Raw genomic sequence first — 80,799 nt, forward strand, 5'->3', positions numbered from 1 at the left:
TGTCGTTTGCTATTCCTATCTGCGCGCGGGCCGCGCCGACGGCGGCCGGGGCCAGGCCGGTGTCGAAGATGAAGGTGCGGGCGGTGTCGATGAGGTGCGCGCGCACGCGCTCGGCCGCCAGCACCACACCGCCCTGTGCCGCAAAGGCTTTGGACAGGGTCGCGGTGATGATCAGATCCGGTTCCCCGGCCAGGCCGCACTCGTGCACCAGCCCGCGCCCGCCGTCGCCGCGCACGCCGAGACCGTGCGCCTCGTCCACGATCAGGATCGCGCCGTTGGCCCGGGTCACCCGGTGCAGCTCGGCCAGCGGGGCCAGATCGCCGTCGGCGCTGAAGACCGAATCGGTGAGCACCAGGGCGCGTTCCTCGGTGCGGTCCGCGAGCAGGCGGTCGATGGTGACCACGTCGCGGTGCGGGGCGATCTCCACCCGCGAGCGGGACAGCCGGCAGGCGTCCACGAGCGAGGCGTGACTGCCCGCGTCCGAGACCACCAGCGCGCCGCGCCCGGCCAGCGCGGTCACCGCGCCGAGGTTGGCGGCGTAGCCGGAGGCGAAGACCAAACCGGTCTCGGCGCCGGTGAATTCGGCCAGTTCGGCCTCGAGCAGTTCGTGTTCGGCGGTCGTGCCGGTCACCAGCCGCGATCCGGTCGAACCGGTGCCCCAGCGCCGCACCGACTCGATGGCGCCGGCCACCACCTCCGGGTGGTGCACCAGCCCGAGATAGTCGTTCGAGGCTAGATCGATGCTCGGCGATTCGGGGGCACGCGCGCGCAGCTCCCGGCGCAGTCCGGCGTCCACCCGCTCGGCCGCGCGCTCGTCCAACCATCTCAAGGGATCGGCACTCACAGCTCCGCAGCATACTTGAACACCGTTCAGGACGCATGCTCGGGTGCACGACGGCGCTATGCTGGAGGCCCTAAGGAGGCTGCGCGATGCCACGATGGGCAATAGTGGTCGAGCAGACGACCGGATTCGGCGAGTCCAAGAATTGGTCCCCGAAGATCCTCGGCGAAGTGGTGGGCACCCGCGAACAAGCACTCGCCAAGGTCCCCGATCTCGTCTCGAAATTCATCCCCGATCATCCGAAGTTGATCAGCCGGCGCACGATCCTGCGCGACGGCGACACCTACATGCTGATCGCCCGGGGCTGGTCCGACGAATTCCACTGCGTCTTCCGCGTGTGGGAAGTGCTGTCGGACAGTGAGAATCCCGAACGGAACCGCGAGAAACGCGCCAGCCGCTGAGCGCACGCTCGCACCTCTCGGCCGCGTAAGGGCCGCGGCCGAGCCCACCCCCCGCGATGCCGCCGTGCCCGGAAACAGTCGGGCCACCCGCAAATACACTGCGGGACAGCACATCCGGACGCCGGACGCGGTGATCGGCGACCACGACAGTGCCGACCGGTCGCATTCGATCCCTACCCCGGCCTCCACAGCGACCGAATCGACCGGCCCGCAACGCATCCGGGCCGCGGCCGGGTCAGGCGGACGCGGCGGCGAGGATGCCCGCGGTGATCCGGGCCACGTCGTCGGGGGTGCTGATGAACGGGGGCATCGTGTAGATCAGGTTGCGGAAGGGGCGGAGCCAGACGCCCGCGTCGACGGCAGCCGCCGTCGCCTTGCGCATGTCCACCGGGTGGTGCAGTTCCACGACGCCGATCGCGCCCTTGATGCGAACGTCGGCGACCGCGGGGAGGGCTGCCGCCTCGGAAAGGCCGGTGCGCAAAGCGGATTCGATCATCGCGACCTCGCCCTGCCAGTCGCGCGCGAGCAGCAGTTCCAGGGACGCCACGGCCACCGCGCAGGCCAGCGGATTGCCCATGAAGGTCGGCCCGTGCATGAGCCCGCCGTGCGAGCGGCTGATGGTCTCTGCGATCCCGGTGGTGCACAGGGCGGCGGCCAGGGTCAGGTAGCCGCCGGTCAGGGCCTTGCCCACGCACATGACGTCGGGGGTGACCCCGGCGTGGTCGGCGGCGAAAAGCTTTCCGGTGCGGCCGAATCCGGTGGCGATCTCGTCGAAGACCAGCAGCACGCCGGCGGCGTCACAGATCCGGCGCAGGTCCGCCAGGTAGCGCGGGTCGTGGAAGCGCATGCCGCCCGCGCCCTGCACCACCGGTTCCACGATCACGGCCGCGAGTTCGCTCGCGTGCGTGGTGATCAGGCGTTCGAGCTCGGCGGCGTAGGCCGGGTCGTAGTCCGCGGGCGGCGCGGGGGCGAAGATCTGCTCGGCCATGACGTCGGTCCAGAGCGAGTGCATGCCGCCCTCGGGATCGCACACGCTCATGGGGGTGAAGGTGTCGCCGTGATAGCCGCCGCGCCAGGTGAGCAGGCGGCGCTTGCCCGGACGGCCCAGTGCGCGTTGATATTGCAGGCACATCTTCACCGCGACCTCCACCGACACCGACCCGGAGTCGCAGAGGAAGACCTTGTCCAGGCCGCCGGGGGTGAGCTCGATCAGCAGACGCGAGAGCCGCACGGCCGGTTCGTGGGTGAGCCCGCCGAACATCACGTGACTCATCCGCTGGGACTGCGCGAGCAGCGCGGCGTCCAGCACCGGGTGCCGGTACCCGTGGATGGCCGCCCACCACGAACTCATGCCGTCCACCAGTTCGCGGCCGTCCGCGAGGGTGAGCCGGGTGCCGGCGGCCGAGGCGACCACGAGCGGTTCGGTCGTTGCCGGAAATCCGCCGTAGGGATGCCACACGTGTGCCGCGTCCAGCGCGGTGAGCTCGGCGGCGGACAGCGCGCCCGCGGCGGCGGCAGCGGCGCGGACCTGGGTCTCGGGAATCGCGGCCACGGCACTCCTTCGCAAGGCGGCACGCCCGCGCCGGTCCCCGGCGGCAGGCTTGAACGGCGTTCAAGTTACCACGAGGTGGTGCGAAGTCCGGCGAATCCGGCCGCTGACCGGGCACTGTCCCGTACCGTTTGACCAAGTCAATGAACGGGGGTCGCCATGGCGTCGGATACCGGAAGCTCCTACACCGGGGCCTGTCACCCCGCCGCCGATCCCGATGTCGCCGCCGAGCACATCGCCGCGGTCCGCGCCTTCAACCGCAGCTACACCCGCGTCGTCGGGGCGCTGCGGCACGGCGTGCTCGGCACCGACTTCTCCCTCACCGAGGCCCGGATACTGTTCGAGCTGGCCACCTTCGGGGCCGCCGAGGTGGTGGATCTGCGCCGCGTCCTGGACCTGGACGCGGGGTACCTGAGCCGCATCCTCACCCGCTTCCAGGCCAAGGACCTGATCGCGCGCAAACGCTCGGACGTCGACGCCCGCCGCCAGGTCGTGGAGCTCACCGACACCGGCCGCGCGGTCTTCACCGAATTGGACAAGCGCTCCCAGCAGGACATCGGCGAACTACTGCACCCGCACTCCCCCGCCGTCCGCGACCGGCTGGTCGAGGCCATGGCCGTCATCGAGGCCATTCTGGACGGCGAAAACCCGGGCGGCACGCCACCATCCGGTCGCGCGGACACGGTCGCCGCCGGATCCTCCACCCCCGGCGACCGGAACGCCGCGCCGGTCACCGCTCGGTCCGGCGCACCGGTCACCCCGTCCGACGCGGCGGCCACGTCCGGCCCGCCGTCCGCGACCGCCCGGCCCGAATCCGCCGTCACCCTGCGCGATCCCGGTCCCGGCGACCACGGCTGGGTCATCCAGCGCAACGGCGCGGTGTACGCCCGCGAATTCGGCTGGAGTCGGGAGTACGAGGCCCTGGTCGCCCGCATCGTCGCCGATTTCCTCAATTGCCATGAGCCGCACCGCGAACGCGCCTGGATCGCCGAACACCGCGGCGCCCCGGTCGGTGCGGTCTACTGCATGCAGGAGAGCCCCGACACCGCCCGCCTGCGCGTGCTGCTGGTGGAGCCCACCGCCCGCGGCCTGGGCATCGGCAGCACCCTGGTGAACGCCTGCATCGACTTCGCCACCGCGGCCGGCTACCGCGAACTCGCCCTCTGGACGACCAACGCCCAGACCGCCGCCCGCCGCATCTACGACCGCGCGGGATTCCACCTGGTCCAGGAAGACCCGCAGTTCCTGTTCGGCCACAACCTCCTCGGCCAGCGGTTGTGCCGCCCGCTCACGGGTCCGCCCGCCTCCCGCTGACCGCCTCCCGCCGACCGCTTCTCACCGACCGCCGCGCCGGTGGCCGAGACCGGGCCACCGCGTACGCGGTCCGGCCCACCGCGTCCCGGCCGTACCCGCCCGCGCACGATCCGCGGGTCGCCCGGGCCCGCCCGCGGGGGAATCCGCACGGCTCCCGTTCGGGAGTGTGCCGTGGTCGCGGCCCACCCGCGCCGGCCCGAACCCCCTGCGCCGGCACCGTCCACGCGACCGGGCGATCATCTGCCCCGCCCCCGGAGGGCAGCCGACCGAGCGCCCGCTACGGACCGATAGGGTCTGGGCATGGCTCCCGCGACCACCGATTCGGCACCGCTAGGTGTCTGGCCGGGGACCGCCTATCCCCTCGGCGCCACCTATGACGGCGCGGGCACCAACTTCTCGCTGTTCTCGGAGGTCGCGACCCGGGTGGAGCTGTGCCTGATCGGCGCGGACGGGGAAACGCGGGTGCCGCTGGACGAGGTGGACGGCTACGTCTGGCACGCCTATCTGCCCGGGATCGGGCCGGGTCAGCGCTACGGGTTCCGCGTGCACGGCCCCTACGATCCCGCCCGCGGGCTGCGCTGCGACCCGAGCAAACTGCTGCTGGATCCCTACGGCAAGGCGTTCGAGGGTGACTTCGGGGCCGACGTCGCCCCCTACAACTACGGCCAGAACACGCTGGGCCACACCATGACCGGCGTGGTCATCAACCCGTTCTTCGACTGGCAGCACGATCGCGCCCCGCAGCGCGGGTATCACGAGACGGTCATCTACGAGGCCCACGTCAAGGGCATGACCTACACCCATCCCGCGGTACCCCCGGCCCTGCGCGGCACCTTCGCGGGCATGGCGCATCCGGCGATCATCGGCCATCTCGTCCGCCTGGGCGTGACCGCGGTCGAGCTGATGCCGGTGCACCAGTTCCTGCACGACCGCCTGCTGCTCGATCGCGGACTGCGAAACTACTGGGGCTACAACAGTTTCGGCTACTTCGCCCCGCACGCGGAATACGCCGCCGGCACCGCGCCGGGCGCGGCGGTCACCGAATTCAAGGCGATGGTGCGGGCCCTGCACGCAGCGGGCATCGAGGTGATCCTCGACGTGGTCTACAACCACACCGCCGAGGGCAACGAATTCGGCCCCACCCTGGGCTTCCGCGGCATCGACAACGCCGCCTACTACCGCCTGGTGGAAAACGATCCGCAGCACTACATGGACTACACCGGCACCGGGAACAGCCTCAACGTCCGGCACCCGCACACCCTGCAGCTGATCATGGACTCCCTGCGCTACTGGGTGCTCGAGATGCACGTGGACGGCTTCCGCTTCGATCTGGCCGCCGCCCTGGCCCGGGAACTGCACGACGTCGACCGCCTGGCCACCTTCTTCGACCTCGTGCACCAGGACCCGGTGGTGAGTCAGGTCAAGCTGATAGCCGAGCCCTGGGACGTGGGCGAGGGCGGCTACCAGGTCGGCAATTTCCCGGCGGCCTGGACCGAGTGGAACGGCAAATACCGTGACACCGTGCGGGATTACTGGCGCGGGCAACCGGCGACACTGGGCGAGTTCGCTTCTCGGCTCACCGGCTCCTCGGATCTGTACGAGGCCACCGGCCGCCGCCCCAGCGCGAGCATCAACTTCGTCACCGCGCACGACGGCTTCACCCTCGCGGATCTGGTGTCCTACAACGAGAAACACAATCACGCCAACGGCGAGGGCAACCACGACGGCGAGACCTACAACCGCTCCTGGAACTGCGGGGTGGAGGGACCCACCGACGATCCGGATATTCTGGCACTGCGCGCACGGCAATCCCGTAATCTGCTCGCCACCCTGCTGCTCTCCCAGGGCACCCCGATGCTGCTGTACGGCGACGAACTCGGCCGCACCCAGCACGGCAACAACAATGCCTACTGTCAGGATTCACCGCTGTCGTGGATGGACTGGTCGCTCATGGACTCCAACGCCGATCTACTCGAATTCACCCGGCGCGCGGTCGCGGTGCGCGCCGGGCATCCGGTGTTCCGCAGACGGCGGTTCTTCGACGGCAGACCCGCGCCCGAACACGATCATCCCGATGACATCGCCTGGTTCACCCCGTCCGGGGCGGAGATGACCGACGTCGACTGGGAGACCGGTTTCGGCCGCTCGCTGGCGGTCTTCCTCAACGGCGACGGCATCCGCGAGCCCGGCCCGCGCGGTGAGCGCATCACCGACGATTCGTTCCTGCTCTGCTTCAACGCCCACGACGCCGCCCTGGAGTTCACCCTGCCCGACGCCGATCACGCCCGCACCTGGTCGGTGGAGCTGGACTGCTCCACCCCCACCGGGCGGCCCGCCGCCGACCTCCCGCTCACCGCCGCCGGGGCGCTGCAAGTGCCCGCACGCTGTCTGCTCGTGCTGCGCCGTACGGCATGATCGAACACGACATGACCAGCACGCCCGAACACCGCACCGGCCCCATCGCCCGGCCCTCGCCCGTCCGCAGCACCTACCGGCTGCAACTGCGACCCGACACGCTGAGCTTCGCCGATGCCCGCGCCATCGCCGAATACCTGCAGCAGCTGGGCATTTCGCACCTGTACCTGTCACCGGTGATGACCGCCGCGCGCGGTTCCACCCACGGCTACGACATCACCGAACCGACCACGGTCGCCGCGGCGCTGGGCGGTCCGACCGGGTTCAAGGCCCTCTCGGACGAGGTGCGCGGGCGCGGCATGGGCCTGATCGTGGACGTGGTGCCCAATCACGTGAGCGTCACCGATCCGCGGCAGAACGCCTGGTGGTGGGACGTGCTGCAGCACGGGCGCGACTCCAAGTACGCGCACTGGTTCGACATCGACTGGAGCCCGGCCAACGGCGCGGGCGGGCGAATCGCGCTGCCGGTGCTGGCCAACGAGAACGATCCGGCGGCGCTCTCGGTCGATCGCGGCGGGCTCGAACCCATGCTCGCGCTGCACGACATGCGCTTTCCCATCGCGCCCGGCACCGACGGCGAGAACGCGCTGCGCATCCACGACAAGCAGCACTATCGCCTGGTCAACTGGAAATCCGGGCTGTGCGGATACCGGCGCTACTTCACCGTCGGCGGGCTGGCCGCCATCCGGCAGGAGAACCCCGAGGTCTTCGACGCCACCCATCGTGAGCTGGCGGCCTGGTGCGAACACGACCTGATCGACGGCGTGCGCGTGGACCATCCCGATGGGCTGGCCCGGCCCGCCGAGTATCTGGCCAAACTCCGCAAGCTCGTCGGACCCCATCGCCTGCTGCTGGTGGAGAAGGTCCTCGCCCCGGGCGAAACCCTGGACGGCGCGCTGGCGGTGGACGGCACCACCGGGTACGACACCCTCGCCGACATCGGCGGCGTGCTCATCGATCCGGACGGGGAGAAGATCCTCACCGACCTGTCCCGCACCTTCACCGGGCACGGCAGCGACAAGGCCTGGTTCACCGAGAACGAGCATCGCATCAAGCGCGCGGTCGCCGAGACCATGCTGGTGCCCGAGGTGCGGCGGCTGGTCGCCGCGGTCAAACGCGACGCGCGCGCGGACGCCTTCGACACCATGGCACTGATCAACGCCACCATCGAGGTGCTCTCGCACATGCCGGTGTACCGCACCGACTACACGCCGCTGGCCGGGCGGGTCAGCGCGGTCATCACCGAGGTGATCCGGCGCAACGCCGAATTGACCGCGCCGCTGCAGGTGCTGGCCACCGCGCTCGCGGTCAACGCCGAAGCCGCCACCCGGTTCCACCAGGTCGGCGGCGCGATCACCGCGAAGGCCGTGGAGGACACCATGTTCTACCGGGCCGCGCGCCTGGTGTCCCTGCAGGAGATGGGCGCGGACCCCACCCGGTTCGGCGACTCCCCCATCGAATTCCACCTGTCCATGGCCGAGCGCGCGGCCCGCTGGCCCGCGACCATGACGACGCTGTCCACCCACGACACCAAACGCGGCGAGGACGCCCGCGCGCGGATCGGAATGCTCTCGCAGGTGCCCGACATCTGGGCGCGCGCGGTGGGCGCGTGGAACGAGATCGCACCCGGGCCCGACGGCGCGACCACACTGTTCCTGCTGCAGAACATGTTCGGGGCCTGGCCGTCCGACGGCAGACCGGCCGCCGCGGTCCCCGGATTCCGGGAGCGGCTGCATCAGTTCGCGGAGAAGGCCGTTCGCGAGGCCGGGACCCGATCGTCCTGGGAAGAACCCGATGTCGAGTTCGAGAACGCCGTGCACCGCTGGATCGATCAGATCATCGACGGACCGGTCGGGCCGGAGCTGGGCGAGCTGGTGACCGATCTGGCGCTGCACGCCTGGACGAATTCGCTCTCGCAGAAACTGCTGCAGCTGTGCGCCCCGGGCATTCCCGACATCTACCAGGGTTGCGAGCTGTGGGAGGACTCGCTCGTCGATCCCGACAACCGCCGACCGGTGGACTTCACCCACCGCTCGCTGCTACTGCAATCGCTCACCGGCACACCGGATCTGGATCCGTCGGGCGCGGTGAAGATGTGGATCGTGGCGTACGCGCTGTGGCTGCGGCGGGAACGGCCGGACTGCTTCGTCGGCGGCACCTATACCCCGCTGTTCGCCTCGGGGGATCACGCCGGCAATCTGCTCGCCTACGCGCGCGGGCGGCGCGGTGAGACCCCCGAGGTCATCGTGGCGGTCACGAGGCACAGCATTCGCCTGGACGAGGCGGGCGGCTGGGCCGACACGGTCCTGGATCTGCCACAGGGGCATTGGACCGACCGGCTCACCGGGCACACCTTCTCCGGGCGTTCGCGGCTGGAGAAGCTCTTCGCCCGGCTGCCGGTCGCGCTGCTGGTGCGCTGAGCCCGCGCGCCGGGTTCCGGCGCACCGCGTTCAGCTCCGCGCACAGAGTTCCAGCGCACGCGGTTCCGGTCGACCGGTTCCGGGTGCAGGACCGACAGCGACTAAGCGACGGATTCGTCGTCGCCCGAGCAATCTCGTTGCGGTACAAGGGCATTCGGTTCCTGTACCGATACGGACGCACCCACCGAGTGCCCCGACGCGACGGTTCCTGCCACCGCGCGCACCGCCGGAGACGCCCATTCCACCGCGTACGCATCCGGCGCGGGCACCCCCGGTACCGCATCCGGCGCGTGTACCCGCGCGGTCGCGCCGACGAAGATCGGGTGCACCGCGGTCCCGGTGGCCGGGGCGGTGAACGGCCCGAAGTCGGTGGGCTCGATGAGGTCGGCGGGCACCTCCCCCGCCAGCCCGGCGCGCCAGCGCCGCAGATTCAGCGGCCGGTACTCGGCCGTGGTGTGCGCCGCCGACGCCAGGTAGCTGTCCTGATCGGTGGCCGCCAGCACCCGGCGCCAGGAGTCCCAGAAGAAGCGCGGACTGCGCGGATTGCGCAGCAGTCGAAGGAAATTCAGGACCCGGAAGCCGATCGAGAGCGAGTCGTGCAGCCGTTCGTGCTCGGGCTTGCCCGCGCAGTTGGCCAGCAGCGTGGCCAGCCGGGATTGGTCGAAGGCCAGGCCCTCGGCCGCGGCCTCGGCGATCATCCAGCGCAGGGTGATGTCCGAGAGCGCGCATTCGGGATAGCCGCCGCCGATGTCGGAGTGCACGCCCTCGAACCAGACCTGCTTGACCCGATCGGTGCGCCGGTACTTCTCGGCCAGTTCGACCGGCACCTCCCACAGGCACGGCTCGAAGGAGCGGCGGCGCTCGTCCAGGGCGAGCGCCTGGCGCGCGCAGTGCACGCTGCTGGAGAGCCGCACATCGTGGAATCGATGCCGCCAGGCGGTGATTCCCGGAATACCCATCGCGCCGACGGTGTCGAAAACGCCGAGGAAGTTGATTTTCACCGGATCCGGATAGCAGTGCGCGCGGCGGAATTCGGCCCATTCCGGCGGGTCCGCGTCCATCGGATTCGCTTTGCGCTGCTGATAGATCCGCAGCGCCTCCGGATATTTCCCAGCGATCATGGCGGCATAGGTGAGAATACCGAGGCGATGAATCATGCCGGCCAGACTGCGTGCGGTATAGGCGCCGCGACTGAAACCGAAGATGAAGATCTCATCGCCCGGTTCCCAATTCAGGGCGAGTTGCCAGTAGGCGGCGGACAGATTGGCTTCCAGCCCCAGGCCGAATGCCCCGCCCAGCAGCCGATCGGAGGCGAAGCCCCGGGCCCCGGGCCCGGAAATGTAGTAAACCCGTTGCCCCACAGGCTCACCGGCGCCGTCGGTGCCGGTCAGGCATACCGTCTGCGCGATCTTCACGATGTTCGATACCGTGCTGCTGGACTCGGCCTTCCAGGTGCCGTCGCAACACACCACAAGCCTTTTCATGAACCGATCCTCCACCCCTGGATAGTCGTCCCACACGCGTAGTCGACTACTCGACTCATCGGGGAGAATCCCCGCGGGCGTTAGCCCGTCCCCCGGGAAAACCGCGCAATCCCCCTGACAGCATGCGGCAAAAGCACCGTCGGCGCACGAGAATATCCCACCGTGCGCGGCTCGGCGGCGGGAACGGCAAACGCGCCGTCGATGCGGAGAGTCGGCGAAAATGTCCGTCCCGCCCCGGAATCCGGGGCGGGACGGCGCGACTCAGGTGAGGTAGCGGTACGCGGGTGAACCGGGTTCGAGGCGATCGCCGCGAATCGGGGATTCGTCCATCCGCTTCTGCAGCGGCTCGAGCCCGTCCGGCGTGCCCAGTTCGATGCCGACCAGGGCGGCGCCGGTTTCCCGGTTGTTGCGCTTGACGTACTCGAACAGGGTGATGTCGTCGTCCGGGCCCAGCACCTCGTCGAGGAAGCGGCGCAGCGCGCCGGGCTCCTGCGGGAAGTCCACCAGGAAGTAGTGCTTCAGGCCGCGGTGCACGAGGGAGCGTTCGATGACCTCGCCGTAGCGCGAGACATCGTTGTTGCCGCCCGAGAGCAGGCACACCACGGTGGAGTCCGGGGCCAGATCGATCTCACGCAGCGCCGCGGCGGCCAGCGCGCCCGCCGGCTCGGCGACGATGCCCTCGTTCTGGTACAGCTCGAGCATGGTGGTGCAGATCGCGCCCTCGTCGATCGTCATCATGCGGAAAGCGCCTGCGCCGCCGACGGATTCGGTCGTGGTGAGCAACGGCAGCGAGGCGTGCGAGCGAGCCTGCCCGCCCAGCCGGGCCACCGCGGTGTAGGGCACCGCGCCGATCCGGCGCACGGCCGCGCCGTCCACGAACGGATCGATCTCGGGCAGGGTGACCGGACCGCCCGCGACCATGGCCGCGGTCATCGAGGCCGCACCCGCGGGCTCGACCCCCAGAATCGCGGTCCGCGGCGAGCGTTCCCGCAGATAGGTGCTGACACCGGCCAGGCAACCGCCGCCGCCCACCGGCACGATCACCAGGTCGGGGGCGCGGTCGAGCTGTTCCAGGATCTCCGCTGCGATGGTGCCCTGCCCGGCCGCGGTGCGCGGATCGTCGAAGGGCGGGACCATGGTCGCGCCGGTGCGCGCGACGTCCTCGACGGCCGCGGCCGCGGCGGCGTCGTAGGTGTCGCCGACCGCGATGAGCTGGACGTAATCGCCGCCGTGCACGCGGATGCGATCGCGCTTCTGCTTGGGGGTGGTCGTGGGGACGTAGATGCGGCCGGTGATGCCCATCGCGTTGCACGCGAAAGCCACGCCCTGGGCGTGGTTTCCGGCGCTGGCGGCGACCACGCCGGCGGCGCGTTCGGTGGCGGTGAGCTGAACGATGAGGTTGTACGCGCCACGCAGCTTGTACGAGCGCACGGCGGTGAGGTCTTCCCGCTTGAGGTAGACCTCGGCGCCCGTGCTCGCCGACAGCCGCGCGATTCGCTGCAGCGGTGTCGGCTCGATAATGTCGGAAATTCGCTTCGCGGCGGCATCGATCTCGTCCGCGCTCAACTCGGGCACGGAACTGGGCACTTTCTCTGCTACTGCGAGCGGATCCGACACCCGACACATGGTACTGAGCCGGGCCGGGCGGCATCGCGGCGACCGGCGAACGCACGATCCCGAACGCGTGATCGTGAACTCGCCGCCCGGGCCCACGATGCTGCCCGCGCGCGTGCACACGATGGTGCCCGCGCGCCACGATGGTGACGCGCGGGCCGGTCGACTACCGAATCCGGCGAGGTCAGTCGCGGGGAGTGAGCACGAAAACCGGAATCACGCGGTCGGTCTTCTTGGTGTAGTTGTCATAGTCCGGCCACACCTCCGCCGCGCGCTTCCACCATTGCTCGCGCTCGGCGCCGGTCACCTCGCGGGCGGTGTAGTCCTTGACCACCGCGCCGTCCCGCAGGTCGACGTGCGGGTCGGCCTTGATGTTCCAGTACCAGACGGGATGTTTGGGAGCGCCGCCCAGGGAGGCCACGACCGCGTATTCGCCGTCGTGTTCCACCCGCATCAGCGGCGTCTTGCGGAGTTTGCCGGATTTCGCGCCGCGGGTGGTGAGCAGGACGACGGGCTTGCCCTGCATGGTCGCACCCTTGGCGCCGTTCGATTCCTCGTACCGTTCGGCCTGTTCGCGCGCCCAGGCGGTCGGACTCGGTTCGTACTCTCCTGTGAGTGGCATGAAAGATGCCAACGAACTCGTTCGCTGTGTTGTTCCCGACAGAAAAGTTCGCTGGACCGAACTTTTCTTCTTCGATACCCTGAAGAGATGGCAGTGGTTCACCCGATTCGAGACACCCGCACCCGTGCGCACGGCGCGACCGTGGGCATCGCGGGCTCGGCGTGGCCGGTCTTCAAGCTAGAGGCCCTGGGCCTCGGCCTGGGCGTGGCCCTGCTGCTACTGCTCATCACCGGCGCCGCGCAGACCGCCGTGCTGGCGGGCGCGACCGTTGCGGCACTGCGCTGGATCGCCGGCGCCGTCCGGCCCGCGAATCACAAGCCCCATCGAGGGTGATCCGCCCCTCCGACACCCGGCGTTAACTGAAAAGCAACCGTCCGGTTCGTGTCCCGAGCAGGTGTAATACGGTTTTTCTATTACCGTGAGCCGCATGCGGATGAAACCGTTCGGAATGGTCGCGCTGACAGCCGGAGCGGCCATCTGCCTCGCCCCGCCCGCGCAGGCCGACCTCGTCGCCATGGCGCCACACGAGCGGACCTATCAGTCGCTGTTCGGCAGCTTCACCGTGGGAAACCGCGACGAGGTCATCAACCGCATCGCGCCCCTGAACCAGGTGGGCACGACCCGGGAGTCACTGGTCAACTCCGCCGCGTACGGGCGCATCGACGGTATGGCGGGCGGCGTACTCAAGACCGGCTACCACGTCGGCTGCGCGGTGAGCATCGGTATCGGCACGCTGGGCGTCACCTCCGCCGAGCCGCTCGGACTCAACCCCGACAACCCGACCTTCTCGGTCGATCCCGGCCCCCTGGCGACGATCAACCTGACCCCCGGCGAGGTGCGGGAGGTCCCGGTCGCGGAGAAGGACCTCGCACCCGGCATCACCGGCACCATCATGATCCGCGACTTCCACCTCGTCGTGAACACGTGCACCGGCCCGGTGAGCATCCGCCAATACACCTACCTCTACGCCAAATCCGCCGAAGTGGACGACAGCGGCGCGGTCTTCGGCGACCCGACCTGGTTGTAGGACAGCCGCTTTCGGCGCAGCGCCACGCGAGCACGGCCGCCGGGCCAGCCGCGCCCGCGCCCGGATCGGCAGGCTAGCCCGCGAGGCAGCCCGGGCCGAGCAGGGCCTTGAGGTCGCCCATCAGCGCCGAGGACGGCGAGACGCGCAGGTTGTCCGAGACCTTGAGGACCGTGGTGCGTTCGCGGGAGCCGATGTGCCGGATGTGGACGTCGGCGGTGCCGGGGTGGCTGCTCAGGACCCGCTTCAGCGCGCTGATCTTGTCGGGGGTGCACAGGCGGGTCGGGATCGTGACCGACATGGGCTTGTCCACGCCGACGTGGGACAGGTCGGGCACCACGAGATCGTTGGCGATCAGCGATATGCGGTCGTCGCGCGCGGAGACGCGGGCTTTGACCAGGACGATCGCGTCCTCGGTGACATCCATGCCGTAGACCGAGTAGGACTGCGGGAAGAACAGCACCTCGATGCCGCCGGAGAGGTCCTCGAGCTGAGCCGAGGCCCAGGCCAGGCCGTTCTTGTTGACGCGGCGGGTGACGCTGGCGAAGATGCCGCCGATGGTGACCTGGTGGCCGTCCTTGATATCGCCGCCCAGGATGGTCGGGATGTTCGTATCGGACTGTGCGGCAAGCACATGCTCTACGCCGTTGAGCGGATGGCCGGACACGTACAGGCCCAGCATCTCGCGTTCGAGGGCGAGCTTGTGCTTGGTCTCCCACTCCTCGTCGGGGACCTTCACGTTGAACACGCTCGCCATGGAATCGTCGTCGTCCAGACCGCCGAAGAGGTCGAACTGTCCGATGGCCTCGGCCTTCTTGGTGGACATGACCGCGTCGACCGCGTCGGAGTGGATCAGCAGCAGGCCCTTGCGCGGATGCCCGAGCGAATCGAAAGCGCCCGCCTTGATGAGGGATTCGATGACCTTCTTGGAGCAGGCGGTGGCATCGACCTTGTTCAGGTAGTCGGAGAAGTCGGTGAACTTCGACTTCTCCTTGCGCGCGGCGATGATCGAGGAGACCACGTTCGCGCCGACGTTGCGGACCGCGCCCATGCCGAAGCGGATGTCGTGCCCGACCGAGGCGAACTCGATCTCGGACTCGTTGACGTCCGGCGGCAGCACCTGGATGCCGAGGCGGCGGCAGTCCGAGAGGTAGATCGCGGCCTTGTCCTTGTCGTCACCGACCGAGGTGAGCAGACCGGCCATGTACTCGGCCGGGTAGTTGGCCTTGAGGTAGGCGGTCCAGAACGACACCAGGCCGTAGCCGGCGGCGTGCGACTTGTTGAACGCGTAGCCGGCGAACGGAAGGATGGTGTCCCACAGCGCCTTGATGGCGGGCTTGGAGAAGCCGTTGGCCAGCATGCCCTCCTCGAAGCCGACGAATTCGGCTTCCAGGATCTCGGCCTTCTTCTTGCCCATGGCGCGGCGCAGAATGTCGGCTCGGCCGAGGGAGTACCCGGCGACCTTCTGCGCGATCTGCATGATCTGCTCCTGATACACGATCAGGCCGTACGTGTCGCCGAGGATCACCTTGAGGGGCTCTTCGAGCTCCGGGTGAATGGGCTTGACCTCTTGCCGCCCGTTCTTGCGGTCGGCGTAGTCGTTGTGCGCGTTCATGCCCATGGGGCCGGGGCGGTAGAGCGCGAGCACGGCGACGATGTCGTCGAAGCCGGTGGGGATCATGCGGCGCAGCAGGTCTCGCATCGCGCCGCCGTCGAGCTGGAAGACGCCGAGGGTGTCGCCGCGCGCGAGCAGCTCGTACGTCGCGGGGTCTTCCAGGGGCAGGGTGTCCAGGTCGAGTTCGATGCCGCGGTTGTTCTTGATGTTGGTCAGCGCGTCGCCGATGACGGTGAGGTTGCGCAGGCCCAGGAAGTCCATCTTCAGCAGGCCGATGGCCTCGCAGGACGGGTAGTCCCAGCCGGTGATGATCGCGCCGTCCTGCGCGCGCTTCCACATGGGGATGGCGTCGATGAGCGGCTCGGACGACATGATGACCGCGCAGGCGTGCACGCCCGCGTTGCGGATCAGGCCCTCGAGACCGCGCGCGGTCTCGTAGATCTTGTTGACGTCCGGATTGGTGTTGATGAGCTCGCGGACCTCGGCGGCCTCTTTGTACCGCTCGTGCTCGGGATCCATGATGCCCGCGACCGGGATGTCCTTGGCCATGATCGGCGGCGGCAGCGCCTTGGAGATCTGGTCGGCGATGGCGAAACCCGGCTGACCGAACAGCACGCGCGCCGAATCCTTCAGTGCGGCTTTGGTTTTGATGGTACCGAAGGTGATGACCTGTGCGACGCGGTCGCTGCCCCACTTCTCGGTGGCGTAGCGGACCATCTCACCGCGGCGGCGATCGTCGAAGTCGATATCGATATCGGGCATCGACACGCGCTCGGGGTTGAGGAAGCGCTCGAAGAGCAGCCCGTGCGGGATCGGGTCGATATTGGTGATACCCATGGCGTAGGCGACCAGCGAACCGGCGGCCGAACCACGGCCGGGGCCGACGTTGATGCCGACCGAGCGGGCGTAGGTGATGAGGTCGGCGGTGATGAGGAAGTAGGCGGGGAAGCCCATCTCGATGATCACGTCGAGTTCGAAGTCGGCGCGCGAGAGGTATTCCTGCTTCGGGCCGTTCGGGAAGCGGCGGTCCAGGCCCTTCATGACCTCGTGGCGCAGCCAGCTGGCCTGGGTCTCGCCCTCGGGGACCGGGAAGATGGGCATGCGGTCGCGGTGCGCCCAGACGTCGTCGTAGGACTGCACGCGTTCACCGATGGCGACCGTGTTGTCGCAGGCGCCGGGAACCTCCTCGTCCCAGATCGCGCGCATCTCCTCGGCGGACTTGAGGTAGTAGCCCGAGCCGTCGAACTTGAAGCGGGTGGGGTCGGCCAGGGTCTTGCCGGTCTGGATGCACAGCAGCGCTTCATGATTGGTCGCGTCGGACTCGTGCACGTAGTGGCAGTCGTTGGTGGCCAGCGGCGGGATGCCGAGCTGCTTGCCGACCATGATCAGGCCCTCGCGCACGCGGCGCTCGATGGACAGGCCGTGGTCCATGACCTCGAGGAAGAAGTTCTCCGGGCCGAAGATCTCCTGCCACTTCGCGGCGGCCTCGAGGGCTTCGCGCTCCTGGCCCAGGCGCAGGCGGGTCTGCACCTCGCCGGACGGGCAGCCGGTGGTGGCGATGATGCCGGCGGCGTGTTCGGCGATGATGTCGGCGTCCATGCGCGCCCACTTGCCGAGCTGGCCTTCCAGGGACGCGAGGCTGGAGAGCTTGAACAGGTTCTTCAGGCCCTGCGCGTTCTCCGCGACCATGGTCATGTGGGTGTACGCGCCCGAGCCGGAGACGTCGTCGCTCTTCTGCGACGGATCGCCCCACTGCACGCGCTTGGTGTTGAAGCGGGATTCGGGCGCGATGTACGCCTCGATGCCGATGATCGGCTTGATGCCCTGCTTCTTGGCGGAGTTGTAGAACTCCGAAGCGCCGTACATGTTGCCGTGGTCGCTCATGCCCACGGCCGTCATGCCCAGCCGTTTGGCCTCTTTGAACAGAGGCGTGATCTTCGCCGCGCCGTCGAGCATCGAGTACTCGGTGTGGTTGTGGAGATGAACGAATGATCCCGAGGCTGACACGCAGACATACTAAGCGCCCCCACCGACTGCTTTCGAAGCCACGCGGAGCCGACTTGGGCCTACGGCGTTTCGCGCTCGCGTGTCGTGCTCGAGGTCACTGCGCGGGCGGCGCGGGCATCGTCGATTCGGCGCCCGCTTGCGCGCGGGACAGCGCGACGGCGGCGACGCACATGATCGCGACGGCCGCGATCACGAAGACAGTGCCCAGGGGTCCGCTGCGCAAACGTTCCTCGAGGACCGTGAATCCGAGGAACGCGGCGACGATGGGTTCGGCGACGGTGAAGGCGGGCAGGCAGGCGGCGAGCGATCCCGCCTGGTAGCCGAGCTGTTGCAGATAGACGCCCGCGAGACCGGTGGCAACCAGGAGGTAGAGCTGCCAGCTGGTTACGGCCGAGCCGAGACTGTGTTCGAACAGGTCGGTCACGTGGGCGGTGAGGGCCGCCGACACCCCGACCAGGGTGCCGCCGGCCGTGCCGTACAGCAGCGATTGCCATGCGGCTGCCTGCACCACGCGCGCCGCGATCACCGCCGCGACCACCAGGCCGAGGATCACCCCGAGCGGTCCCGCCCACTGCCGGGTCGGTGCGTCGGAGACGCCTTCCGCCGGGTCGCCCACGATCAGGAAGACGGCCAGCGCGGCGGTCAGGGCGAGGGCGTTGGCCCACATGAGCGGCGTGACCCGCACCGCCCCGAAGCGCTGCGCCAGCGGCAGCGCGAAGACGAGGGAGGTGACCAGGATCGGCTGGACCACCAGCACCGAACCCAGGGCCAGGGCCGCGACCTGGAACGCGAATCCCCCACCGTCCCCGATGATCCCGGCCCACCAGCGCGGATTGCGGACCAGCGTGCGCAGCAGCCCTTCGCCCTCCGGCACCGCCGCCGCGGCCCGCTGCTGCGCCACCGCGGACACCGCGAACAGCAGCGCCGCGATGAACGCACAGATCACCGCACCCACGGGTAGTTGCACTCCCCCAGTCTGCGACCCGGAAGCCCGCGCTGCTCGCTCCGCCTGAATCCTCCGCGCGGCGTGGCCGCGGAAGGTCTTCGCTCGCCGGCGGGCAACTCGAGCTCTTGCACGGTGCGAGCGATCCGAGCCGGCCGACAGCAGGCCGCCGGTCGTCCGGCGGGAGGTCACGTTCTATCGAGCGCCCGACCACCGCCGGGGTCGTCAGGCGGGCGGTTACACGGCGTCGAGCGAACCCGACCACTGCCGGGTCCGCCGGCCGTGCCGTGGGCGGTCACGTCGCGCCGAGCACCCGACGGCGGCGGACACCAGCCCGGGTCAGGACAGCGCGAAGAAGACGTACTGGTTGTCGGCGTCCTCGTGTTCCTCGCGGAGGGCGTCCCATTCCTCGTGGTGGTACTCGAGGGCGGCGGTGAGGGCGGCCAGGGTGTCGGCGTGGGGCGGGTGAACGTGGTCGAGCGCGGCCCGGTAGGCGTCGATGACCTCGGCGGCGTCGAACAGCGGGAGGTGGCCGAGGGCGGGACCGGAGGCCGAATCCGGCAGCGGGAAGGGGAATTCGGCGAAGAGGAACCGGGTCGGGCGCAGCTCGGCGGGGACGCCGACGCGGTCGAGCTCCGCGTCCAGCTCCGCGAAGTGCGTGCGGGCGTCGGTGTACTCGCCGACCGTGTCGGGTTCGGAGCCGAGACCGGCGACGACGATCTGAAGGGCGGTCACGTAGGCCGCGGCCGCCGACTCCCCGGTGTCGTCGGGACGGCCCGCCGCCAGCTGGTCGAGGGCGGCGGGAATCGTCAGGGCCAGGCGGTTCCGTGTTCCTCGAGGCCGCGCTGGCGACCGGCGGCCGTCTCGCGCATCGTGCCGAGCAGGCGCGCCGCCCCCTCGCCGCGCGGCTCGGAGCCGAGGTAGGACAGGACTTCGTGGAGGTCGGCGCTGCGCAGCTCGAGACGGTGACTCATGCGCACATAATGGCAATCCGGATCGCGAACGGATACCCCTGCCGGTGAGCAGCTTTCGAGGATCGGCGGGATCGGCTTTGCGGACGAGCACGGCCTACGCCGCCGAGCGGGTACCCGCGCACGGCCTCCAGCCCGGAGACTCGGCGGTCGGCCCGCCCACGCGAGGGTGGCCACCGCGCGTGGCGGGCCGTCGGCCCGCAGGCACGGTTTCAGAGGGCGGCGGCGAGCGTCTCGACCCCCGGGCCGTCCAGTTCGGTGAGTGCGTCGCGTCGTCCGGACAGGGCCAGCAGCAGGGCGAGGACGGTGCCGCGCACCTCGGGCCCCGCGCCGAGCCGCAGGTCGGAGTCGGTGGCGACGACGCTCACCAGCGCCACCAATTCCTTGGCGCCGCCGAAGGATCGGGAGGTCCGGGCCTGCAGCAGCAACGCACGCTCCACCGCCTCCCCCGCATACTTGTGCGAGATCCCCAGCGGCCGCCGGATGTCTTCCCCGTGCACCACCTCTTCCACCAGCCGCGTGTCCAGCGACGCGGGCGGCGTCGAAGTGCGCGAGACGACGGACCGCAGCCGTTCCAGCGTCTCCGCGGGCGTCGCCCCGCGCTGACGCTCGATACCGCGGGCATTCTGGGCGTCGAAGTCGAACCGGGCCCGCACCAACCCCAGGACGAACCCGAGCCGGGTCGTGCTCGCGGTGTCGACCAGGTGCGCCACGACGTCGTGCACACTCCACCCCGGGCACAGCGACGGCGTCTCCCACTGCTCGTCGCTCACCGTCGCGAGGTCCGCGACCAGCGCCGCCCGTTCGGCGTGCACCAGCGCCCACACGTCCCGTGCCACAGCTTCTCCTTCGTTCGTCACACCGGTTCACCACCACAGACGCCTCCGGCGACCAAAATTAATCGCCGGATCCCGTGGAGCCGGGCGGCCGGGCGCGGGCGGCTCGTCGCGAAATCCCGGGGCTGTCCGGACTCCAGGTCCGTAGATTCGAAGTGAGGCAGACGGATTGCGCCGGACACCGTCGTCCGATGCCTCGAGCCGGGAGGGGTCGCTCATGTCGGGTGCGCGTAGCAGAACCGTCTATCACTCGTCGAAGATGCGCACAATCGCGCTCGCCCTCGGCTGCGTCATCTTCGTCGCGCTGGGCGCGGCGCTCGTGACCGTCGAAGAACCACTGACGGCCACCCTCGGCATGGTCACGGTGCTGTTGTTCGGCGGATCTCTGATCGGCGCTGTACGGCAACTGTTCCGCCGAGCTCCGGAACTCGTCCTCACCGACCGAGGACTGACCCATCACCGCCTCGGCACGGTCACCTGGCCCGAAATCGAACGACTTCACGTGGGCCGGGTGCAGGGGCAACGCTTCTTGAACATCACCCTGCGCGACCCCGACGCCTATCTGTCCCGGTCCTCGCTGCGCACACGCATCCTCAGCCGCGGAAACCGCGGTCTCGGCCACGGCTCGGTCTCCATCTCGGCCGTCACCCTCCCGGTCTCGGTCTACGAGCTCGCGGGCGCCATCCACCACCATTGCCCGCGACTGGGCGTGGACGGGATGCGCTGACGGGCTTCGAGATTCACCGCGCCCGCGGGGCCATCGTGCCCCGGGATTCCGCTGCCGCGACGCGAGACCTTTTGCGGCACTGAGAGCGGCGGAACGGGTGGCGTGGGTTCGATGGGGCGGGGTATCACGGGTGTGGGGCGTCATCGCCCCGCGGGACTGTGATGGGAGCTTGATCATGTCGGAGACCAACAAGCAGAACCTCGTGTACTTCGAGAGCACTTCCATGCGGGGGTTGTACGAGAGCATGCGGGAGTGGCAGGAGGGTGCGGGAAAGCGGCTGCTGTCCATCAGCGTTCAGCGGGACGGGGACAACTTCTGCGCCATCGCGCTGACCAACCCGACCGAGGTCGTGATCACCAGCGCGGACGGGCACAACCACGCCAGCGTCAACAGGTTCGGGCTGCTGGCGGTGGACTCGCAGTAGGCGGGGTCAGGCCGCGCGGTCGGCCGGGCGGGCGGGAGCGCGGCGGGCCGCACGGGCGCCGCGCATCGTCAGGGGCAGCACCCAGCCCGCGGCCAGCTGATCGGTGGCCAGGGCGGGCAGGGCCAGGCGGTTGTGGACGAAGCCGATCGACACGCCCGAACTCGGATCGGCCCAGCCGAAGGAACCGCCGAGCCCGATGTGCCCGAAGCCGGTGCGCGCGCCGGGCACCGGCAGCGAGTGATACCCCATGTGCCAGAGCATCGGGATGTAGAACAGTGCGTGGTCGAGCCGGTAGGACTCGATGCGCCGCACGGCCCGCATCGTGCGCGGGGTCAGGAATCGGTGACCGTTCGACATGCCGCCGCACGCCAGCGCGCCGTAGAGCGTGGCCAGACCCGAGGCCGTGCAGATGCCGTTGCCCGCGGGCAGTTCGGTGTGGTTGATGGGCGGATCATCGCCTTCGACGAAGGCTTCCAGACCGGGCAGGAACAACGCCCGCGCGGCCGCGCCCGCCGCGCCCGGGAACCCGTAGGCCCGCCCGAGCACCAGCGACGCGTAGGTGCTGCCCACCGGCGCGAGTCGATTCCCGTGCAGCACAGCGGTGGTCGTGGCGCTCTCCGGCCCCGGCCGGCCGAGGTGGATGCCGTCGGTGCCCAGCGGCTCGGCGATCTCGGTCCGGAACAGCTCGGCCATACCGCGCCCGGTGACCGCCCGCGCCAGACCCGCGAGCAGCCATCCGAAGGTCAGCGCGTGATAGGTCGGAATCCCCAGCAGGTGATCGGGTTTCGCCGCCGCCAGCTGCCGCTCCATCAGCCGGTGATCCAGGACGTCGTCGAGCCCGCGCGCGATATCCGGCAGCCCCGACAATCCTGCCCGATGAGACAGCAACTGCCGCACCGTGATTCGCTCCTTGCCCTGCGCACCGAACTCGGGCCAGTAGGCGGCGACCGGCGTGTCGTAGTCCAGCAGCCCGCGGTCGGCGAGCCGGTGGATGACGGTGGCCGCGATGCCCTTGGTGGCGGAGAAGACCACCGATCCGGTGCCGGCGCTCCAGTCCTGCCCGGGCGCGGCCTCACCGACCCACACGTCGACCAGCGGCGCCCCGTGCCGATGCACCGCCAGCCCCGCGCCCGCCCCCGGCCGCCCGCCCATCCGCCGGGCGAAAGCCCGGACCAGCGGCGCGAATTCGGGAGCCGCGTACCCGCCCACCGGGGTGGACGATTCGGCCGGAACCGGGGAGGAAGCCACAGTGCTCACCGCTCCACGGTAGAACCGCGCCCCACCCCGGGCAATGACGCGTGGCGGAGCGTTACTGCCCCTGCCCCAGAGGTTATTTCCCATGTCCGAGCGGTTATCCACCCGTGACCCCCGGCACGGCGTGCGACGCCGAACCCCGCGTGCGCGGCGGTCGTCGCCCCCGCCCTGCGGCTCGGGACCGGTCCGCCCGGTGCTTACGGTCGGTCCGCCGGTCGACCAAGTTGCCGTCGTACCTGGAACGCCGATCATCGAAACCGTGGCCGATCGCCGGACAGGTCCTCGGGGAGAACTCGCCGCACCGATCGATCAGCGCCAACGCGACCACCGTGGATCCGAGGGGCCCGCGGCTGCCCGGCTCACGACGCGGATCCCGATCACGCACCGAAGCTGGCGCACACGCCGATTCATCGGGAGAGTGGTGAGGTGGGAATCTACGAGGAGCGGGTGCTGCCGCACATCATCGACAAGACGTGCGGGTCGGCGATGCTGGATCCGGTGCGTGAGAAGGCCTGCGCCGGACTGCGCGGGCGCGTGGTCGAGATCGGCTTCGGCTCGGGCCGCAACGTCCCGTTCTATCCGGCGGCGGTGACCTCGGTGAGCGCGGTCGAACCGGCCGATCGGGGCTGGGCCATGGCGGCCGGGCGGGTGGCGCGCTCCACCGTCCCGGTCGAGCGCTCCGGCCTGGACGGACAGTCACTTCCGTTCGCGGACAACAGTTTCGATTCGGCCCTGACCACCTGGACCCTGTGCACGATTCCCGATGTGCAGGCCGCGCTGGCCGAGCTGCGGCGGGTGCTCGCCCCCGGCGGCACCCTGCATTTCGCCGAGCACGGACTCGCACCGGATCCCGGCGTGCAGAAGTGGCAGCAGCGCCTGAACCCCGTGCAGAACACCCTGTTCGGCGGCTGCAATCTGAATCGCGATGTGCGAATCATGCTGGAGGACGCGGGTTTCGAGATTCGCGAGCTGGATCGCTTCTACGAGAAGTTCGCGCCGAAGTTCCTGGGCGCGCAGTCGCTGGGCACCGCGGTCTCGGCCTGAGCGCGGGCCTCGTACCCGCCGCGTGCGGCGGGTACGAGGTCGTGAACCGCGCGCGACGAACTACCGTGCGGGCCAGCCACCGTAGGGAACGGTGATCAGCTCCAGGTAGTGGCCGCTGGGATCGAGGAAGTAGATGCCCCGGCCCCCGTCATTGTGATTGATCTCGTTCTCGCCCTTACGCTGCGGATCCGCCCAGTAGGTGAGCCCGCGGCGCTGGATATTCGAGTACGCCGCGTCGAATTCGGCTTCCGAGACCAGGAACGCGTAGTGCGTGGGATTCAGCCCGCCCGGCAGATCGGGCGGCACGGTGGCGAAATCGAAGGTGACGCCGTTCGCGACTTCGAGCGCGATGAACGGACCCCATTCCGCTCCCACCGTCAGGCCGAGGATGTCGGCCCAGAATTCGGCCGTTTCCCGATTGTTCTTGCTCGCGACAATGGTGTGGTTGAACTGGATGGTTATGGGAAAACTCCTGTGCTCGTGGCGATCCCGACCCTGGACCGGTACAAGTCGGCCGACAGGAGCACCGCCACGCCTTCGAAGCTATCCGGAAACGGAGCGGCCCGCCAACCCCCGGGTGACGACGGTCACCATGGGCCGGCGGGCCGGGTCGAGTGGCGGGCTACTTCCCGCCGGAGCCCGAGTCGGCGGACAGGCTGCCCAGCTGGCACAGCAGGCTGGCGGGGTACTGCATGGTGCAGACCTGAGCGACCTGGTCGGCGGGGGCGGGCGACGGGGTCAGGGGCACGGCGGCGGCGGTGGCCGCGGCGGCGATCGGGGCGAACAGAAGGGCGCTGGCGAGGATTCCGGCACGATAGCGAGTGCGCATGGGGAGTTTCCTTTCCGGACGGCGGGGCCTGCCGTCTCGCCGGGAACATACTGAACTGCCCCCATTTCAGACAAGCCCCGGAAAATGACGGCGGCGCCGACCGGGGCGGATGCGTCCGCGTGGATCGGGACCGGGCGACGCCGCCGCGGAGGGCCGCGGGTCAGACCGCGGCGATCGCGGGCCGCCGCGCCCGCCGCAGGGCGTCCACGGTGAAGATCCCCAGTGCGATCCAGATCAGCGCGAACCCCGCCCAGCGCGAGGCGGGCATGGGTTCGTGCCCCACGAGGACACCCCAGCTCAACTGCAGCGCGGGCGTCAGGTACTGCAGGATTCCCATGGTGGACAAGGGAACCCGGGGCGCGGCCAGCGCGAACAGCAGCAGCGGGACCAGGGTCACCGGGCCGGTGACCATGAGCAGCGCGGTATGCGACCCCGAGGACCCGAAGGTGGCGTTCCCGGTGAGCGCCAGCACCACCACCGCGATCACCGCGAACGGCGCCGCGGCCAGTCCCTCGGCGGCGAGCCCGGGCAGCGCCTCGAGCCGGATCACCTTCTTGACCAGTCCGTACACCGCGAACGAGCAGGCCAGCACGAGCGCGATCCAGGGCGGGCTGCCGTAATCGATGGTCAGCACCACGACCGCGATCGCGCCCAGGGCCAGCGCGAGCCACTGCGGCCGGCGCAGCCGCTCCCGGAAGATCAGCACGCCGAACGCCACCGTCACCAGCGGATTGATGAAATATCCGAGGGCGCACTGCACCACCTGCTCGGAGATGACGCCGTAGACGTACACGCCCCAGTTGATGGACAGCGCCAGCGACGCCGCCGCGGCCAGCCGCCAGGTGCGCGCGTCGATCCGCCGCAGTTCCCGCAAACGCCCGGCCGCGAACAGCAGGAGCAGGGCGACGACGAGGGTCCACAGAATGCGCTCGGCCAGTACCTCGACCGGGCTCGCGAAGGCCAGCAGTCCGAAGAACGCGGGGAACAGTCCCCAGATGAAATACGCGCCAACCCCGAAGGTGATGCCGAGGTCGCGCCCGGCCGGGGCCGGCACGGTATGGGTGCCGATCGCGCCGCCGTCCGCGGCCGCTTCCGGGGTCGAGCGCGGATCATCCACTCCCACTACGTTAGCGTGCGCAACTATCACCGGATATCGAATATCGGACGTCCAATTCGGCCGCGGCGACGCGCGCGCCCGCCACCTGGCCGAACCGGTTTCCGGCCGTTCGACGGCCTAGGCTGTCGATCATGTCGATCACTGCGCAGGCCGCGACGCCCGCCAGCCCACCGGCGACCGGATTGACCTCGGCCGAGGTCGACCAGCGCCGCCGCGACGGGCTCACCAACGACGTTCCCGAGCGCGCCAGCCGCTCGGTCCGCGAGATCGTCCGAGCCAACATCTTCACGCGGATCAACGCCATTCTCGGCGTGCTGTTCATTCTCGTGCTGGCCACCGGCTCGATCATCGACGGCATGTTCGGCCTGCTCATCGTGGCCAACAGCGCCATCGGCATCTTCCAGGAGGTGCGCGCCAAGAAGACCCTGGACCAGCTCGCGATCGTCGGGCAGGCCCAGCCGATGGTCCGGCGCGAGGGGAAGGCGCAGGCCGTGGCGCCGCAGGAGGTGGTGCTCGACGACATCATCGAACTCGGCCCCGGCGATCAGATCGTGGTCGACGGCGAGGTCATCGAGGCCGAACTGCTCGAGGTGGACGAGTCGCTGCTCACCGGCGAGGCCGACCCGATCGACAAAAGCGTTGGGGCGCCGGTCATGTCGGGCAGTTTCGTGGTCTCCGGCAGCGGCGCCTACCGGGCGACCAAGGTGGGCAAGGACGCCTACGCGGCCAAGCTCGCCGACGAGGCCAGCAAGTTCACGCTGGTCAATTCCGAACTGCGCAACGGCATCAACACCATCCTGAAGGTCATCACCTACCTGCTGATTCCGGCGGGCCTGCTGTCCATCTACAACCAGCTGGTCTCCAGCGGGGAGTCGTGGCGGCCCGCGGTCAACGGCATGGTGGCGGCACTGGTGCCCATGGTGCCCGAGGGCCTGGTGCTGATGACCTCCATCGCCTTCGCGGTGGGCGTGGTGCGCCTGGGCCGGCGGCAGTGCCTGGTGCAGGAGCTACCCGCCATCGAGGGCCTGGCCCGGGTGGACGTGGTGTGCGCGGACAAGACCGGCACCCTCACCGAGAACGGCATGCGGCTGGGCGAGATCCGGCCGGTGGACGGCGACAGCGTCGGCGCTGCGCTCGCGCTGAACGGCGAATCCGGTTCCGGCGCCGGCGGATCGCAGGATCTGCGGCAGGTGCTGGCGGCGCTGGCGGCCAACGACCCGCGGCCCAACGCCAGCGTGCTGGCCATCGCCGAGGCGCTGCCGGACAACCCGGGCTGGCGGACCAGCGGTGTCGCGCCGTTCTCCTCGGCCAAGAAATGGAGCGGCTTCTCCTTCGGCGAGCACGGCAACTGGCTCCTCGGTGCGCCCGACGTGCTGCTGGACTCGAACAGCGACATCGCCTCCACCGCACAGGAAATCGGCGCGCAAGGCCTGCGCGTGCTACTGCTGGCGAGCAGCGACCGTCCCGTGGACGCCGCGGACGCCCCCGGCACCGTGACCCCCGCCGCGCTGGTGGTGCTGGAGCAGCGGATCCGCCCCGACGCCCAGGACACCCTGGAGTACTTCGCCTCCCAGCACGTGGCCACCAAGGTCATCTCCGGCGACAACGCGGTCTCGGTCGGCGCGGTCGCCTCCTCGCTGGGCCTGACCGGCGGCGCGCACGCCGTGGACGCCCGCCAATTGCCCAGCGATCAAGGCGAACTCGCCGATGTGCTGGAGAACGAGACGGTGTTCGGCCGGGTGCGCCCGGATCAGAAGCGGGCCATGGTCGGCGCGTTGCAGTCGCGCGGGCACACCGTGGCCATGACCGGTGACGGCGTGAACGACGTGCTCGCCCTCAAGGACGCCGACATCGGCGTCGCCATGGGCTCGGGCAGCCCGGCTACCCGCTCGGTGGCGCAGATCGTGCTGCTGGACAACAAGTTCGCGACCCTGCCCTACGTGGTCGGCGAGGGCCGCCGGGTGATCGGCAACATCGAGCGGGTCTCCAACCTGTTCCTCACCAAGACCGTCTACTCGGTGGTGCTGGCCTTCCTCGTCGGCATCGCCGGGGTGGGCTCGCAGATCTTCCACTACGAGGCCATCGGCTACCCCTTCCTGCCGCGCCACGTGACGATCGCGGCCTGGTTCACCATCGGCATCCCGGCCTTCATCCTCTCGCTCGCGCCGAACAACGAACGCGCGCGCACCGGATTCGTCAAGCGCGTCATGCGATTGGCGATTCCGTCCGGCCTGGTCATCGGGATCATGACCTTCATCTCGTACCTCATGTCGTACCAGGGCCCGGACGCGACCGAGACGCAGAAGGTCCAGGCGGGCACCACCGCGCTGATCACGCTGCTGATCATCGCGGTCTGGGTGCTGGCCATCGTGGCCCGCCCGTGGGTGTGGTGGAAGGTGCTGCTGGTCGCGGGATCCGTTGTGGGCTACCTGGTTCTGTTCGCGCTGCCGTTCACCCGCGAGTTCTTCAAGCTCGATCCCACCAACGCCGCCTTCACCACGTGGGCGTGCATCCTGGGCGCGATCGGCATCGTGCTGGTGGAGGTGGCGTGGTACATCAGCGCCCGGCTGCAGGGCGAGACCCCGCACCTGCTGCCGACCTCCCCGGGCGAAAAGCCATGATGCCCCGCTGATTCCGGAGCGGGACCGAACACCGAGCGGCGGTGCACCCTACAGGTGCATCGCCGCTTTCGCGTAAACGCGTACTGGTCGCATGTTTCGGCTCGCCGTGAACTGCCTTGTCCGGGGCTGTCATTGACGCGCGGGGTACTTTGGGGCTCATGGAGGTCCTGCTGCACCAGATCGACGCGTTCGCCGACGCACCGTTCTCGGGCAACCCGGCGGCGGTCATGCCACTGCTCTCCTGGCTCACCGACGAGCTGCTACAACAGCTCGCCGAGGAGAACAACCTCGCCGAGACCGCCTTCTACACCTCCGCCCTGCCGCCGGACGCCGGTGCGCCGCCGGACAACTCACCCGCCTTTCATCTGCGCTGGTTCACCCCGCAGGTCGAGGTCGACCTGTGCGGGCACGCCACCCTGGCCGCGGCCGCGCAGATTCTGGACGACATGCATCCGGGCGCGGACCGCGTGCACTTCTACACTCGCAGCGGCTGGCTGCGGGTGGATCGCGATCGCGACGATCTGGTGCTGGATCTGCCGTCGGTGCCCTCGGTGGAAATCGATGTGCAGGATGACATTCCGCGCCTGCTGGCGCGGGCGCTGGGCGTGCGGCCGCTGCGCGCCTTCGAGGGCACCGACGTGGTGCTCGTGCTCACCGCCGAACACGAGGTCCGCGACGCACGCCCGGATTTCGCGGCCTTCCCGAAGCTCGGCCGGGCGGCCATCCTGACCGCTTTGGGCGAGGAGGTCGATTTCGTCTCGCGGGTGTTCGCGCCCGGGGTCGGCGTCCCGGAGGATCCGGTGACCGGATCCGCGCACGCCCAGCTCGCACCGCTGTGGTCGGCCGACCTCGGCCGGACCACCCTCACCGCCCGGCAGTTGTCCAAACGCGGTGGGGCGCTGCGCTGTTCGCTGTCCGGCGACCGGGTGCGACTGGCCGGTCGCTGCCGGCGCTATCTCGACGGCGTGGTGCGCCTGGCGGACTGATTCCGCACACGCGCCTGGCTCGGCAGCCCGGACGGAGTCAGCCGGTCGCGGATCCGGTGCGGCGTTCGAGGATCAGGTCTGTCAGATTGCGCAGATCCTCGGCACGGTGGCCGGGGTAGCCGTGCAGCAGCCCGAGCCAGCGCTCCGGAATCGCCGACGCGCCCCAGCGGGCGCCGAGCAGCCCGCCCGCGATGGCCGCGGTGGTGTCGGTGTCACCGCCCGCCCGCACCGCCGATTCCAGTGCGGCGGGCAGCGAATCGGTATGGGTGATGGCCCACCAGGCGGTCTGCAGCGCGTGCACCACCCAGCCGTTCTTCGGGAAGTCCGCGGGTGTGCCGTGTTCGGCGGTGTCGAGCAGCGGTTCCCAGAAGGCGGCGTCCACCGCCCACAGTGATTGCCGCACACCGGCGTAGTCCCCGTGCAGCACCGCGTGCCGGATCGCCAGGGACCACAGCGTGCACGCCTGCATCGCCTGCGGGTCGTAGTGGGTGAGCGAGCTGATCAGCGCGGCGGCTCTGCCGCAGTTGGTTTCGTCGTCGAGGTAGCCCAGCGCCACCGGAGCGGTGCGCATGAGCGAACCGTTCCCGGCCTTGAGCCCGCCGAGTTCGTGGGCGCGAATCTGCATGTCGCGCCCGGATGTGCTGCGCCACTGCAACACCTGGGAGGTCTGGGCGCCGATGTCGGCAGGCTTCGAATCCCACCACGCGACGAATTCGGCCGCCGTGGCGTCCAATCCGCTGGGCTCGTGCAGGTTTCCGGCCCGCACCAGGCCGCGCGCCACCGCGATGGCCATCGAGGTGTCGTCGGTCCACTCGCCGGGAGCCCAATCGAACGCGCCCCCGCCGATCATGTCGATGACGCGGTCCGGACCCGGATGGGTGAATTCGTACCCCGCCCCGAGCGCGTCACCGGCCGCGGTGCCCAGCAGCACCCCCGCTGCTCGATCGGCCTGCGCGGTCGTCAAATCCATCGGACCCCATCCCTTTTCGTGATCGGTGCGTGGGCACCACACTCTCACGGACGGTGCGATCGCACGGCGGCAAGGGCGGGAAGACGCGGATGCGCGCCCCGCGGTGACCTCCGGCCGTACCGGAGGTCTCCGCGTGGGGACGGCCGCCTCGCACGGGACCCGGGCGCACTCACCGGACGTCGCGATACGAGCGGACCTCGGGCCGAGCCCGTGCGACTAGACCTCCAGATCCTCTTCGATGCCCTTGAGCCGGTGCCGGGCCAGCGCCAGGTTGGCCCGCACCTTGTCCAGGGCCAGATACAGGAACAGGCCCTTGGACTTCCGGCCCGTCATCGGGCGGATGATGTGGTACTGGCTGCCCAGGGTGATGAGGATGTCCTCGATCTCCTCGTTCAGGGCCAGCTGTTCGATGGTGCGCATCTTGGCGCGCACCACCTCGGTGTTGCCCGCCGCCGCGACCTGCAGGTCCAGCGCCTTCGAGCTGCCGAGCAGGCCCAGGGCCATGCCGCTGTTGTAGTCGACCACGGCGGCGCCGACGGCGCCGTCGATCACCATCATGTCCTTCAGCGCGATATCCATGTTGGACATGGCGTTCCTTTCAATCGGTGTTCTTCTTCTGGTGCTTTCCGAGGTCGTTCGCCGCCGACAGATGGTCGGCGATGGTGCGGGCAACGGGGCGCGACTCCAGGTGGAGCCGGCCCACGTTCACCTCGGGGCCCGCCAAAACCGTGAGCGCGGCGGTCCAGCCCGCCGCGTAGATCACCACGTACCCGCCCTCACCGCGCACCACCACTTCGCGGAAGTTGCCGCCGTGCGCGGTGGTGGCCAGCCGATGCGAGAGCGCCAACTGCGAGGCGCTGAGCGCGGCCATACCCGTCGGCTCGATGTGGGTCGGCAGGTCGTGGGCGATGAGTAGGCCGTCGGTGGAGGCCACCAGCGCTCCGGTCAGCTGCGGGACGCGTGTGCGTAGAGCCTGCAGCTGCGCCGGTAACACCGTGTTCGGTTCGGGTCCGGACATCGCCACCTTGGTCAACCTTCCCATCAAATCGCCGAACGATCTCCTGCGCGCTGTCACGCAAGCTCTTCCAGGGCCGCGCGCACGCGCACGAGGACGTCACGATCGACCGGCTGCCAGCGCTCGGCGGCGGTGACCGCCGCGGACTGGCGGGCCCGGCGGCGGGGCAGGCCCGCCGGCGCGGCCGCGGCGGGGGTGACCACCACCGAGTCGGTCATGACGAGCGGGGCGGGCGTCGACCCGGCCCGCGCGGGCTCCACGATCAGGCCCACCGCGGTGAGGTCGCGCACCGCCTGCAGACAGCCGAAGGTGGTGCGGCCCAATTCATGTGCGATCCCGGTGATGCTGCGCCGGGAATCGGCGGCCGCGAGCACCTCGGCCTGGCCGCCGGTCAGCACCACCCGCTGGGTGCGCACCCGCCGCACCGGGACCACCGGCACGCGATCGACCATGGTGGCGGGCCAGAGCCCGGCCTCGGGATCGCCGCGGCGCGCGCATTCGTCCACGATGGCGCGCGGGGTGAGATGACAGACGGGGGCCAGCCAGTGCGCGGGCGCGGGTTTGAACTCCGGGGCCGAGGCGTTGGCGAGCAGAAAGTAGGCGGCGTCGAAGACCGACAGCACCGCAAGGGTTTCCAGCTGCGGGGTGCGCAGCAGCGAACCGCCGTTGCCGCCCTCGGCGGCGCGCCAGTCCTCCGCGGTGGCCACGCCCGCCTCGATGACCAGCCGGTCGAGCCCGGTGGTGCGGCGGCAGTCTGCCCGCGTGATCGCGCCGTCGGTGAGATGGAAGGCGCCGTCGCCGGTGCGCAGGACACCGGTGCTGCCCTGCTGCTCGAGCCGCCGCAATTCGACGGCGAGTTCACCGCTCATGATCGCCTTCGACCAATTCGGACAGAATCCCGCGGATCCGGAATCGCGCCATGCCGAGGTTGCCGGTCGCGTCGTCGAAGAGCACGTGCACGAATAGCCGGCCCTCGTAGTCGCCGTTCACCAGATTCAGCAGGTGATATCCGCCGCTGCCGCAGACAATGATCTCGGTGATGTCGTCGCCGTAGGCGCTGTTGATCAGCGCCGGGCACTGCAGCACCGCCCGGACCACCTCGGTGGTACTGGCCGCGTCCTCGTGCTGGTCGAGCAGGTCGTGACTACCGGCGGCGGCGACGGACAGACCACTCGCCGCGTCGACGAGCGTCACACTCCGCGCACCGGGGATATCCATGATGCGTTTGAGACAGCTATCAATACCGAACACTGAGCCACCACTCGCGCTGAAGACTTTACGATTTCAGGACGCTACACATGTGCCGGTAGCGACACACGGCATTTGCCCGAGATTTACGGCGTCTCTTCTCATTTCCCCCGGTGGCAGGAAAAGAATACCTCCCGGTTTCGAATACTGTCCGGTTTCACTGGGTTTCAGCAAACCAAATTTCGCCGCCAGCAAACTTTTCCGGACGTCGACATACGCCCGTGATAGGTCGACAATGCGCCACTCCGAATACCCGATTCGATTGCACACCATCGGCGCGAATCATGCATTCCGGGTGTGTCGCATACGGCGGCGCGGCCGGGGCCGCGGGGATCGCACGGGCGCATCGATCATGACCGGCGGGCCTGCCGCCCAAGACTTTCGGCGGCGGGCCACGAGCGACACCGGCCCGGTGCGCGCGTGCCGCGCCGGACGGCCGGCGGCGACCGGTCCGAACCGTCAGTCGGTGGGAACCGGTCCGTCGTCCGGGCCGGGGACGGCCAGCAGGTCCGATTCCGGGAGCAGGGGAACCAGGGCGAACACGCCCGCGGGAGCGTCCGCGGGCAGCGCCTCGACGGCCCGGACGCTTGGCAGCAGGGCCAGGGCCCGCAGTTCGGGCAGCGTCCCGTACACCACGATTCCCACGACGCAGGCGCAGTTCGCGCGCAACCGGGCGGCGGTGACCGCGTTGACGCGCACGGCGCGAGCGTCCAGCGGCGCGAGGTATTCCACTTGGTACGCAGCGGCTTTCACCGAGGCACGGGCGGCCTCGTCACCGGCGGGCACCGGCACGGTGACGATCGGCGTGCGCACCCGATCCAGCGGCACGTGGTAGGTGATCTCCGAAATGCGCAGTCCGCCCGCGTATTCCGGACTTCGATCGGCGGTGATGCCCGTGGTGAAGGACAGCAGCGCCCAGTGCCCGGCGGTACCGTCCGCACCCGCGAGCGACGCCCGGGCGCGGGCCAGATACTCCGCGACCGGCTCCCCGTTCTCCGGGCCGAGCCGATCGGTGGCGATGACCGCGGGCCGCGGCGGAACAGCCACCCCGAGGCCGTAGACGAAGGCGGCGAAAGCCGCTGTGGCGGTGGCGATCGCGAGCCGCCTCCGATCGCCGGTCCGCACTAGTGCGCGCGGAGCACGTCCAGCGCGTGCTCGAGGTCGGCGGGGTACTCGCTGGTGATCTCGATCCAGCGGCCGTCGGCCGGATGGTTGAACCCGAGCTGACGCGCGTGCAGCCACTGCCGCTCCAGTCCGAGCCGCTCGGCCAGGCGCGGGTCCGCGCCGTAGGTGAGATCGCCGCAGCAGGGATGGCGCACCGCGGAGAAGTGCACCCGAATCTGGTGTGTGCGACCGGTTTCCAGGTGAATGTCGAGCAGGCTCGCCGCCTGGAACGCTTCCACGGTGTCGTAGTGCGTGACGCTCGGGCGGCCGTCCGCGGTGACCGCGAACTTCCAGTCGTTGCCGCGCGCGCGGCCGATGGGCGCGTCGATGGTGCCGCTGCTGGGATCCGGATGACCCTGCACCAGCGCGTGATAGCGCTTGTCCACGGTGCGCTGTTTGAAGGCGCGCTTGAGCACGGTGTAGGCGTGCTCGGACTGTGCCACCACCATGACCCCGGAGGTGCCCACGTCCAGCCGGTGCACGATGCCCTGGCGCTCGTGCGCGCCGGAAGTGGAGATGCGGTAGCCCATGGCGGCCAGCCCGCCCACCACCGTGGGCCCGCTCCAGCCGACGCCGGTGTGCGCGGCCACGCCCACCGGCTTGTCCACGGCCACGATGTCGTCGTCGGCGTAGAGAATCCGCATCCCGTCCACCGGGGTGGCCTCGACCACGAGTTCGCGCTTGGGCTCGGGGAATTCGACCTCGAGCCAGGAGCCCGCGTTGAGCCGGTCGGACTTGCCCGCCGCCACCCCGTCCAGCTGTACCGAGCCGTCCTCGGCCATGGCGGCCACGGCCGTGCGCGACAGGCCGAGCAACCGGGACAGGCCGGCGTCGACACGCATGCCGTCCAGGCCGTCGGGCACCGGCATACTGCGGGTTTCTCTCATGCGGTCTCGTCCTCCTTCTCGTCCTCGGCGCGCTGCATACGGGTCCCGTCGGGTTCGAAGCCGAACAGCGTCAGGGTGACCAGCAGGATCGCGCCGCAGACGATGGCCGAATCGGCCACGTTGAATACCGGCCACCAGCCCACGGCCATGAAATCCACCACGTGCCCCTGCAGCGGGCCGGGTGCGCGGAACAGCCGGTCGACCAGGTTGCCCAGCGCGCCGCCCAGCACCATGCCCAGGCCGATGGCCCACGGCAGCGAGCGCAGCGTACTGCCGATGCGGATCACGCCTATCACGACGGCGGTGGCGATCAGGGTCAGCAGCCAGGTCATGCCCGTGCCGCCCATGGAGAAGGCCGCGCCGGGGTTGCGGACCAGGGACAGGCGAACGGTCTTGCCGATCAGGTACACCGGTTCGCCGGGCGTGAGCTGGGCAACCATGATGATCTTGGTGAGCAGGTCCAGGCCGAGCAGCACGGCCGCCAGGGCGAGCACGGTGCGCAGGCGCTTGGGCCGGGCGGGGACGTCATCGGCGGACTCGGCCGCGGTGGCTGTGGCGGACTCGGCCGTGTCGGCGGCGGACTCGGTCACCGGGTCCGCGCCGGTGTCGGCGGCGTCGCCGGTCGTCTCGGCCGTGACGTCCGGGCCGGTGGCCTCGGTCTTCTCCGCGCCCGCCGCCCGTGCGGCGGAACCGGACTCCTTCGCGAGCGACGCGGGCTCGGCCGCGGTCTCCGCGGCGGCCGGAGCGCGGTCCGCGGCGGCGCCGGCGGGCGTGCTGTCGCCGGGCGACTCGTCTGGTTCGTCTGCGCCGGATTCGCGCGGCCGGTCGGTACTCACGGTTGACATCATTCCCTATGGCAATTGCCTGCCCCGCGCTCGGCGTGCGAACGGGCCGTTCGGTACGCGCTGCGAGGGGTGCGAAGGCGCCGGCGCCCGGGCGCGCTCGCATCCCAGCTGATTTTCAGGAAGTGGCCGTAACCTGTTCGACGTGACGGTGTTGTCTTCATCCCCCAGCTCGGCGCCTGCCACCGCACGCTGTTCCGGCCCCGCGGGCCGAACGCGCCCGGGTCATCGGAATCCTCGACCGAGTGTGCTGCTCATGGTCCTCGCCGTCACCTTCTCCGCGCTGAGCGCCGGGTGCAGCGCGGGCTCGGAGACCACGACCGAGAACGAGGGCGTCGAACCCGTCGTCGGCATCGGCAAGGAAGTGACCATGCCCATCGCCGCGGTGACCACCACCGTGGTCGAGCCGGGCGCCGAACCGCGGGCCCGGTTGCGGCCCGGGGTCGAGGCGGGCACCACCCAGCAGGTCACCCTGCGCACCGATCACCACATCGAGCAGCAGATCAATTCCCAGGCGGTGCGGGACTTCTCGCCGCCCGGGGTGACCATCCCCTTCACCGCCGAGGCCGGCAGCGACGGCGTCGAACTGACCCTGGGCAGCGTCACCTCCCCCGATCCCGCCCTGGCCAAGGCGCTGCTCGCCGCCGACGGCTCGCGCGCGGGCTTCGACATCAGCGACGCGGGCGCGATCACCGCGCTGCGCATGGCGCCCAAGCCCGCGACCTCCGACGCCGCGCGCGCCGCCCTGGAGCAGGCGTTCTATCAGGCCGTGTACCAGTCGATCGCGTTCCCGGACGAGCCGGTCGGCGAGGGCGCGGTGTGGACCGTGCGCCAGCAGGTCTCGGGCAGCGTGCCCCTGGAGCAGGTCACCACCGCGACGCTCACCCACCGCGACGGCAATCTGCTGACCATCTCCCTCGACGTCACCCAGACCCCCAAATCCACGGTGTGGCACCTGCCCAACGAGGCCGGGCAGCTGGAGATCATGGACTACCTCATGCACGGCAACGGCGTGATCACCGTCGATCTCGGTCTGCCGCTGCCGGTGTCGGGATCGGTCGAAGTGGGCGGCAACCAGACCTACCGCGACCCGCAGAGCAATGTGACGCTGCGCCAGGTGCTTCGGACGCAGGTGCAGTGGGGCGCGTGAGGGGCACCGGCACGACCGCATCCGTGATCCCGGGCGCGCGCACCACATTCGTGGCGCTGACCGGCGTGCTGGCGCTGACCCTGGCGGCCTGCGGCAAGGACGACACCGCCCCGGCCCTGCCGCCGCTGGGGCCCGCGGTGGCGCCGCCCACGGTACGGGCCGAGGGCCCGGTTCCCGATTCACCCGCACTGCGCGCCGCGATCCTGGACGCGCAGGCGCTACCCGACGGGTATGCGGCCCTGCCGGATCCGGCCGCGGGCAGCACCGCCGGCTCGGGTTCGAGCACCGACCCGGCGCAGTGCGCGAAGGTGCTGGCCCCCGTCGCACAACAGGCCCCCGACGCGGCCGCGCGAGCGACCGCCACCTTCGGCGGCCTGGATTTCGCGAGCATCGACATCGACGCCGCCGCCTACGCCGGAGACGGTGCGGCCCGGGCCTTCACGGCGGTCCAGACCCTGCTGCGCGACTGCGGCAGCTACTCCGGCACCGATGCCGCCGACCCGTCCGCCACCATCGAGTTCCGCGTCGGCAGCCTCGAGCAGCCGGCGGCCGGCGATGCCGCCACCGCCTACCGCGTGGTCACCACGAGCCAGGGCTTCACCCTCTACTCCGCGGTGAGCCTGGCCCTGGTCGGCTCCACCGTGGTGCAGATCGCCATGTCCGGCGCGAAAGAGCCGGACGCACAACAGCTCAGCGCCCTCACCGTCGCCCAGGTCCGGAAACTCCGCGGCGAGTCGGGGCCGTAGGCGCACCGCGCCTCACGCACCGCGCCTCACGCACCGCGCCTCACGCACCGCGCCTCACGCACCGCGCCCGCTCCCTCGGCAGCGGGCGCGGTTTCCGTGCTACTGCCAGCCCTTCACATTGATCGGCCCGGGACTCCACATGCCCGAACGGGATTCGGGGGTGATCGCCGGGCGCGCCGGGATCGCCGTGTCGTCGATGCGGATGAACCGCTGCAGCTCGCCCCAGTCGCTGCGCCACGCCTTGTTCAGGTAGGTGGACTGGGTCTGGGCGCGCAGCAGCATATGGCTCCAGCCCAGCGGGCCGCCACCGGCGTGACCCTGCCAGGTGTTGGTGTCCTTGGCCCCGCCGCGATCGGGCAGGATCCGGTACTCCGGCGTCTCGGCGATGCCGAACCGGTGATCGAAGGGCCGCTGGCACGGGAACTGCAGTCCCACCGCCCAATCCAGCAGCACCGGCGCGGTCGAGCCGACGACGTCCTGCAGCGTGCGGGTCTCCGGCATCCGCGGCGGGGTGAGCGCCACCCACTGCTTGCCGTCGCGGCTGGTGTCGGTGGCCAGCACCCGGATCACCGTGGCCTCGGCCGGAATGTCGGTGAACGGCACCCGCAGGTTGCGCCACGTCGGCACCGGGCCGACGTCGATCGGCGTCACCCGCCCCAGCGCCCGCGGCTCATCACCGGAATCGGCCGTGCCGTACTCGATCTCGACGCTCTGCCCGGCGGTGGCGACGCCGTCCTTGTCGAAGGAGCGAATGCGCCCGGCCGCCGACAGCGCGATCAGCCCGGTCCGGTCGGCGACTGCGGGCAGGCGGTACCAGCCCGTGGTGAGCGAGGCGGTCGCCTCCTCGGTGCCGAAGGTCCCCAGCACCGGCGTGGTGGCCGGGTTCAGGCCGAACGGCAGTGCGGCCGTTGTCGTTCCGGCGACCTCGTCGGCCTCCTCGGTGACCGCGGTGGTGATGGCACTGGAGTCCACCTCGTCGTCGGCGGTCAGATCCGTTGCCACGCCGCCGGGTACGAAGCCCGTGGCGTCGGCCCCGAAGGCGGCGAAGGCATCCCCGGTCACCGGGGTCAGCATGCCCCGGTTCGGATCGGTCTCCACCAGCACCTCGTGCCCGAGCCCGCAGGCGTTGCCGGTCAGTGCGCCGACGTTCGACTTGGCCAGCGAGAACGCCGGATACTGCGCCACCGCGCCCTTGGCCATGGAGGCGATCTCGAACAGCACCATGAACGCGGCGATGATCGTGAGCGGCGGCAGCGCCACCACCCGCCAGGCCCGGCGCGAAATCCGGTGCGGGCCCACCGGTTCCGGCGCTCGCACATGGAACCATCCGGCCAGCGCGAGCAGCGCCAGCGCGGCCAGCAGGAAGAGCTTGTTCAGCCCGAGCCCGGCCAGCACCACCGGCTTGTCGTTCCACGGGATCCCGTGATTGGACACGTACCAGTAGCCGTTGATGCTGGAGAAGGTGATGGCCATGACGAAGGCCAGCACGGCGGCGAACAGCGCCCGGTTGCGCGGCGAGCGCATGACGCGCGGCCCGACCGCCACGGCGGCGAGAACCGCTACCGCACCGGCCAATCCGGCGTAGACGCCGTTGTGATGGGTCCACTTGGTGGGGGTCGTGGCCATCAGCAGCATGACCCCGACGCAGGTGCCCAGCAGCCGCCGGGCCGGGCCGGCCGCGGTGAACGGAATCCGCCCGCCCTTGCGCAAAAGCACCACGGCGCAGGCGATCAGGCCCGCCCACAGCATGAACATGCCGAACTTGCGCGCCACCGAACCATCGATGGTGGGCATGAAAAGGTACTGGTAGCGCAGATATTCGTTGTACCACTGCACGTACGGCTCGGCGAGCTCGTGCACCCGCTGCATCTCGAACATGGCGGCGAGCGGCTGATCGGCGAAGGCCACCGCCAGCACCACCACGCCCGCCGCGGCCACCGGCGCGAGCAGGGCGAGATAGCCGACCCCGCGCGCCCGCAGGATCGCGAACAAACCCGCGTCCGGCGCGACCGGTGCGCTCATGGCCTTGGCGCGGGCGTCGACCGCCCGCCACAGCGGCCGAATTCCGGCCAGCAGCGGCGCGATACAGATGATGCCGGAGGGCCCGGCGGTGACGGTGAACGCGCCGATGAGCCCGGCGATCGCGTACGGCAGCACCCGGCGGGTGGCGATGGCGCGCTCGACCGACACCCAGGTCAGCAGGACGCCCAGCGCCTCGATCGGCTCGGGCCGCAGGCCGTTGTTGTACGGCATCCACACCGCGAGGAAGCCCAGGGCGCCGGTCCACACCGCCACCCGGTCGAAGCGCACGCGCGCACCCAGACGCGGAATCACCTCGCGGCTGATGACCAGCCAGGTCACGATGCCCGCGAGCAGGGCGGGCAGGCGCATCCACGGGCTGGCCGTCGAGAGCTGCGCCATCTGGCCCAGCAGGTCGTAATACGGTGTGCCGACCGGGTTCTCGGGCACGCCGAAGTACCGGAAGTAGTTGGCCATGTAACCGGCGACGATGGACGTGCGGCCCATGCCGAACTGGTAGCCGTCATCGGAGGTGGTCGCGCCGATGAAGTGCCACAGCACGAGAACGCCGATGACCACGCCGTCGACCGGTTTGACGGTCCACCAGTGCTGCGGCAGGAAGCGGCGCTGACGTCGCCCGTCCCGGCCGTCGAGCCGGTACAGCGCGAAGAGCGCGAGCACGGTGCCCAGGATCGCGGTCCAGATGGCGATTCGCTTGAGCAGTCCCGGATGTGAGGAGAAGCGGCTGTCCAGCTGCGAGGTCACCTCGGCGCCCGCGGGCGTGGTCAGGTCGCTGTAGATCCCGACCACCTGCGGCCGGTAATCGCCGTTCAGGGTGATCGGGGTCAGGGTGGATCCGGTGAGGGTGGCGACCGAACTCGTCATCCCCGAGCGCACGGTGAGCGCGCAGTCGGCGGGCAGTTCGGTCATGGGCACGCTGAGCAGCGTCTGATTCTGCAGTACCGCTTCGAGTTTGCCGGGAGTGGTCGCACCGTCCGCGGCAACCTTCGGCGCGGTCACCCGCGCGACGAAGCCGTAGCGCTCGAGATCGGGCGCGCCGTCCGGCGCGGTAGCCACCACTGTGCCGCCGGTCGCGGCGAGCTGGTTCACCGCCGCGCACGGCACGGTCACGTCGAAGGTCAGCGGCGCGTAGGAGACCAGCGGGGCCTCCACGCTGCGGGCGGAGTCGCCCTGCGGCCAGGACAGCGTCGCGGAGTCCACGGTGATCGGCAGCAACGGCACCGCCACCGCGGCCAGTACGGCGATCAGGCCCGCGATCAGAGCGAGCGGTCGTTCCCATCCAGTTCGAGCCGCGGCCACGTTCTCGGGCCCGGCTCGCCCGGCGGAATCACGCCCCGCCTTCTCCATCACGTCCGTCACGATCGCCGATAGTAGGGGGGAACCCTGGCAACGCGCGCCCCGGTCACGGTCGGGTCCCGCTGACCAGGTCAAATGTTCAACAGTCGTGACGCGGGCCGGTTCCGGCGGTGCGCATGGCCGGGCTCACCCCCGCACGCGAACGGGCCCGCCGCTCCGCGGGAGCGACGGGCCCGTCTCGGCCTCACGCGTGGATCAGGCGCAGGCCGGGGAGGTCTGATTGACCAGCGACAGCGCGTTGCAGATCCACTCCTTCTGCACCTTCCACTTGCCGTTCTCGGCGACGAAGGGCACGACGGCCGGGTTCGGCGCGCCGCCGTTGATGGAGAACTGGCCGTCGGCGGTGAGGGTGCCGTTGCCGAGATCGGTCACGCCGGTGACCTCGACCTTGGCGTTGTTCTGCTGGTAGGCGTCACTCAGGCGCTGCGGCAGGGTGGGGTCGGCGTCGACACCCTGCATCATGTCCAGCTTCTCTTCGTTCGGGACGCTCGGATCCAGGGCCTTCTGCAGCTGCGCGTTGAGTTCCGCCACGGTCGGGGCCGGCGGGAAGTTCTGAGACGCTGCGGTGGTCGTGGCGGTGGTGGTCTTGACGGGCTTGACCTCCTTGTCACCACTGCCGCAGGCGGAGAGCCCGAGGGTGGCCACCACGGCCAGGGCGGCGATCGCGATACGTCCAGTCTTCTGAAGCTTCAACTGCTCGTCCTTTGCGTTCGAGTAGGTCCGTTGGACTACGTGCAGCGCACCCGACCGGCGACGCTGCCCGACGGCCAGGCTACACACGCCGAGGGTGAACACCCGCCTCCGCGGCGGGCGTCGCGACACTTTCAGTCCGAATCCTCACGAATCACTTATTGATCCGAAAGTCCTGCATTGTCCGAGTTCAGCGCAGGCTGCCGAGCGGATCTGCCTTGGCGAGCAGGGGGTCCGCGACGGCGAACGTGTGTGCCGGTCCCGGGCCGCTGCTGCGGGTCTCGAAGCGCACCGTCACCACCCCGTGCCCCGCGCCCTGCACCCACCCGTGCCCGAACTCCGGATGCTCGACATCGAGCCCCGGATAGAAGGACTGCGTCAGATACGAGCGCGCCACCGGCGCGGCCACCGGCTCCGGCGCGGGGATCGCCGCCGCGGGCTCGTCGGACACCTCGTCCAGGACCACCACCCGGTCCAGCTCCGGGAACAGCGACTCCTGCCGGATCTCGGACAACCCCGCGAAACCCACCCCCACCAAGCGAATCGGGCCCAACTGCACCGGATCGATGGCCGCGCGCTGGGCCGCCGCGGTGAGCGTCGCCAGATCCTCGGTGGCGTACGGCAGCGTCGAGGACCGCGTCACGATGCTCATGTCGGCGCGTTTGAGTTTGAGCACCACCGTGCGCGCGGCCCGCCCGTCGGCGCCGAGCCGGCGGTGCGCCGACACCGCCATCGCCTCGATGGCCGGGCGCAATTGAGCGAGGCTGACGATGTCGGTCTCGTAGGTGGTCTCGGCGCTGATCTGTTTGGCTTCGGCCCGCTCGGCCACCGGCCGGTCGTCGATGCCGCGCGCGAGCCGGTGCAGCGTCGGCCCGATCCCGGTGCCCAGGATCGAGGCCACCTCCGATTCGGGCAGGGCGGCCAGCGCACCCACGGTCTCGATTCCCAGGGTGCGCAAACGGCTTTCGGCCACCGGGCCGATCCCCCACAGCCTGCGCACCGGCAGCGCCGCCAGGAACCCCTGCTGTTCGGCGGGCGAGATGACCCGCACCCCATCGGGTTTGGCCATGTCGGAGGCGATCTTGGCGAGCTGCTTGCTGCTGCCCGCGCCCACCGAGGCCACCAGGCCGGTGCGCGCGAGCACCAGCGCGCGCAGCTCCTCGCAGAATTCGAGCACCTCCCCGGGGGTGGCGCCCGCCAATTCCGCGGGCTCGCCGAACGCCTCGTCGAACGAGAGCCGCTCCAGCACCGGGATCCGGGCGCGCATGGTCTCGAACACCTGCGAGCTGAGTTCGGCGTACACCGCACCGCGCGGCGGCACCACCACCCCGTTCACCCCGACCAGCCGCCGCGCCTGATGCATGGGCATGGCCGAGCGCGCACCGAACACCCGCGCCTCGTAGCTGGCCCCCGCCACGACCCCGCGCCCGCCCATGCCGCCCACCAGAACCGGGCGGCCGCGCAGGGTCGGGCGGGTGAGCTGCTCGACCGAGGCGAAGAACGCGTCCATATCCATGTGCAGCACCCAGCGCCGGGCCGGGCGGTGAGCTGGGAGCCCGCCGGGAGTCGGCTGCGAAATCGCGCGTGCGGGCGGCGCGTCCGCCGCCACCCCGCCGGACCCCGGAAGAACACTGTGACCAGTATCGATGGGGTCGGCGGCGGGAGTCACAGCCCGCAATCTACGCGCGGCTACCGACAGGTCCGTACGCGCAGGTGTGTGATGATCGGACCATGACGATTCGCAAGGCCGTGATTCCCGCCGCGGGCATCGGCTCGCGCCTGCTGCCGCTGACCAAGGCGATTCCCAAGGAGATGCTCCCGGTCGGCGACAAGCCGGTCATCGAGCACACCGTGCGCGAACTGGTGGCCTCGGGCATCACCGACATCACGATTGTGGTGAGCAGCGGAAAGTCATTGATCCAGGATCACTTCCGCCCGAACCCGCAATTGGTGGCCCAGCTGCGCGCCGACGGCAAGGCCGCCTACGCCGACGCCGTGGAGGAGGTCGGCAACCTCAGCCGCCTGGGCCACATCACCTACCTGGATCAGCACGGCCCGTACGGCAACGGCACCCCCGTGCTCAACGCGGCGCGCACCCTGGGCGACGAACCCATGCTGGTGCTGTGGCCCGACGACGTCTTCGTCGCCGAGGTGCCGCGCGCCCAGCAGCTCATCGACGCCTACGAGAAGACCGGCGCGCCGGTGCTGGCGCTGATGCCGATGGACCCCTCCGAATCCCAGCGCTACGGCGTGCCGGTGGTGGAGGAGGACGGCGAAGCCGGGCTCATGCGCATCAGCGGCCTGAAGGAGAAGCCCAAGCCCGCCGACGCCCCCTCGAGCTTCGCGGCCATCGGCGGCTACGTGGTCACCCCGGGCATCATCGCGGAACTGCGCCGCCAGGTTGACAATTGGTACACCCACGGCACCGGTGAGGTCTATCTCACCGACGCCATCAACATCTTCGCCGCCGAGAATCCGGTGTACGGCCAGGTGATTCGCGGTAAGTGGTACGACACCGGCAACCCGGCGGACTATCTGGTGGCCCAATTCGCCTCGGCGCTGACCCATCCCGATTACGGCCCGCTGCTGCGCCAGCTCGTCGAGGAATAGAAAACCCCTGATCGGCAACGCTTTCGGCGCAAGTGCGTCAGTGGTTCGCATACACGCCGAAACGAAATCCGTCGAAACCCGAAACATCGGGGCGGCCACAGCGATGTAACCGGACGGAAACGTTGGCCGATTAGAGGGGATTGGTGTCTTGCGCGCAGTGGGCAGGCGAGTCGTGGCGTTCGCGGTAACGGTCGGGTCCCTGGTCGGCGCACTCACCGCCGGTGCGGTGCCGGCGGTGGCGACACCGCGCACCGCCGACCCCATCACGAGCACGGCGCGGCTGCTGGCCACCCCGGTGTCCGAGAACGGCTCGTCCATCACCGCTTTCGAGATACGCGACGCCCGCAATCTGGTGCTGCACGTGCGCTCGGCCGCCATGGACGAGGTGTTCACCGTCGAGGTCCAGCGGCCCGCCGACGCCTCGGTCCCCCGCCCGGCGCTGTACATGCTCAACGGCGCCGGCGGTGGCCAGGACACCGCGACCTGGAAGCGCAACACCGATTCCCCGGAGTTCTTCGCGGACAAGAACGTCAACGTGGTCATGCCCATCGGCGGCGCGTTCAGCTACTACACCGATTGGCGCGCGGCGGATCCGTACCTGGGCGTCAACAAGTGGAAGACCTTCCTGACCGAGGAGCTGCCCCCGATCGTCGACGGCGCGCTGGGCACCAACGGCGTGCGCGGCATCATCGGCATGTCCATGTCGGGAACCTCGGTGCTGCAGTTGCCGATCGCCAAGCCCGGCCTGTACAAGGCGGTGGCCGCGTACAGCGGGTGCGCGCAGATCAGCGATCCCATCGGGCGCAGGTTCGCCGAGCTGGTCGTCACCATCGGCGGCGGCAATCCGGTGAACATGTACGGCCCCGAAGGCGATCCGCTGTGGGCCGCCAATGATCCCTACCTGCACGCGGAGGCGCTGCGCGGGCTCGAGCTCTACGTCTCGAACGGCAGCGGCCTGCCCGGCAGGCACGACAACATCGCCGACGTCCGCAGCCTCGGCCCGTTCGACGGCGGATTGGCGCGCCAGTTGCTGGTCGGCGGCATCCTGGAGGCGGCCAGCGACTGGTGCGCCCGCAATCTCGAGACCAAGCTGGACGAGCTGGGCATTCCGGCGACCTTCGAGATCAGTCAGCCCGGAACACACTCCTGGGGTTACTGGGAAGACGCGCTGCGCGATTCGTGGCCGGTCCTGGCCAAGGGCCTGAATCTGCCTGCCTGAGCAGGGTTTTCCCATCGCGCCCGATGAATCATCGCGCGGCCCGGCGCTGTTCACGGCCGTGACGCCCCGGACCCGACTGCTCGGTGGGCGCTGCCGAACCTGTCGCACCGGCGCGGTGCGCACCGGTCGTCGTTACTCGTCCGCGCGGTTGTACCGGGCCAGGTAGTCCGCCAGGCGCGCGATATCCGCGTCGTCCCAGTCGTGGAAGCGCTCGGTGAAGGCCGCGGTGCGACTGCGGGCGGCCGCGCGGGCGACGCGGCGGCCCTCGGCGGTGGCGTGCAGCACGTGGTTGCGGCGATTGGCCGGGTCCACCTCGCGGGTGAGATAGCCCAGGCGCTCGAGGGCCCCGACCTGCCGGCTCATGGTGGATTTGTCGAGGTGGAAGTGCCCCGCGAGTTCGGTGGACAGGCACCCCTCGCGTTCGATGACCAGGTCGAGAATGCTCGACGCCACCAGCGACAACTCCGGATGCAGTTCGGCCGCCCGGCCCCGGGCCCGGCGGGCGAAGGCGGTGAGTTCGCGCCCGATCGCCTCGATCGCGCCGGACCGGTCGCCGGACCGCGGAAATACAGCCTCGGTATCCATGGTTGTAGACTACAACCACGCATAGTTGTATTTACCAACCATTGGAGTGACACATGGCCTCGCCGCAGATCCGGCACGTCGCCCTGCACCTGCTGACCCCGCTGCTCATGTGCCTGGGCATGGGCCTGGCCTATCTCGGCGCGTTCCACCAGCCCGAGCCCAATCAGCTGGCGGTCGCCGTGGTCGGCGACTCCCCGCAGGTCAAGGTGCTGGCCCAGACCCTGAAGGACACCGGCGGCCACGCCCTGGACGTCATCACCGTCCCCGGACGCGACGCGGCCGTCACCCAGCTGCGCGATCGCGAGATCGCCGGCGCCTACGTGCCCGACGACCGGCATCCCGAACTCCTGGTCGCCACCGCGGGTTCGGACACCACCGCCATGGCCGTGGAGGCGGTGTTCGGCCAGGTCTCCGGCAAACAGGGCGTGCCGCTCACGGTCACCGACGTGGCCGTGCCCGCGCCCGGCGATCCGACCGCGCAGGGCATCTTCTTCCTGCTGGTCGCCCTGAGCATCGGCTCCTACGGCAGCGTGGCGGCCATCGGCGCGGCCGGGGCGGGACTGTCCATGCGGGTGCGCGCGGCGTTCGGACTGGCCGCCTCGCTCGCGGTGAGTCTGATCGGACTGGCCATCGCCGGGCCGGTCTTCCACGTCGTCGACCACGACTTCGGCGCGATCTGGGCCATGTCCTGGCTCTACTCGGCGGGCATCCTGGCCGTGGGCATCGGCCTGCACACCTTCCTGAAGCGCTGGACCACGCTGGTCATGATGGTCCTGTTCGTCATGCTGAACTTCACCACGTCCGGTGGCGTCTACGGACCCGCGCTACAGAACGACTTCTTCGGCGCGCTGCACGGCTTCTGGAACGGCGCGGGTTTCGTGGAGGGCGCGCGCAGCCTGCTCTACTTCGACGGCGTCGGCTTCGCCGGACGACTGGGCAGCCTGTTCGCCTGGTTCGCCGCCGGCGCGGTGCTCATGATCGCGGCCGCGGCGGCCGAGCGGCGCGCGGGCTCGAACCCGCCTGTCGCACAGCCCGATTCGACCTCGGCACGCGAGCACGAGGCAGCCGAGGAGGAGCTGGAGGAGACGGTCGCGGTTTGACCGCGACCCCGGGTCAGCGGGTACCGAGCTGCGCCAGGGCGGCCCGGATGCCCGCCCGCACGGTTTCCTCGTCGGCCAGGCCGCCGCTGACCGCCACCCCGTCCCGGGCCAGCAGCAGGGCGCGCGCCGCCCGGTCCGGATTCTCATGACCGGCGGCGCGTAACTGTTCGGCCATGAGTTCCCGGAACCAGTCCCGGTAGTCGTCGACCACCGCGCGCACCGGATGCGCGGGATCGGCGAACTCCACCGCCGCGTTGAGAAACGGGCAGCCGCGGAATCCGGGCCCGCAGCTGATCGCGCCCAACTGCTCGAAGACGGCTTCGATGTTGGCCACACCCGCGCCCGGCAGCTGCGCCAGAGCGGTGCGCTGCCGGTCGTATTCGCGGGTCAGATAGGCCACGACCAGGTCGTCCTTGGTCTTGAAATGCCGATAGAAGGTGGCCTTGGCGATGCCGGCCTCGGCGATGATCCGATCGATGCCCACGGTGTGGATGCCCTCGGCGTAGAAGAGCCGGGTGGCCGTATCCAGGAGGCGTTCGCGGGCTGCGCTCATGGTCTTGACGATAGCAGACAGATCTGTCTACTCTGGGGAAGCACCTGAACAGACAAGTCTGTCTACTTGGAGGAATCATGGCCCCCATCTACACCGCCGTCGCCACCTCGATCGGCCGCGACGGCCGCTCGTTCACCGACGACGGCATCCTGGATCTGACCCTCGCGCGGCAGCAGGCGCTCGGCGGTGACGGCGCGGGCACCAACCCCGAACAGCTCTTCGCCGCGGGCTACTCGGCCTGCTTCGCCAGCGCGCTGGGACTGGTCGCCAAGCGCATGAAGCTCGAGGCGGACGACGCCTCGGTCACCGCCGAGGTCGGCCTCAACGCCCTCGAGGGCGGGCGCTTCGGACTCTCGGTCGTGCTGCGCGTGGAACTGCCCGAGCACCTGCACAACGAGCAGGGGCGGGCGCTGATCGAGGCCACCCACCAGGTGTGCCCGTACTCCAACGCCACCCGCGGCAACATCCCCGTGGAACTGGTGATCGAGTAGTCCGGAAACGCTGCCGGACAGCCGGACTCAGTAGAACCGGCGGATGTCGTAGATATCGAATTCCGAGAGTGGGGTCAGCCCCACCGGCACGCCGGGGCTGTGGGCGTTGAAGATGTGCCCGCCGCCGGCGTAGATGCCCACGTGGGAGGCATCGCCGTTGAGAATGACGACGTCACCGGTCTGCAGCGCGCCGAACGGGACCTCGAGCCCCACTTCGGCCTGCTGCCAGGTGGTGCGCGGCATATCGATGCCGACGCTGCGGAAGGCCCACTGCACCAGGCCGGAACAGTCCCAGGCGTCGGGGCCGACCCCGCCCCACAGGTAGGGCTTTCCGGTCTGGGTGTTGGCCAGGGCCAGCGCGGCCATGGCGCGCGGGCTGGTGATGGGCAATTGCGCCGAGCCACTGGCGCTTCCGGAGGCCGACCCGCTGCCGCTGCCCGAGGACGAACCCGAGGCGGAGCCGGTGTCGGGATGCGCGACACCCGCGCAGAGGGCGCCCATGGAGAGCAGCGACAGGGCGGCGATGGACAGGGATCCGATCCGGCGGAGCAGTCTTCGTGTCATTGAACTCGCCCTTCAGCGGTACAACTCGCGACTACACGGAACCTGCAATAGCTATCTATTAGCTGTTTATCCCATGAGTCACATGCTTCACAAGAAGACCAATCCCGGCGTGTCCGGAGATGAATTTCACCTTGCAATAGGCGCTCGAATGCGGTAGCCGCTGTCTGATAACGAGAGGATTGCTACACGCTTGCCTTTGCGCCGCGACACCCGTCGCGGGCCGGTGCCGGGGCGGAAAACGCCGGGCGGGGCGGAGCCCGAAGGCCCCGCCCCGCCCGGTGACACGCGTCAGTTCTTGCTGACCGCCGCCCGCACGCCACCGGCGATATCGGCCGCGTCCGCGCCCGCATCACCGAAAGTCAGTGCGGTGGCCAGGATTTCACCCGCGATCAGATCGCGGTGGGTCTGCGCCCAGGACAACCGCTCGGCAGGTACCTCGAGCACCACCGAGATCCGGTCCGAGACGTCCAGGCCCTGCGATTTGCGGGTCTCCTGCAGATCGCGGATGAGGTCGCGGGCCCAGCCCTCGGCCTCGAGTTCCTCGGTGACCACCGAGTTGAGCACCACCAGACCGGCGTTGCCGGGCAGCGCGGCGGTGGAATCGGGCTCGGCCGCCACCAGGCGCTGGGTGTACTCCTCGGGCAGCAGGGCGATACCCGCGGCGGTGACCACGCCGTCGGCCGATTCGCTCCACTCCCCCGCCTTGACCGCCTTGATGACCGTCTGCACCTGCTTGCCCAGGCGCGGGCCCGCGGCGCGGGCGTTGACGACCAGTTCGAAGCGGCCGTGCGCGGCCACATCGGTGGTGAGGTCGACCTTCTTGACGTTGACCTCGTCGGCGATGAGCTCGGCGAAGGGCCGCAGGCGTTCGGCGTCCTCGGCGGCCACGGTGACCTCCGACAGTGGCAGCCGCACCCGCAGGTTCTGCGCCTTGCGCTGGCCGAGCACGGTGGAGCAGACCACGCGCACCTCGTCCATGGCCGCGACCAGCTCCGGATCGCCGGGCAGTTCGCTCGCGCTCGGCCAATCGGTCAGGTGCACCGAGCGGCCGCCGGTCAGACCGCGCCAGATGACCTCGGTGATGAGCGGCAGCAGCGGCGCGGCCAGCCGGGTCACCACCTCCAGCACGGTGTGCAGGGTGTCGATGGCGTCGCGGTCCTCTTCCCAGAAGCGCGAACGCGACCGGCGCACATACCAATTGGTGAGCGCGTCGGCGAACGACCGCAATTCCTCGGCGGCGGTGGCGATGTCGAACACCTCGAGCGCGTCGGTCATGATGTCGCGGGTCGCGGCCAGCTTGGCCAGGATGTAGCGATCGAGCACATGGGCCGAGTCGGTGCGCCAGGTCCCGGGCTCGGACGCGTAGAGGCCCAGGAAGGTCCAGGCGTTCCACAGCGGCCGCAGCGCATGGCTGACGCCCTCGCGGATGCCGCGCTCGGTGACGATGAGGTTGCCGCCGCGCAGGATCGGCGAGGCCATCAGGAACCAGCGCATGGCGTCGGCCCCGTCGCGGTCGAAGACCTCGTTCACGTCCGGGTAGTTGCCCTTGGACTTGGACATCTTGAGGCCGTCGTCGCCCAGCACGATGCCGTGCGCGACAACCGATTTGAACGCGGGCCGATCGAAGAGCGCGGTCGAGAGCACGTGCAGGTTGTAGAACCAGCCCTTGGTCTGGCCGTTGTACTCGACGATGAAGTCGCCGGGGCTGTGCGCGGCCTTGTCGGCGCCGTTCCCCTCGAACCACTCCTTGTTCTCGAAGGGGTAGTGCACCTGCGCGTACGGCATGGACCCGGACTCGAACCAGCAGTCGAGCACCTCGGGCACCCGGCGCATCATCGACTTCCCGGTCGGGTCATCGGGATTCGGGCGCACCAGTTCGTCGATGCCGGGCCGGTGCAGATCCTGCGGGCGCACCCCGAAGTCGCGTTCGAGCGCGTCCAGCGAGCCGTACACGTCGACCCGCGGGTAGGCCGGATCGTCGGAGATCCACACCGGGATCGGTGCGCCCCAGAAGCGATTACGGCTGATGTTCCAGTCGCGCGCGTTCTCCAGCCACTTGCCGAACTGGCCGTCGCGCAGGTGCTCGGGCACCCAGGTGATCTCTTTGTTGAGTTCGAGCGCGCGGTCGCGGAACTTGGTGACCGCCACGAACCAGGACGGCACCGCCATGTAGATCAGCGGCTGGCCCGAGCGCCAGCTGTGCGGGTAGGAGTGCTCGATCGTCTCGTGCCGCAACAGCTTTCCGGCGGCCTTGAGGTCCTTGATGATGACCGGGTTGGCGTCGAACACCATCAGGCCCTGGTACGGCGGCACCATGGAGGTGAACTTGCCGCCCGCGTCCAGCGGCTGCACGATCTCGATGCCGTTGGCGGTGGCGACGTCCATGTCCTCCTCACCGAAGGCGGGCGCGAGATGCACGATGCCGGTGCCGGAGTCGGTGGTGACGTAGTCGGCCTCGAGGACGCGGTGCGCGTTCGGGTGCCCCAGGAAGAAGTCGAAGGGCGGGCGGTAGGTCAGCCCGGCCAGGGCCGCGCCCGCGTGCTCGGAGAGCACCTCGAAACCGTCTGCCTCCTCGCCGAATTCGCGCGCGTAGTGCGAAACCCGCTCGGCGGCGAGCACATAGCGCTTGCCGTCCTTCGCGCGCAGGTGCACGTAGGTGACGTCCGGGTGCACCGCGATCGCGAGGTTGGAGGGCAGCGTCCACGGCGTGGTGGTCCAGATCAGCGCGTTCGCGCCGTCCAGGGCCGCGAGGGGATGCTCGGCCGGCACGTGCAGCGCCATGTCGACGGTGACGGCCGGATCCTGCCGCATGCGGTACGAATCATCAAGGCGCGCTTCCTGATTCGACAGCGGCGTCTGCTCGTACCAGCTGTAGGGCAGCACCCGGAAGCCCTGGTAGATCAGGCCCTTGTCGTACAGCGACTTGAAGGCCCAGAGCACCGACTCCATGAAGTCGAGGTCGAGGGTCTTGTAGTCGTTGTCGAAGTCGACCCAGCGGGCCTGACGGGTGACGTAGTTGCGCCACTCGCCGGTGTAGCGCAGCACCGAGGATTTGCACGCGGCATTGAATTCCGCGAGGCCCATGGCATCGATCTGTGATTTGTCCGTGATACCGAGCTGCTTCTCGGCTTCGATTTCCGCGGGCAATCCGTGGGTGTCCCAGCCGAAGCGGCGTTCGACCTTCTTACCGCGCATGGTCTGGAATCGTGGGATCAAATCCTTGACATAACCGGTCAGGAGATGGCCGTAATGCGGCAACCCGTTGGCGAAGGGGGGACCATCGTAGAAGACGAATTCCTCTGCATCGGAACGGTTCTCGATGCTGGCACGGAAGGTGTCGTCGGCGGCCCAGTAGGCGAGCACGCGCTGTTCGAGCTCGGGGAAGGACACCGGGCCGGTGACCACGCCGAGGTCGGCGCGGGGGTAGGCGGTGCCGGTGGTGGGGTTCTCGCCGGACATCTCGGCGTCAGCTCCTCGTGCCAGTGGGTCCGGAGACCCGATGGGCACGGGGACGATGGCGACGCCCGGTGCGTCGTACCGCGGTACCACCCCGCTTGTCCGGCCGCACGCGGCCGAACCTCTCGTTGCGAGCTGTGACGGGCTCACCCGTTCGGTTCTACTGAGCGCGACCGCAGGTCACGCCGTTCTTCCGAAGGCTCCCCGGTGATAGCCGGATCGACGCCGTATGACTACTTCAGATCATAACCGCCCGGGTCCAGCGTTTATTCGCCGCACCCGCCGGGGCTAGTGCCTGGCATGGCGGCCGCCGGGGTTGGACTGCGAGTCGGAATCGTCCTCGCGCAGCGACAGCGCGCTCACCAGCAGCAGCACCGCGCCCAGGACGCAGACGACGATGCACCCCCACGCCCAGATCACCGATCCGGTGGTCAGCGCGGTCACCAGCAGGCCGAAGCCCACGGCGGCGAGGCCGAGCGTCACCACGAGCATTCACACCACCTCGCGTCCGAGTCGAAACGGTGGCGGCGCCACGCTGCCCGCCCCGCGACGGGGTGTCAGCGCGGCACCAATGGCCGTGGTTACGACTCTACTTGCCGCCCTTGAGGAGTGCGCCGTTCCCGGAAGCGCCTTCACCGAACTCGCCGCCGTCGACCGGCACCGCGGACCCACGGTTCTCCAGTTCTTCCAGCTGCGACTCGAGGTAGGACTTGAGACGCACCCGGTACTCGCGCTCGAACGTCTTGAGCTGCTCGATCCGGCTCTCCAGCACGCTGCGCTGCTGGGTGATGGTGGCCATGATCTCGGTGTGCTTGCGCTCGGCGTCGGCCTGCAGGGCGTCGGCCTTCTCCTTGGCCTGACGCAGCTGGTTGTCCGAACGGGTCTGCGCGTCGGACAGCATGGCCTCGGCCTTCTGCCGCGAATCCGCGATCATCGCCTCGGAGCGGGTGCGCGCGTCGCTGACCAGTCGCTCCGAGTTCGCTCTAGCGTTGGCGAGCAGCTGCTCGGCCTCGGTCTTGGCGTCGGAGGTGAGCCGATCGGCCATCTCCTGGGCCAGCGAAAGGACCTTGGCGGCCTGTAGATTGGCGTCCGCGCTGGGGGCCTCGGCCTTGACGGGCATGGGCGCCGGAGCGGGCATCGGGGCCGGCGGCGGCACGGGGGCGGCCTTGGGCGGCTCGGGGACGGGCGCCTGTTTCACGGCGTTGACCGGGCCCCGGTTCTTCTTGGCATCCGCCAGTTCCGCGTCCAGCTCGGCAACACGCTGGCGCAGATCGGCGTTTTCTTCGATGAGGCGTGAGAGCTCCTGCTCGACCAGATCGAGGAAGGCGTCGACTTCGTCCTCGTTGTAGCCGCGCTTCCCGATCGGTGGTTTGCTGAACGCGACGTTGTGCACATCGGCAGGGGTCAGCGGCATGGAACGATCCCTTCACGCTTCGTTGGAGATCTAGCGGTAGATCTGGGCAAGCATTCTTCTGGAAGACATTCTGTCACACCTGAGCTACCGACTGCCCGAGCGAGCCCGTGATCGACATCAAGATGAAGACGATGAAAAGCAGGACCATAATCGACAGATCGAGTCGAATTCCCCCAAGATTCACGGGAGGTATCAAACGCCTCAGAAGTTTCACCGGCGGATCCGTGATCGTGAAGATGACCTCTAGGACGATCACCACGAACCCGGTCGGTCGCCAGTCCCGCGCGAAGCTGCGAATGAACTCGACGATGACTCGGCTGATCAGCAGCAGCCAGAAGAGGAACAGCAGTAGGTTCAACACCTGGAACAGGGCCACATGCTCACTCTGCCTCAGAAACCCTGCGCTGCAAAATAAGACGGGGTGTGTTTTTTGCCTCCGCTTCGCTCCGGCGGGGTTCGCGGCCCTCCGAGTCTCGTTCTTCCCCCCTCCGCTCCTCCGCTTCGCTCCCCCGCTCCACTCAGTCCAGAACGAGACGGGCCGCGAACTGGCGGGAAAGGACCGGTGGGGTCGGGCCGGGTGGGGACGGCCGGACAAGGGGGCGGAAAACTCGGGGACGGCCCTTCGAGAGGGTTCGGAAAACTCGAGTAGGCATTTAGACAAGTCAGCCATAAGAGGCGATCTTGATCTTCGCGTGATCTTCGCGCGCTCTACGCCCGTGGGTGATCGCGGCGACGGCGACCGAATTCCTGCCGGGCGGGCAGCAGCGACTACTTCGCAAACCCCCGTTTACACGACCGCATTTTGTTGCGACCGTTTACTTTTGGTCGTCGCTGCCCGCGCCGGAGCTGCCACAACCGGTTACATCCGTTGTGGCAGCTTACTTCTGGTTGTAGAAACCGTTCTCCGCGATCCGCCGGCGTTCCTCGGCCGAGACGTCCACGTCCGCGGGCGAGAGCAGGAAGACCTTGGTGGCGACCTTGTCGAACGAACCACGCAGTGCGAACGCCAATCCGGCCGCGAAGTCCACCAGGCGGCGGGCGTCGGAGTTGCTCATCTCGACCAGATCCATGATGACCGGGGTGCCGTCGCGGAAGCGCTCTCCGATGATGGCGGCCTCGGCGTAGGTGCGCGGGCGCAGCGTCGTGATCTTGGACATGGTGCCTCCGTCCTCGAAGATCGGCGAACGGCGCGGCGGCTGCTGTTCCAGCCGGCGCTCCTCCATCCGCAGCTCTTCCATGCGGCGCTCGGCCTCCGGGTCCACCGCGAGCGCGCCGCGGGTGGTGCCGCGCACCATCCCCGCGCCGCCCGCGCCACCGGCCATGGTCCGGGTACGGGTGGACGGAGCGGTGTCGATGCGGGTGGGCCGGCGGGGCGCGTCGTAGCGGTCACGGTCGTCGGAGTAGTCGTCCGCGTATTCGTCGCGGCGCGACACGCCGTAGGCGGGCTTGTACGGAGGCTTGTACGGCTGCTTGTACTGATCGGCTTCCACGTAGGCCGGCTCATCGTCGTACCGCTCGTGTTCGTAGCGGTCGTAATCGCGCTCGGGGTAGGGACGAGACCGGCGCGGGGCACGCTCGTCGACGGCGCCGCGGGGGCCGCGGTCCTCGACATAGTCGTCTTCGTAGTCCTCGAGCGGAACCATCCCGAAGTACGCCTTGAACTTATGAAGCGTGCTCATCTGGTCGACCTTCCTTCGGCCCCGGTTGGCCTGGGGTGTTGTCCTGCTCAGTCCTCGTCTGTCACCAAGCATATGTTTCATATGTGACTGATGAGGTTTCTTTGCTACGGCGAGGTTATCGGTCGAGCGCCCATCAAAGCGGTACCGACACGCACGCACGTCGATCCGTGACGGATCGCAGCCTCCAAGTCACCCGACATACCCGCGGACAGGTCTCTGGCCTCGGGATGTGTGCTCAAAAGTGAGGTGTGCAGACGGGCGAGTCGCTCGAACGCGCGGTCCGGCTCGAGATCCAGCGGCGGGATCGCCATCAGGCCCGCGAGCTGGAGATATGCCGATTTTTCGACCTGATCGGCCAGGGCGCGCATGCGCGTGTCGGAAACTCCGCCCCGCTTGGGGTCTTCGTCCAGACTCACCTGCAGCAGCACCCGCAGCGGCGCGGTCCGCTCCCCCGCGTCCAGGGCGGCCCCCGCACCCGCGTCCAGGGCACTCGCCAGCCGGTCGCTGTCGACCGAATAGACCGTATCCGCCCAGCGTGCGACCGATTTCGCCTTGTTCCGCTGCAACCGCCCGATGAACTCCCAGCGCACGCCGGACAATTCACTCAATTCGACAACCTTGGCCGCGGCCTCCTGCTCGCGCGATTCACCGAACTCGCGCAGGCCCAACCCATAGAGGATCTCGATATCCGAGGCCGGGTGGAACTTGGTCACCGGCAGCAGTCGCACCGTGTCCCGATCGCGCCCGGCGGCACGGCAGGCTGCGTCGATGCGCTCGGTCAGCGCCGTCAGCGCGGTCGCCAGGGCGGCGGCGCGAGCACCCGCGGAGGTGATCTGCGCCTCGTCGGAACCGATTGCGGCCGCTGAGTTCTCGATCATTCCGCGATCCCCTCCGATGACATCCAAATCACACCCGCCAGTCGGCCGGTCGGCGCGCCGCGACGGTGGCTGAACAGGGTCTTGTCCTCGATGGTGCAGCGCGGGTCCACCGCGACCCCGCCCACCCCGGCCGCCTCCAGCTGGCGCCGGATGCCCGCCCGCAGATCCAGGCCGGGGGTGCCGCGCACGGTCGTGGTGGCGCTGCCGGGCAGGCGCGACTCCACGTCCGCGCGCATGGCCGCGGGCACCTCGTACTGCCTGCCGCTGGCGGCCGGGCCCAGGAACGCGCCGATGCGCCCGGGCTCGGCGCCCAGGGACACCATGGCCTCGAGCACGAGCGGCACGATGCCGATGCGCGCGCCGATCCGGCCCGCGTGCACGGCGGCGATGACACCGGCCTCGTCGTCCGAGAGCAGGATGGGCACGCAGTCCGCGGTCAGCACCACCAGCGCCAGATCGCGGCGGGTGGTCACCAGCGCATCGGTGGCAGGCACGGGCTCGGCCCGCGGGCCGTCCACGATCTCCACGTTCCGGCCGTGGATCTGTTCCATCCACACCAGCTGCTCCGGCGCCAGGCCGATGTTCTCGGCGAGGCGAACTCGATTGCGGCGCACGGCCTCCGGATCGTCCCCGACGTGATCGCCGAGGTTGAACGAGTCGTACGGGGCGGCGGAGACACCGCCGGTCCGGGTGGTCGTCACTCGTCTGGTCCGAAAGAGCGGTGCTGCCGAAGTCATGTCGTCGAGCCTAGTGGCCAATTCCCCGCAACCCATCTCGTGACCGGGTGTCCATCGCCACCCCTAGCTCGACGTGTCGGTGTAGTGGTTCAGATCCACCTCGACGGCCGCGCAGTCCGGGCCGAATCGCAGGTACACCGTGTCCGAGGTGTGCACGACGGTCCCGAGACCTTCGACCGCGTGGTGGTCGAGCGGGAGCCGCACCCGCAGTTCGTCGTTGTGGATCGAGCTGTCCAGCCGCACCGGCACCGGGAGCGGGATGCTCGCGCGCGCCCACTGCACCGGGACCGGTTCGCGGACGGTGCGGGTGCCGCTGCGCGTGTTCGAGAGCTTGCTCTCGGTCTCGGTGAACGTCATGGCGATCGGACGCCCGTCCACCAGGACCCGGAACTCCGAGGCGTCCGATCCGCGCTCCAGTTCGACACGGCGGCCCCGGAATTCGATCTCGTCATCTCGCACAGGCGCCAGGTTAGCGAGAAGGGCGGCGTTCGACCACGCGATATCGGCCCGGCGCGGGCGCGTCCGCCGGAAAGTCCCGCGCGTTCGGGTGGCCGAAAGCCCGCAGCCCGCACCGGGATCGACCCGGTGCGGGCTGCGGGGAACGCCGTGTACGGCCCGGACAGTCGGAATCCGGGCCGGGTTGTCACTGCCTGCGCATGAACGACGGAACGTCCACGTCGTCGTCGTCCGAGGGCAGGATGTGGTCGCGAGGATTGGCGTTGATCGTGGGATCGATCGCCGGTCGCGGCGCGTCGTAGGACGGCGCCGGGCCGCGCGAGGAGACCGGGGCCGGCGCCGGGGCGACCGGGGCGACAACGGGTTCGGGGCGGGGCGCGGGCGGTTCGGGTGTGCGCGCGGTGTATTCGCTCGCCCGGGGCGCGGCCACCTCTCCGGCGCTGGCGCGGCCGAAGGAGGACGTCGTGGTGCCGGTGCGGCCCACCGCGGGTTCGATGCGCCGGGCCGGGCCGCTGCCGTCGAAGCCCGCCGCGATCACCGTGACCCGGACCTCGTCACCGAGCGAATCGTCGATGACCGTACCGAAGATGATGTTCGCTTCGATGTGCGCGGCCTCCTGCACCAGCGAGGCCGCCTCGTTGATCTCGAACAGGCCGAGGTCCGACCCGCCGGCGATCGAGAGCAGCACGCCGTGCGCGCCGTCCATGGACGCCTCGAGCAGGGGTGAATTGATCGCCGCCTCGGCGGCTTTCACCGAGCGTCCCTCCCCCCGCGCCGAGCCGATGCCCATCAGGGCGCTGCCCGCACCGGACATGACGGACTTGACGTCCGCGAAGTCGACGTTGATCAGGCCCGGGGTGGTGATCAGGTCGGTGATGCCCTGAACACCGTTGAGCAGCACCTCGTCCGCGGAGCGGAAGGCGTCCATCAGGCTGACCGCCGCGTCGCCGAGCTGCAGCAGCCGGTCGTTGGGGATGACGATGAGGGTGTCGCAGGACTCGCGCAGCGCCTGGATGCCGGCTTCGGCCTGGTTGCTGCGGCGCTTGCCCTCGAAGGAGAAGGGCCGGGTGACCACACCGATGGTGAGCGCGCCGAGCTTGCGGGCGATCTGGGCCACCACGGGGGCGCCGCCGGTGCCGGTGCCGCCGCCCTCGCCCGCGGTCACGAAGACCATGTCGGCGCCCTTGAGCACCTCTTCGATCTCGTCCTTGTGGTCCTCGGCGGCCTTGCGGCCGACCTCGGGATCGGCTCCGGCGCCCAGACCTCGGGTCAGCTCGCGGCCGACGTCGAGCTTGACGTCCGCGTCGCTCATGAGCAGCGCCTGCGCGTCGGTGTTGACCGCGATGAACTCGACTCCCTTGAGTCCCTGTTCGATCATTCGGTTGACGGCATTCACGCCGCCGCCGCCGATACCGACGACCTTGATCACCGCAAGGTAGTTGTGCGGGGGCGTCATGGGCTCTCGCCTTCCTTAGATCCAAAAAGCTTGTCGTCTAACAGATGCTCGCCGTACGCCGGGCCGATAGTTTCGGGACGATAAACCCTCAACCATAGCTCGAGCCTTATGTCAAGTATCCGACTGGGCCGAAACGGTATTCGCAGCCAGCGCATTACGTGCGCAGGCGCGCCGCAACGAGTAGCAGAATCTTGGTTGATCCACCTCGTCCGACCCACTTCGCATCGTATCGTGGACGGTTGCCCTCCGGTGCCGAGATCGCCGGGGGCGAGCTGTGGCCGAGCCTGTCCGGCGTCAAACACCGGGCGGCCCAAGGGGTATCGCTCACTTTACCGTGACCAGATTGGGACTCGAAATATCGAACACCTTGCCGGGCTGGGTGAGCAGGGGGCCGACCACCGCTGCCTTGCGCTGTCCGTCACTCGTCCCACCCCACAGCACGGTACGCCCATCGCGCAACTCCAGAGCAATATCCGAAACCGAACGGGCCACAACCTCTCCCGTTTGCAGTCGCAGATCCCCCGGCATCGCGGCCACCACGGCCACCGCGGCCCGGGTCAGCGGGTCCGCGCCACCCGCGGTGGCGGTCACCAGTTTCGGGGCGCCGGGCGGCGGCGGCTCGATCGCGAACTCCACGCCGTCCCCGTCGAGCAGGTGGGTGCCGTCCGGGGCGTCGAAGTACAGCACGGCGACGCGTTCGACCACCGTGACCCGCACGCTGGACGGGAAAACCCGTTGGACGCGGGCGGATCGGACCTTGGGCAGCTTCGCGATCCGCTCGGCCATGACGGTGGTGTCGATCCGCATCATGGATCGACCGTCCGGTACCTCCAGGGCCGAAAGCACTTCCGCTTCCGATACCGCCGAGAGTCCGTCCACCCGCACGGTGCGCACCGAGAGCACGGGGGTGAACCAGGCGGTCAGTCCGAGCGCGAGCAGCAGCACGAAACCCACTGCGACGCCGATGCGCAACGGCCGCGACCGCCACGCCCCCGACAGCGCCGGACCGGACGATCCGGTGCGCCGCGCGCGTGTCCGGCCCTCACGCCCGCGATGCAGCCGGGCCCGGCGGGCCGCCGACTCCCCGGCGGTGTCCGCCTCGTCGTACGCGTCGTCCCCGGCCCGGTCCTGGGCCGCCGAATCGTCGTCCGTTCCCCCGCCCGAGTGCACGCCCGCTCACCGACCGTGTGCCGGCCGGGCGCGCAGCCCGTCGAGGATCTGCCCGCCCAGCATGGTCACATCGCCGGCGCCCATGGTGATCACGACGTCGCCGGGCCGGGCCAGACCGGCCACCTGCTTGCCGACACGTGACATATCGGGCTGGTAGTGCACGGGTTTGGTGACCGAGTTCGCCACCAGGGCGCCGTTCACCCCGGGCAGCGGCTCCTCGCGCGCACCGTACACATCGAGCACGACCACCTCGTCCGCGAGCGACAGGGCGGTGCCGAACTCCGTCGCGAAAGTGGCGGTCCGACTGTACAAATGCGGCTGGAAGACCACGATGACCCGGCCCGGGCGCGAGCGCGCGCCGTCGCGGGCCTCCTGCGCCACCAGTTCGGCCGCGGCGCTGAGCACCGCGCGGACCTCGGTCGGATGATGCGCGTAATCGTCGAAGACGCGCACGCCGTGCTCGCGGCCGGTCAGCTGGAAACGCCGGTGCACCCCGCCGAAACCCTCCAGGCCCTGGATGATCTCGGCGATGTCCGCGCCCGCGGCCAGGGCGGCCAGCAGCGCGCCCAGGGCGTTGAGCGCCATATGCCTGCCCGGCACCGACAGCCGCAGCGTGCGCGGGGTTGTCTCGTGGGCGAGCTGGAACACCGCGACGCCGCCGACGTCCCGGGGTTCGAACGACAGCAGTCGCGCACCGACCGGTACGTCCGGATCCGCCGTCTCGCTCGGATCGGCCGAACCGTAACCGATGATCTCGATGCCGCGCGGATCGTCCGCCAGGCGGACCACCGAGCGCCGCGCCAGCCCCAGCGAACCCGGATCGTCCAGGCACACCACCAGCCGGCCGCCCGGTTCCAGGCGATCCACGAAATCGTCGAAGACCTGGGTGTAGGCCTCGTCGGTGCCGAAGTAGTCCAGGTGATCGGATTCGATATTGGTCACCACCGCCACATCGGGGGCGTACTGCAGCAGCGAGCCGTCGCTCTCGTCGGCCTCGGCCACGAAGATGCCGCCGGTGCCGTGATGGGCGTTGGTGCCCGATTCGTTCAGTTCCCCGCCGACCGCGAAGGACGGATCCGCACCGCAGTGCTGCAGCGCCACCACCAGCATGGAGGTCGTCGAGGTCTTGCCGTGCGTGCCCGACACCAGCAGGGTCTTGTGGCCCTGCATCAGCGCGGCCAGCACCGCCGGCCGCAGCAGCACCGGCACCCCGCGCCGATGCGCCTCCACCAGTTCGGGATTGGTCTTGGGAATGGCCGCGAAGGTGGTCACCACCGCCGACGGACCGCCGGGCAGCAGATCCAGCGCACCGGCGTCGTGCCCGATGCGCACCTGCGCCCCGCGCGCCCGCAGCGCCAGCACGCCCCGGCTCTCCTTGGCGTCCGACCCCGAGACCGCGCCGCCGCGCGAGAGCAGGATCCGGGCGATGCCGGACATGCCCGCACCGCCGATCCCGATCATGTGCACCCGCTGCAGCAGCTCGGGTAGGTCACTCGCCCGTGTCATACCCGCTGTGCCCGCGCCCTGTCCGGCGTCCACACCCTGTCCGCTACCCGCTACCTCAGCCACGACCTGCCACCTCCACCACGATCCGCGCTCCCGCGACGATTGTGCCACCGCCGGCCCGGATCATCGGCCGCGTGGTGCCGTCCGCGGCCGCACCCGCCGAGAGCGCGTGCTGCGCACTCACCTCGAATCTCCCCGTTCTCTCGCGTGTTTCATGGGATAGCTGGGCTCCCAGGCCCGGGTGCTGCGCCACGATTCGGTGGAGCGGCTGCTGCGGCGGGCCGAATCCGAGTCCACCGCGCGATTGGCTCTGGGGTCCGCGGCCCGGCCCCGGCCGCTGGGCGGCAGGGCGCGGCGCGCGGGCGCGGCCTTCATGCCGCCCTTGGGCTTCGCGCCGGACTTGGGTTTGGGCTTGGGTTTGCCGGCCTTGGCCTTGGCCCGCGCCCGTGCGGCCTGCGCCCGTGCGGGGGAATACATTTCGGGGATCGGCAGCCGCAGCATCCGGCTGACCCGGCCGTCCTGCCCGGCGTGCAGCGCCGCCACCGCCTCGGGCTCGTGCCGGGCGGCGTTGGCGATGATGCCGAACATGAACAGCGTGATGGCGAGCGAGGAGCCGCCCGCGGACACCAGCGGCAGCTGCAGACCGGTCACCGGCAGCAGGCCGACCACGTAGCCGACGTTGATCAGCGCCTGCCCGGTGATCCAGGTGGTCGCCGAGGCCGCCAGCAGGCGCAGGAACGGATCCATCGAGCGCGTCGCGATGCGCAGGCCGGTGTAGACGAAGAGCGCGAAAAGCCCGAGCACCAGCGCACATCCGAGGAAGCCGAGCTCCTCGCCGATGATCGCGAAGATGAAGTCGTTGTGCGCGTTGGGCAGATAGCTCCACTTGGCGCGCGACTGCCCCAGCCCGCGACCCCAGATCCCGCCGTCCGCCAGCGAATACAGCGCCTGGCGGGCCTGATAGCCGATGCCCTGCGGGTCGTCGCCGGGATTGAAGAACGCGCGCATGCGATCCGAGCGGTAGCCCGCCGACAGCGCCAGGATGCCCGCGGCCACCGCGCCCGAGACCGCGATGGTGACGAACATGCGCAGCGGCAGCCCGCCGAACCACAGCAGCGAGGACAGCACGATGCCCAGCGCGATCGTGGTGGACAGGTTGGGTTCGAGCACCACCAGGAAGCACACCAGCAGACCGGCCGGCACCAGGGGCATGAGAATGTCCTTGTACCCGGCCTTTTCGGTCTGGCGCGAGGCCAGCAGATGCGAACCCCACACCACCAGCGTCACCTTGGCGATCTCCGAGGGCTGCACCGAGACCACGCCGAGGTCGAACCAGCGCCGCGAACCCTGCACCTCGGTGCCGATGCCCGGAATCAGCACCAGCACCAGCAGCACCACCGAGAGCGCGAACACCGGGAACGACAGCTGACGCATGAGCCGCATGGGAATTCGCAGCGCGATGTAGAACAGCACCGCGCCGAACGCCGCCAGCACCGCCTGCTGGATGAACAGCGAATACGCCGATTTGCCAACGGCATAGGACTCCACGCTGGAGGCCGAGAGCACCATGACCAGACCGAGCACGGTCAGCAGCAGGGCGATCGTGACCACCAGGTGGAACGAGGCGAGCGGGCGGGCCAGCCAGGCGGCGAACCAGGCGGTCCTGGTTCGCCGGGCCGGGGCCGGCTTGTCGGCACGCGGCAGCGGCTTGTCACCCGTCCGCCGCGACGCCGTCATTCCGTTCTCCCGATGTCCTTCTCGTCCAGGGCCTGCACCGCGGCGGCGAAACTCCGTCCGCGATGGGTGTAGTCGGCGAACATATCCAGTGAAGCCGCGGCCGGAGCCAGCAGCACGACGTCGCCGCGGGTGGCGTAACCGGCGGCCACCCGGACCGCACGAGCCATCACCGCTTCGGGCTCGATTTCGGTGAAGGCGTCACCCATTCCTGCATCGTCCCCCGAATTCAGCTCCACAACCGGGACATCCGGCGCGTGTCGCGCCAGCGCGGCCGCGATCACGGGCGCGTCGACGCCGAAAACCACGGCGGCCACGAGGTGCTCGCGCACCTCTTCCACCAGATCCTCCACGCCCGCGCCCTTGAGCTGACCGCCGGCGACCCAGATCACCGACTGGTGCGCCAGGATCGAGGAGCGCGCGGCGTGCGGATTGGTGGCCTTGGAATCGTCCACGAATTCCACACCGCACAACTCGCGCACGAAGGCCGCGCGGTGCGGGCCCACCTTGTGCTCCTGCAGGCCCTCCTTCACGAACTGCGGGGCCACGTCGATGCTTCGGGTGAGCGCGGCCGCGGCGAGCGCGTCGGCGATGCCGGCGGGGCCCTGCGGGCTGATGTCCGCGGTCTCGGCCAGGATCGCGGCCTTGGTGAAGGCGCGATCGAGCAGCTTGCCGTCCACCACGCCGAGCTCGCCGTCGGCCGGAACGCCGATGCGGAAGCCGACGGTGCGGCGCGCCTTGGACTTTCGGGCCAGCGCCGCGGCGACCTGATCGTCGAGGCCGACCACGCCCACGCGCCCGGTCAGCGCGCGCGCCTTGGCCGCGGCGTACGCGTCCAGGCCGCCGTGCCAATCCAGGTGATCCTCGGCCACATTGAGCACCACGCCGGCCTCGGGCCGGACCGAGGGCGCCCAATGCAGTTGGAACGAGGACAGTTCCACCGCGAGCACCTGCGGACCCGGGCTGCGCCGCAGCGCGTCCAGGATGGGCAGGCCGATATTGCCGCACGCCACACTGGGAATGCCCGCCGAGCGCAGGATCGAGTGCGTCATCTGGGTGGTGGTGGTCTTGCCGTTGGTGCCGGTGATCACCAGCCATTTGCGCACCGGGCCGTAGATGCGGGCCTGATCGACCCACCACGCGAACTCGACGTCGCCCCAGACCGGAATGCCCTCGGTGACAGCGGAAACCAGCACCGGGGAATCGGGCCGCCAGCCCGGGCTGGTGATCACCAGCGCGAAGCGTTGCAGCGCATCGGGTTCGAGCAGATCCGCGGGCGTCGCGGTCTCCAGGCCGAGTTCGGCCGCCTCGGCGAGCGCCTTGCCGCCGCCGTCGGTCACCACCGGGCGGGCGCCGATGTCCTGCAGCGGCTCGACCAGCGAGCGCCCGGACACCCCCCACCCGGCGACGAGAACGTCACGGCCGCGCAGAAATTCGAGCATGGGCCCGGGCGAACGCAGGACCCGGGGATTGTGCTGGGAATGCTGTGAATGCTCAACCATCAGTTCACCCGACCGCAGAAAGGTAATCGCTGTAGAACAGGCCAAGGCCGACGGCCGACGCGATGCCGGCCAACAACCAGAACCGTATGATCACCGTCGTTTCGGCCCAGCCGCTCAACTCGAAGTGGTGATGGAACGGAGCCATCTTGAACAGTCGGTTACGCGTGGTGCGGAACACCGCCACCTGCAGGATGACCGAGGCCGCCTCGGCCACGAACAGCGCGCCGATCACGATCATCAGCAGCTCGGTGCGGGTGGTGACGGACAGGCCCGCCAGCAGACCGCCCAGCGCGAGGGAACCGGTGTCGCCCATGAAGATCTTGGCGGGCGCGGCGTTCCACCACAGGAAGCCGATACAGGCCGCGCCGCCCGCGGCGCAGACCAGCGCCAGATCCAGCGGATCGCGCACGTTGTAGCAGCCCGCCTCCGGATGGGTGGAGCACGCGTTGCGCCACTGCCAGAAGGTGATGATCATGTACGCGCCCAGCACCAGCGACATCGAACCCGCCGCCAGCCCGTCCAGGCCGTCGGTCAGGTTGACCGCGTTGGACCAGGCGACCACGACCAGGGCCACGAAGAACAGGAACACGACCACGCTCATCGACACCGTGGTGATGTCGCGGGTGTAGGACAGGTGCCTGCTGGCCGGGGTCAAACCGTTGGCGCCCTTGAACTGCAGCGCCAGCACGCCGAACACGACCGCCGAGGTCAGCTGGCCGATGTACTTGCCGGCCGCGGTGAGCCCGAGGTTGCGCTGCTTGCGCAGCTTGATCAGATCGTCCAGGAAGCCGACCAGGCCGAGCGCCGTGGCCAGGCCCATCACCAGCAGACCCGAGGCCGAGGGGCCGGGTTCGCCGTAGCTCATCGAAATCAGGTGCGAGCCCAGGTAACCGGCCCACATGCCGACGATGATGGCCACGCCGCCCATGGTGGGGGTGCCGCGCTTGGCCTTGTGGCTCTCCGGGCCGTCGACCCGGATCTCCTGGCCGAAGCCCTGTTTCGCGAAATAGCGGATGACGACCGGGGTCAGCAGGATGGAGACGCCGAGGGCGATGGCCGCCGACAACAGAATCTGGGTCACTGCACGGCCTCCCGACCGGCGGGAGCGGCCAGCAGGTGTTCGGCCACCGTCCAGAGCCCCACGGACTTGGACGCCTTCACCAGCACCACATCGCCTGCCTCGAGCTCATCGTCCAACAGTGCGATCGCGGCGTCGAGGTCGGGCACCAGCACCGACTCCTCGCCCCACGACCCTTCCATGACCGCGCCCTGATGCATGCCGTGCGAGGGGCGGCCGGTGCCGACCACGATGAGCCGGTCCACGTCCAGGCGCACCACCAGGCGGCCGATGCGATCGTGTTCGATGACCGAATCATCGCCCAGCTCACCCATTTCGCCGAGCACGGCCCAGCTGCGGCGGCGGCCGATCTCGCGGCCCTGCCCGTCGGCGCCGCCCGCACGGGACATGGTGACCAGCGCCTTGAGCGCGGCCCGCACCGAGTCGGGATTGGCGTTGTAGGAGTCGTTGATGACGGTGACGCCGTCGGCGCGGGTGCGCACGTCCATGCGCCGCACCGAGGCGGCGTTCGCACCGGCGAGCGCGGCGGCCACGGTCGCCAGATCCGCGCCCTGATCCAGGGCCACGGCGGCCGCGGAGAGCGCGTTGCCGACCTGGTGTTCCCCGTGCACCGCGAGCTCGACCGGAATCGATCCGCCCCCGGCGTGCAGGGTGAAGCGCGCCCGGGCCCGATCGTCCATGTGCACGTCGGTGGCGCGGATGTCGGCGTTCGAGTTCAGGCCGACGGTGACTACGCGCGCAGCGGTCCGGGCGGCCATCTTGGCGACGAGGTGGTCATCGAGATTGAGCACGGCCAGACCGGAGGACGGAAGCGCTTCCACCAGTTCGCCTTTGGTCTGCGCGATCACCTCCTGGCTGCCGAACTCGCCCAGGTGCGCGGTGCCGATGTTCAGCACCACGCCGGCGTTGGGCGGGGCGATCTCGGTCAGGTGCCTGATGTGCCCGGGGCCGCGCGCGGACAGCTCGAGCACCAGGAAGCGGGTGCTCGCGTCGGCGCGCAGGGCCGTCCAGGGGTGCCCGAGTTCGTTGTTGAACGACCCGGGCGGGGCCACCACGGCGCCCAGCGGGGCCAGCACGGCCGCCAGCAGATCCTTGGTGGAGGTCTTGCCGGAGGAACCGGTCACCCCGACCACGGTCAGGCCGCCGGCCGCCACCAGACGGTCCACGCTCGCGCGGGCCAGCTTGCCCAGTGCCTCGAGCACCGCGGCGCCCGAGCCGTCGGCGTCGTGCGCCAGCGCGATCGCGCGGCTCGCGTGCGGTCGCGGCGCGACCACCACCGCGGGCGCGCCCACCGGCCGGGCCGCCAGTACCGCTACCGCGCCCTGGGCCACCGCCTTGGCCGCGAAATCGTGGCCATCGGCGCGCTCACCCGGCAGCGCCAGAAACAGGTCACCGGAACCAATTGCGCGCGAATCGAATTCGACCGCTCCGGTGACCTTCGCTTCGGGGTCGGGAACATCGTGCAGCGTGCCGCCCACGATGTCCGCGATCTCCCGCAAAGTCATCTCGATCATGAATGCGTCAGATCCCTCGTCTTTCGCGACAAGGCCACCGCGAGCACCTCACGGTCGTCGAACGGATACTTCACTCCCGAAATCTCCTGCCCTGTCTCATGTCCCTTGCCCGCGATCAGCACCACATCGCCCGCACTCGCCCAGTCGACGACGGCGGTGATCGCGTCGGCCCGGTCCCCGACTTCCCGGACCTGCCCGCGTTCTGCCGCCGGAACCGCCTCGGCTCCGTCACGGACCGCGGCGCGAATGACCGCCGGATCCTCACCGCGGGGATTGTCGTCGGTGATGATGAGCAGATCGGCGCCGCGCGCCCCGGCCGCGCCCATGAGGGGGCGCTTGCCGGCATCGCGATCACCGCCCGCGCCGACCACCACCGCGAGCCGTCCACCGCCCTGCTCGGCGAGCAACGCGCGCAGCGTCGCCACCACCGATTCGATGGCCGCGGGCTTGTGCGCGTAGTCGACCACGGCCAGGAACCCCTGACCGCGATCCACCCGCTGCATGCGCCCGGGCACATCCACCTCACCCAGCGCACGCGCCGCGGTCGCCGGATCGGCGCCCGCCGCGGTGCACACGGCCAGCGCGAGCAGGCCGTTGGCGATGTTGTACGCGCCCGGAAGCCGCAGGCGCACATCCATGTTCGCGCCCGGACCGGACGCGGCGAACTCCTGGGTCCCGGCCGCGCCGGGCCGGGCCGCGCTCGCGACCCAGTCGGCGGGCACGCCGGGCCGGGTGGCCACGGTGATCAGCTCCCGATCACCGGTCGCGGCGGCGGCCACGGCGATGTCGCCGGCCAGCCGCACGCCCCACTCGTCATCGACGCAGACCACCGATCGAGCCGCGGGCACCACCGCCGATCCGTCCAGCACGAACAGCCGGCGCTTGGCGGCGAAGTAATCCTCGAAGCCGGCGTGGAAATCCAGGTGATCCTGGGACAGGTTGGTGAACGCGCCGACCGCGAACTCCACCCCGTCCACCCGGCCCAGCGCCAGCGCGTGGCTCGAGACCTCCATGACCACCGCCTGTACCCCGCGCTCGACCATGACCGCGAACATCGCGTGCAGCTGCGGGGCCTCGGGGGTGGTCAGCGCCGAGGGCACCCGATCCCCGCCGATGCGGGTCTCGATCGTGCCGATGAGCGCGGTACGCAGACCGGCGGCCGCCAGGCCCGCCTCCACCAGGTACGACGTGGTCGTCTTACCGGAGGTGCCGGTGATACCGACGATGCGCAGGGTGCGGGACGGGTCCCCGTACAGGGCCGAGGACAACTCGCCGAGAATCGACCGCGGCGCGTCGTGCACCAGCACCGGCACGTCGATCTCGCCGATGAGCTCGGCTCCGGCCGGATCGGTGAGGATCGCGACCGCGCCCTGTTCCACCGCCGCCCGGGCGAAACGCGCGCCGTGCGCGTGCGCACCGGCCAGACCGGCGAACAGATCACCCGGCAGCACCGCGTTCGACCGCTGCTCGATACCGGTGACCCCCACCTGCGCCGGCACCTCGGCCGCACCCGCCGGGCGCGCGCCCGTCAGTTCCGCCACCGCCCGTAAGGAGGTGACGGGGGGCGTGCTGGGCCGAAGCACCTGCGGCGGAATCGAACTTCCGCTGCGCGGCTCCATCGAATCTCCGCGACGCGGATCCGATTGCGCGGGCACGAAGCTCCTCTCCGGGACTCTGGTCATTGGTTAGAAATCCGGCATCGAGACTCGACTGCGAGCCTCCGCATTCATCCGGATCGACGTGTCAGGTTACCTGTGTTGGATCACCGGGCGATCGGCACGGCGGAGTTCGGTCACCCACCGCCGCGCACACCGACCGTGCCGAACGTGCCGCCCATCGATTTCCGCGCTAACTCGCCTGCAGAACCAGCGGTTCGACCGGTGGCGACGGGGGGACGCGATCGCGCTGCAACGCCCACGAGGCGATGCTGTGGAACAGCGGCGCGACCGAACCGCCGCCGCTGCCGTCGGAGCTGCGCACCGGCGCGTCCAGCATCATGCCGATCACGTAGCGCGGATTGTCGGCCGGAGCCATCCCCGCGAAGGTGATCCAGTAGCGGTCCGTGGAATAGCAGCGGCACTTCTGATCGATCTGCTGCGCGGTGCCGGTCTTGCCCGCCACCTGATAGCCCTCGATGGCCGCCGGGCCGCCGGTACCGGTCTGCACCCCGCGCGGATCGCGCTGCACCACCGACTGGAACATGCGGCGCAGCGTCGCGGCGGTCTCCGGGCTCACCACCTTGACGCTCTCGGGCTGCTCCTCTTCGATGCGCTCGCCGTTCGGGGCGATACGCGCCTTGACGATGCGCGGCGGAATCCGCACCCCGTCGTTGGCGATGGCCTGGTACATGGCCGCCATCTGCAGCGTCGTCATCGAAAGACCCTGTCCGATGGGCAGGTTCGCGAAGGTCGAGCCGGACCACTGATCGCGCGCGGGCACCACGCCCGCGCTCTCGCCGGGCAGGCCGACCCCCGTGCGCTGGCCCAGGCCGAACTTCTTGAGCAGATCGAAATAGCGGTCCTCGCCGACGCGCTGGGCCAGCATCAGCGTGCCCACGTTCGAGGACTTACCGAAGATGCCGGTGGTCGTGTAGGGCGCGACGCCGTGATCCCACGCGTCGTGCACGGTAACGCCGCCGGTGAAGATGCTGCCGGGCACCTGGTGCACCTCGTCGGGGGTGGTCAGGCCGTATTCGATGGCGGCGGCCGCGGTCACGATCTTGTTGACCGAGCCGGGCTCGTACACCTCCTGCACGGTCGGGTTGCCCAGGTCCGAGGTGGACCAATACTTGGACCCCAGTGCGGGATTGAAGGTGTTGTCGTTCGCCATGGCCAGCACCTGACCGGTGTGCGCGTCCAGCACCACTGCCGAGGCCGCCTGCGCGCCGGAGTTCTCCTTGGCCTGCTGCACCTGCTGCTGCACGTAGTACTGCAGATCCTGATCCAGGGTCAGTTCCACGCCGTAGCCGTTCACCGCGGGCTGCTGATCACGCCACGAACCCGGGATGACCGCGCCGTCCGAGCCGCGGTCGTAGGTCATCGAACCGTCCGACCCGGCCAGGATGGCGTCCATCGCGGACTCGAGGCCGATCTGCCCGTGCCCGTCCCAGCCGGTCGCGCCGATCACGTTGGCGGCCAGCGACCCACCCGGGTACTCGCGCATGTCCTGCCGCTCGGTGCCGACCTCGGGGAACTTCAGGCTGATGTCGGCGGCGATGCGCGGATCGACGTTGCGCACCAGGTAGGTCCAGGGCTCGTCGCTCTGCAGCAGCGCCAGCATGTCCTTCTCCGGGGCGGCGATGCCGAGCTTCTCGTGGATGTACTTCGCGATCGCCTTCATCCGGTCGTCCGGATCGGGCTTGGTCGAATCCTTGGCGTGCGCGTCGGCCAGGTCCTTGCGCACCCGCACCGGCTGGAAGGTGAGCGCCTTGGCCGCGATCGTGAAGGCCAGCGAATGCCCGTAGCGATCGGTGATGGGACCGCGGGTCGCCGGATCGGGCAGTTTCACCGTGCGCTGGCTGGCGGCCTCGGCCGAGAGCTCGGGCGCGGAAAAGCTCTGCACCCAGAGCAATTGGATGGCCGAGACCAGCAGCGCGATGAGCATGACCAGCCTGCCGACGCCGAAGCGGAACCGGGTGGAGGTGTCCATGACCGAGGGGTTGCGCGGGCGCGGACGACGGCCCGGTCCGGAACCGGCACGGCCGGAGCCGGTTCGGTTTCGGGCGGCGGCCGACCGCGCACGCGGGGAATCCGAGCGGCTCCGGCCGTCACGACCGGCGCGGGAAGGGCTCATCGAGGCGCGCCGTTCGGCGCGGCCTGCAGCGACGGGACCTGAGCGCCCGGAAGCTGCGGGGCCTGCGCCGGAGCGGGCGCTGTCGTCGGTGGTTTGGCGGTGGTGGTCACCGGCACCAGGCGCTCACCGGCGCCGGGAGCCGACACCGAACGCGGCGGCTGGGCCGCGGCCACGGGCGGCGTCGTGTTCAGCGGGGCGGCCGGATTGCCCTGTGCGGGAACCGGATCGCCGACCACCGTCACCTCGCCGTTCGGGCCGATCAGCAGGCGCGCGGGATCCTTGGCCGGGATCATGCCCAGCTGCGCGGCGCGCGCCGCCAGCTCGGGTGCGGAATCGGCGGCCTCGACCTCGCGCTGCAGCGCCGCCCGCTCGTCGGAGAGCTGCTCGTTCACCCGGCGCGCGTCGCCGAGCTGATAGCTGCCCTCGGTGGCGCGGGTGGTGAGCAGCAGCGTCAGAGCCAGACCGCAGCCCAGCAGCGCGATGATGCTGGCCACGAAGGACATCCGGCCGCGCGGGGCGGGCCCGCCGGTCCGGCGCAGCAGCTGCGGCAGCTCGGCCCGGGCGCGACTGCGCCGGCGCGCGTAGGCGCGCTGTGCCGCACCCGATTTCACCTGCTCCGCCGCCTGCGCCCGCCGGGCCCCCCGGCCCGCGGACTGCGTCCTGATCGTCATAGCCCGGCCCCGTTCCACGCCGGGCCGGCGTGCCACCTCCAGTAATGCCCGGTTCGCCGCCGCATTCGAATCTGCCCCCGCGTGGTGACGCTCCGCTCCCGCCTCATTGCCCTGCCTCCCCTGCGATTCGTTCCGCGGCCCGCATGCGCACCGGGGTGGCACGCGGGTTCTGCTCGATCTCCTGCTCGGTGGCCTTCTCCGCGCCCCGGGTCAGAATCTTGAATTCCGGTCCCATACCTGGCAGTTCATAGGGCAGGTCCAGGGGCGTACGCGAGACCGACCGCTTGGTCAGCGCCGCCTTCACCACCCGGTCCTCGAGCGACTGGTAGCTCATGATGACGATCCGGCCGCCCGGCGCCAGCGCGTCCAGCGCCGCGGGCACGGCCAGTTCGAGGGATTCGAGTTCGCGATTGACCTCCACCCGCAGCGCCTGGAAGGTGCGCTTGGCAGGGTGACCGCCGGTGCGGCGGGTGGCGGCGGGGATGGTGTCGTAGAGCAGTTCGACCAGCGCGGCGCTGGTGGTGAAGGGGGTGCGCTGGCGGCGGCGCAGGACCTCGGAGGCGATCTTGCCGGCGAATCGCTCCTCGCCGTACACCTTCAGGACCCGCGCCAGATCACCGTGGGAGTAGGTGTTGAGCACATCGGCGGCGGTGGGCCCGGTGGTCGGGTCCATCCGCATGTCCAGGGGCGCGTCGATGGAGTAGGCGAAACCGCGGTCCGCCTCGTCCAGCTGCATGGAGGACACGCCCAGGTCCATGAGGATCGCGTGCACCGACCCGCGCGGGGACAGGCCCGCCTCGTCGAGTGCGTCGGCGATGCCGTCGTATCTGGTGTGCACCAGGGTGATTCGGTCCTGGAACGGGCTGAGCCGCTCGCCCGCCAGCTTCAGGGCGTTGGTATCGCGATCGAGACCGACCAGCCGGATGTCCGGGTAGGTGCGCAGGAAGTGTTCGGCGTGGCCGCCGAGGCCGAGCGTGCAGTCGACGTACACCGCGCCGGGACCGCCCGATTCCAATGCGGGACCGAGGATTTCGTCGGCGCGATCGAGGAGGACCGGAACATGGCGGGGACCGTCACTGTCTCGGTGCACCTTCGACCTCCCGGATCCTGCCTCACATTCGTCGCACGGCCACGTATGGGTCGCTCGCGATTCGGACTGCACTGAACTACCCAGTTGTGAATCATTCAGTCGCACTGAGATGCGGCTCGGTTGGCACCGAAAGCTCCAGTGTCGGTGACCAATGCCCCGTGGTCTCTGACCGAACCCGGCACCTGGCGTTGGGGAAGTACGTCAGGGTCCGCGTCGGGCAGAGGCCGCAGGGCACTCGCCTCGCTGTGGGCTAGAAGATCCCGCCCAGCGACTCGTCTCCAGCCTGCGAGTAATCCTCCTCGTGTTCGGCGAGGTAGGACTCCCACGCCGCCTTGTCCCAAATTTCGAGAAAGTCGACCGAGCCGATCACCACGCAATCCTTGGTCAGACTGGCGTAGCGGCGGTGCTCGGCCGACAGAACGATCCGGCCCTGAGCGTCCGGGCGCTGTTCATCGGTGGAGGCTGCCAGGTTTCGGACGAACGCCCGGGCCTGCGGATTGCTCCGCGACGCGGCCGCGGCTCGCCGCGCAAGCGCGGTGAACTCGTCCTTCGGATATACGGCAAGGCTGTGGTCCTGTCCCTTCGTGACCATCAACCCTCCCGCCAGCTCGTCACGGAACTTCGCAGGCAACGTGAGTCGCCCTTTATCGTCCAGTCGAGGGGTATAGGTACCGAGAAACAAATCCCGCCACCTCCTACCGGATCACCTCTCGACTGTTGGCCTCCTGTAGTGCGCGCTCCACATTACCCCACTTTCCCCCACTTTCAATCGAAAGCGGCGGTGATCTCGGTCCCCGCTTGGCGAACTTCGCAGGTCACACCAGCTATCACGCGGGTGGGGAACTTTCGCCCCTGTTCCCCCGACACGCGCGGCACGCCTCGGCCGCGACCCGACAACAGCCAGCAAACCCGCAGATAGCGCCCATTTCCGACGTGGGTGGGGCGCGGTGGGGACATCCGGTGGGGGGAGGTGGGGAATCTCGGCGGCAGTCCGACACGCCATGCACAACTCACGAGAAACGCCGTGACGCCACACCTCAAATCGGTGTGGCGCCACGGCGTGTCGCACTTGCTTCAGTTACAGCGAATCGATCCGCTCCGATGACAACGGAGCGGATCGCTCAGTTGTCCTGTTCGAACCGGCGACGGAACCGGTCCTCCATTCGTGACGAGAATCCGCCCTGCTTGCGCGGCCGGCCGCGGCCGCCGCCGGGACCGGGCCCGGCCGCGGGGTGCTGCTCGTCGCCGCGCGCACCCTGGGAGTTCATCCCAGGGCCACCTGTCAGCAACAGCACTCCCGCGCCGAACATCACAATGAAGCCGATCAAGCTGATGATCGGGAAGTCGCCCAGCTTCACGGGCGCGGCTATGCCTGCCACGAGTAAGAACAGACCGAGGACGAACAAAGCCGCCGATTGGAGTCTGCGTCGGCCGGTAGCGGAACGTAGGCGTCCACCCCGAACCGTCGAGGCGAACTTGGGGTCCTCAGCATAGAGCGCGCTCTCGATTTGTTCGAGCATGCGCTGCTCGTGCTCGGAGAGTGGCACGGTACCTCCCCCGGCACTAGGTGGTGGCGGTCGCCTCCGGGTAAGCGACAGATAGCCGGCGTTGGCGGCTGTCTGCCCCAATAATACGAGTTCGATCAGCGAGCTACCACCTACTCGCCGGAACTCAGGCCAGCATTCCCGCAACCCATCCCGTACTGGGACGCAAACGAGACGTAGAAGCTAGCAGATCTTCCACGTCGTGCAGGAATGCGCCTACCCGCGAAGCGAACTCATCGGCCCGCGAATCGTCCACCTCACGCGGCAGACCGGCCTCGAGCGCCGCGCGCGTCTCGGACTGACCCGTGAAGTAGTCGGCCCACATGACGAACTCGGGCGCGGCCTTCTGCATGAGCACCCACGCGTTGCGGGAACGGGCCCGCGGCGCGCGATCGGCGCCCGTCAGCGCGAGCACCGCGCCCGCGCCGCGCAGTGCGGCCAGGTAGGCGGTGCGAAACCGTTCGGTCGGATCGTGTTCACCCGCGGCCTCCATGAGCAGGCCGTCGGCCCGCCGGAGCAGCTCACCGGCACGGCCGGGATGACGCGGGCGTTCAGTTGTACCGGACATCGGGCACCTCCCCACTCGCAATACCCCGCCTCGCCGGGTACCTCTTCCGAAGCAGATGAGCCACCACGAAGATCGAACAGGTATTCGAAGGTTTCAATTGTGACTGAATATAGAGACACCCACCGACAAGTTCCGGAAATCGACCCCGCGAGAGGGTATGGAATCGCGGACGCCGCGCGATCGGCACTATCGTCGAACCCGTCCGTGTCACCGCCCGCCCCGCCGAACCCCGAGCCTTCCCCTCGCCGAGTCGCTCCGCCTCGCCGAAACCCGCCCCCGCCCCCGCCGAGGCACTGCCCGCCTCGCCGAAACCCACCGTCACCCCCGCGAAGTCACCGTCCCTCGCCGAATCCCACCGTCGCCAACGAGAGCCGCGCCTGCCCGATGACCGCCGTCACCCCCAACACCACGCCCGCACCCGTCGTCGTCGATCTGTCGGCGGCGACCCTGCGCGCCCGGCTGCACGACGCCCTCGCGGTGTACGTCGCGGCGATGGACTATCCGCGCGGCACCGAGCATCAGCGCGCGCCGATGTGGACCGAGCACACCACCCGGCCCGGCTGGCAGTCCGTGGCCGCGGTGCTGCCCGACGACGACGGGCGGCTCGACCTGCGCACCGCGCCCATCGTGGCCATCGCGTACGGGTATCACGGTGCGCCGCACCAGTGGTGGCACCAGCAGGTGTACAGCGGTATGCGCCGCACGGGCTGGCCCGAACACGCGGCGCGGGAACTGCTCGCGGACTACTTCGAACTCACCGAGCTGCACGTGCACCCGGCCGCGCAGGGGCGCGGGATCGGGGAGATCCTGCTCACCCGGCTGCTGCAGAACCGGCCCGAACGCAGCGTGCTGCTGTCCACCCCGGAGGTGGATCACGAGGCCAACCGGGCCTGGAAGCTGTATCGGCGGCAGGGTTTCGGCGATGTGGTGCGGCGCTTCATCTTCGCCGGGGACACCCGGCAGTTCGCCGTGCTCGGGCGGCAGCTGCCGCTGTGAGCGTGGTGATCATCGGCTCGGGCCACAACGCGCTGGTCGCGGCCTGCTACCTGGCGCGCGACGGGCACGCGGTGGAGGTGCTCGAACGCGACACGGTGCTGGGCGGCGCGGTGTCCACGGTCGAGCGGTTCCCCGGGCACCTGGTCGATCGCGGGTCGTCCGCGCACATCATGATCCGGCACACCGGGATCATCGAGGAGCTCGAACTCGAACGGTTCGGGCTGCGGTACATCGACTGCGACCCTTGGGCTTTCGCGCCGGCGCCGCCCGGTTCGGACGCCCCGCCACTGGTGTTCCACCGCAATGTCGAAGCCACCTGCGCGTCCATCGCGGCCGCCTGCGGTGCGCGCGACGCGGCGGCGTACCGGGAATTCGTGCGGGTGTGGGGGCCGCGCACCGCGCGCGTCATGCGCTCGTTCGGCGGCGCGCCCACGCCCGGGCGGCTGTTGCGCTCGTTCTGGGGGCTTGACGCCCGGGGCGGCGGCAGCGCGCTCTCCCGCGAGTTCCTGCAGAGCGGAGACGCCCTGCTGGACAGCCTTTTCGACGACGAGCGGCTCCGGGCGGCGCTCGCCTGGTGGGGCGCCCAGTCCGGACCGCCCATGTCCGAGCCCGGGTCCGCGCCCATGGTCGGGTTCGCCGCGCTCATGCACACCCTGCCGCCCGGGCGCGCGGTCGGCGGCAGCGGCGCGCTCAGCGCGGCGCTGGTGGCGCGGCTGCGCGCCGACGGCGGGGTGGTCTCCCCCGGCGACGCCGCCGTCGCGCTGACCCGAGTGGGCAGCGGCTGGCTGGTGCGCACCGCGAGCGGGCGAGAAGTGCACGCGGACACCGTGATCGCGGGCAGCCACATCCTCACCACGCTGAACCTGCTGGAGCAGGGCGGTTTCGACGCCGAGACGCTGACGAACTGGCGGCGGCGCATCCGCGTCGGGCCCGGCATCGGCATGGTGGTCCGGGCCGCCGCCTCGGCGCTGCCCCGGTACGCGGGGGCCGAGCCGGCCGAATCCGCGCACGGGCTGCAGCTGCTCGTCACCGACCGCGCGCAGCTGCGCACCGCGCACGGGGCGGCCCTGGCCGGGGAGCTGCCCCCGCGCCCGGCGGTGCTCGCCATGAGTTTCAGCGCCCTCGATCCGAGCATCGCGCCCGCGGGCGAGCATCAACTGTCGCTGTGGGCGCAGTGGCACCCGTACGCGCTGGCCGACGGCAGTTCCTGGAGCGATCACGCCGACCGCGAGGGCGACCGCATCATCGCCGAAGTAGACTCCTACGCAACGGGTTTCGCCGATTCCGTGCTCCAGCGCCACGTGCAGACCCCGGTCGACCTCGAACGCGAGATGGGCCTGCTCGGCGGCAACGTGATGCACGTGGAGATGTCCCTGGACCAGATGTTCCTGTGGCGTCCCCTGCCCGAGCTCTCCGGCCACCGCGTCCCCGGCGCCCCCGGCCTCTACCTGACCGGCGCCTCCACGCACCCCGGCGGCGGCGTCTCCGGCGCCAGCGGCCGCAGCGCCGCGGCCCTGGTCCACCGCGACCTGCGCCGCCCGCGTTTCCGGCTGCCCCGCCGATGACCGACGCCGACCTACCGGATTTCCGGGCGACCTCGTACCCGGCGCATCCGGAGCGCGGCGAGCACGACCCCGTGAATCGGCGGCTCGACGGTGGCATCGGCCCGACCGCGGACCTGATCTGCGCTCCACACCGACTCACCGCGCACCCGCCCGGTACCCACGAAGCGGGCGCCGTGTACACACCGCGCCGCCGAGACCGTGCCCGATTCGGCCATCCGGGCCGGAGCACCGCGTGCTGAGCCGAAGAGCTGAGTCGGCGGGGGTGCTCGCGGTGGACCGGGCGACGTGGGTGGCGATCACGCCCGCGGTCCTGCTGGTCCTCGTGCAGATCTCGTACCCGCTGGTGCACGGGATCGCCCGGGACCGGGTCACGGTCGCGGTCGTGCTGTTGTCGGCGGGGACGGCGCTGGTGCACGCGGGGTTGACGCGCGGGGTGCGGTGGGCGGCGGGACTGCTGGTCATCGTGTCCGGGGCCGGGCTGCTCGCGGAGATCGCGGGGATCGCGACGGGGATCCCGTTCGGGTGCTACGAGTACGCGAGCGGGCGGCTCGGACCCGAGGTCGCGGGGGTGCCGCTGGTGGTGCCGCTGGCCTGGACCGGCGGGGTGTATCCGGTGTGGGTCGTGGCGGGGCTGCTGAATCCGGCGGGCCGGGTGCGGATTCCGCTGACCGCGCTCGGTGCGGTGGGCTGGGACCTGTTCCTGGATCCGCAGATGGTGGCCGACGGGCAGTGGACGTGGTGCTCGGATTTCCCGGGGCTGCCCGGACTCGGGGCGATTCCGTTCACGAACTACCTGGGCTGGTTCGCGGTCGGGCTGGTGATGGCCGGGCTGCTGCAGCGGTGGGATCGGACAGCGCCGGACAGCCGGGCCGCACTCGTCGTCCCGGTCGCGGTGTTCGGGTGGACCTGGCTGGGGTCGGCGCTGGCCCACGCCGTTTTCCTGGGTCTGCCGGTGTCCGCCGGCTACGGACTCGCCGGTATGGCGGTGCTCGGGATTCCACTCGTTCGCGGGCTGCTGGCCCGTCGAATCACACTGCGGCCCCTGGACCATGGCACGATGTGAGCCGTGCCGAGTCCGATCATCTCCACAGCAGACGACACGCTCGAACCCGAACTCGCGGCAGCCCCGCGAGCCTCGGCTCCCCGGCGGCGATCCCGCCGGTGGCTGCGAATATCGGCCGCCCTGCTGCTGGCCACGCTGGCCTTCGCGCTGACCGGCTGCCTGCGCGTGCAGGCGTCCATGGGCGTCTCGTCCAACGACCGGGTGTCCGGGCGCATCGTGGCCGCGGCCGTCCCGCAGAACGACAAGGACAAGGGACCGCAGCTGGTCGCCCCCGACGCGCTGTCCGGCAAGGTCCGCGTCGACCCGTACAGCCAGGACGGCTACGTCGGCTCGCAGGTGTACTTCGACGATCTCACCTTCGGTGAGGTGTCCCAGCTCGGCGCGCTCTCGGATCAGACGCAGGGCATGTTCAACCTGCAGTTCACCCGGGTCGGCGATCTGGTCACCCTGACCGGCCGGGTGGACCTGAAGAGCCTGCCGCCGCACGGCTCGGACGTGCAGTTCACCGTGGCCTTCCCGGCGCGCGTCGCCACCACCAACGGCACCCGCGAGGGCGATTCGAAGGTGGTCTGGAAGCTCTCCGCCGGTGAGGTGAACCAGCTGCGCGCCGAAGTCGGCTACGCCGACCCCAACACCCGCTCCTTCGCGGGCTGGGCGGGCATCGTCGGCGGCGTCACCCTCGCGGTGGCGGCCATGGTCGCGGTGCTGGCGTACATGAACCGGAACCCCGATCCGCCGGCGTTCGTGCGCGCGATGCGCTGGGTGCGCCCCGACCACGAACACCGGGTGTGATCGTGTCCCGCACCGGCGAGTTCGCGGTGCGGGCCGGGACTGCCCTCGCCCTGTTCGGGGCGGCGACCACGCTGCTCAATCGAATCACCGTGCGGCAGTTGCGCACCGCTCCCGCGCCCGTGGACGAGGTGGTCACCGTCTGCGTCCCCGCCCGGGACGAGGCGGACCGGCTGCCGCGGCTCATCGCGGATCTGCGTGCGCAGCGCGGTATCTCGGATCTGGGCGTGCTGATCCTGGACGACGCCTCCGCCGACGGCACCGAGGCGGCCGCGCTGGCGGCGATCGGTGACGACGAACGATTCACGGTGGTGCGCACCGATATCGCGCCGCCGCCCGGCTGGACCGGCAAGAACGCCGCCTGCGCGCGGCTGGCCGAACTGGCCGGGCAGGACTTCGGGATCCTGATCTTCCTGGACGCCGACGTGCGGCTGACCCCCGGCGCGCTGGCGGCGGCGGTCACCGAATTGCGGCGCGGGCGTGCGGGTCTGGTGTGCGCCTGGCCCCGGCAGGAGGCCGGATCGGCGCTGGAGCGCCTGGTGCAGCCGCTGCTGGCCTGGTCCTGGGCGGCGACCCTGCCGCTGCCGCTGGGCAATCGGAGCCTGCGGCCGAGCACCGCCGTGGCCTGCGGGCAGTTCCTGGTCTTCGACGCCGCGGCCTACGCCGGCATCGGCGGCCACGCCGCGGTGGCCGACCGGATCACCGAGGATCTCGCGCTCGCGCGGGTGCTGCGACGGGCCGGAACACGCACCGAACTCGTGGCGGGCGGGCAGGTGGCGCGGACCCGGATGTACCGGGGCGCACGCGAACTCGACGCCGGGTACACGCGCTGGCTGTGGTCGGCCTACGGCGGGGCCGCGGGCAGCGCCGCGATCGGGCTGTACACCGCACTCGCCTACTGGGGCCCGCCGCTGGCCGCGCTCCTGGGCCGGGGCCGAGTCCGCCGCGTGGGCCTGCTCGGCTACGCCGCGGCCGTCACCGGCCGCCTGCTCGCCAGATCCACCGAGACCGGCGGGCCGCCGACCCGTGCGGATGCCCTTACGGCGCTGGCACATCCGATCTCGGCGGCGGCCTATCTGGGCCTGTCCGCGCGTTCACACCTCGCGCACTCGCGCGGGCGGCTGTCCTGGAAGGGCCGCGCCCTCGGCGACGCGCACTGAACCTCGGCGACGCGCACTGAACCTCGGCGACGCGCGTCCGCCGCCCGGGACTACGGCACCGGGGTCAGGCCCACCGTCGGGAAGAAGAAGCACGAGTTCTCGCCGTTGCGCACCACGCCGAACATGGCGGCCAGCACCGTGCCCGAGCCGGTGTTCACCGGGACCGCCCGCACCCCGCCGCGCGGGAGCGCGCCCGCGAAGAACTGGGCGACCGCCTGCTCCACCATCGGGCGCAGTTCGAGCGGAACCTGTTCGGGGATCATGCCGTTGACGACCTGCGCGAGCGTGCCCATGGGCGCGAAGCCGCTGCGCCCGGTGTCGAGGTTCAGCCACACCACCTGCATGCCGGAGGTGTCGGCGCCGTCCGCGTTCACCCCGTAGGGGACGAACGCGTACATGGTCTGGCCGGTCTTGACGGCCGAGAGATCCAGTCCCGGAACGGCGATGGCCTGTTTCGGCCAGGGCCCGGGGATGGCGCCCGCGACGGCCGGGGCCAGGCCCAGGGTGGTGCCGGTCAGGCAGTAGGGCGCGGCCGTGGGGTACAGGAAGGGCTGAATGCCCAACTGCTGCAGGCCCTTCACGGTCTCGCCGTAGGCGGCGTCGACCGGGGACACGTCGGCCGGCGTGAGACCCCAGTCGTCGTTCTCCGTTGCGGCGGCGGCGATCCCGGTCACCGCGGCAACCCAGCCGTCG

74 protein-coding genes are annotated in these 80,799 nt (G+C 69.9%); 22 read left to right on the forward strand and 52 right to left on the reverse strand.

The window, feature by feature from the left end; genetic code table 11:
* Positions 1-844: 8-amino-7-oxononanoate synthase (locus tag ABZ319_RS16425; protein ID WP_354987237.1), on the reverse strand; the 844-nt coding region annotated here is incomplete at its 3' end.
* Positions 845-930: 86 nt separating this feature from the next.
* Between ABZ319_RS16425 and ABZ319_RS16430 the strand changes: the two genes are divergently transcribed.
* Complete coding sequence (locus ABZ319_RS16430) at positions 931-1,242, forward strand: hypothetical protein (RefSeq protein ID WP_354987238.1); 312 nt, start codon at positions 931-933, stop codon at positions 1,240-1,242.
* 235 nt (positions 1,243-1,477) lie between these two features.
* Here ABZ319_RS16430 and ABZ319_RS16435 read toward each other — a convergent pair whose 3' ends face one another.
* Complete coding sequence (locus ABZ319_RS16435; RefSeq protein WP_354987300.1) at positions 1,478-2,785, reverse strand: adenosylmethionine--8-amino-7-oxononanoate transaminase; 1,308 nt, start codon at positions 2,783-2,785, stop codon at positions 1,478-1,480.
* Between the two features lie 165 nt (positions 2,786-2,950).
* On the opposite strand from ABZ319_RS16435, the gene ABZ319_RS16440 reads away from it, so the two are divergent.
* The 3 genes from ABZ319_RS16440 (at position 2,951) to treY (ending at position 8,940) form a co-directional block, all read left to right on the forward strand.
* Positions 2,951-4,105 carry a helix-turn-helix domain-containing GNAT family N-acetyltransferase gene (locus tag ABZ319_RS16440; protein ID WP_354987239.1) on the forward strand — a complete coding sequence of 385 codons (1,155 nt, stop codon included), beginning with the start codon at positions 2,951-2,953 and terminating at the stop codon, positions 4,103-4,105.
* 300 nt (positions 4,106-4,405) lie between these two features.
* A complete protein-coding gene (gene glgX, locus ABZ319_RS16445) occupies positions 4,406-6,520 on the forward strand; it encodes a glycogen debranching protein GlgX (protein ID WP_354987240.1) in 2,115 nt (704 codons plus the stop codon).
* A gap of 11 nt (positions 6,521-6,531) precedes the next feature.
* Positions 6,532-8,940, forward strand: coding sequence for a malto-oligosyltrehalose synthase (treY, locus tag ABZ319_RS16450; protein ID WP_354987241.1), 2,409 nt, complete (start codon positions 6,532-6,534; stop codon positions 8,938-8,940).
* A 101-nt stretch (positions 8,941-9,041) separates the two neighbouring features.
* Here the strand turns inward: treY and ABZ319_RS16455 are convergent, their stop codons facing one another.
* The 3 genes from ABZ319_RS16455 to ABZ319_RS16465 all read right to left on the reverse strand — a co-directional run bounded on the left by ABZ319_RS16455 (position 9,042) and on the right by ABZ319_RS16465 (position 12,660).
* A complete protein-coding gene (locus ABZ319_RS16455) occupies positions 9,042-10,424 on the reverse strand; it encodes a DUF2235 domain-containing protein (protein ID WP_354987242.1) in 1,383 nt (460 codons plus the stop codon).
* A gap of 261 nt (positions 10,425-10,685) precedes the next feature.
* Positions 10,686-12,050 (reverse strand): threonine ammonia-lyase IlvA, encoded by a 1,365-nt coding sequence (gene ilvA, locus ABZ319_RS16460; RefSeq protein WP_354987243.1) that lies wholly within the window; start codon positions 12,048-12,050, stop codon positions 10,686-10,688.
* Between the two features lie 172 nt (positions 12,051-12,222).
* The gene (locus tag ABZ319_RS16465; protein WP_354987244.1) at positions 12,223-12,660 is read right to left on the reverse strand and encodes a nitroreductase family deazaflavin-dependent oxidoreductase; all 438 of its coding nucleotides are present in this window, start codon (positions 12,658-12,660) and stop codon (positions 12,223-12,225) included.
* 87 nt (positions 12,661-12,747) lie between these two features.
* Between ABZ319_RS16465 and ABZ319_RS16470 the strand changes: the two genes are divergently transcribed.
* Both ABZ319_RS16470 and ABZ319_RS16475 read left to right on the forward strand, forming a co-directional pair.
* Positions 12,748-12,993, forward strand: a complete 246-nt coding sequence (locus tag ABZ319_RS16470; protein ID WP_354987245.1) for a hypothetical protein — start codon at positions 12,748-12,750, stop codon at positions 12,991-12,993.
* A 94-nt stretch (positions 12,994-13,087) separates the two neighbouring features.
* Positions 13,088-13,687: an MspA family porin gene (locus ABZ319_RS16475; RefSeq protein ID WP_354987246.1), complete on the forward strand. Its 600-nt coding sequence runs from the start codon at positions 13,088-13,090 to the stop codon at positions 13,685-13,687.
* Positions 13,688-13,760: 73 nt separating this feature from the next.
* Here ABZ319_RS16475 and dnaE read toward each other — a convergent pair whose 3' ends face one another.
* From dnaE to ABZ319_RS16500, 5 genes are all read right to left on the reverse strand, one after another.
* Entirely contained in the window at positions 13,761-17,306 is a 3,546-nt protein-coding gene (dnaE, locus tag ABZ319_RS16480) for a DNA polymerase III subunit alpha (RefSeq protein WP_354987247.1), read from the reverse strand.
* Between the two features lie 94 nt (positions 17,307-17,400).
* Complete coding sequence (locus ABZ319_RS16485; RefSeq protein ID WP_354987248.1) at positions 17,401-18,273, reverse strand: DMT family transporter; 873 nt, start codon at positions 18,271-18,273, stop codon at positions 17,401-17,403.
* A gap of 315 nt (positions 18,274-18,588) precedes the next feature.
* A complete protein-coding gene (locus ABZ319_RS16490; RefSeq protein ID WP_354987249.1) occupies positions 18,589-18,984 on the reverse strand; it encodes a hypothetical protein in 396 nt (131 codons plus the stop codon).
* 74 nt (positions 18,985-19,058) lie between these two features.
* Positions 19,059-19,223 (reverse strand): hypothetical protein, encoded by a 165-nt coding sequence (locus ABZ319_RS16495; protein WP_354987250.1) that lies wholly within the window; start codon positions 19,221-19,223, stop codon positions 19,059-19,061.
* Between the two features lie 209 nt (positions 19,224-19,432).
* On the reverse strand, positions 19,433-20,059 hold the full coding sequence (locus ABZ319_RS16500; protein WP_354987251.1) for a maleylpyruvate isomerase family mycothiol-dependent enzyme: 627 nt from the start codon (positions 20,057-20,059) through the stop codon (positions 19,433-19,435).
* Between the two features lie 256 nt (positions 20,060-20,315).
* Between ABZ319_RS16500 and ABZ319_RS16505 the strand changes: the two genes are divergently transcribed.
* Together ABZ319_RS16505 and ABZ319_RS16510 are read left to right on the forward strand one after the other, a co-directional pair.
* Entirely contained in the window at positions 20,316-20,783 is a 468-nt protein-coding gene (locus ABZ319_RS16505) for an STM3941 family protein (protein ID WP_354987252.1), read from the forward strand.
* Positions 20,784-20,958: 175 nt separating this feature from the next.
* Positions 20,959-21,207, forward strand: coding sequence for a hypothetical protein (locus tag ABZ319_RS16510; RefSeq protein WP_354987253.1), 249 nt, complete (start codon positions 20,959-20,961; stop codon positions 21,205-21,207).
* Between the two features lie 6 nt (positions 21,208-21,213).
* On the opposite strand, the gene ABZ319_RS16515 is transcribed toward ABZ319_RS16510, so the two are convergent.
* Positions 21,214-22,464, reverse strand: a complete 1,251-nt coding sequence (locus ABZ319_RS16515; RefSeq protein ID WP_354987254.1) for a serine hydrolase domain-containing protein — start codon at positions 22,462-22,464, stop codon at positions 21,214-21,216.
* A 423-nt stretch (positions 22,465-22,887) separates the two neighbouring features.
* Between ABZ319_RS16515 and ABZ319_RS16520 the strand changes: the two genes are divergently transcribed.
* Positions 22,888-23,505 carry a class I SAM-dependent methyltransferase gene (locus ABZ319_RS16520; RefSeq protein WP_354987255.1) on the forward strand — a complete coding sequence of 206 codons (618 nt, stop codon included), beginning with the start codon at positions 22,888-22,890 and terminating at the stop codon, positions 23,503-23,505.
* A gap of 60 nt (positions 23,506-23,565) precedes the next feature.
* Here the strand turns inward: ABZ319_RS16520 and ABZ319_RS16525 are convergent, their stop codons facing one another.
* The 3 genes from ABZ319_RS16525 to rarD form a co-directional block, all read right to left on the reverse strand.
* Entirely contained in the window at positions 23,566-23,967 is a 402-nt protein-coding gene (locus ABZ319_RS16525; RefSeq protein WP_354987301.1) for a VOC family protein, read from the reverse strand.
* 160 nt (positions 23,968-24,127) lie between these two features.
* A complete protein-coding gene (locus tag ABZ319_RS16530; protein ID WP_354987256.1) occupies positions 24,128-24,334 on the reverse strand; it encodes a hypothetical protein in 207 nt (68 codons plus the stop codon).
* A 160-nt stretch (positions 24,335-24,494) separates the two neighbouring features.
* Positions 24,495-25,388, reverse strand: a complete 894-nt coding sequence (rarD, locus tag ABZ319_RS16535) for an EamA family transporter RarD (RefSeq protein ID WP_354987302.1) — start codon at positions 25,386-25,388, stop codon at positions 24,495-24,497.
* A gap of 194 nt (positions 25,389-25,582) precedes the next feature.
* Between rarD and ABZ319_RS16540 the strand changes: the two genes are divergently transcribed.
* On the forward strand, positions 25,583-28,072 hold the full coding sequence (locus ABZ319_RS16540; RefSeq protein WP_354987257.1) for a cation-translocating P-type ATPase: 2,490 nt from the start codon (positions 25,583-25,585) through the stop codon (positions 28,070-28,072).
* 158 nt (positions 28,073-28,230) lie between these two features.
* Positions 28,231-29,058 (forward strand): PhzF family phenazine biosynthesis protein, encoded by an 828-nt coding sequence (locus ABZ319_RS16545; RefSeq protein ID WP_354987258.1) that lies wholly within the window; start codon positions 28,231-28,233, stop codon positions 29,056-29,058.
* Positions 29,059-29,095: 37 nt separating this feature from the next.
* On the opposite strand, the gene ABZ319_RS16550 is transcribed toward ABZ319_RS16545, so the two are convergent.
* From ABZ319_RS16550 to lspA, 8 genes are all read right to left on the reverse strand, one after another.
* Positions 29,096-30,028, reverse strand: a complete 933-nt coding sequence (locus ABZ319_RS16550) for an ADP-ribosylglycohydrolase family protein (RefSeq protein ID WP_354987259.1) — start codon at positions 30,026-30,028, stop codon at positions 29,096-29,098.
* A 216-nt stretch (positions 30,029-30,244) separates the two neighbouring features.
* Positions 30,245-30,616: a hypothetical protein gene (locus ABZ319_RS16555; RefSeq protein ID WP_354987260.1), complete on the reverse strand. Its 372-nt coding sequence runs from the start codon at positions 30,614-30,616 to the stop codon at positions 30,245-30,247.
* Positions 30,617-30,626: 10 nt separating this feature from the next.
* Positions 30,627-31,070 (reverse strand): roadblock/LC7 domain-containing protein, encoded by a 444-nt coding sequence (locus tag ABZ319_RS16560; RefSeq protein ID WP_354987261.1) that lies wholly within the window; start codon positions 31,068-31,070, stop codon positions 30,627-30,629.
* Between the two features lie 29 nt (positions 31,071-31,099).
* Positions 31,100-31,912 (reverse strand): hypothetical protein, encoded by an 813-nt coding sequence (locus ABZ319_RS16565; RefSeq protein WP_354987262.1) that lies wholly within the window; start codon positions 31,910-31,912, stop codon positions 31,100-31,102.
* Positions 31,902-32,237, reverse strand: coding sequence for a hypothetical protein (locus ABZ319_RS16570; RefSeq protein ID WP_354987263.1), 336 nt, complete (start codon positions 32,235-32,237; stop codon positions 31,902-31,904). The genes ABZ319_RS16565 and ABZ319_RS16570 overlap by 11 nt, the downstream gene beginning before the upstream one ends.
* Before the next feature lie 513 nt (positions 32,238-32,750).
* A complete protein-coding gene (locus ABZ319_RS16575; protein WP_354987264.1) occupies positions 32,751-33,338 on the reverse strand; it encodes a hypothetical protein in 588 nt (195 codons plus the stop codon).
* 77 nt (positions 33,339-33,415) lie between these two features.
* Positions 33,416-34,342 carry an RluA family pseudouridine synthase gene (locus ABZ319_RS16580; protein WP_354987265.1) on the reverse strand — a complete coding sequence of 309 codons (927 nt, stop codon included), beginning with the start codon at positions 34,340-34,342 and terminating at the stop codon, positions 33,416-33,418.
* Positions 34,339-34,932, reverse strand: a complete 594-nt coding sequence (gene lspA, locus ABZ319_RS16585; RefSeq protein WP_354987303.1) for a signal peptidase II — start codon at positions 34,930-34,932, stop codon at positions 34,339-34,341. Before lspA ends, ABZ319_RS16580 begins: the two co-directional genes overlap by 4 nt.
* Positions 34,933-35,440: 508 nt before the next feature.
* Here lspA and ABZ319_RS16590 point away from each other — a divergent pair.
* On the forward strand, positions 35,441-36,334 hold the full coding sequence (locus ABZ319_RS16590; RefSeq protein ID WP_354987266.1) for a hypothetical protein: 894 nt from the start codon (positions 35,441-35,443) through the stop codon (positions 36,332-36,334).
* On the forward strand, positions 36,331-37,080 hold the full coding sequence (locus ABZ319_RS16595; RefSeq protein ID WP_354987267.1) for a hypothetical protein: 750 nt from the start codon (positions 36,331-36,333) through the stop codon (positions 37,078-37,080). Before ABZ319_RS16590 ends, ABZ319_RS16595 begins: the two co-directional genes overlap by 4 nt.
* A 99-nt stretch (positions 37,081-37,179) precedes the next feature.
* Here ABZ319_RS16595 and ABZ319_RS16600 read toward each other — a convergent pair whose 3' ends face one another.
* From ABZ319_RS16600 to ABZ319_RS16610, 3 genes are all read right to left on the reverse strand, one after another.
* Positions 37,180-40,479 carry an arabinosyltransferase domain-containing protein gene (locus ABZ319_RS16600; RefSeq protein WP_354987268.1) on the reverse strand — a complete coding sequence of 1,100 codons (3,300 nt, stop codon included), beginning with the start codon at positions 40,477-40,479 and terminating at the stop codon, positions 37,180-37,182.
* 192 nt (positions 40,480-40,671) lie between these two features.
* Positions 40,672-41,169, reverse strand: coding sequence for a hypothetical protein (locus ABZ319_RS16605; RefSeq protein ID WP_354987269.1), 498 nt, complete (start codon positions 41,167-41,169; stop codon positions 40,672-40,674).
* A gap of 187 nt (positions 41,170-41,356) precedes the next feature.
* Positions 41,357-42,745 (reverse strand): DNA polymerase IV, encoded by a 1,389-nt coding sequence (locus ABZ319_RS16610; RefSeq protein WP_354987304.1) that lies wholly within the window; start codon positions 42,743-42,745, stop codon positions 41,357-41,359.
* A gap of 152 nt (positions 42,746-42,897) precedes the next feature.
* Between ABZ319_RS16610 and ABZ319_RS16615 the strand changes: the two genes are divergently transcribed.
* Both ABZ319_RS16615 and ABZ319_RS16620 read left to right on the forward strand, forming a co-directional pair.
* Positions 42,898-43,776, forward strand: a complete 879-nt coding sequence (locus tag ABZ319_RS16615) for a UTP--glucose-1-phosphate uridylyltransferase (protein WP_354987270.1) — start codon at positions 42,898-42,900, stop codon at positions 43,774-43,776.
* Positions 43,777-44,002: 226 nt separating this feature from the next.
* Positions 44,003-44,995, forward strand: coding sequence for an alpha/beta hydrolase family protein (locus ABZ319_RS16620; protein WP_354987305.1), 993 nt, complete (start codon positions 44,003-44,005; stop codon positions 44,993-44,995).
* A gap of 132 nt (positions 44,996-45,127) precedes the next feature.
* On the opposite strand, the gene ABZ319_RS16625 is transcribed toward ABZ319_RS16620, so the two are convergent.
* Positions 45,128-45,580, reverse strand: coding sequence for a MarR family transcriptional regulator (locus ABZ319_RS16625; RefSeq protein WP_354987271.1), 453 nt, complete (start codon positions 45,578-45,580; stop codon positions 45,128-45,130).
* Between the two features lie 53 nt (positions 45,581-45,633).
* On the opposite strand from ABZ319_RS16625, the gene ABZ319_RS16630 reads away from it, so the two are divergent.
* A complete protein-coding gene (locus ABZ319_RS16630; protein ID WP_354987272.1) occupies positions 45,634-46,680 on the forward strand; it encodes a hypothetical protein in 1,047 nt (348 codons plus the stop codon).
* Positions 46,681-46,693: 13 nt separating this feature from the next.
* On the opposite strand, the gene ABZ319_RS16635 is transcribed toward ABZ319_RS16630, so the two are convergent.
* Entirely contained in the window at positions 46,694-47,233 is a 540-nt protein-coding gene (locus ABZ319_RS16635) for a TetR/AcrR family transcriptional regulator (protein WP_354987273.1), read from the reverse strand.
* A 77-nt stretch (positions 47,234-47,310) separates the two neighbouring features.
* On the opposite strand from ABZ319_RS16635, the gene ABZ319_RS16640 reads away from it, so the two are divergent.
* Positions 47,311-47,724: an organic hydroperoxide resistance protein gene (locus ABZ319_RS16640; RefSeq protein ID WP_354987274.1), complete on the forward strand. Its 414-nt coding sequence runs from the start codon at positions 47,311-47,313 to the stop codon at positions 47,722-47,724.
* A 27-nt stretch (positions 47,725-47,751) separates the two neighbouring features.
* Here the strand turns inward: ABZ319_RS16640 and ABZ319_RS16645 are convergent, their stop codons facing one another.
* The 24 genes from ABZ319_RS16645 to ABZ319_RS16760 all read right to left on the reverse strand — a co-directional run bounded on the left by ABZ319_RS16645 (position 47,752) and on the right by ABZ319_RS16760 (position 74,533).
* Entirely contained in the window at positions 47,752-48,288 is a 537-nt protein-coding gene (locus ABZ319_RS16645; RefSeq protein ID WP_354987275.1) for an NlpC/P60 family protein, read from the reverse strand.
* Positions 48,289-48,576: 288 nt separating this feature from the next.
* Positions 48,577-51,747 carry an isoleucine--tRNA ligase gene (gene ileS, locus ABZ319_RS16650; RefSeq protein ID WP_354987276.1) on the reverse strand — a complete coding sequence of 1,057 codons (3,171 nt, stop codon included), beginning with the start codon at positions 51,745-51,747 and terminating at the stop codon, positions 48,577-48,579.
* Positions 51,748-52,032: 285 nt separating this feature from the next.
* Positions 52,033-52,236, reverse strand: coding sequence for a hypothetical protein (locus ABZ319_RS16655; RefSeq protein WP_354987277.1), 204 nt, complete (start codon positions 52,234-52,236; stop codon positions 52,033-52,035).
* Positions 52,237-52,333: 97 nt separating this feature from the next.
* Positions 52,334-53,158 carry a DivIVA domain-containing protein gene (locus ABZ319_RS16660; RefSeq protein ID WP_354987278.1) on the reverse strand — a complete coding sequence of 275 codons (825 nt, stop codon included), beginning with the start codon at positions 53,156-53,158 and terminating at the stop codon, positions 52,334-52,336.
* A gap of 73 nt (positions 53,159-53,231) precedes the next feature.
* Positions 53,232-53,534 carry a YggT family protein gene (locus ABZ319_RS16665; RefSeq protein WP_181585602.1) on the reverse strand — a complete coding sequence of 101 codons (303 nt, stop codon included), beginning with the start codon at positions 53,532-53,534 and terminating at the stop codon, positions 53,232-53,234.
* A 502-nt stretch (positions 53,535-54,036) separates the two neighbouring features.
* A complete protein-coding gene (gene sepF / locus ABZ319_RS16670; RefSeq protein WP_354987279.1) occupies positions 54,037-54,837 on the reverse strand; it encodes a cell division protein SepF in 801 nt (266 codons plus the stop codon).
* Positions 54,838-54,941: 104 nt separating this feature from the next.
* Complete coding sequence (locus ABZ319_RS16675; protein ID WP_354987280.1) at positions 54,942-55,715, reverse strand: YggS family pyridoxal phosphate-dependent enzyme; 774 nt, start codon at positions 55,713-55,715, stop codon at positions 54,942-54,944.
* On the reverse strand, positions 55,712-56,452 hold the full coding sequence (gene pgeF, locus ABZ319_RS16680) for a peptidoglycan editing factor PgeF (RefSeq protein ID WP_354987281.1): 741 nt from the start codon (positions 56,450-56,452) through the stop codon (positions 55,712-55,714). The genes ABZ319_RS16675 and pgeF overlap by 4 nt, the downstream gene beginning before the upstream one ends.
* Before the next feature lie 63 nt (positions 56,453-56,515).
* Positions 56,516-56,911: a hypothetical protein gene (locus ABZ319_RS16685; protein WP_354987282.1), complete on the reverse strand. Its 396-nt coding sequence runs from the start codon at positions 56,909-56,911 to the stop codon at positions 56,516-56,518.
* 184 nt (positions 56,912-57,095) lie between these two features.
* Complete coding sequence (ftsZ, locus tag ABZ319_RS16690) at positions 57,096-58,364, reverse strand: cell division protein FtsZ (RefSeq protein WP_354987283.1); 1,269 nt, start codon at positions 58,362-58,364, stop codon at positions 57,096-57,098.
* Positions 58,365-58,688: 324 nt separating this feature from the next.
* A complete protein-coding gene (locus ABZ319_RS16695) occupies positions 58,689-59,534 on the reverse strand; it encodes an FtsQ-type POTRA domain-containing protein (protein ID WP_354987284.1) in 846 nt (281 codons plus the stop codon).
* A 6-nt stretch (positions 59,535-59,540) separates the two neighbouring features.
* A complete protein-coding gene (murC, locus tag ABZ319_RS16700) occupies positions 59,541-61,040 on the reverse strand; it encodes a UDP-N-acetylmuramate--L-alanine ligase (protein WP_354987306.1) in 1,500 nt (499 codons plus the stop codon).
* A gap of 55 nt (positions 61,041-61,095) precedes the next feature.
* On the reverse strand, positions 61,096-61,224 hold the full coding sequence (locus ABZ319_RS16705; protein WP_354987285.1) for a hypothetical protein: 129 nt from the start codon (positions 61,222-61,224) through the stop codon (positions 61,096-61,098).
* Positions 61,221-62,777: a putative lipid II flippase FtsW gene (gene ftsW / locus ABZ319_RS16710; RefSeq protein WP_354987286.1), complete on the reverse strand. Its 1,557-nt coding sequence runs from the start codon at positions 62,775-62,777 to the stop codon at positions 61,221-61,223. The genes ABZ319_RS16705 and ftsW overlap by 4 nt, the downstream gene beginning before the upstream one ends.
* Positions 62,774-64,216 carry a UDP-N-acetylmuramoyl-L-alanine--D-glutamate ligase gene (gene murD / locus ABZ319_RS16715; RefSeq protein ID WP_354987307.1) on the reverse strand — a complete coding sequence of 481 codons (1,443 nt, stop codon included), beginning with the start codon at positions 64,214-64,216 and terminating at the stop codon, positions 62,774-62,776. Before murD ends, ftsW begins: the two co-directional genes overlap by 4 nt.
* 64 nt (positions 64,217-64,280) lie before the next feature.
* Positions 64,281-65,357, reverse strand: a complete 1,077-nt coding sequence (mraY, locus tag ABZ319_RS16720; RefSeq protein WP_354987287.1) for a phospho-N-acetylmuramoyl-pentapeptide-transferase — start codon at positions 65,355-65,357, stop codon at positions 64,281-64,283.
* On the reverse strand, positions 65,354-66,868 hold the full coding sequence (murF, locus tag ABZ319_RS16725) for a UDP-N-acetylmuramoyl-tripeptide--D-alanyl-D-alanine ligase (RefSeq protein WP_354987288.1): 1,515 nt from the start codon (positions 66,866-66,868) through the stop codon (positions 65,354-65,356). Before murF ends, mraY begins: the two co-directional genes overlap by 4 nt.
* Positions 66,865-68,487 carry a UDP-N-acetylmuramoyl-L-alanyl-D-glutamate--2,6-diaminopimelate ligase gene (locus tag ABZ319_RS16730; protein WP_354987289.1) on the reverse strand — a complete coding sequence of 541 codons (1,623 nt, stop codon included), beginning with the start codon at positions 68,485-68,487 and terminating at the stop codon, positions 66,865-66,867. The genes murF and ABZ319_RS16730 overlap by 4 nt, the downstream gene beginning before the upstream one ends.
* 229 nt (positions 68,488-68,716) lie before the next feature.
* A complete protein-coding gene (locus tag ABZ319_RS16735) occupies positions 68,717-70,516 on the reverse strand; it encodes a penicillin-binding protein 2 (RefSeq protein WP_354987290.1) in 1,800 nt (599 codons plus the stop codon).
* A 140-nt stretch (positions 70,517-70,656) separates the two neighbouring features.
* Positions 70,657-71,331, reverse strand: a complete 675-nt coding sequence (locus tag ABZ319_RS16740; protein WP_354987291.1) for a hypothetical protein — start codon at positions 71,329-71,331, stop codon at positions 70,657-70,659.
* A gap of 103 nt (positions 71,332-71,434) precedes the next feature.
* Positions 71,435-72,421, reverse strand: coding sequence for a 16S rRNA (cytosine(1402)-N(4))-methyltransferase RsmH (gene rsmH, locus ABZ319_RS16745; RefSeq protein WP_354987292.1), 987 nt, complete (start codon positions 72,419-72,421; stop codon positions 71,435-71,437).
* A 250-nt stretch (positions 72,422-72,671) separates the two neighbouring features.
* On the reverse strand, positions 72,672-73,103 hold the full coding sequence (gene mraZ / locus ABZ319_RS16750; RefSeq protein WP_354987293.1) for a division/cell wall cluster transcriptional repressor MraZ: 432 nt from the start codon (positions 73,101-73,103) through the stop codon (positions 72,672-72,674).
* 439 nt (positions 73,104-73,542) lie between these two features.
* Positions 73,543-73,968, reverse strand: a complete 426-nt coding sequence (locus ABZ319_RS16755) for a DUF3040 domain-containing protein (RefSeq protein ID WP_354987294.1) — start codon at positions 73,966-73,968, stop codon at positions 73,543-73,545.
* Between the two features lie 124 nt (positions 73,969-74,092).
* Complete coding sequence (locus ABZ319_RS16760; RefSeq protein WP_354987295.1) at positions 74,093-74,533, reverse strand: SAV_6107 family HEPN domain-containing protein; 441 nt, start codon at positions 74,531-74,533, stop codon at positions 74,093-74,095.
* Between the two features lie 384 nt (positions 74,534-74,917).
* Here ABZ319_RS16760 and ABZ319_RS16765 point away from each other — a divergent pair, with 384 nt between their 5' ends.
* The 5 genes from ABZ319_RS16765 (at position 74,918) to ABZ319_RS16785 (ending at position 80,106) form a co-directional block, all read left to right on the forward strand.
* Complete coding sequence (locus tag ABZ319_RS16765) at positions 74,918-75,529, forward strand: N-acetyltransferase (RefSeq protein ID WP_354987296.1); 612 nt, start codon at positions 74,918-74,920, stop codon at positions 75,527-75,529.
* Positions 75,526-77,094: an NAD(P)/FAD-dependent oxidoreductase gene (locus ABZ319_RS16770; protein WP_354987297.1), complete on the forward strand. Its 1,569-nt coding sequence runs from the start codon at positions 75,526-75,528 to the stop codon at positions 77,092-77,094. Before ABZ319_RS16765 ends, ABZ319_RS16770 begins: the two co-directional genes overlap by 4 nt.
* A 289-nt stretch (positions 77,095-77,383) precedes the next feature.
* Complete coding sequence (locus ABZ319_RS16775) at positions 77,384-78,157, forward strand: carotenoid biosynthesis protein (protein ID WP_354987308.1); 774 nt, start codon at positions 77,384-77,386, stop codon at positions 78,155-78,157.
* 102 nt (positions 78,158-78,259) lie between these two features.
* Positions 78,260-78,949 carry a DUF3153 domain-containing protein gene (locus ABZ319_RS16780; RefSeq protein ID WP_354987309.1) on the forward strand — a complete coding sequence of 230 codons (690 nt, stop codon included), beginning with the start codon at positions 78,260-78,262 and terminating at the stop codon, positions 78,947-78,949.
* 2 nt (positions 78,950-78,951) lie between these two features.
* Positions 78,952-80,106 (forward strand): glycosyltransferase family 2 protein, encoded by a 1,155-nt coding sequence (locus tag ABZ319_RS16785; protein WP_354987298.1) that lies wholly within the window; start codon positions 78,952-78,954, stop codon positions 80,104-80,106.
* Positions 80,107-80,156: 50 nt separating this feature from the next.
* Here ABZ319_RS16785 and ABZ319_RS16790 read toward each other — a convergent pair.
* A partial coding sequence (locus ABZ319_RS16790) for a hypothetical protein (protein ID WP_354987299.1) occupies positions 80,157-80,799 on the reverse strand: 643 nt, incomplete at its 5' end.

It is taken from the genome of Nocardia sp. NPDC005978 (assembly GCF_040614455.1).
Taxonomy (GTDB): domain Bacteria; phylum Actinomycetota; class Actinomycetes; order Mycobacteriales; family Mycobacteriaceae; genus Nocardia.

What these genes read in the sequence shown, in the direction of transcription:
- ilvA (WP_354987243.1), bottom strand. Translation starts at nt 12,050, where the DNA reads ATGTGTCGGGTGTCGGATCCGCTCGCAGTAGCAGAGAAAGTGCCCAGT.
- ABZ319_RS16530 (WP_354987256.1), bottom strand. Translation starts at nt 24,334, where the DNA reads ATGCGCACTCGCTATCGTGCCGGAATCCTCGCCAGCGCCCTTCTGTTC.
- ABZ319_RS16660 (WP_354987278.1), bottom strand. Translation starts at nt 53,158, where the DNA reads ATGCCGCTGACCCCTGCCGATGTGCACAACGTCGCGTTCAGCAAACCA.
- glgX (WP_354987240.1), top strand. Translation starts at nt 4,406, where the DNA reads ATGGCTCCCGCGACCACCGATTCGGCACCGCTAGGTGTCTGGCCGGGG.
- ABZ319_RS16615 (WP_354987270.1), top strand. Translation starts at nt 42,898, where the DNA reads ATGACGATTCGCAAGGCCGTGATTCCCGCCGCGGGCATCGGCTCGCGC.
- ABZ319_RS16475 (WP_354987246.1), top strand. Translation starts at nt 13,088, where the DNA reads ATGCGGATGAAACCGTTCGGAATGGTCGCGCTGACAGCCGGAGCGGCC.
- ABZ319_RS16630 (WP_354987272.1), top strand. Translation starts at nt 45,634, where the DNA reads ATGGCCTCGCCGCAGATCCGGCACGTCGCCCTGCACCTGCTGACCCCG.
- ABZ319_RS16555 (WP_354987260.1), bottom strand. Translation starts at nt 30,616, where the DNA reads ATGTCCAACATGGATATCGCGCTGAAGGACATGATGGTGATCGACGGC.
- ABZ319_RS16640 (WP_354987274.1), top strand. Translation starts at nt 47,311, where the DNA reads ATGGCCCCCATCTACACCGCCGTCGCCACCTCGATCGGCCGCGACGGC.
- ABZ319_RS16465 (WP_354987244.1), bottom strand. Translation starts at nt 12,660, where the DNA reads ATGCCACTCACAGGAGAGTACGAACCGAGTCCGACCGCCTGGGCGCGC.
- ABZ319_RS16635 (WP_354987273.1), bottom strand. Translation starts at nt 47,233, where the DNA reads ATGAGCGCAGCCCGCGAACGCCTCCTGGATACGGCCACCCGGCTCTTC.
- ABZ319_RS16565 (WP_354987262.1), bottom strand. Translation starts at nt 31,912, where the DNA reads ATGAGCGGTGAACTCGCCGTCGAATTGCGGCGGCTCGAGCAGCAGGGC.
- ftsZ (WP_354987283.1), bottom strand. Translation starts at nt 58,364, where the DNA reads ATGACGCCCCCGCACAACTACCTTGCGGTGATCAAGGTCGTCGGTATC.
- pgeF (WP_354987281.1), bottom strand. Translation starts at nt 56,452, where the DNA reads ATGACTTCGGCAGCACCGCTCTTTCGGACCAGACGAGTGACGACCACC.
- ileS (WP_354987276.1), bottom strand. Translation starts at nt 51,747, where the DNA reads ATGTCCGGCGAGAACCCCACCACCGGCACCGCCTACCCCCGCGCCGAC.
- murD (WP_354987307.1), bottom strand. Translation starts at nt 64,216, where the DNA reads ATGCTCGAATTTCTGCGCGGCCGTGACGTTCTCGTCGCCGGGTGGGGG.
- ABZ319_RS16625 (WP_354987271.1), bottom strand. Translation starts at nt 45,580, where the DNA reads ATGGATACCGAGGCTGTATTTCCGCGGTCCGGCGACCGGTCCGGCGCG.
- ABZ319_RS16760 (WP_354987295.1), bottom strand. Translation starts at nt 74,533, where the DNA reads ATGTCCGGTACAACTGAACGCCCGCGTCATCCCGGCCGTGCCGGTGAG.
- ABZ319_RS16735 (WP_354987290.1), bottom strand. Translation starts at nt 70,516, where the DNA reads ATGGACACCTCCACCCGGTTCCGCTTCGGCGTCGGCAGGCTGGTCATG.
- ABZ319_RS16675 (WP_354987280.1), bottom strand. Translation starts at nt 55,715, where the DNA reads ATGATCGAGAACTCAGCGGCCGCAATCGGTTCCGACGAGGCGCAGATC.
- ABZ319_RS16440 (WP_354987239.1), top strand. Translation starts at nt 2,951, where the DNA reads ATGGCGTCGGATACCGGAAGCTCCTACACCGGGGCCTGTCACCCCGCC.
- ABZ319_RS16655 (WP_354987277.1), bottom strand. Translation starts at nt 52,236, where the DNA reads ATGCTCGTGGTGACGCTCGGCCTCGCCGCCGTGGGCTTCGGCCTGCTG.
- ABZ319_RS16580 (WP_354987265.1), bottom strand. Translation starts at nt 34,342, where the DNA reads ATGAGAGAAACCCGCAGTATGCCGGTGCCCGACGGCCTGGACGGCATG.
- ABZ319_RS16550 (WP_354987259.1), bottom strand. Translation starts at nt 30,028, where the DNA reads ATGGATTTGACGACCGCGCAGGCCGATCGAGCAGCGGGGGTGCTGCTG.
- ABZ319_RS16455 (WP_354987242.1), bottom strand. Translation starts at nt 10,424, where the DNA reads ATGAAAAGGCTTGTGGTGTGTTGCGACGGCACCTGGAAGGCCGAGTCC.
- ABZ319_RS16645 (WP_354987275.1), bottom strand. Translation starts at nt 48,288, where the DNA reads ATGACACGAAGACTGCTCCGCCGGATCGGATCCCTGTCCATCGCCGCC.
- ABZ319_RS16545 (WP_354987258.1), top strand. Translation starts at nt 28,231, where the DNA reads ATGGAGGTCCTGCTGCACCAGATCGACGCGTTCGCCGACGCACCGTTC.
- ABZ319_RS16470 (WP_354987245.1), top strand. Translation starts at nt 12,748, where the DNA reads ATGGCAGTGGTTCACCCGATTCGAGACACCCGCACCCGTGCGCACGGC.
- ABZ319_RS16590 (WP_354987266.1), top strand. Translation starts at nt 35,441, where the DNA reads ATGGTCCTCGCCGTCACCTTCTCCGCGCTGAGCGCCGGGTGCAGCGCG.
- ABZ319_RS16510 (WP_354987253.1), top strand. Translation starts at nt 20,959, where the DNA reads ATGTCGGAGACCAACAAGCAGAACCTCGTGTACTTCGAGAGCACTTCC.
- ABZ319_RS16765 (WP_354987296.1), top strand. Translation starts at nt 74,918, where the DNA reads ATGACCGCCGTCACCCCCAACACCACGCCCGCACCCGTCGTCGTCGAT.
- murF (WP_354987288.1), bottom strand. Translation starts at nt 66,868, where the DNA reads ATGATCGAGATGACTTTGCGGGAGATCGCGGACATCGTGGGCGGCACG.
- ABZ319_RS16740 (WP_354987291.1), bottom strand. Translation starts at nt 71,331, where the DNA reads ATGACGATCAGGACGCAGTCCGCGGGCCGGGGGGCCCGGCGGGCGCAG.
- ABZ319_RS16560 (WP_354987261.1), bottom strand. Translation starts at nt 31,070, where the DNA reads ATGGGAAGGTTGACCAAGGTGGCGATGTCCGGACCCGAACCGAACACG.
- ftsW (WP_354987286.1), bottom strand. Translation starts at nt 62,777, where the DNA reads ATGACGGCGTCGCGGCGGACGGGTGACAAGCCGCTGCCGCGTGCCGAC.
- ABZ319_RS16430 (WP_354987238.1), top strand. Translation starts at nt 931, where the DNA reads ATGCCACGATGGGCAATAGTGGTCGAGCAGACGACCGGATTCGGCGAG.
- ABZ319_RS16540 (WP_354987257.1), top strand. Translation starts at nt 25,583, where the DNA reads ATGTCGATCACTGCGCAGGCCGCGACGCCCGCCAGCCCACCGGCGACC.
- ABZ319_RS16495 (WP_354987250.1), bottom strand. Translation starts at nt 19,223, where the DNA reads ATGAGTCACCGTCTCGAGCTGCGCAGCGCCGACCTCCACGAAGTCCTG.
- ABZ319_RS16505 (WP_354987252.1), top strand. Translation starts at nt 20,316, where the DNA reads ATGCGCACAATCGCGCTCGCCCTCGGCTGCGTCATCTTCGTCGCGCTG.
- sepF (WP_354987279.1), bottom strand. Translation starts at nt 54,837, where the DNA reads ATGAGCACGCTTCATAAGTTCAAGGCGTACTTCGGGATGGTTCCGCTC.
- treY (WP_354987241.1), top strand. Translation starts at nt 6,532, where the DNA reads ATGACCAGCACGCCCGAACACCGCACCGGCCCCATCGCCCGGCCCTCG.
- murC (WP_354987306.1), bottom strand. Translation starts at nt 61,040, where the DNA reads ATGACACGGGCGAGTGACCTACCCGAGCTGCTGCAGCGGGTGCACATG.
- ABZ319_RS16730 (WP_354987289.1), bottom strand. Translation starts at nt 68,487, where the DNA reads ATGGAGCCGCGCAGCGGAAGTTCGATTCCGCCGCAGGTGCTTCGGCCC.